The following is a 95,063-nucleotide window of genomic DNA, read 5'->3' on the forward strand; positions in this document are numbered from 1 at the left end:
CTTGATACTTTTGCTATCTGATCCGAGGATCAGCTCGCTGCCATCAAGCGCCCACACTTATCGGCTGTTAATTTTTAAAGAGCATGTCTGCGAGGAATCTTGAACCCCTCAGCAGCGCTGCGTTTTCAGCAGCAGAGAAGCGAGATTATCAACCGTTTTTTGAGACTCGTCAACAACTTTTTTAACTACTTCGCTGCGACGACTGCGGTTTAATTTCACGTGCACTGGAATCGATAAAACCGACTTCTACAGCGCCGCTTCCCTCTTCTTCCCCCGCGCTGCGTTTCCGTTAGCGCGAAAGAGGCGTGATTCTATGCATCCGCCCCGGTCTCCGCAACCCCTTTTGTGAAATATTTTTGACGTGCTATGGCGGGGACCGATGAGCCTTCCCAGTGCCCATATATAGGCGGCACGGCAGGCCCAGCCTCGGTCGCCCTTGAACAGCCCCGCCGTATCGCACCCAACCTTCCGTCGATTACCGCCCCACCATCGCCCTCACCACGCCATCCCGCCGAATCAGCCCGTGATACAGCGCCGCGGCAAAGTGCGCGAGGAACGTCAGGAAGAACAGATAGGCCAGCACGCGATGCGCGACCCGGAGCCACGCGAACGTCACCGGATCGGCCGACACCAGCGCCGGCAGTTGCACGCCGCCGCCCAGCGTCACCGGATACCCGCCCGCCGACAGCATCGCCCAGCCGATCAGCGGCATCGCCACCATCAGCGCGTACAGCACGAGATGCGACCCGTGCGCGGCCACCTTCTGCCACCACGGCAGATCGTCGGGCAACGCCGGCGGCTTCGACAGCATCCGCACCACGATCCGCACACACACCAGCACCAGTACCGCCACACCGAGCGGCTTGTGAATCGCCACCAGGATCGCGTGCCGTTCGGAAACGGACGCCACCATCCCCACCCCGATGAACAGCATCGCGAGAACCATCGCGGCCATCACCCAATGCAGCACTCGCGCCGGCACACTAAACGTCGTCGAAGCCTTCATCATCGTCCCTCCCCACTCAGTCGCGCCGCGCCCGCCACGCCGGCCTCCTCACTCGTGCGCCGCAGATACGAATCCGCGTACGCGGCCGAGCGCGCCGCCAGCAGCGGATCGCCCGACACCTGGATCCCCTGCGGCAGCACCGTCGGGTCGTAATTCACGTCGCGGCACGGGCCGCTGTCCTGCGCCTCCACGCGGTCGAGCACGAGCGTGCCCGCGTCGATCGTCGTGCGCTGCGCGGGCCAGACCTTCGTCGCGTCGTCCACCGGGTCGCCGGGCTCCGCCAGCGTGACCAGCAGCTTCCACTTCTGCGCACCGGCCGCGATGCGCTGCGTCACGTCCTGTTGCAGCACGTTCGGATCCGCGGCCGTCGCGACGTCGCCGGCGCCGGCCGTCTGCTCCGGCACGACGCGCCACCGGACCGCCTGGCGCTTGCCGACCGCGTCGACGAAGTAGAACGCGTTCAGCCCGTAATAGCTTTCGGTGACGTAACTCGCGCTCGGCTTCGCACCCTTCACCCATTGCAGGAACGCGCCCGCTTCCGGATGCGCGCCGAAGAATGCCTTCACCTTCGCCGGATCGGGCTTGCCCGTCTTCGGATCGGGGCGGGTCGCGAGCGTCTGCTCGTAGAACGCCTGCGGCGTCGCGACCGGAAACACCGGCATCGCGTTCATCCCGGTCCGCCATTGCTCGCCGTCCGGCGCGGTGAGCTTCAATGCGAGGCTTCGGATCGGCACGCTGCTGTCCGGCGCGTACGGATTTCCGCCCGGCAACGCGAAGCGCCCGACCACCGGCGTGCGCACCGCCTTGAAGAACGGCGCGACCGAATACGCGCTCGCGGCGCCGTTGCCTTCGAAGTAGCCGGTCACGCACACGCCCTTCGCGTGATTGCGCCGGTAGCCGGGATGGATGCCGCTGTTGGTCTGCAGCGCGTCGACGAGCCGGTGCGGGGTCAGACGCGCCGGCGCGAGCCACCCGCCGGCATAGCCGAACGCCGCGGCCACGCCGGCCACCGCGCCGCCGATCACGGCCCAGCGCCACCACCCGCGCCCGGGCTCGCGCTGCGGCGAAGAAGAGGAAGATTGCTTCATCAATGCACTCCCGATCGTCAGATCATTGTCGAACGCGCGTAGGACGCCGCCCGCGCCGCTTTATTCCACGAAGAATTTTTTCGTATGCTGGAGGGAATAACCGATGCCGGCCGGCGTCCTACGCGGCATCCACGACCCTTTCGGCAACCGGCCCGGCCATGCCCTCCAACGCCCTCGACGACGAAGCATTGCGCGAACTCATCCCCCGGCTGCGGCGCTTCGCGCTCTGGCTGGCGCGCGACGTCCACGCTGCCGACGATCTCGTCCAGTCGACGCTCGAGCGCGCGCTGTCGCGCTGGACGAGCCGTCGCGACGATGCATCGCTGCGCAGCTGGCTCTTCACGATCCTGTACCGGCAGTTTCTCGACGGCAAACGCAGCGCGAAGCGCTACAACTGGCTGCTCGGCCGCATCCGCGACGACGACGAAGCGCACTGGCCGTCCGCCGAACGCGAATTCGCGGCGCGCGCGACGCTCGAAGCGTTCGGCCGGCTCTCGGACGAGCAGCGCAGCCTGCTGCTGCTCATCGCGGTCGAGGGCTTCACCTATCAGGAAGCCGCCGACCTGCTCGAGGTGCCGATCGGCACGGTGATGTCGCGGCTCTCCCGCGCGCGCCAGGCGCTGCGCCAGCTCAGCGACGGCGAACTTCCTGCTCCTTCCTTGCGGCTGATGAAGAAATGAACACGCCTCCGAACGAACACGACCTTCAGGCCTATGTCGACGGCCAGCTCGACGACGATGCGCGTGCCGCGGTCGAGCGCTATCTCGCGCTGCATCCGGCGCGTGCGGAACAGGTGAAGCAATGGCAGCAGGACGCGCAGCGGTTGCGGGCCGCGCTGGAGAGCGTGCGGATGCCGGCCGATAATCCCGCGCTCGATCCGGCGGCGATTCGCGGCCGGCGAGCCGAACGCTCGCGGATGCGGTTCGCGATGGCGGCTTCGTTCGTGTTCTGCGTCGGGCTCGGGACGTTCGGCGGATGGCAGGCGCGCGGGTGGAACGCGCCGCCACCCATCGCGCCGATGAGCGATGCGGTCAAGGCTTATCAGATGATGGTGGTCGATCGAACGGCCAAGGTCGATTACCGGCCGACCGGTGCGGGTGATTTGCAGGGCTGGCTCACCCGGCGCGTGGGGGCGTCGGCGAAGCTGCCAGATTTGAGCGCGGCGGGATTCAGGCCGGTCGGCGGGCGGTTGTTCACGACGGACAGCGGGGCCACCGCCGCGATGGTGCTCTATCAGGATGACGCGGGGCGGACGCTGAGCTTCTATCTCCGGCCCGCGGAATCGGAACATCGGCTGCTAACCGCTGGACAACGCGTGGATGGCGCGCTGCTGGCGCGGTATGGATCCGTGAACGGGCTCAACTATGCGGTGGTCGGGCCGGCCGGGAGTCTCGGGGAAAAGGCGGTCGTGCAGGCGCTCGATCAGCAGACTTGAAGCGACAGGATGCGCGTCCGGCTGGCGGTCGGTAATGGCCGCCAGCGCCTTTTTTGGCGCGGCTTGGCCGGCTTGCACCGGTGTGTGCTCACCACTCGAATGCACAGCGTTTCGACTGACTTGCTCGAACTGCTGTCCACACCGAAACCTCGCTGGCACCCTCACCTTTAAAATCACAGGGTTTCGAGTCGCCGCGGAACGGGATATCCACACCTCTCCTGATGGTGCTGCGTGCTGACTTCGATGGGTTCGCTCACCTTTGGCATGCACAGCGTTTTTCGTTGTTTTGGGCATCGATATCCACAACCCGGGTAATTGACCGATCGTCTTCGCCGGGTTCGACTACGCTCACCCGTTGAATGCAGCCGGTTTCGAGTGGCTTCGAGTCAACGATATCCACACGGCATTCGACATCCGGACGTCGCCGGCGATTCGTTCGCTGCCCTCTTTCATGGTCGGCAAAGCCTTGCCGGGCAATGCATTCAGGCCGACGAGCCCATCGAAACCAGGACGCTCACCGCTCGGATGCACAGGGTTTCAACTGGATCGTGCGCCGGTTATCCACACACTGCCGCTCGCGCTTCGGGTCACTTCGCCCCGACTCTCCCGACATTCTCGCCGGTTTCCGGCGCGATGACGTAGTGGCTCGACTTCCCGAGCCAGTTTGCATTGCCCAGTCCGCGCATACCCGGAATCAGCTTTGCCACGAACGTGATGGTGACGACATCGTCATCTGGCACGGGGTCCGCCGTGGATGCCCTTTTATCCGTGATGCAGATCTCGAAGTTATGCAGATCCTGCCCGGTCGCCGCAAAGTCTTCGTAGGTAGCCTTCAGGCCCAGCAGCGTCGCTGTGTTGAGCGTGACCGAACACTGGTCGACCGTGCCGAAATTCAACGTGCTCATCGTGTTCTGCGAATATCACCGGGCAAAAACTGCCCGCGCTGCCGGATGCGCGCGGCAATGCCCGCGGATATCGTGATCCCGTTATCGTGTCCGTGCGGACGGCACATGATCGGTCCCGTTACCTGCTCCCTTTGCAAGCGCCGCTCGCATCACCCTGCTCTTTCCTCGGTTTCGTGACTGGCTCAGGATTCGAAATCAACCGTTGTACGTCGCGACAAAAAAATAGTCGGTGATCGCCGAGATCACGGCCTCGCGCGTGGCGTTATCGATCGTCTCGCCATCGCCTTGGGGCTCGACGTACTTCATCGAATCGACATAGACGACGAATGCGGGACCGTTGTCCACGCCGGACGACAATGCCTCGCCAGGCACCCGCACGGTACGGTTTCCGTCGGACAGCACGATTTCGCCGCGCGACACCATCGGGACCGTGTACGTCATCGCGTTGCCTCTCGTGATTCAGTCATGTCGTTCGACCACGTATTGCGACGGCCCGCGCCATGCAACCGAACGGTAACCACTTCGAACGACACCGATCTCCCGGTAATACTCGACGAGTGCCTGCGGGCTCCAGTCACGGCCCGCGGAGAACAGCGCATCGAGATCGATGAGCGCGGCTACGAGCGCCTGGCGGTCATGGTCATCTGCGATCGCGCGTTCCCAGCGATCGGATTGTCGAGCGAAGCCCAACTGCTTCAGCACATCGGCGGCAGCTGTCAGCTCGGTCACGACGACCGCAACGCGGCCTGCGATATCCGTCACCAGCATCTCATTGACAGGTGCCTTCATCGATCGCTTCGCCCCGTATCGTCTGCCGTGATCACGCTGCCTCCTTCGTGAGCCATCCAACGATCTTCGCGACGTCCTCGGCGGACAGCATGCCAACACGCTCGACAAACATGCCGTAGTCGAGATCGAACTTCACGTTGAATCGCTCGCCCTCGTAGCGGCAACACAGGACCTCGGCTTCCGGTATCGACACGCGTTGCTCGAACACGATGTCGCCTGGATGGTGCTGCATCCTGCGTACGACCGTATCGATATCGAGTGCCTGGAGACGGGGCGATGAAGCATCGGTCATTTGCCGTGAGCCCGTTCGCCGGGCCTTTGCATCCTGGATGCTGGCGATTCTACAGACATGACGGCTCACGTATCGCTCGAGCACTTCACAGCGTTCCGCTTCGTTCATCCAGCCGCTGCACGCAGTGCATGTCCTGAGCGGAGCACAGTCGCCGGACTGTGCTTATCCAAAGGTGTTAACAGGGTTCGTATATATACGTAGTGATAGTTAACAAACGCTGTGCCCCACAGTGGATAACCTCCGTAACGCACTGAATTTTCAACGCGAAGCGAAATGCATAACCCTGGGTGCGCGACGTGAACAGCGCGCGGCAGCACAGAACAACTTTTCGTCGATTCACAGACTCGCCGACATATCCTCAATCGTTCCACTGTGAATCCAGAGACTTCCCGGACGGTTATCCAGAGGGCAATGTGGATAACACCGCATCACATCGACGCGTTTTGCTGTGATGCGAACAGGTGAAGCTCACGCTCGCGGCCTCGCGAGGCAACATCGATCGTCAGCCCACCGCACACGTCGATTCAAAAAAATTTTCACGAAGGGGCTTGTGCTACCCCGAAACCCTCTCTATAATTCGCGGCTTCTTAGGCTCGTAGCTCAGTTGGTTAGAGCACCACCTTGACATGGTGGGGGTCGTTGGTTCGAATCCAATCGAGCCTACCAACGAACAAAATGAAGGGGTCCGGCAGCACAACTTGCCTACAGGCAACGCGGCTCGCCAAACATACAAACGCCACGCGGCAACTTCGCGTGGCGTTTTTCTTTTCCGGTCCGAAACGACGCGCGAAGCCCCGATGCGTTGCCGGAACCGCGGCATCGCGTGCTCTCTTCGACATCCCGATCTGCCACACAACGGCCGCTGCACGGCGCGTAGAATCGTCTGCGCATCGACGCATCGACGCATCGACGCATCGACGCATCGACGCGGCGACTTCGCCCGTCACCCGATTTCCACCGCATCAGAACAACGACGCGCGTTCCGCGCGACTGAGAGCACACGATCATGTCCGAGGTCTCGACCGCTGCATCGCCTGCGAGCAACGACGAAATCGTCGCTTACGTCGGCAAGAACGCCGCCTGGTTCGAACGAAAATGGGCGATCGCCGACTCGCGCAAAAGCCGGCAGTCGTGGAACTGGGCCGCGTGCTTTCTCGGCCCGGTCTGGTTGGCGTACCGCTGCATGTACTGGCAGGCGGCCACCGTGCTCGCCGTCACGCTCGGCATCACGCTGGTCGAATTGCTGTATTTCCCGGGATACTTCGAATCGAGCGTGCTCGACCCGGCCACGATCGCGATCGCGGTGTCGCTCGGCTGGTACGGGAACGGCCTCTACAAGCGGCACGTCGAACGCAGGATCGAAAAACTGCGCCCGAACGCGACGTCCCGCGAATCGTTTCTCGCGCTGCTCGAGGCGCAAGGCGGCACCAACTGGCTGGCGGCGGCCGGTTTCGCCGTCGCGACGCCGCTGCTCGGCGTACTGCTGTTCATGATGGGCAACGCCGGAGGCGCGATGTACTGATCGCGGTAGCCGGCAACCGGCAACGCAGGGCAGAAAGAAGAGGGCGGCGCTGGCGCCATGCGTTCATATGGCACATCGCACACGGCGCATGCGCGCGCCGCCTTCAGTGCAGATGCTTCAATTTGTCAGGATTCCGCACGACATAGATCGCGACGATCTTGCCGTCGTCGATCTCCAGCGCAGTCGTTTGCAGCTCGCCGTCGGCTTCCCGCGTGACGAAGCCCGGCAGCCCGTTGATGAACCCGGCCCGCACGAGCGCCGACGCATGCGTCGCGAACAGCTCGGCCAGATACGCATGCACCCGCATCACGCGCTCGAAGCCGAACACCGGCTTGCCGGCCGCCGCGCGCTTGCCGCCGCCGTCGGAATGCAGGCTCACGTCCTCGGCGAGCATCGCGCCGAGCGCACGCATGTCGCCGCTGCGTGACGCCGCGAAGAACGCTTCGGCCAGTTCGATCCCGCGCTGCTTCTCGACATGAAAACGCGGCCGCGCGTCGCGCACGTGCGTGCGGGCCCGCGCGGCGAGCTGCCGGCACGCGGTCGGGTCGCGCTGGATCGTCGTGGCCACTTCGTCGAATTCGAGGCCGAACACGTCGTGCAGCAGAAACGCCGCGCGTTCGAGCGGCGAGAGCCGTTCGAGCGCGAGCAGCAGCGGCAGCGTGACGTCGTCCGGTTCGTCTTCCTCGACGACCGGCTCGGGCAGCCACGGGCCGATATAGGTCTCGCGCTGGTGTCGCGCGGACTTCAGCTGGTCGAGGCACATGCGCATCACCATGCGGCGCAGGAACGCCTCGGGCACGCGCACCTCGGTGCGGTCGACGTCCATCCAGCGGATGAACGCCTCCTGCACCATGTCCTCGGCATCCGCGACGGAGCCGAGCATCCGGTACGCGACGCGGATCAGCGTGCGACGCAGCGGATCGAAGCTCGCCGCCGCGTCGGTCTGTTGTTCGGCGCGGCCGCTGGCCGGGTCGAGGCTTGGCATCAGGCCACCATCTTCGCGGCGGCGGCTTTCGCGTCGGCCGGGTCGACCCACAACCCGAAGCCGACGGCGAGCCGGTTCCAGCCGTTGATCACGTTGATCATCACCGTGAGTTTCACCTGTTCTTCCTCGCTGAAATGGTCGTTCAGCGCCGCGTAGGCCGCTTCGTGCGCCGTATGGCCCTCCGACAGCCGCGTGAGCGCGTCGGTCCAGCCGAGCGCCGCGCGCTCGCGGTCGGTGTAGCAGGGCGCTTCGCGCCACGCGGACAGCAGGTAGATGCGCTGCTCGGTCTCGCCTTGCTCACGCGCCTCGACGGTGTGCATGTTAAGGCAGTTCGCGCACGCGTTGATCTGCGATGCACGGATCTTGACCAGCTCGATCAGCGTCGGCTCGAGGCTCCCGGCCGCGGCGACCGACACGGTCATCCAGCTCTTCATCAGCGCGGGGGCGGCGGCAAACGGATTGAGTTTCGCAGTCATGGTTCCTTCTCCTTTCGTGTGGGTTCCGCTGATATGACGAGCGAGCGCCCCGCGTGTGTGACATCGATGCAAAAAATTTTTTGGACCGCCGAAGCGAGCAGCGGCAAGCGAAGGGCCGATGAGCCTTTGAGCAGGGCGTCGAAGGACGCGATATCGACCGCCGAAGCGTCCGCATGACGCGACGCTTCCGACGAACGCGCGCCATCGACCTTTCACTCCCGCCGTGCGGTTGTCATTGGACGTCAGGAGTGCGCAGCCGCGGGCATGGGTATTGCGTCCGCCGGCCGAGCCCCGCCGCGACCGGCGCCGACGGTCCGTTGCACATGCGATGCCGACATCACGAATGCTTTCATTTTTCTTTCTTGTTCGTTTCACCCGAAATCCGATTCGCGACGTTCACATTTCTGGACCATACTGTTCTGCACGGGCAGATGAAGTGACGCCGCATCCGCGGCCCGGCGCGCGCGCCGGCTGCCCGACGACGCAGCAGCAGGTCGCACGTCAGCCGCGCGCATTCGAGCGCAAGGCTTTCCCTTTTCCGGCAACGCAACGCAGCGAATCGCGACGTGGACGGTAAACCGATGAGCCTTCTTGCATCCCAGCTTCAGCGCCGTTACCAGGACGTGCGCGCCCATAGCGTCGCGCTGACCGCGACGCTGTCCGCCGAAGACCAGGCCGTGCAGTCGATGCCGGACGCGAGTCCGACGAAATGGCACCTCGCGCATACGACCTGGTTCTTCGAAACCGTCGTGCTGATGCGCCGCGTGCCCGGCTACGCGCCGTTCGACGACGCATTCCAGTTCCTCTTCAATTCCTATTACGAAGCGCTCGGCCCGCGCCATCCGCGGCCGCAGCGCGGGCTGCTCACGCGTCCGTCGCTCGACGAGGTGCATGCATATCGGCAATACGTCGACGATGCGATGCGGCGCGCGCTGGCCGGTGCCGATGCGGCGCTGCTCGACGCGATCGCGCCCGAACTCGTGCTCGGCCTGCATCACGAGCAGCAGCATCAGGAGCTGATCGTCACCGACATGCTCCATGCGTTCTCGTGCAACCCGTTGCGGCCGGCATTCCGGCCGCGCACGGGCGACGAAGCCGGATGCGCGCTCGCCGCGGGCGACGCCGGCCCGTTGCGCTGGCTGCACCAGCCCGGCGGGCTGGTCGAGATCGGCCACGATGGCGACGCGTTCTCGTTCGACAACGAACGGCCGCGTCACACCGCGCTCGTGCGGCCGTACGAGATCGCCAACCGCCTCGTGACGAACGCGGAATTCGCGGCGTTCGTCGCCGATGGCGGTTATACGCGCCCCGAATTCTGGCTGTCCGACGGCTGGGCGACGGTGCAGCGGGAAGGATGGCAAGGGCCCGCGTACTGGATGCCGGACGACGACGATGCGGCCGCCACGCGCGTGCGGCGGACCTTCGGCCTGCACGGCGTCGAGCCGCTCGCACCCGACGCGCCGGTGTGCCACGTGAGCTTCTACGAAGCGGCCGCGTATGCGGAATGGGCCGGCGCGCGGCTGCCGACCGAATTCGAATGGGAAACCGCGTTCGCGGCCGACAGCATCCGGCAGATGCTCGGCCACGTGTGGCAGTGGACGCGGTCGTCCTACGAGCCGTATCCGGGCTTTCGGCCGCTCGCCGGGGTCGCGGCCGAATACAACGGCAAGTTCATGGTCGGCCAGCAGGTCCTGCGCGGCAGCAGCATCGCGACGCCGCCGGGGCATGAACGGCCGACGTACCGCAATTTCTTTCCGCCGGCGGCACGCTGGCAATTCACGGGAGTGCGACTTGCGCGAGACGTCTGACCTGACGGCCACGAGCGGTGGCCTGCAACCCGCCCGCGATTCGCGGCCGAGCGCGTTCGAGCGCGACCTGATCGACGGACTATCGCGCACGCCGCGCAGCATCCCGCCGAAATACTTCTACGATGCGGCCGGCTCCGCGCTGTTCGACCGCATCTGCGAACTGCCCGAGTACTACCCGACGCGTACCGAGCTCGGCATCCTGCGCGATCGCGCGGCCGAGATCGTGCAGCGCGTCGGCCCGCATGCGGACATCGTCGAGTTCGGCGCGGGTTCGCTCGAGAAGATCCGCGTGCTGCTCGACGCGTTCGCGAACAATTACGCGAACGCGCCGGCGCGCTACGTGCCGGTCGACATCTCCGCCGATTACCTGCACGGCGCGGCCGCGCGGCTGCGGGCGGCCTATCCGTGGCTCGACGTCGCGCCGCTCGCGGCCGACTACACGAAGGCCGAGCAACTGGCCGCGCTGACCGAGACGCCGCGGCGGCGCATCGGCTTCTTTCCCGGCTCGACGATCGGCAACTTCTCGCCGGAAGAGGCCGACACGTTCCTGCGCGACGCGGCGCGGCTGCTGCGCGGCGGCGGCCTGCTGGTCGGCGCCGATCTCGTGAAGGACGAGCGTACGCTGCATCACGCGTACAACGACGCGCAGGGCGTGACCGCGCAGTTCAACCTGAACCTGCTGGTGCGCGCGAACGCGGAGCTCGGCGCGGACTTCGACGTCGACGCGTTCTCGCACTGCGCGTTCTACGATCGCGGGCGGCAGCGCATCGAGATGCATCTCGTCAGCGATGTCGCGCAGACCGTGCACGTGCGCGGCCATGCGTTCCGCTTTGAAGCCGGCGAACGCATCCATACGGAGAATTCGCACAAGTTCACGATCGACGGCTTTCATGCGATGGCGCGCCGCGCCGGGTTCGAGCCCGATACCGTGTGGACCGACGCGGACCACCTGTTCAGCGTGCACTGGCTGCGCAGCGTCGACGATATCCGCGCGTAACGCAGCGCTGCTGCGAACCGCTCGCGCCGCGAAGGTGAGGGCGGTTCGCTCGCGATGCCCACCGGCGGGTTCGATCCCGTTGCCCGGTTTCGTGCCGAAAATTCCCCTTTTTACCGACCCGACGCATCGTTGCAACGGGGTGTGGAACGCCGCCTCTTCCTTGTCCCGCAAGGCTTTGCGGGTACCCGTAAACGTCCGTTACCTGTCTCGCATACCCGTTTCACCTGTGTCAGCGTCCGGTGCCTAGACTCCGAACCGTATTCACATGAAGCACGACACGTGCAGGGAGTCGCGAGATGAGCAAGAAACTGATTCTCGGTGCAGTTCTCGGTGTAGCGGCGCTGGCAGCCTCGGGCGTCGCATCGGCCCACGTCGACCTGTCGGTCGGCATCGGCGTGCCGGGCGTCTACACGGCGCCGGCGCCGGTCTACGTCGCGCCGCCGCCGCCGGTGATGTACGCGCCGGTCGGCTATCGCGATGACGACTGGCGTGCGCGTCAGTGGCGTGAACACGAGTGGCGCCGCCGCGAATGGCGCGAGCACGAGTGGCGCGAGCGCGCCTGGCGTGACGGTGGCGGCTGGCGCGGCCGTTGGGACTGAGCGCGACCGGCTCACGAGTGCACTGATCACGACGACCTGAGGAGAGTGATCACATGAATCCCATCCGGTACATCGGACGGTACGCAACCACCGCAATCGTTGCGCTCGCAACGATCGGCAGCGCGCACGCAGCGGGCTGCATGAAGGGCGCGGTGGTCGGCGGGGTGGCCGGCCACTACGCGGGACACCACGCGGTGGTTGGCGCGGTCGGCGGCTGTATCGTCGGCCATCACATGGCGAAGAAGCAGGCGCAAGAGCAGGCCGCGCAGCACAAGGCCGCCGTGCAGGGCATGCAGTCGGTGCAGTAAGCGACCTCGTTACCGGGGCGATGCCGTGGCGTCGCTCCGGTGCTTCGTTCCGGCGCTCATGCGCGCACCGAATTGATCCGACGAATGCGCGCCGCACGCGTCGTTACGATCATTTACAACGTCGTGTGGCGCGAATGTCGCTCGTTCATAAAATGCAGTCACACAAACGCGCTCCAGGGAGCACCAGATGAAACAGCAACGATATCTGTCCGTCCTGACGGCCGCGCTGCTCGCGCTCGGCTCGGTGTCCGCCTTCGCGGCGGCCGGTGGCAACGGCGGCGGTCATGGCGCAGGCGGCTCGGGCGGCAATGCGGGCGGCATGTCCGGCGGCCACATGAGCGGCCAGGCGCTGAGCAACTCGAACGGCATGCACGTGGGGGACCGCGACAAGGGCCTCGCGCGCGCGGCCGACCGTTCCGACACGATCGCCGATCGCGCCGGCACGCAGCCGGGCCGCGGTCACTCGCACGCGCATGGCCATACCGCCCATGCGTCGATGTCCACGCATCATTCGCATCGCAACGCATTCGGCCGCACGCTGTAAGCACGGCCAGCGAATGCAGGAGAAGGGCGCTTCGGCGCCCTTTTTTCATGGTGAAAACGCAACGTGGCTGGCGACCGGAAACATCGTGCCGACCCGATTTGCAACCAGCCGTAACCGCCGCGCCCGCCCGCGAGAATACGGATTGCTTTCACGCGAATGACAGGATGAAAACCGGCCGGAGCAACAGGCGACACGCGGGCACTCGGACGATCGATAAAAGCCGAGCCACGCCGATAAAAAAGGGCGGCTCGTCGCCGCCCTTCGTCTTACCGCCCGCCGCCCGCCGGCGGCGCACCGGAGGCCGATTCGAACAACGCATCCGCCCGCCCGACGCGCACGAAGCGCGCCGCGTCGTCGCCATCGACCAGCGCGCGGAAATGAGCCTCGCCGCACGCGAGCTTCGCGCGCTCGTGCTCGCTCGGCACGTGGCCGTCGGCATTCGGCGTATCGACGACGAAGTACAGCCGCTCGCCGCCATCCTGTTCCGCGAGCACGGCCCAGTCCGGGTGATAGCTGCCGAGCGGCGTCTGCACGCGGAACCATGCAGGCAGCTTCGCGTACAGCTTCACGCCGTCGTGCGCTTCGAGCGCATCGGCGAACGCGCGCTCCGCGTCCGTCTCGCATACGACCGCTTCGTGGATCGACTTGCGCGCGTCCGGCCGCAGGTTGCGCAGGTAGCCGGTCAGCGCCTCGCTCTCGAACGATTCGAGCGCATGCACGTGGCGCTCGCCGAGCTTGCGGTACGCGATGCCCGCGACGAGCGCGAGCCGCTTGCAGCGGTTGATCGCATCGGCCGCGACCGCGATGAACTGCTGCGGATTCACGCGGAAATCGTCGAGCCGGCCGCTGTCGGCGAGGATCGTCGCGAGCGAGCGACGCGTGAGCTGCGTGCGGTCCTGCAGCTCGGTGAGCAGGTCGGGCAGCGGCAATTCGCCTTCGTCGAGCAGCACGGTGCCGGCGCCGGCCACCTCGATCGCCTCGATGCCGGCCTTGCCGATGTCGATCTCGGCCTTGCGCCACTGCAGCCGCGCCCGTGCGATGTCCGGCGCGTCGCGCAACGCGGCCGTGCAGTCGCGCACCAGCTTCGCGTTGTCGAACTCGACGCGGTACACGGTGCGATGCCGAATGCGATCCCACAGCGCGCGGAAATCCTCGCCGAACACGACGGCCTTGCCCGACGCATCGCGCCGCAACGCGATCGCGCGGCGCTCGTCGGCGTTGCGCACCGCGAAGCGGCCGGACAGCTTGCGCAGCGTCGCGACGATCGGCGCGCGCAGCCGCTCGAACGCGTCCGGCAGCACGAGCGCGCTCTGGCGCAGCGCATCCTTCAGCCGGTCGAGCACCTTGCCCTGCGCGTCGACGTAGCCCTGCTCGTGCAGATGGTTCCACAGCACGCGCGACAGCTCGATGCCGAGCGCATGCGCGGGGCCGTCGTCTTCCTGCACGGGCAGCGCCGCGAACTGGTGTTGCTCGACGATCCCGAAGCGGATGCCCGTATCGGCCTCGATTTCCTTCTGCAGGTTTTCGGCGAACGACTCGTAGCGCTCGGTCGCGATCACGGTGAGCGTGTTGACGCCCGGATCGCGCACGCGTTCGCCGTCCTGGTCGACCGCGAGGCGCAGCCCGCGGCCGAGCGTCTGGCGGCGCTCGCGTTCGGTCTGGATGTCGCGCAGCGTGCAGATCTGGAACACGTTCGGGTTGTCCCAGCCTTCCTTCAGCGCCGAGTGCGAGAAGATGAACTTCAGCGGCGTGTCGAACGACAGCAGCGCTTCCTTCTCGCGCATGATCAGGCCGTATGCGCGCTCCGCGTTCTCGCGGGCCGCCGCGCTGCTTTCGCTCGTGTCGGTCCAGCCGCCCTTGCGGTCGATCGAGAAGTAGCCGTTGTGCGCACGCTCGACCTCGAGGGCGATGTCGACGCCGTCGAACAGCGCACGGTAGGCCGGTACGCGGGCCGCGCGCGCATATTCCTCTTCGAAGATCAGCGCGTAGTCGCCCTTCACGGGCATGCCGTTCTCGTCGTAGCGGCGATAGCGCTCGACCGAGTCGACGAAGAACAGCGACAGCACCTTCACGCCGCGTTCGGCCAGACGCAGCTCCTTGTCGAGATGCTCGCGGATCGTGCGGCGGATCATCTCGCGCTGCACGGCGAGCGTGTCGATGTCGCCGAACGCCTCGCCGAGCGACAGGAACGCCTCGCCTTCCGGATGGCGCAGCTCGACGTATTCGGCGCCCTTGACCGCATGCACCTCGCCGATCCGCAGCCCCGCATACAGCGCGCGCTTGGTCAGGCGCTCGAGATCGTCGCCGTCGGTGGCCGACACGATCTGGCGCTTCACGCCGGCCGCCGTCGCGACGTCGAGTTCGACGCGCGCGCTGATCGCGCCGCGCCGGTTCGACACGCCGACGAGCCGCACGTACGGCTTGTTGTGCGCATCCTCGACGATCGCCGACGCGATCTCGATCTGCTTGACGAGCTTGCGCTCGTACGCGTCCACCGCATCGAGCCGGTACACCATGTGGTGACGGTCGACGTGGGTGGCCGAATAGCGCAGCGTGCAGAGCGGCGCCATCGCGGCGAGCGCTTCGCGCCCGCGCCCTTCGAGGCCGCCGTCGACGCTTTGCGGCTCGTCGACGATCACGATCGGTCGCGTCGCGCGGATCAGGTCGATCGGCTTCTCGCCGCCGGTCTTCTCGCTGTCCTTGTAGAGGTTGTTGATCTCTTTCTTGTTGATCGCGGCGACCGTCATCACCATGATCTGGATCGCCGCGCTCGCCGCGAAGTGGCGCACCTGGCCGAGCTTCGCGGAGTCGTACAGGAAGTAGTCGTACGGCACGCCCGCGTACAGCGCGCGGAAGTGATCCTCGGTGATCGCGAGCGTCTTGTGCACGCCTTCCTTGATCGCGATCGACGGCACGACGATCACGAATTTCGTGAAGCCGTAGCGGCGGTTCAGCTCGAAGATCGTGCGCAGATACACGTAGGTCTTGCCGGTGCCGGTCTCCATCTCGACGGTGAAGTCGCGCGAGCCGGGCAGGCCGGACGGCGGCAGCCCGCCGCGCAGCTGCACGTCGGCGAGATTGCGCGCGAGTGCGTCCTCGGTCAGCGACAGCCGGTTGCCGACGCCTTGCTCCGACACCGCGAAGCCGAGCGAGCCTTGCGCGGCGGCCGTCGTGCCGGGCGCGGCGTTCGCGAGCACGCTGAAGTCGCCGCGATACGATTCCTGGCCGCGAAACAGGTCGCACACGGCGTCGATCGCCTCGCGCTGGTAGTCGAGATCCGCTTCGAAATGCAGCCGCATCACAGGCTCCGCACGCGCTTCACGCCGTGCTGTTCGAGCAGCGCGGCGAGATTGAGCTTCGCGACGTCGTCGACGAAGCCGCTGTCGCGGAACAGGCACGTGACGTCGCGCGACGCGCCGGTGGCGTCGAGCAGGTCGACGATGCCGTCGGCGAGCGGGCCCGCGTCGTCGCGCGACAGGCGCGCATCGAAGCACGCGACGATCGCGCGGCCGATCAGGTGCACCGTCTTGCCGGCCACCTGGTGATGCTCGACCGGCGTGCACAGATCGAGGCCGAGCTTGAGCGTCAGCTCGGCGAGCAGGTCGTCCTCGGTGCGGCCGGTCTTCACGTGTTCGACGGACGCGAAGAGCGCATGGTCGAAGTCGTCGCGGCGCGGGTCCCACTCGATCACGTTGGTCGTGTCGAGCCGGTACACGCGAAAGCCGAGGTCGCCATAGCTTTCCGGATAGTCGCGCGCGACCTGCTGCGCGGCGCGGCGCAGGCGTTCCTTCGTGATTTCGGCGAGCGTCAGCGGTTTTTTCAGCTTCGCGCAGAAATCGGCGGCGGCCGTCTGCGTCTTGTCGCGGCGGTCGAGCGCCTCGGGCAGCTGCACGAGGATGTAGCGGCGCGCGCCGCCGTCGGTCGCGTTCACCTGCATGACTGCGTGGCCGGTCGAGCCGGAGCCGGCGAAGCAGTCGAGCACGATGTCGTCGCCGCGCGTGCACCAGCCGATCACGGCCGCCGCGAAGTCGACCGGCTTCGGCAGGTCGAACGGAATGCCGAGCGTCTTCAGCAGCGCGTCGTCGGAGCCGGCGAACGGCAGCACCGACGGCACGTTCTCGTACATGTTCTCGTCGAGGTAGTAGATCCGCTGCGGCTGCGTGGTTTCATCCGGGCCGAATTCGATCTGGCCGCGTTCGAGCAGCGCCTGCATCGTCGCCGGCGGGTTGCGCCAGCCGCGCGCCGGCATCGCGCACGGCTTGCCGGTGACCGGGTGGATCAGCGGCGTGAAATATTCTTCGGGCGCCTTCTTCTTGTTCGGCCAGGCCATCGACACGAGGCGGTACACGCGGCCTTCCGCCGACAGCCGGTCGTACATCACCTCGCCGCCGGACAGGTTGGTCTGCGCCTTCATCCACGCGCGGTACGCCTTCTGCGCGTCCTTCGGGTTGCCGCTGCGGTACACCGCGTCGTGCGCGGCGTCGAGCATGCGTTGCGCGTTGCGCTTCGGGCGCTTGAGCGGCGCCCGTTCGAGCAGCGTCTCGGCGTTGCGCGCGAACAGCACCAGCGATTCGTGCTGGTACGCGACGCCGCGCGCGTCGCCCTTCGGGTTGCGCTTGTCCCACACGGCCACGCCGAGCTCGTTTTCCTCGCCGAAGATCTCGCGCAGCATCAGCACCAGCGCATGCACTTCGTGCTCGTCGATGTGCACCGCGATCAGCCCTTCGTCGGACAGCAGCGCGTGCGCGAGCTTCAGGCGCGGATACATCATGTTCAGCCAGTCGGTGTGGAACCGGCCGTTCGCCTCGGTGTTGGTGCTGCGCTTCACGCCGGCTTCGGTCTGGCCCGTCATCGCCAGGTAGTGGCGGATGCTGTCGCTGAAGTCGTCCGGATAGACGAAATCGCTGCCGGTGTTGTACGGCGGATCGATGTAGACGAGCTTCACCTTGCCGGCGTAGCTCTTGTGCAGCAGCTTCATCACGTCGAGGTTGTCGCCCTCGATCACCAGATGGCGCGTGTCGTCCCACGCGACGCTGTCGTCGGGGCAGGGCCGCAGCGTGCCCGTCGACGGCGTGAGCGCGGCCTGGCGCGCGGCGCGCTTGCCGTGCCAGTGGAAGCCGTAGCGCTCGTCGGCGTCGCCGACCGTGCGCTCGCCGACCAGCGCCTTCAGCACGTCGACGTCGACCGACGCGCCGTGCGGGCCTTCGGTCACGAGTTCGGGGAACAGCGCCTTCAGGCGCGCGACGTTGTCTGCGGTGAAATCCGTCGACATCGCCTGCGGGCTGGCCGCATCGAGTTTCTGCATCGTCTTTTCCATCGGAACCCGGCCGCGCGCGCCAGGACGTCGGGCGCGCTCACGGCACCGGCGGCAACGGCCGCCCGGGCAAACCCGAAACGCTAGCGAGTCGGTCGGCGCAGGTCAAGCGCCGATGTGGGCCGGGCGCGTGCGCATCGGCCGCGATCGCCCGCCGGACGGGCCGCGAGCGGGTTCGGGCCGGTTGTCGCACGGGGCGGCCGGCGGGCGCGCGACGGCGCCGCGCAAAGGCTGAAACAGGACGAAAAAAGGGCACGGTCGGCGCAAGCGCCGGCGTGCCCGCATGGAGAATCCCGGAAGGAGGGTGCGGCAGGGCCCGGCGGGCCCCGCCCGGATGACCGCCTCGGGTCAGAAGCGCGTGCGGATGCCCGACGTCAGTTCGAGCTGGTTCTTCGCGCCGAACGTCGACGACACCGTGTAGCCGCCGTGCAGCTTCATGTAGTCGCCGGCCAGGTACACCTCGGTGCGCTTGCTCAGGTGATAGAACACCGACCCGTAGATCGTCTCCTTGAAGCCATTGGCGACGCCGTTGGTCAGGCTGAACGCGCCGAGGTTGGCGTTCGGCGTGAAGCCGTCCGCGTTGTTCGCGGCGTTCTTGATGCGCATCTGCTGGTAGCCGAGCTCGTAGTCGAGCGCGCCCTTCGGCGCGATCTTCATCGACACCGTCCACGAATCGTCGTGGCGCTGGCCGAGCGGGCCCTGGTCGCCGTTGTAGCGGAAGTAGCCGGCATTCAGGCGCACGATGTCGAACGTGTAGTTGCCGCCGACCGAGAACGTCTGGTTCCGGAAGCCGTTGTGGTTCACGTGGTTGTAGAAGCCCGACACGGCGAACGGCCCGCCGTTGTAGCCGAGCGCGGCCTGGTACGCGGAGCCGGTCGCGAACGACGTCGAGTTGCTGAACTGGTAGCCGGCGCTCGCGAAGATGCCGTTGCTGAACAGCTTCTTCCACGCGACGCCGTTGTTGTAGCGCGTGCCGGTCGGGCCGGCCGCGTAGAAGATCATCTGCTTGAAGTTGTTCGAGTTGGTCCAGCCGCCCTCCTCGGTCGACAGCTTCGCGGAGCCGTACGCGTCGCCGTAGATCGTCGCCGCATCGCGCGCGATCGTGTTCTGGAAGCCGGCCGTCAGCTTGCCGAAGCGCTCGTCCTCGACGCCGACCCACGCGTCGCGGTCGAAGATCTGGCCTTCGTCTTCCATCTGGCCGTTCGCGACCACGAATTCGCTTTCCAGGCGGAAGATGATCTTCGTGCCGCCGCCGATGTCTTCAGCGCCTTTCAGGCCCCAGCGGCTGCCGCTGAACCACGGTTCGCCTTCGTTGCCCATCCCGATCACGTGCTTGCCGTTCGCATCGGCATGGGTCCGGTAGGTCGGAAAGCTCAGGTCCATCAGGCCGTAGAGCTGCACGGTCGACTGCGCATGCGCATGGCCGGCGCACAGGCCCGCCGCCGCGATGGAAAGGGCAAGGGTTTTTCGTTTCAAGATCGTCTCCTCCGAGCTGCCGCATTGAAATCCGGTCGTTGGCAGTACGTAATGTATGCCGACTCTTGCCGGCCACAGCGAGCGGGCCGACGCATAGCATCGTAGAGGGGGCAATCCTTCACGGCGCTTTCCCGGCGGAAAGAATCGGATCGGTGAAAACACCGAACGCGCAGCCATCACGGATCGGGCACGCGTGCGGAAGCGGTTCTGCCGGACGTCGGGCAGGCTTCGATGATGATTCGCGCTACGAATTGATGTGCGGAAGGCGGGAAGCGCGCCGCGTCAATCGTGCGCGCTCTTCATGCGCAGGATGTAGCCGAGCCCGCGCAGCGTGATGATCTCGGCCGTGCTGCCGGCGAGATGCTTGCGCAGCCGGTGGATGTAGATGTCGATCGCGTCGGCGCTGGGCTCGTCGTCGAGCGCGAATACGCTGTCCATCAGCCGCGCCTTCGACACCGTCTTGTTCTGCTGCAGCATCAGCGTTTCGAGGATCGCGTGCTCGCGGCGGCGCAGCGCGAGCACCGCGTCGCCGCAGCGGAATTCGCGCGTGCCGAACGCATAGACGAGGTCGCCGCACACGAGCTGGGTCGTGCCGACGCCGGCCTGCCGGCGGATCAGCGCACGGATGCGCGCCACCAGCTCGCGCGACTCGAACGGCTTCACGACGTAATCATCGGCGCCCGCGCCGAAGCAGTCGACCTTGTCGTCGACCGAACCGTGCGCGGTCAGCATCAGCACCGGCACGTTGTCATTGCGGCGCCGCAGCCGCGCGAGCACTTCCTTGCCGCTGATGCCGGGCAGGCGCATGTCGAGCAGCACCGCGTCGTAGCGTTCGGTCTTGAGCACCGTGTCGGCCCGTTCGCCGTCGCCGACGCAGTCGACCGCGAAATCCTCGCCGCGCAGCAGGTTCACGATCCAGTGCGCGAGCTCGGCGTTGTCTTCGACCAGCAAAAGTTTCATGACGGCGTTCTCTTCAATCGAAAGCGGGCAACCGCACGGTCACGACGATCCCGCGATTGCCGGGCCCCGGCGCGAGCGACACGCTGCCGCCGTGCGCCTGCGCGATCTCGCGGACGATGGCGAGCCCGAGGCCCGAGCCGTCGGTGTCGGCCGACACGCGGTAGAACCGCTTGAATACGTGCGGTCGCGCTTCGGCGGGGATGCCGGGGCCGTCGTCGACCACGTCGAGCACGATCGCCTCGCCGTCGCGCCGCGCGCAGACCGTCACGCAGCCGCCCGGCTGGGTGTAGCGCACCGCGTTGTCGACGAGGTTCATCACCAGCGCGGTGAGCAGGCTGTCGCTGCCCGCGACGTCGAGCCGCTCGCCGAGATCCGCGCCGAGGTCGATGTCGCGCCGCTGCGCGAGCACGATCGTCTCCTCCAGCACGCTCGACACCACCGCGGCCAGGTCGACGCGCTGGGTCAGGAGCGTCGACGGCGTCGCTTCCGCGTGCGCGAGCAGCAGCAGCTTGTCGGTCACGTCGGCCATCTTGCGGCTGCTGCGCTGCATGCTGTCGAGCACCGACGCGAGTTCACGATCGTCGTTGCCGCGCTGCTGCGCGTACTGGATCTGCGTGTCGAGCACCGCGATCGGCGTGCGCAGCTGGTGCGCGGCATCCGCGATGAAGCGGCGCTGCGTGGCCGTGTGCGTGTTCAGGCGCGCGATGCACTGGTTGATCGCGTCGACGATCGGCCGCAGTTCGTATTGCAGCCGCTCCGGGCGGATCGGCTCGAGTTCCATCGGCCCGCGGTCGGCCACGTCGTCCTTCAGCTTCATCAGCGGGCGCAGCTCGAAGGTGAGGCCGAGATAGACGAGCACCACCGCGAGCACCAGCATCAGCGACAGGCGCACGAGCTGCGGCCGCCAGATCGTCGCGACCATCGCGCCGTACGAACGCGTCGTCTTCGCGACGACCACGGTGACCGTCTCGACCTGCCCCTCGTCGTACAGCTGGCGGTCGTAGGCCACCGCGCGCAGCGGCACGCCGTCGAGCGACGTGTCGTACAGCGTCGGCTCGATGCCGTGCCGCGCGGGCAGGTCGAGCGCAGGATTGCCGGCGAGCAGGCGCTCGTGGCCGTCGATCACCTTGTAGAACACCGAGTCGCCCGACGGCGATTCGAAGATCTCCAGCGCGGCGGGCGGCACGTCGGCCGCCGGCCGGCCGTTGCGCCATTCGACGTCCTCGCCGATCGTGCGCGCGGACGCGACGAGCGCGCTGTCCTGCACGAGCGCGGCCGTGGTCCGCGCGGTGTCGTACGACATCGCGCCGGCGATCAGCACGAATACCGCGAGCGGCAGCAGCAGCCACCACAGCAGTCGTCCGCGCAGGCTGTGCGCCATCCTGTTGCGCTCCTTCCCGGAAATGCCGAACCGCGCCGGGGTCGCCGGCGCGGTCGGGGTGTCATGTCAGGCGCCGGCGGGCGGCGTTCAGAACGCCGCGGGGCGCCACTTCAGCAGCCGCTTCTCGATCCGCGTCAGCAGGTAGTCGGCGGCCAGCGCGACCACGGCCAGCACGATCATCGCCGCGAACACGCCGCTCGCGTTGAACGCGCCCTGGGCGGTGGAGATTAACAGCCCGATCCCTTGCTTGGAACCCAGGAATTCGCCGACTACCGCACCGACCAGCGCGAAGCCGAAGCTCACGTGCAGGCTCGCGAGAATCCAGGAGAGCGCGGACGGGATCACGACCGACGTGGTGATCTGCCGGCGCGACGCGCCGAGGATCTGCGCGTTCGCGATCAGGTAGCGATCCGCTTCGCGCACGCCCTGGAACGCGTTGCCGAACACGACGAAGAACACCATCACGACGGCCAGCGCGATCTTCGACGCCATCCCGAGGCCGAGCGCGATCACGAACACCGAGCCGAGCACGACGCGCGGAATCGAGTTCGCGATCTGGATGTACAGGCCGAACACGTCGGCCATCAGCTTGTTGCGGCCGAGCACGATCCCGCAGATCACGCCGGCCACCGAGCCGATCAGGAAGCCGATCGCGGTTTCCTCGAGCGTGACCCACACCTGCGTGAGCAGCGGACCCTGCGACGTGCCGTTCACGAACCAGTCCTGGATCTGCGCGAAGATCAGCGACGGCATCGAGAAGAAGAACGGATCGATCCATTTCAGCCGGGCGGCGAGTTCCCACCCGCCCAGCACGATCACGAGTACGGCGATCCGCAGCGTGACGATCAGCGTGCGCCGGCGGCGCAGCCGGCGTTGCGCGGCGCGCTCGTCGTCCTCGAGCGTAGTCGCCGGAAGGGCGGTGGTGGGAAGCGTCATGTCGGTCATGCTCCTGTCCTTGCTGTTTCTTGCCGGTGCTTGTCGTGCGGCGTATGCGTCAGCCGATCTGCACTTCTTCGCGCAGGTCGTGCCAGATGTCCTTGGAAATTTCGATGAAGCGTGCGTCGTAGCGCACTTCCGACATGACGCGCGGGCGCGGCAGGTCGATTTCATACACGCGCTTGAGCGTCGCGGGGCGGGCGGTCAGCACGAACACGCGGTCGGCGAGCGCGATCGCTTCCTCGAGATCGTGCGTGACGAACACGACCGACCCCTTGTTCGCGGACCACAGCTGCAGCAGCTCGTCCTGCATCAGCGTGCGGGTCTGCATGTCGAGCGCGGAGAACGGCTCGTCCATCAGCAGGATCTCCGGCTGGTTGATGAAGGTCTGCGCGAGCGCGACGCGCTTTCTCATCCCGCCGGAGAGCTGGTGCGGGTAGTGTTTGGTGAACTTGTCGAGGCCGACCTTGCGGATCCACTCCTCGGCCTGCGCGTACGCGACGTCCTTCGAGCGGCCGCGAAACAGCGGGCCGGCCGCGACGTTGTCGATCACGTTGCGCCACGGGAACACGGCGTCGGCCTGGAACACGAAACCGATGCGCGGGTCGATCCCGTCGACCGGGCGGCCCATCACGCGGACTTCGCCCGACACGGGCTTGAGCAGCCCGGTGATCAGGTTCAGCGTGGTCGACTTGCCGCAGCCGGTCGGGCCGACGATCGCGATGAATTCGCCGCGCGCGACGCTCATGCTGAAGTCGCGCAACGCGACGGTGGCCTTGCCTTCCGGCGAAATGAAGCGGCACGACACATTGCGAAACTCGATCGCCGGTGTGCTCGGGGAGACTGCCTGATTCATCGCATCGATCCTGCGGGTGAGGAGGGCGTCGCAGTGGCGGCGCCGGGCCGGTCAACCGGGCCGGAACGGGGAACGCGCAGGCGGCGGGATCGCCGCCGCCGGCGTCGCGGCTTACTTCGCGTTCACGAAATCGTTCGTATAGGTGCGCGCCAGGTCGATGTGCTTGCCCTTCACCGACGGGTTGAACGCCGACAGCACCTTCAGCACGGTCGCCGGGCCGTCGGCCGGCATCTTGCCGTCGGCCGTGTACATCGGTAGCGACGCCTTCAGCGCGGCCACGTACAGCGCCTTGTCCTTCTGGTAGTCGGCCGGCATCTTCGCGGCGATTTCGTCGGCGCTGTGCGTGTGGATGAACTGCATCGTCTTCGCGAACGCGTGCGCGAGCTTGGTCGCCTCCGCCTTGTGCGCATCGGCCCACGCCGACTGCACGTACAGGCTCGCGGCCGGGTAGGTGCCGCCGAGCGCGGCGCGCGTGCCGTCCAGCGTGCGCAGGTCGACCAGCACCTTCGCGTCGCCCATCTTCTCGAGCGCGGACACCGTCGGCTCGGTCGTCATCCCGGCGTCGATGCGGCCCTGCTTGATCGCGGCGATGAAGCTCGCGTCGGCGCCGACCGGCAGCATCGTGTACTGCGTCGACGGCACACCGTGCTGCAGCGCAAGGTATTGGGTGAGGAAGCTCGTCGACGAGCCGAGGCCCGTCACGCCGAGCGTCTTGCCCTTCGCGTCGGCCATCGACTTGAAGGTCGGCGCGGCCTTGGTCGAGACCATCTCGACTTCGCCCGGCACCTGGCCGAACACGGCGATCGCCTTCACGTCCTTGCCCTTGCTCTGCAGGTCGATGGTGTGATCGTAGAAGCCGACGACGCCTTGCACGGCGCCCGCGAGCAGCTCGTTCTCGGCGTCGACGCCGGCCGGCTGCGACAGCAGCTCGACGTCGAGCCCTTCGGCCTTGAAGTTGCCGAGCTCCTGCGTGAGCCGCGCGGGCAGGTAGATCAGCTTCGCGATCCCGCCGACCATGATCGTGATCTTGCCGCCGTCGTCGGCGAACGCGGGATGAGCGGCGAGCGCGCAGCTCAGGCTGGCTGCAACGGCGAGGGTGCGCAGGATGGGTCGCATCGGGGTCGTCTCCTTCGTTGTATTCGTATGGCGCGATGCTTGCTGCATCGTCATCACGAGTATAGGGAGGCGAAACCTTCCGCAACCTTTCGCGGGTCGGCGGTTCGTTTAGGGGTTTTCCAGCAACGGGGGCGGAATGGGGGCGACCGGCGCCGAAGCGGGTCGACAGGGGACCGCGGGGCGTCTAGCGCCAGCCGAGCAACACCCGCCCCATCGCATCGAGCCCCATGTCGAACAGGTGCGACACGAACGGCACCAGGTTCGGCACCATCAGTTGCACGAGCAACAGCCCGACGAGCATCGTCACCGGAAAGCCGACCTGGAACACGCCGATCTGCGGTGCCGCGCGGTTCAGGATGCCGAGCGCGAGGTTCGCGATCAGCAGCGCCGCGACCACCGGCAGCGCGAGCAGCAGCCCCATCTCGAACACGACCGCGCCGAAGGTGGCGAGCGTGCGCCAGCCCGGCGCGTGCAGCAGGTCGCCCGACACCGGCAGCGACTGGAACGACGCGGCGAGCGCCGCGAACATCTGCAGGTGGCCTTCCACCGCGAGGAACGCGAGCATCGCGACCGCGTTCAGGAAACGGCCCATCACGGGTGTCGCGCCGCTCGTGTGCGGATCGAAGAAGGTCGCGAAGCCGAGGCCCATCGACAGCCCGATGAAGTCGCCGGCCGCCTCGACGGCCGCGAACACGAGCTGCATCGTGAAGCCCATCGCGACGCCGATCAGGAATTGCGTGACGAGGATCCAGATGCCCGGCGCGGAGAACACGGTGACGTCCGGCATCGCGCCGAGCGTCGGCGCGACGACCAGCGCCATGAACGCGGCCAGGCCGATCTTCACGCGCACCGGCACTGCCGCGTGGCCGACGACGGGCGCCGTCGCGACGAGCGCGAGCATCCGCACGAACGGCCACAGGAACGCCGTGAGCCAGCCGTTGAGCTGCGCGTAGGTAACCGAGAACATCGTCGCGGAACGGGGCTGCCGGGCGCGCGGCTCAGCCGACGCCGAGCGTCGCGACGTGCAGCAGCGTCTGCCGCAGGTAGTCGAGCATCGTCGTCAGCATCCACGGGCCGGCGATCACGAGCGTCGCGGCGACCGCGAGCAGCTTCGGGATGAACGACAACGTCGCTTCGTTGATCTGCGTCGCAGCCTGGAACAGGCTCACGACGAGGCCGACCGCGAGCGCGACCAGCAGCAGCGGGGCCGCGAGCAGCAGGCCGACCATCATCGCCTGGTGCGCGAGCGTCATCACTTGTTCGGGCGTCATCGCGTGATTCCTCCGCGGCTTACGTGAAGCTCTGCGCGAGCGAGCCGATCAGTAGCTGCCAGCCGTCGACCAGCACGAACAGCATCAGCTTGAACGGCAGCGACACGGTGGACGGCGACACCATCATCATCCCCATCGACATCAGCACGCTCGCGACGACCATGTCGATGATCAGGAACGGGATGAACACCGTGAAGCCGATCTGGAAACCGGTCTTCAGCTCGCTCGTGACGAACGCGGGCACCAGCAGCGACAGCGGCACGTCGTCGGGGCCCTGCATCGGCGCGGCCTTCGAGATCTTCGCGAACAGCGCGAGGTCGGTCTCGCGGGTCTGCTTCAGCATGAAGGTCTTGAACGGCGCGACGCCGCGCTGCACGGCCTGCTCCATCGGTATCGAGCCGTCGGAGAACGGCTTGTAGCCGTCGTTGTACGCGCGGTCGAGCACCGGCGACATCACGAAGAAGGTGAGGAACATCGCGAGGCCGACGAGCACCTGGTTCGGCGGCGTCGTCGCGGTGCCGAGCGCCTGGCGCAGCAGCGACAGCACGATGATGATGCGCGTGAAGCTCGTCATCATCAGCAGCATCGCCGGCAGGAACGACAGCATCGTGAGCAGCAGCATCGTCTGCACGCTCAGCGAATAGGTGGTGCCGCCGTGCGGCCCCGGGCTCGCGTTGAACGCGGGCAGGCCGCTCGCCTGCGCATACGCGAGCGCAGGGGCGAGACAGAGGATCAGCACGGGCGCGACGCGCGCCGCGCGACGCAGGAATGCGTGTTTCATCGGAATGCGGAGACTGGAAGAGGGCGCGGCGCCATGTCAACGGTCCTTGCCACGCCCGAGGCGTTTCGCGGCTTCGCCCGCGAGCGCGTCGCGAAACCGCGAGCCGAACGTGCCGGGCAGGCCGGCGTCGGGCGCATGGCCGCCGGCGGACGCGTCGGCCGGAGCCGACCCCGCGGTCGCGGTGGTGGCCATCGAACCGGCCGGCAGCGTATGCAGCAATCGCACGTTGCCCGGCGCGACGCCGAGCACGAGCCAGGTATCGCCGATCTCGACGATCGTCGCGCTTTCCTTCGCGCCGAGCCCGACGCTCGACACGACCTTGAGCGGGCCGCCGCGCCGCGCGGGCTGGAAGCCGAAGCGGCGCGCGAGCCACGCGCACGCGAACACGAGGCCGATCACGACCGCGAGCCCGACGAGCGTCTGCAGCACCGCGCCGATGCCGAGCGACGGCGCGGCCGAACCGACCGTCACGCTCGACGCGATCGAACCGGGGTGGTTCACCGCGTTCATGTCCGCGGCGCCGGCCGGCGCGCACACGAGCGACGCGACGACGGCAAGCACCGTCGCCGCCATCGCGCGGCACACACGCTGGCCGGGCTTGACGACGTTCATCGATTCAGCTTCCGGATACGTTCCGCCGGCGTGATGATGTCGGTGAGGCGAATGCCGAACTTGTCGTTGACCACCACGACTTCGCCTTGCGCGATCAGGCAGCCGTTCACGAGCACGTCCATCGGCTCGCCGGCCATGCCGTCGAGCTCGACGACCGACCCCTGCGCGAGCTGCAGCAGGTTGCGGATCGCGATCTTCGTGCGGCCGAGCTCCACGGTCATCTTGACCGGGATGTCGAGGATCATCTCGATGTCATTGTGCGTCGAGCTCGCCGCGGCCTTCGACAGCGGCTGGAACACGCCGGCGCCCGTCGCCCCGGCCGCCACCGGCTGCTGGTTCTGCTCGGCGAGCGCGGCCGCCCAGTCGTCCATGCCCGGATCCTCGTCGGCCGCGGCCGGCGCCTGCGCGTCGGCGGCCGACGCCGCGAGCGCTGCATCGGCCATCGCCTGCATGTCGTCGTCGGGCGTCTGGTTCAGCTCACTCATATCCACCTTCCTTCATCGAATCGCTCGCGCCGATCATCTTCTGCACGCGCAACGCATATTGACCATTGAAAATTCCGTAGCCGCATTCCATCACCGGCACGCCGTCGACCTTCGCGGTGATCGTGTCCTCGATCTCGAGCGGCAGCACGTCGCCCGCGCGCAGGTTCAGGATCTTCTCGAACGTCGACGAGATCTCGGCGAGATTCGCGGTCAGCTCGACCTCGGCGGCCTGCACCTGCTGGGACAGCACGCGCACCCAGCGGCGGTCGACTTCGAGCGCCTCGCCCTGGATCGGCGAGCTGAGCACGTCGCGGATCGGCTCGATCATCGAGTACGGCATGCAGATGTGCAGCGTGCCGCCCGTCGGCCCGAACTCGATCGAGAACTGCGTGACGATCACGATCTCGTTCGGCGTCGCGACGTTCGCGAACTGCGTGTGCATCTCCGAGCGCACGAATTCGAACTGCAGCGGCCGCACGCTCTTCCACGCGGTCGTGTAGTGCTCGAACACGAGGTTCAGCAGCTTGCCGATGATCCGCTGCTCGGTGGCCGTGAAGTCGCGGCCCTCGACGCGCGTGTGGAAGCGCCCGTCGCCGCCGAACAGGTTGTCGACGACGAAGAACACGAGGTTCGGGTCGAACACGAACAGCGACGTGCCGCGCAGCGGTTTCACGTGCACCAGGTTCAGGTTGGTCGGGATCGGCAGGTTGCGGGTGAATTCGCTGTACTTCTGCACCTTCACCTGGCTGACGGAGATTTCCGCCGTACGCCGCATGAAGTTGAAGATGCCGATCCGCAACAGGCGCGCGAAGCGGTCGTTGATGATCTCGAGGCCGGGCATCCGGCCGCGGACGATTCGCTCCTGCGTCGCGATGTTGTAGGGGCGGACGCCCGATGTGTCGCGCTGCTCGTCGACTGCATCGGTTTCGCCCGTGACGCCCTTGAGGAGGGCATCGACCTCCTCCTGGGACATGAACTCCTGGTGACCCATACGCGCTCCTTTCGCGGCCGCGTTACTGGACGACGAACTCGGTGAACAGGACGTCGTCGACCTTCGCGCGCTGGTTGCCCGGCTGCGTCGGCTGCTCGATCAGCTCCCGCAGCTCCGTCGCGAGCGAACGTTTGCCGTCCGGCGTCGCAAGCTCCTCGGGATGCTTGTTCGACAGCGCGAGCAGGATCCGGCTGCGGATTTCCGGCATCCGCGCGGTCAGTTGCTCCTGCGCCTTCGGGTCGGTGAGTTTCAGCGACAGGCCGACGCGCAGGTAGTGCTGCGCGCCGTCGTCGGACTGCAGGTTCACGGTCAGCGGGTCGAGCGGGAAGAACACCGGCGCGGCCAGCGGCGCCGGCTCGGCGGGCGCGCTCGCGTGGCCGACGCCTGCCTTGCCCAGGAACACGTACATGCCGCCGGCGGCGGCGGCAGCCGCGCCCAGCGCGATGACGGCGATGAGCGCGATGCGCTTGAACTTGCCGGACGAAGCCGGCTTGTCGGCGGTCGGGTTTGCGGTCGTGGCCATGTGAATGCGTGCGTGATGTCTCGTAGCATGCATTGTTCGGCATCCGGGCCGAGGCCGATGGGCGGAAAAGAGGGGGGAATTGCGGCTATCTCAGCCGATTGTCGGCCGGCGCGGCTCGATGCAGGGCAGGAACGGCGGGGAAACGATCCTCGGGGAGGAGCGGAGTGCGGCCGGCGGGAACAGACCGTCAGGCGAGGAACGCGGCAGGGCGGCGAGCGGCGCCCGCCCGCGCATCCGTCGTCAGATCGGCAGCAGCGTGAGCAGCGGCGCGATCAGCACCATCGCGACGCCCGCGATCATCATCGTCAGGCTCGACACGACGCCTTCCTCGTTGCCGATCTCGCGCGCCTTCGCGGTGCCCACGCCGTGGGCGGCCGCGCCGAACAGCGCGCCGCGCGCGAGCCGCGTGCGCATCGGCACGAGCGCCAGCACGAGTTCGCCGAGCAGCATCCCGCAGATGCCGGTCGCGATCACGAACAGGGCCGTGAGGTCCTTCGGCGCATGGATCTTGTCGGACACGGCGAGCGCGAACGGCGTCGACACCGAGCGCGTCATCAGCGAGCGCTGCAGTTCGGGCGACAGGTGCAGCAGCTTCGCGAGCAGCAGCGACCCGCATACGCCCGCCGCGATCCCGACCGCGACGCCGACCGACAGCGACAGCCAGTGGCGACGGATCAGGTCGCGATAGTCGTAGATCGGCACCGCGAACGCGATCGTCGCCGGGCCGAGCAGCCACATCAGCCAGCGCGTGTCGCGGAAATAGACCGAATACGGGATGCCGGTCAGCAGCACGAGCAGCACCAGCACGCCCGGCACGAACACGAGCGGCGAGAACAGCAGCGTCTTCTTGTACGCATAGAGCCGCTTCGACGCGAAATACAGCACGACGGTCAGCACGAAGCAGCCGACGGAGATCGCGGTATTCACCCGGTCGGCGGGCAGGTTCGATAGCGCGGCGAGCATGAACGGCTCCGGCTCAGTGCGCGATGGCGCTCAGGCGCGCGCGGCGGCGTTCCGCGAACACGCGCTGCGCGGCGAGCCGGCGTTCGAGCTTCGCGGCGAGATCGACCGCGACGGCCACCGCGACCATCACGAACGCGGTGCCGGCGAGCATCACCAGCGCGATGCGCCAGCCGTCCTCGCGGAACAGCCCGCCGTACTGCACGGCCGCGACGGCGGCCGGCACGAAGAACAGCAGCATGTCGGACAGCAGCCAGTTCGCGCCGTCCTTCACCCACGCCGGCGCGACGCGACCCGAGAACAGCAGCACGAGCAGCACCGCGAGGCCGATCACGCCGGACGGAATCGGCAGCCCGACCTTGCGCACGGCCCAGTCGACCACCATCCACAGCACGCCGAGCGCGGCGGCCTGCAGCACGATCCGGCCCGTGTGCGCGAGGCTGCCCGAAGCAGCGGGGCGGGCGGCGGCAGTGGCGGTCGGCTCGTTCATGGCGGGTTCCCTGCAGAGGTTTCTGTCAATGGAGCAAGTATAGGGTTTCCCCTAACCATAAATAAAATGACTTGTCTCTATCCTTGTCATTCCAATTCGGAATTCGCTTGCATTCAGCCGCACCAATCTGGGGAGTGATCGATGGAATTGCGCGCACTGCGGTACTTCGTCGAGGTGGTTCGTCAGCAGAGCTTCACCGCGGCGGCCGACAAGCTGTTCGTCACGCAGCCGACCATCAGCAAGATGGTGAAGGCGCTGGAAGACGAGATCGGTTCGCCGCTGCTGCTGCGCGACGGCCGGCAGATGGTGCTGACCGACGCCGGGCGGATCGTGTTCCAGCGCGGCCAGGACGTGCTGGCCGCGCAGGCGCAGCTGCAATCGGAGCTGAACGATCTCGGCACGCTCGGACGCGGCGAGCTGACGATCGGCATTCCGCCGCTCGGCGGTTCGCTGTTCACGCCGATCATCGCCGCGTACAAGCAGCGCTACCCGAACATCGAGCTGAAGCTGTTCGAGCAGGGCGCGCGGATGATCGAGGCCGCGCTGACGTCGGGCGAGCTGGAGCTCGGCGGGCTGCTGGAGCCGGTCGATCCCGGCACGTTCGAGCGGCTGCCGATGGTGCGCGCGCCGCTGTGGCTCGTCGCGCCGCGCGAGTCGCGCTGGGAGGACCACGCGGCCGTGCCGCTCGCGGATCTCGCGCGCGAATCGTTCGTGTTCTATGCGGAAAGCCTCGCGCTGCACGACGCGGTGCTCGATGCGTGCCGGCAGGCCGGCTTCACGCCGTCGATCGTGAGCCGCAGCGGCCACTGGGATTTCATGGCCGCGCTCGTGCATGCGGGCGTCGGCATCGCGCTGCTGCCCGAGCCGTATTGCCGGCGGCTCGACGCGGGGCAGTTCACGTGCCGGCCGATCGTCGAGCCGGAAATCACGTGGGCGATCGCGCTCGGCTGGCTGAAGAAGGGCTACCTGTCGCACGCGGCGCGCGCCTGGCTCGACGTCGCGCGGGCGACGCTGCCGCTCGCGCCGGCCGACGATCTCGCGTTCGGGGGCTTGCGGGCGCGGGAGTGAGGGCCGGGCCGCCGGGCTCGGCGCGATCAGACGTGCAGAATCGGGCCTGGATAGCGGGCAACGGTGTGATCGTGCGTGAGCAACGTGACACCTTCCGAAATCGCCTGGGCAATCAGCAGCCGGTCGAACGGATCGCGATGCACCGGAGGCAGTTGCTCGACTGCCAGGACATGGGCGCTCGTGATCGGCAATTCCACGTAGCCGGCGTCGAGCAGATTGCGACGCAGCACGTGCGGCTCGACCTGAAAGTCGGCGCGATCGAGCCCGCGCTTGATCACGATTTCCCAGAGGCTCGCGACGCTGAACAACAGGGTATGGGCGGGATCCTCGATGAGGATACGGGCGCGATCCGGCAATTCGGTCGCATCCGCCGCTGTCCAAAGAATCAGATGCGTGTCGAGCAACAGTTTCACGCGCCGCCCTCGAACAGCTTCCGGATGGCATCGTCACCCATCGTGTCGAAGTCGTCCGGCACCACGATCTGCCCCTTCATGAAGCCGATCCGCGCCGGCCGCGTCGCCTCGGGCGCATCGATCGGCACGACCTTGACGAGCGGCTTGCCGGCCTTCGCGATCACGAACGGCTCGCCCGCGTGGACAGCCTCGTCGATCAACCGAGACAGGTTCGTCTTCGCGTCATGCATGTTGTAGGTCTGCATGGCTTCCCCTCAAATAAACTAAGTTCAATCACTTATTTAGCTTAGTTTATACCACGAATGGCCGCAAGGCCCGTCGTCGGCTGCGTGCCGGAACGCGGCGCCGTTCCCCTCAATGCCCCATCGCCGGCCCCGCGCCCTTCTTCGGCTTCGTGATCCACACGAGCGCCGCGAGCGCGATGAACACGCCCGCCGACAGATGGAAGAAGTCGTTGGTCGCCATCATGAAGCCCTGCTGCGTGACGAGCTGGTTGAGTTGCGCATTGGCCGTCTGCCCGACGATGCCGAGCTGCGCGAGCGCGCCCTGATAGTCGGTCGTGTTCTGCGCGTAGACGCTCACCGATTCCGACAGCCGCGCATGATGGTAGATCGCGTCGTTCTCCCAGAACGTCGAGCTGGCCGCGGTGCCGATCGCGCCGGACAGCGTGCGCAGGAAGTTCGACAGCCCCGACGCGCTCGCGAGCCGCTCGTCGGAGATGCTCGACAGCGTGATCGTCGTCATCGGCACGAAGAAGCACGCGACGCCGATGCCCTGCACGAGCCGCGGCAGGATCACGTGGTTGAACGGCACGTCGAGCGTAAACGTCGCGTTCCACAGCGACACGCCCGCGAACACGATGAACGCGAAGCTCGCGACCATCCGCAGGTCGAGCCGGTGCATGTTGCGGCCGATCAGCGGCGACAGCACCAGCGCGAGCAGCCCGACCGGCGCGGTCGCGAGGCCCGCCTTGCCGGCCGTGTAGCCCATCACCGTCTGCAGCCACAGCGGGAAGATCACGACCGAGCCGAAGAACGCCATGAAGCCGAACGAGATGATCAGCGCGCCGAGCGCGAAGTTGCGGTCCTTGAACAGCGACAGGTCGACCACCGGCTCCTTCTCGGTCGCCTCCCACACGAGCATGAACGCGAGCGACACGACGGCGATCAGCGCGAGCGCGACGATGAACGACGAGTTGAACCAGTCGCGGTCCTTGCCGAGGTCGAGCATCATCTGCAGGCACGACACGCCGATCACGAGCAGCGCGAGGCCGATCGCGTCGATCCGCTGCTTCGACGTCTTCGTTTCGCGGCCGCGCAGCAGGAAGTACGCGCAGGTCGCCGAGAACACGCCGATCGGCAGGTTGATGTAGAAGATCCACGGCCACGTGTAGTTGTCGCTGATCCAGCCGCCCAGCAATGGGCCGAAGATCGGCGCGACGATCACCGTCATCGCCCATAGCCCGAGCGCGAGCCCGCGTTTCGCGGGCGGGTAGCTGCGCATCAGGATCGTCTGCGACAGCGGCACCATCGGCCCCGACACGAGGCCTTGCAGCAGCCGGAACGCGATCAGCGTCTCGAAGTTGGTCGCGAGGCCGCAGAGCGCCGACGCGATCGTGAACGCGAGCACCGACAGCGTGAAGAGGCGCACCTCGCCGACCCGGCGCGCGAGCCAGCCGGTGAGCGGCACCGCGATCGCGGACGCGACCGAGTACGACGAAATCACCCACGTGCCTTCGCTCGTCGCGACGCCGAGGCTACCCGAGATGGTCGGCACCGCGACGTTCGCGATCGACGTGTCGAGCACTTCCATGAAGGTGCCGAGCGCGAGCCCGACGGTCAGCAGCGCGAGTGCGCCGCCGGTCAGCGGCGCGGGTTCGGCGGCGGGGGAGGGGGCGGATGCCGTGGTGGCGGACATCGGAATCTCCTAGACGCGGCGCGCGCGACGCGCCGGCACAACGCACGGGCGCGCGACGCAGCGCGGCCCGGCCGGGTGGAATGAAAAAGGGAAAAAGCGGAGCGCGTGCCTCGTCATCTTCTGCCCAGACAGAGAAATAAGCGAATGCTTAACCTAGACATGAGGGCTCCGCGCACATCAGCAGTCGGGTTCGTCGGGCTTCGGGCAGCCGGTCGAGCCGGGCCCGTTGGCGATGAAACGCTGCAGCAGGCCGGTGAGCGTCGCCAGTTCGTCGGCCGAAAAGCCCTCCAGTTGCGCGTTGAGCGCGGTCGCGACCAGCGACGGCAGCGCGCGGGCGGCTTCGAGGCCGCGCTCGGTCAGCGTCAACTCGATCATCCGGCGGTCCTGCTCGCTGCGCGCGCGTGCGATCAGCCCCTTGCGTTCGAGCCGGTCGAGCATGCGCGTCATCGAGCCGCTGTCGTACGACATCTTGCGGGACAGCTCGAACGGCGTGCGCGCGTAGCCGCGCGACAGCAGGAGGATCACGCCGATCTGCTGCGCGGTGAGGTCGAGCGGCTCGAGCGCGCGATCCATCCGCTCGACGAGCGCCTGCTTCGCCTTCGACAGGTAATAGCCGAGGCTCGTTTCCAGCGCGATGTTCTCGGGATCGTAGAGGCCGCCGGTCATACGATTGCGCGCGCAGCAATAGTGCGTTTCGGGTTAAAACGCGCCCAGTATCTTGAAAAATGATTGCTTAGTCAATATTATTTGAGTCAACCAGTTACGACGTGCATGTTGCACTGCCGGAGACTATGTTCTGACCGATTGGCCCGCGCTGCCGGGCACCCGAGGATGTTCGCGATGCTGTTCCTGAAAAATGCCGCCGGCGCGCTGCGCCGCAACCTGACCGATACCGCTCATCATGTGTTCTCCGGGCCGCACCGCGGCTGGAAGATCGCGCTGTACGTGACGATGCTGGTCGTGCCTGGCGGCTCGCTCGCGGCGCTCGGGTTCGCATGGTTCGATCATCGCCGGCAGCGCAACGCGAAGGGCGGCGCCCGCCGTACGAGCCAGCCGGCCGCGACGGAGCCGTCGACATGGCGGGCCGCCGCCGAACCCGTCCCGGTGCCCGTGCGCTGCCACTGACGCTGCACCGCTCCCGCCGCTCTCCGCACGATCCTGTCTGATCGCCGGCCGCGTCACGCGCGGCCGGTGTCGTACGCCCGTTCGCACGCCCGTTTTCCCGCAAGCCGGCCGTAATGGCCGGTAAACCGGCCGGCCGCGCCGGTAACACATTCGAGCTGTCGCCCACCGTACCCTTAGGGCTGCGCAGCTTTCCCGCCGTCAGTTACCATTTGTCCGCCAGCGGCATGACGACCGCATCGCGCGGCGCCGCTCGCCGGCCGTCACGCCCAGACAGGAAAACCACCATGCCGTACGCCCCCCTCCCGCGCGCCGTTCGCCCGCTGAGCGCCGCCGTCGCCATCGCGACGGCCGTGCTGCTCGCCGGCTGCGCCGTCGGGCCCGACTATCACCGGCCCGACACGTCGATCCCCGCCGCCTTCAAGGAAGCGCCGGCCGGCTGGAAAGTCGCGCAGCCCGCCGATCGCGCCGACCGCGGCCCGTGGTGGACGGTCTACAACGATCCGCAGCTCGATGCGCTGATCGGCAAGCTCAACGCGTCGAACCAGACCATCGCGCAATCGGCGGCCGCCTACCGGCAGGCGCGCGCGCTCGTCACCGAGGCGCGCGCCGCGTATTTCCCGACCGTCGGGCTGACCGCATCGGGCTCGCGCGCGCGGACGCCGCGCACGTCGCTGTCGTCGGGTTCGTCGTCGAATTTCGGCAGCGGGTCGACCGGGTCGATCAACAACAGCTACAGCGTCGGCCTCGACGCCAGCTGGGAACCCGACCTGTGGGGCAAGGTGAGCCGCACCGTCAGCGCGCAGCGCGCCGGCGAAGCGGCCGCCGCGGCCGATCTCGCGAACGCGCGGCTGTCGCAGCAGGCGCTGCTCGCGCAGACCTACTTCCAGTTGCGCACGTCCGATGCGCTGCAGAAGCTGCTCGACGACACCGTGCAGTCGTACCAACGGTCGCTGCAGCTCACGCAGAACCAGTACGCGCAGGGCGTCGCCGCGCGCGCGGACGTGATCCAGGCGCAGACGCAGCTGCAGAGCGCGCAGGCCGCGCAGATCGACAACGGCGTCGCCCGCGCGCAATACGAGCATGCGATCGCGACGCTGATCGGCGAGCCGGCATCGACCTTCTCGCTGCCGCCGAACCCGCTCGCGGCCGAGCCGCCGATCACGCCGGTCGACGTGCCGTCCGCGATCCTCGAGCGCCGGCCCGACATCGCGGCGGCCGAGCGCCGCGCCGCGGCCGCGAACGAGCAGATCGGCGTCGCGATCGCCGCGTTCTTCCCGACGCTCACGCTGTCGGCCACCGGCGGCTTCCAGAGCTCGGTGTGGTCGCAGCTGTTCACGCTGCCGGCGCGCTTCTGGACGGTCGGCCCGCAGCTCGCGGCCACGCTGTTCGACGCGGGTCTGCGCGCCGCGCAGACCGATGCGGCGCGCGCGACCTACGACCAGGACGTCGCCGCCTATCGGCTCGCGGTGCTCACCGCGTTCCAGGACGTCGAGGACAACCTCGCGTCGCAGCGCATCCTCGCGCAGGAAATCGACGTGCAGCGACAGGCCGTCGACAGCGCCGAGCACGCGCTCGCGATCGTCACGAACCAGTACAAGGCCGGCACGGTCGCGTACCTGAACGTGCTGACCGCGCAGACCACCGCGTTCACCGCGCAGCAGAAGCTCGCGACGATCGCCGGGCAGCGGATGGTGTCGTCGGTCGGGCTCGTGAAGGCGCTCGGCGGCGGCTGGAACGTATCGGAGATGGCGCGCGAGAACGGCGACATGGCGGCGCCGGCGCCTTTGCCGGCGTCCGGTGCGACCGCGCCCGCGGCCACCGCACCGTCGCCCGTCGCGCCGCTCGCGCAGAAGTAGGAAGGAAAGCGGGCGACGCGCGCGTTCAGCGCTGCGCGTCGCCAAAGATCAGCGATACCTGGTTGTTGCCGATCGGGTGGCCGAGCAGGTTCAGCAGCCCGGCGAGGTTCGCCTGCTGCTCGGGCGCCGCGTGCGCGGTGCCGCGGAACGAACCCTGGCCGGGGCCGAAGCTGCCGTGCCCGTCGAGGAACAGCGGGCCCTGCGTCGTCGACAGGTCGAGATCGGCGCCCGCGCCCTTCGCCTGCAATACCGCGCGGTACGAACCGAGCGGCTTCACGCGCGACACGCGCGAACTCATCGAATCGATCGTCACCGTCAGCTGACCGAACGCGTTGTTGCCGATCAGCCGCCAGTCGCTCCAGCCGAGCCGCACGTCGCCCTGCAGGTCGAGCGTGTTGAACGGCGTGCCGAGCCCCGTGAGCAGCGACGCAGGCACGGCCATCGTGCCCGCCGACAGCACCGCGCCGCGCCACGTCGCATCGAGCGTGACCGCGTCGGGCATCGCTTCCGTCTGCCGCATGCGCATCTGCACGCGCCCGGTCAGCAGCGGCCAGAAGCGCGTGGTCCATTCGACCCGGCCCGGCAGCAGCGTCGCCGCGCTCTGGTCCGCGCCCGGCGCGAGCATCAGCGTGCCCGAGCCGTGCCACAGCGACCCGTCCGGATCGACGAGATTCACGTGGCCGCCGGTCGCCCGCGCGAACTGCGGCGCGATCCACGCGGCCGGCGCGAGCGCGACGAGCGTCACCGCCGTCGCCAGACCGCCTGCCAGCACCCACGGCAACACGGCGACGAGCCGTCTCACCCACGGCCGCATCGGCCGGCCTTCGTTTGCGTCATCCACAGCCGTCATCTATTTCTGGACGGAAGGTTGCATCACGGCCGTCAGGTCCACCTGGCCGTCTTCCTTCAGCGCCGTCGCATGCGCCTCGCCGACCTGCACCTTGAACTGCCGGCGCGCATCGTCGAGCCACTGGGTCCATGCCGGGAACGACACGTTCTTCATCTGGATCTGCACGCCGTTGCCGACGATCTGCACCTGCGCGCCCTGCAGCCCGTGATCGGACAGCGATGCAGTGAGCGCATCCTTCAGCGCGAGGCCGGTCGGCGCGACACCCTGCGCGGCGGCGGCCAGCGACTTCGCCTCGTTCGCCTGCGCGGTCATCTGCGCGAGTTCGTGACGCATCGTCGGCAGCTCGCGCTGGATCCGCGCACGGCCTTCCTGCGCGGGCGACCACAGCACCGAATACGCGATCGCGACCGCTAGCACGGCGCCGCCCCAGCCGAGCAGCGTCTTCTCGCGCGGCGTGCGCTCGCCCCAGAACTGGGCCAGCGTCTGGTTCAGTTGTTCGGTTTTCATGAGCGGCTCCGGATCGTCCATTTGCCCGTGTTGCTGTCGACTTCGCCGGACAGTCCGTTACGCGCGAGGCGCTGCGTGAAATCGGGATCGACCTTGACCTCCGGCTTGAAGCCGACGTCGAGCCGCCGGTCGTGATAGTCGAGCGACGCGATGCCGTTCAGCGGCAGCGCGCCCATCGAACGCGACAAACCGCTCGACAACGCGAGGAAATCGTTCGGCGACAGCTCGCCGGCCGCGAGCCGAAGCTGGTCGAGCTGGCGCTGCATCTGCGCGGGCGGATCGAGCACGGTGGTCGTCTTCGGGAACGCGGACAAGAGCGTCTCGGTGATCTGCGCGGACAGCGCGTCGCGCTCACGCGACAGCTTCCACCAGTGCAGGTTCATCCCGATCACCGCGACGCCGAGCGTCGCCGCGGCCAGCGCGATCGGCACGCGCAGGCGCTTCACCGTCGCGCGGTCGAAGCGCCACGGCTGCGACTCGAACTCGAACTGGCACAGATCGAATGGCTCGGTCAGCGCCCGGCGCGCGAACGTGTCGAACGACAGCGGCGCGGCGCCCGGCAGCAGCGGCGCGTCGGTGCGGCCGACCGACGCGAGCCGCGGCTCCGCGCCCGGCTCGCCGAGTTCGTACAGTTCGACGTCGCCGCCGCCCGCGAGCGCGGCCAGCGTGCCGGCCGCGCGCGATGCGGGCGCCGCGAAGCCTTCGCCGAGCGCGCCGCGCGCGACCGCCAGCTCGAGGCGCGGCGCACTGGCCGTCGCCGGCAGCGCGCCGGCTTCGACGAGCACCGGTTCGACCGCCGTCGCGAGCCCGAGCACCGCGGCGACGGTCGCCGGGCGGGCAGGCGGCTCGGTGACGTCCGCGACGAGCGCGGCGGCGTCGGTCGGCTCGCCGTCGGCCGGCACGGCGGAGGCCGCGTGGGCCGACGCACGCGGCGCCGGCAGGCAGCGGGTCGCGGGGACCGCGCTCAGGTGCCGGTGACCGGCCGCGGTGAACGCGTCGCAGATCGTGCGGAACCACGCGCGATCGACGACGGCCAGCACGCGGCGTCCGTCGGGCAGCGCGGCCGGATCGAGCGCGATGTGGCAGCCGAGCGGGTCCTGGATCAGTTGATCCTCGACGATGTTGGGCAGCGCCTGGCGCAGCTTCGGCCCCTTCAGCGGCGGCACCGTCGCGGCCAGCAGCAGCACGTCGCGCGCGGCGACGATCAGCACCGTCGCGTTCGCGCGCGGCAGCAGCGCGAGCGCGGCGCGGCCCGCGCGCTGCACCTGGCCGGCCTTGTCGACGAGCGTGAACGGCAGCTCGGGCCACTGCCATTCCTGCAACGGCACGGCAGGCTCGCGCGGCGGCAAAGAAACAATCAACGTGCTCACAAGAGCTCCTCTCCCGATTGGCGTCGTTATAGCTGGTCGCGGATGCGCACGACCCGCGTCGAGTGCGTGGTCGGATCACGATACACGAGCGAGGTGCGGTCGACCTCCGCGCGTTCGTGCTGGATCCGGCCATGCACGATGAAATAGCTCGAATTGACGTCGACGAGGCTCGAGTCGATCGTCACGTTCGGCGGCGCGCCGGCGCCGCGCAGCGCGAGCTGCACGTCGCCGACGTTCCGGAAAAACACCGTCTCGCGGCGCGACACGAGCGCCTGCGCGGACGACACGCTCATCCCCGGTATCAGCGCCGCGATCACTTCGGCCGGCGCGGTGTTCATGTTCACGGGCGTGGTAGTCGGCAGCACGGTGACGAACGGGCGCAGCCGCGCGACCATCTCGGGCGTCACGCCGTCGACGTCGAGCAGGCTGTCGACGCGCGTCATCATCAGCGGCGCGGGCCCGCGGTCGCCGCCGGCCATCCCGGGATCGTCGGTGAAGCCGCTGCCTTGCATGTCGCCGCTCGTCACCGGCGCGGTCGCGGCGTTCGCCGCGGTGCCACCGCCGCCGGGCAGGTTCGGCATCTGGAACCGCGTGGCCGAATGCAGCAGGCCCGCGCGCACCTGCAGCGCGATGCGCTTCGCGAACGCGCTGTCGTAGCCAAGCGTCGTCAGCAGGCGCTGGAACGCCTGCATCTGCGTGACGTTCAGTTGCAGCACGCCGGGCGCCGGCGACGACACGAGGTTGCGCAGGTTGAACTTCGCCTGCGCGTCCTCGATCGAGCCGGACAGGTAGGTGTCTTCGGCGTCGGTGTCGTTGGGCGCGCCGATTCGGCCGAGGAAATCCGACAGTTTGGTCTTCGCGATCGGCACGCCCCAGATCCCGCCGAGATACGTGATGCCGGGCGCCGTATCGCCTTCGGAGCGCAGGATCATCCGGGTCCAGTCGAGCGCGCCGCGCGCGACCCACTGCGCCTGCGCGATCACGCGCTGGTTCTCGATCCGGCGGATCTGCACCTGCTGGCGCCACAGCATCCCCGACACGAGGATCGCCGACAGCGCGACCACGAGCAGCGCGGTGATGATCGCGGCGCCGCGCTGACGGCGGGCAGGCATTCGGTGGAGTGGGCGCGCACGCATCGTCATTCCCCGACGAGGAAGATGCGCGTGACCGGCACGCGCAGCGACGTCGCGCCGATGCTGACCTGCAGCCCGGTCACCGCGCGCGCCGGCGGCGCGTTGCCGATCTGCGGCACCTTGAGCGCGTCGTTGTTCTGCGCGAGCGCTTCGTCGGCCGTCTGCAGGTTGGTGGTCCAGCCCACGCGCGGCACGTACAGCTTCGCGTCGATCGCGCCGACGCCGCCCATCAGCGCGACCCAGCTCCAGCCTTCGACGCTGCTGTCCTTCAGCATGGTGCGCAGCCGGTTCGTGTCGTCGATCGGCGGCGACGCATAGCGCACGACGCGCCCGCCGGCGATCCGGTAGCGAACCACCTGCAGCCGCGGCGCGACGCCCGGCACGTCGAGTTCGCGCACGATCTGCAGCGTATTGCCGGCGACGCCGATCGCCGGCTGGCCGGCTTCGTCGTCGGTCGCGGCGAGCCGCGCGTCGATGCGCATCTGGTCGAACATCTGCGCGAACACGCGCTCGTCTTCCATCGCGGCCGCGACCTTGTCGCGACCGCGCATGATCTGGTCGAGCCCGCGCCACGCGAGGATCGCGACCACCGCGAGGATCGCGATCGCGATCATCAGCTCGATCAGCGTGAAGCCGCGGGTGGCAAGGCGCGCCGGGCGGGCGGACGGGCGGCGCATCGGCGCGTCAGAGCGGACGGCTGGTTTCATTCGCGACCACCGTCACCATCTGCGCGAGCACGCCGGCGCGGCCAGGCATGCTCACCGAAATCCGCACGCGCCGGAACACCGGATTCGGCGTGGTGCTCACGCGCTGCGTGCAGACCAGCTGCACGTTGCCTTGCGAGCAGTCGAAACTCTGCTCGCCGACTTCCGGCCACGCATGCGTGAGCCGCAGCTGCGCGAGCGCGTTGTCCGCGCTCCAGCCGGCGAGCAGCCGGCGATGCAGGTCGGACGCATTGGTCGCCATCGTGCCGACCGCACGGATCGACGCGGCGAGCGCGACCGCGATGATCGCGAGCGCGACCAGCACCTCGATCATCGTGAAGCCGCGGGATGAAGAAACGGGGAAGGGCAGGCGACGACGCATCGTCATTGCACCTCGTAGCGGCCGTTGCCGGTGCCGACGATCGTCGCGCTGCCGGCGGCCGAATGCAGCGTCACGCGCACGGGCGTGTCGATGCTCTCGGTGCCGAACACGACTCGGCTCGCGCGCGTATCCGACCCCGGGTAATCGATGTCCGCGCCGGTGACGCCGCCATCCCAGTCGCGCGGGCGCAGCAGGTCGTCGCGCAGCGTGCGCCAGCCGTCGGGCGAGCTCACGTCGAACTGGAAGCCGTGCGCGGTCGGCTGCCATGCGATCGGCCGCGCACGCACCTGCGCTTCGTCGCCGGCCGTCTCGAACAGCAGCGCGATGCGCTGCGCTTCCTCGCGCAGGTCGGTGCGCGGATTGCGCGTCAGCGACAGCGACGCGAGCGACACCAGCAGCCCCGCGATCACGAGCACGACCAGCATTTCGAGCAGCGTGAAACCGCGCGCGCGACGCCGCGCCGCGCGGTGCTTCATCGAGCCGCCATCGGCACCTGCCGGTGCGGACGGCACCGCACCGCGACGCACACGGCAATCGCGGCCGCAGCGGGAGGTCGTGCGAATGGCGAGCATGAAGAACGGGAATGAAGCGTCGGGGCGATCAGCGCCGGCTTATTGCCACGAGCCGATGTCGGAGTCGTTGCTTTCGCCGCCTTCCTTGCCGTCGGCGCCGTAGCTGAACACGTCGATCTCGCCGTGCACGCCCGGGTTCAGGTACTTGTACCCGTTGCCCCACGGATCGTTCGGCAGGCGCTCGAGATAGCCGCCGTCCTTCCAGTTGTTCGGGATCGGATCGTTGGTCGGCTTCTGGATCAGCGCGTTCAGGCCCTGCTCCTGGGTCGGATAGCGGCCGTTGTCGAGACGATACAGCTTGAGCGCCTGCATGATCGTGCCGATGTCTTGCTTCGCGGCGATGCGGCGCGCCTCGTCCGGGCGGCTCATGATCTTCGGCACGATCAGCGCCGCCAGGATCCCGAGGATCGCGACCACCACCATGATCTCGATCAGCGTGAAACCGCGCTGACGACGCACGGCCGCGTTGCGGCGAGTGATCCACGTTTGCATGACTGACTACCTCTTTCCAAAAAATGTCGTCGATTGAGTGACGCACCCGGCGCACCGGACGATTGCCTGACGGCAACCTTCCGGACCGGCGGGCGCGGAGCACGCATTGTAAGGCGCGCATCGCCGAGGGCTTTCACTCAACGCAAATTTCACATACATCCGTACAATAGCGCGCATGAACGCGCTCTCGATCCGGATCCTTTCCCTCGCCCTCTTCGCGGGTTTGTGCGCGACGGCCACCTACTGGGTCGTCACGCTGTCGGCCCGCGAAGCGCCGCTGCCCGCCGCCGCCGCGCGGCTGCCGATCCGCACCGAGGACGCCGCGGCGCTCTTCGGCGGCCAGCTCGACAAGAATCCCGTCCAGGACATCCACCTGTTCGGCATTCTCGCGCTCGACCACGGCGGCGCCGCGATCGTCGGCGTCGGCGGCGAACCGCCGCGCGCCGTGTCGCTCGGCGCGGACGTCACGTCCGGCGCGAAGCTCGCCGAAGTCCGCCCGCGCTCGATCATCATCGACCGCAACGGCGCCCGCGCCGAAATCCAGCTCCCGGCGAACACGCCGTCCCCCGCGATCTACATGCGCTGAACGATGGCGGCCCGGCAAACGGGCCGCAGCGTCACTGCACCATGTTGTTCAGCTCGATGATCGGCAGCATCACGGCCAGCACGATCACCAGCACGATGCCGCCCATCGCGAGGATCAGCAGCGGCTCCAGCAGGCTCGTCAGGAACATCGTGCGGCGCTCCAGCTCGCGCGCTTCGCCTTCGGCCGCGCGGTCCAGCATCGTCGTCACGTCGCCCGTCGCTTCGCCCGAACGGATCAAGTGCACCAGCACCGGCGGAAACGTCTTCACGTTGTTCAGCGCGCGCGACAGCGCGGAGCCTTCGCGCACGCGCACGATCGCATCGTCGATGTTCGCGCGCATCGCGCGGTTCGACAGCGTCTCGCCGGCCGCCTGCAGCGCGCGCAGGATCGGCACGCCGGCCGCGGTGAGGATGCCGAGCGTGCTCGCGAAGCGCACCGTGTTGTAGCCGCGCACGAGCTTGCCCGCGAGCGGCGCGGTCAGCACCCAGCGATCGAACGCGAGCCGGGGCCCCGCGCGCGACAGCGTCGCCTTCACGAACCACACGGCGAGCGCGACCGCGATCAGGATCGCCCACCACCAGTGCCGCACGAACTCCGACAGCGCCATCATCACGACCGTGAGGATCGGCAGCTGCTGCTTCGTGCTCGCGAACACGTTGACGACCTGCGGCACGACGTAGCTCAGCAGGAACGTGACGATGCCGAACGCGATCAGCGTGACGATGCCCGGATACGTGAACGCCAGCAGGATCTTCTGCTTCAGCGCATTGCTCTGCTCGATGTAGTCGGCGAGGCGCGACAGCACGATGCCGAGCTTGCCGGTGTGTTCGCCCGCCGCAACCAGCGCGCGGTAGATTTCCGGAAAATCGCGTGGATGCTGGCCCAGCGCATTCGCGAGCGAATGGCCGCCGAGCACTTCGGCGCGGATCGCGGCCATCAGTTCGCGAATGTAGTCGCGCTCGGCCTGCTCGGTCAGCACGCCGAGCGCCTCGTCGAGCGGCAGCCCGGCGATCAGCAGGCTCGCGAGCTGGCGCGTGAGGATCGCCTGTTCGCGCTGCGACAGCTTGCGGCCGAACGCGAGCCGCTGCGAACGCGCGCCGCGCGTCGCGCTCGCGGCCGGCTCGACGACGAGCGGCGTAAGTCCCTGCGTGCGCAGCTGGCCGCGCGCGGCACGCGCGCTGTCGGCATCGATCACGCCTTTCTGCGCGCGTCCCGCCGCATCGATCGCTTCGAAACGGAATGCCGGCATCGCGCTATGCGCCTCCCGTCACGCGCAGCACTTCCTCGAGCGACGTCGCGCCGGACGCGAGCCAGCGCTCCGCGTCGTCGCGCAGCGTGCGCATGCCTTCCGCGCGGCCGGCGGCGAGGATCTCGGCATCGGCCGCGTTGCGGTGGATCAGCGTGCGGATCGACTCGTCGACCAGCAGCAGTTCGTAGACCCCGCGCCGGCCCGAATAGCCCGAATGCCCGCACTTGTCGCAGCCGACCGGATGCCACACGGTGCGGCCTTCCTCGTGCCGCTCTTCCTTGCAGACGGGGCAGAGCTGGCGCACCAGGCGCTGCGCGAGCACGCCGAGCAGCGACGACGCGAGCAGGTACGGCTCGACGCCCATGTCGGTCAGGCGCGTGACCGCGGACGCCGCATCGTTCGTGTGCAGCGTCGCGAGCACGAGGTGGCCCGTCAGCGACGCCTGCACCGCGATCTGCGCGGTTTCGAGGTCGCGGATTTCGCCGATCATGATCACGTCCGGGTCCTGGCGCAGGATCGAGCGCAGCGCGCGGGCAAAGGTCATCCCGATCCGCTCGTTCACCTGCGTCTGGCCGATGCCGGCGAGGTCGTATTCGATCGGGTCCTCGACGGTCATGATGTTGGTCGTCGCGGTTTCGAGCCGCGACATCGACGCGTACAGCGTGGTCGTCTTGCCCGAACCGGTCGGGCCGGTGACGAGCACGATGCCGTGCGGGCGGCCGATCAGCTTGTCGAACTGCACGAGCGTGTCGCGGCCCATCCCGAGCGCTTCGAGGTTCAGGCGCTGCGCGTCCTTTTCCAGCAGACGCAGCACCGCGCGCTCGCCGTGCCCGGTCGGCAGCGTCGACACCCGCACGTCGACCGGCCGGCCGCCGACGCGCAGCGTGATGCGGCCGTCCTGCGGCAGGCGCTTCTCCGCGATGTCGAGCTGCGCCATGATCTTGATCCGCGAGATCAGCGCGCCATGCAGCGCCTTCTTCGGGCGCACGACGTCGCGCAGCGTGCCGTCGACGCGAAAGCGCACGACCGACGCATTCTCGAACGGCTCGATGTGGATGTCCGACGCCTGTTCGCGCGCCGCTTGCGTGAGCAGCGCGTTGATCATCCGGATGATCGGCGCGTCGTCTTCCGATTCGAGCAGATCCTCGACTTCGGGAATGTCCTGCATCAACCGCGACAGGTCGACTTCGCCTTCGACCTCGCCGACCACCTGCGCGGCGCTGCCGTCCTGGCGCGCGTACGCCTGGTTGATCGCCTGCGCGAGCTCGTCGGCCGGCACGCGATGCACGGCGATCGAGCCGAAGTTGCGCGCGATCTCCGCGAGCGCGGCATCGCTCGTGCGTTCGCTGATCCACACCTCGAGCGTGTCGTCGAGCTGATGCGCGATCAACACCTGGCCGCTCTTCGCGAAGCCGTACGGCAGCAGGCGCGCGGCGAGCGGCGACGGCGGCTGGCGTTCGCCCGGCGCGCCGTCGTGGGCGGAAGACGCGAGCACGTCGCTCACTGCGAGGCTCCTGGTGCGGTGGTCAGCGGCTGGGCCGGCACCGCCTGCTGCGGCACGCCCTGCGGCTGCGCGGGCGTCGCTTCCGGCAACGGCTGGGCCGGCACCGGCGCGACCTGGCGCTGCAACTGCTGGCGACGCATCTTGTCGAGATCGAACAGGTTGCCGGCCGGCGTGCCGCCCTGGCTCGGACCGATCGGCATCGGCGGGACGACCGGATCGTCCTTGTCGCGGATCACGTTGTTGTCCGACTTGTACGCGCCCGTCACACCCTGGATGTAGTCGTAGCGGTTGGCCGTGACTTCCTGCGCGGTGCTGCGATCGGAAATGATCACCGGGCGCAGGAACACCATCAGGTTGGTTTTCGCGCGCACCTTCGATTCCGAACGGAACAGCTGGCCGATCCACGGAATGTCGCCGAGCAGCGGCACCTTGCTGTTCGACACCTGGTAGTTGTCCTGCATCAGGCCGCCGAGCACGATGATCTCGCCGTTGTCGGCCAGGATCGTCGACTGGATCGAGCGCTTCGTGAAGGTCGGGCCGGTCTGCGCGTTGGTGGTGCCGCTGACGACCGCCGAATCCTCGGTGTAGAGCTGCAGCTTCAGGATCCCGCCGTCGGTGATCTGCGGCTTCACGTGCAGCGTCAGGCCGACGTCGCGACGGTCGTAGGTATTGAACGCGTTGCTGGTCGTGCCGCTCGTCAGGTTCGAATACGAGCCGGTCGCGATCGGCACGTTCTGGCCGACCACGATCTTCGCTTCCTCGTTGTCGAGCGTGATCAGGTTCGGCGTCGACAGCACGTTCGCGTCGCTCACGCCCGCGAAGTACTGCAGCAGCGCGCCGAGCCCCTGCACGCCGAACATGTTGTGCAGCCAGCCGATGTTGAGCCCCTGGGACAACTGCCCGAGGTTGGAGGCCAGTCCGCCGCCGGTGATCCCGCCGGCGGCGTTGGCCACCCCACCGGCCGTCAGGTTGATGATGCTGTTGCCGAGGCCCAGCCCGGGATTCAGGTTCGTGCCGCCGAGGAACTGGCCGCTCGCGACCTGCCACTGGATGCCGAGGTTGCCCTGCGTCGTCGAGTTCAGCTCGACGATCAGCGCTTCGATATAGACCTGCGCACGCCGCGCATCGAGCTGGTCGATCACCGAGCGCAGGTTCCGGTAAACCGGATCGGACGCGGTGATGATCAACGAGTTGGTGGCCGAGTCGGCCTGGATCATCCCGCCCGGCTGGTTGTCGTCACCGCTCTTGTCCTTGTCGCCGCCGAGCAGGCCGCCGCTGCCGATTCCGCCGCTGGACGACGAACCGCTGCCGTAGGACGACGACGACGAGCCGCCCAGGCCGCCCGACGGCAGCGGCGGGGTGCCGGACGTGCCGGTCGAGAAGTTGCCGCTCGCCGACGAACCGCCGTTCTGGTTGAAGCTGTTCGCATCGTTGGACGACGCCGACGAGCCGCTGTCGTTGCCGCCCTTGCCGAGCATCCCGCGCAGCGTCTTCGCGAGCTTCACCGCATCGGCGTTGCGCAGCGGCACGACGTGCATGTTGCCGGGCACCGCGCTCGGCGCGTCGAGCTGCAGCGCGAGACGTTTCGCGGCCGCGAGGCGCGATCCGTTCGATGCGCGCAGCAGCAGCGAATTGGTGCGCGGGTCGGCCGTGACCGACACCTTCAGCGTCGCGTCGCTGTTGCCGATCGCACCCGGGTCGAGCATCTTCTGCATCTGCGCGGCGAGGTCGATCGCGTTCGCGTTGCGCAGCGTCACGACCTGCACCTGCGCGCCCGCGGCGCTGTCGATGCCCGAGATGATCTGCGCGATGCGGCGCACGTTGTCCGCATAGTCGGTCACGACGATCGTGTTGTTCGCCGGGTAGGCCGTCACCGTGTTGTTCGGCGAGATCAGCGGCCGCAGCACCGGCAGCAGGTTGTTCGCCGATTCGTTGTGCAGCTCGAACACCTGCGTGATCACCTGGTCGCCACGCGCCTGCGGCGCATTGCCGACGTAGGTCGGCACGCCCTGCAACTTCGCGTCGGCTTCCGGCACGACCTTCAGCACGCCGTGATCCTGCACGAGCGCAAAGCCCTGCATGCGCAGCGCCGACTGCAGCGTCTTCAACGCCTGGTCTTCCGGCACCGGCCGTTCGGCCACGAGATTGAGCTGCCCCTTCACGCGGGGGTCGACGATGATGGTCTTGCCGGTCGCGGCGCCGATCGCTTTCGCGACCTGGTCGATATCCGCATTCACGAAATTGAGCGTGACCTGAGCGTAGGCGGCCTGCGAGACGATGATGCCGGCCACGAGCAGGGTCGTGGCAACACGCCGCATAACGAAGCGATTTCTTGTCATGGATGAATGGGTCGATGCCGGCTCAGGCCACTTCCGGCGGTAGTGCTGGGATCCAAGTCCGAAAGAGGCGACATTAGCAGTTTTTCATGTCCGAAATATCACATTGATCCGAGGACTGTCTCACATACGACATGTGTCCGGCGAACCGTATGCAATATGTAAGGATCCGCGTCGCCCTCCGCATGCCGGCCCTCTCCCTTGTTTTCGCGATGAACCGACACGGAAATGCGGTATAACCGGGCTGCCGTATTCCTGCCTGTCGCAATCTGACGGTCTGCCGGTATGATACGGGCGGCGCGTTTCTCGTCGCACTATTAACAGGCACGGGTTTTCCCGAGCTTCGCGCAATTCCTTTTCGTTTCCGCACGATGAACAGACGGTTCGCTTCGATCGCGTTGATCGCCGCCGGCGCGTGGTTCGCCAGCGGCAACGCACGCGCCGATTGTTTCGACGAAGCGGCCAGATATCAGCAGGTCAATCCGCTGATCCTGCGCGCGATCGCGTGGCAGGAGTCGCGCAACCGGCCCGGCGCGCTGAACAAGAACACCAACGGCTCGGTCGACTACGGCCTGATGCAGATCAATTCGATCCACCTGCCGACGCTGTCGCGCTACGGGATCGGCCGCGACACGCTGATGGAGCCGTGCAAGAACGTGTACATCGCCGCGTGGCATCTCAAGCAGAAGATGAATCGCTACGGCAACACGTGGCAGGCAGTCGGCGCCTATCATTCGGAAACGCCGTCGCTGCGCGACAAGTACGCGCGGCAGATCGCCGGCATCCTGACGCAATGGAAGCTGCTGCCGCCCGCGCAGACCACTCAAGCCGCTCAAGCCGCTCAAGCCGCGCAGTGATTCTGCGCCGCGTCACCGGCCGGCGCCGGGCCGGCCGCGCGCGTTTGATGCACAATGCGGGCTGACGCCGCCGTTTGGCCCGTGCGCGGGCCGATCGCGCCCCGGCAGGGCGCCGCGGCCGCTTTTTCATCTTTTCCGTTGGTGCATATCATCATGAATCCGGCAATGAAACAGCCGTTGCCCGTCACCGTGCTGTCCGGTTTCCTCGGCGCCGGCAAGACCACGCTGCTCAACCACGTCCTCGCGAACCGCGCGGGCCTGAAAGTCGCGGTGATCGTCAACGATCTCGCGGCGGTCAACATCGACGCGTCGCTCGTGCGCGATGCGCAGGCGCTGTCGCACGTCGAGGAACGCCTCGTCGAAATGTCGAACGGCTGCATCTGCTGCACGCTGCGCGACGATCTGCTCGTCGAGATCCGCAACCTTGCATCCGAAGGCCGCTTCGACGCGATCATGATCGAATCGACCGGTATCGCGGAGCCGATGCCGATCGCCGAAACCTTCACGTTCGTCGACGACGACGGCGCGTCGCTGTCGTCCATCGCGCGGCTCGACACGCTCGTCACCGTGGTCGACGCGTACAACTTCCTGCGCGACTACGGCTCCGAAGACGCGCTCGCGACGCGCGGCATCGCCGCGTCGGAAGACGACGACCGCACGCTCGTCGAACTGCTGATCGAGCAGATCGAATTCTGCGACGTGCTGGTGATCAACAAGGCCGACCTCGTCGGCACGGACGATCTCGCGCGCCTGCAGCACATCCTCGCGCGCCTCAATCCGCGCGCGCACCAGGTCGTGTCGACGTTCGGCAACGTGCCGCTCGACGAAGTGCTGAACACCGGCCGCTTCGATTTCGACGAAGCCGCGAACGCGCCGGGCTGGCTCGCGTCGCTCGATCACGATCACACGCATTGCGACGACCCCGACTGCCATGACGACCATCATGCGCACGTGCACGGCGAAGCCGACGAATTCGGAATCGGCAATTTTGTTTACCGCGCGCGCCGGCCGTTTCACCCGGCACGACTCTGGGCGCTGCTGCATCAGGAGTGGCCGGGCGTGCTGCGCAGCAAGGGTTTCTTCTGGCTCGCGACGCGCAACGACATCGCGGGCTCGCTGTCGCAGGCGGGCGGCGTGTGCCGGCATGGCCCGGCAGGCTTGTGGTGGGCGGCGCAGGATCGCGCGGAATGGCCGGACGACGACGAGTTGCTCGCCGAAATCCGCACGGAATGGCTGGGCGATCTCGACGATCGCACGGTCGGCGATCGCCGGCAGGAACTCGTGCTGATCGGCATCGCGCTCGACGCCGACGCGTGGCGCGCGAAACTCGATGCGTGCCTGCTGACCGATGCGGAGTTCGCGCTCGGCGCGGCGGGATGGGCGGCGTTCGACGATCCGTTCCCGGCGTGGGATGTCGATTCGCACGACGACGACGATCACGGCGACACGCAGATCGTGCACGCATGATCGCTTGGTAACGGCTTGTAAAAGTAACCGTTAACTTTTGCAAGAGCGGCGCGAACTGTGGCGAAAATGCCGCGCGCGCCCAACAAAAAACCCGCCGAGAGGCGGGTTTTTTCTGGAACAGGCGCGGGTTTAACGCTTGTTGACGGCGTCCTTGAACGCCTTGCCAGCCGTGAACTTGACCGTCTTGGCTGCCGGGATCTTGATGGTTTCGCCCGTCTTCGGGTTGCGGCCCGTACGTGCTGCGCGCTTGCCCGAACCGAAGCTGCCGAAGCCGATCAGCTGAACCGCATCACCCTTCGACACGGCCTTCTTGATGACTTCGAGCAGCGTGTCCAGCGTTTCGCCGGTTTGAGCCTTGCTGGCGCCCGTTTGGGCGGCGACGGCGTCGATCAGTTCCTGTTTGTTCATTAAGGTTCCTTTATCAGGTTAGGTTGACACGAACAGCGCGAACGCGCCGATTATACGTGCGCGAACCGTGCCGTCGAGAGTCAGACTCCGACGACACAGCGCCGAATCCTGGCCCGCGCGACGCGCCCTCCGGCTTGCCGGCGGCCACCCCGCGGTACGGCGTTGCTATGATAGCGCAGCGCAAACCCAATAACGACAAGGGTTTCAAAGATTTTCATCGGTATTTCGCCGAATGAATCGTCGATTGCCCGTTTTTTGACCTGCGCCAACCGGACAGGATACGCAGCGCGGTCCGCCCGACCGCCGCCCCGTTGGCTTTTCCCAACGGCCCGTCGGACGGCCTCCCGCAATCCCTTGCCAGGCTTGGCTGCCACGTTTTTTGTTTCGCATGCCCGACCGACTTGTTTCCGCCACGCTCGCGCTTCGCGACGACGGCACGCTCGTTTCGCCCGAGTTCGGCACGCTCCATCGCGGCGCATCCGGCACGCTCGCGCACGCGCATCGCGCGTTCGTCGCGGGCAACGGGCTGCCCGCGCGCTGGCAGCGCCGCCGAACGTTCACAATCGTCACGACGGGATTCGGCGCGGGCGCCGGCTTCCTCGCCGCATGGGCCGCGTGGCGCGACGATCCTGAGCGCTGCGAACGGCTGCACGTCGTCGCGGTCGAACCGCACCCGTTGTCGCGCGACGACCTGCGCCGCGCGGTGTCGCATATGGTTGCAGACACAACCATATCGGCAGACGTCGACGCATTGATCGATGCATGGCCGATGCTGGTGCCGGGCCTGCACCGGCTCGAATTCGACGCAGGGCGCGTGGTGCTCACGCTCGCGTTCGGCGATGCGATCGAGCTGTCGAAGAAGCTCGTCGCGCGCGCCGATGCATTTTTTCTCGATGGCGCCGCGGCGTCGAGCGACGGAATTCGCGCGCTCGCAAAAATGGCCGGCGAGCACGCGACGTTTGCGACGCATGCAACGTCCGATGCCGTGAAACACGCGCTCGGCGAGACAGGTTTCACGTTCCGCGAAGTCGACGGTCGTCTCGTCGGCGAATATGCGCCACGCTGGCGCGCGCGCCGGCACGAACCGCCGCATGCATTGCCCGTTGCAGTACGCCGAGCGATCGTGATCGGCGCGGGCCTCGCGGGCTGCGCGGTGGTCGAACGTCTGGCCGCGCGCGGCTGGGACGTCACGTTGATCGAGCGGCACGAACGAATCGCGCGCGACGCGTCGGGCAATCCGGCCGGCGTTTTCCATCCGTTGATGACGCGCGACGACAACGTCGCGAGCCGGCTCACGCGCGGCGGCTTCCTGCACGCGATCGCACGCTGGCGAGCCCTCGAAAGTGCGGGCCATGCCTTCGCACGCAGCACGCGGGGGATGATCCATCTCGCCGAATCGGCCGACGATTTCGCGCGGATGCGCGACGCGTTCGATGCCTTCGGTGCGCCGTCCGACTACGTGACGCTGCTCGACGCCGATGCCGCGCGTGCGCACCTGAACCTGCCGGTCGCGCATGGCGGGCTGCTGTTTCCGCACGGCGGCGCCGTCTGGCCGGCCGGGCTGTGCGCCGCGCAATGCACGGCGGCCGGCGAGCGTGTGCGCCTGCTTGCGTCCACCCGCGTCGCGCGGCTCGAGCGGCGGGACGACATCTGGCATGCGCTCGACGAGACGGGCGCCACGCTGGCCGACGCGCCCGTCGTCGTGCTCGCGAACGCGGGCGACGCCGCGCGCCTTGCCGGACTGCAGCACGTCGCGCTGCAACCGGTGCGCGGCCAGCTCACGCTGCTGCCACCAGGCACGACGGCGCCGCTGCCGTGCCCGGCGATCGGCGACGGCTACGCGATCCCGCTCGACGACGGCACGCTGCTGATCGGCGCCACCTTCGAGCCGGACGACACCGATCCCGCGATGCGCGCGGCCGGCCACGCCGAAAACCTCGAGCGCGTGCGGCGCCTGCTGCCGGGCCTGATCGGCGAGTGGCCGGATCCCGCCACGCTGCGCGGCCGCGTGGCGTTCCGCTGGGTCGTCGGCGATCGCCTGCCGCTCGTCGGCCCGCTCGCCGACGAAGCGCAGGCCGTTGCGAACGCACGCGCGCTGGGCGGTGCGCAGGCGCGCGACCTGCCGCGCATGCCGGGCCTCTACGGTGCATTCGGCTTCGGTTCGCGCGGGCTCGTGTGGGCGGCGCTCGGCGCCGAACTGATCGCGTCGCAACTCGAAGGCGAACCCTGGCCGCTCGAGCGAGAGCTCGCCGACGCGATCGATCCCGCCCGCTTCCTGATCCGCGCACTGCGCGCCCGCCGCGTCGGTTCGACCGGCTGACCGGTCGCACGCCTGCGTCACAGTTTCCCGATTTTCCCGCGCAAGGTTATCCACGCGATGCTGTGGATAACCGCGCGGAATCCGCACGCACTTCGTGTGCAATCACAGTGGACGTAAACTGGGCAACTCGGCACAGCTGTGCAGCGGCCCGAAAGTTGCTCAACTCAAATGTCTGTGCACGAACAGCCTGTGCAACCGGTTATGGTTTCGCCAACACCTTGATCTGCCAGCGTAAACCGGAGTTATCCACAGAACTGTGCGTCCTTTGTTAACTTCTACTACGTATATATACAAGTAAACCTTTGAAACCAAAGACCTGTGGTGCCGCACAGCGCCGCGAGTCGATTCAATCGGTTCCGGAGCGAAAAAGCTGTGGCACAATCGGTTTCCTTCGCGTTCGTTCGGCCAGGCGCCGGACATGCTTCAATGGAACGGTCGGCACGATTTCGAATCAGAATCCTCGAGACTGCGCAGTCCGTTCACACATCAGGCCGACAATCCAGATCGGCAACCTGAACGACGTTCCGCCCTGTGGTGGAACAGGCGGACCCCATGTACCGCCGTCGTCGAGCACAACAATCACATTCGGGGCGATACCCAGCCGGCGCGCATCCATTCCTGTCGCTTGACCCCGCGTCGCTGGCGGTTGCTTCCAAAGGAGAAGTCACCACGATGAAGTCGGCGTTCTCATTCCTGCCCAACTGGCCGCTTACGCCGGATGCCGTGTTCTGGGCCGGGCTCGCGCTGTTCGCAGCCGGCCTGTGCGGCGAGCTGTGCTATCGCGCGTGGCGCCTGCCGCGCATCACCGGCTATGCCGTGATCGGCCTGATCGCCGGTTCGTTCGGATTCGGCGTGATCGACGCGAGCACCGACGAAACCTCGCGGCTGCTGATGGACGTCGCGCTCGGCCTGCTGCTGTTCGAACTCGGCAGCCGCCTCGACCTGCGCTGGATCCGGCGCAATCCGTGGCTCGTCGCGTCGAGTCTCGCGGAAGCCACGCTGACCTTCGTGCTCGTGCTGTTCGTGATGCTCGCGCTCGGCGTATCGGGCATGGTCGCGCTGGTGCTGTCGGCGATCGCGATCGCGACGTCGCCGTCGATGGTGATCCAGCTCAAGACGGAACTGCGCGCGGAAGGGCAGGTATCGCAACGCCTGATCACGCTCACCGCGCTCAACAGCGTGTATGCGATCGTGCTGACCAAGCTCGTCACGAGCTGGCTGCACCAGGAAGCGTACGGCAACGTGTTCGCGACGATCCTGCAGCCGCTCTACCTGCTCGCCGGTTCGTTCATCGTCGCGTATCTCGTCGCGCGTTCGTGCAATTACCTGTTCCGTCACATGACCGCGACGATGCGCGACGAGCATTCGTTCGTCGCGCTGTTCGGGCTGGTGATGCTGGCGATCGCCGTCGCGCAGGCGCTGAAGCTGTCGACGCTGCTCACGCTGCTGCTCGCCGGCATCATCGTGAAGAACCTCGAAGCACGGCCGCAACTGTGGCCCGAGCATTTCGGCACGGCCGGCTGGCTGCTGACGGTGGTGCTGTTCGTGCTGACGCTCACGTCGTTCACGTGGGGCGACATCGCGCTCGGCGGGCTGCTCGCGATCGTGCTGATCGTCACGCGGCTCGTCGCGAAGCTGGCCGGCGTCGTCGCGTTCGCGAAGCCGAGCGGCCTCGGGATGAAGCAGGGCGTCGCGCTCGGCATCGCGCTCACGCCGATGTCCGCGCTGTCGTACCTGCTCGTCGACGATACCTACCAGCTTTATCCGAATTTCGACCCGCACCTGCGCGCGATCGTGATGTGCTCGATCGTGATCCTGCAGCTCGTCAGCCCGTTCGTCGTCTATCGCTGCCTGTCGGCGGTCGGCGAACGCAGCGACGGCAACTGATTCCGGAACCTGCCATGGCACTCGAAACCTTCGTCAATTCCGAACCGTTCACGTTCGGCGTCGAACTGGAGATCCAGGTCGTCAACACGCACAACTACGACCTGACCAAAGCGGCATCCGATCTGATGCGCCTGATCCAGGGCGAGACCTTTCCGGGCAACATCACGCCGGAAATCACCGAAAGCATGATCGAGCTGTCGACCGGCATCTGCCATTCGCACGAGCAGGCCGTCAGCGAGCTGCATGCGATCCGCGACGTGCTCGTGAAGGCGGCCGACCAGCTCAACGTCGGGCTGGCCGGCGGCGGCACGCATGCGTTCCAGCAATGGAGCGACCGGCAGATCTACGATGCGCCGCGCTTCCAGTACATCTCCGAGCTGTACGGCTATCTCGCGAAACAGTTCACCGTGTTCGGCCAGCACGTGCACATCGGCTGTCCCGATCCCGACAGCGCGCTGTTCCTGCTGCACTCGATGTCGCGCTTCATTCCGCACTTCATCGCGCTGTCCGCGTCGTCGCCGTTCGTGCAGAACGTCGACACGGGCTTCCATTCGGCACGCCTGAATTCGGTCTTCGCGTTCCCGCTGTCGGGCCGCGCGCCGTTCGTGCTCACCTGGGACAGCTTCGAGGAGTACTTCACGAAGATGGTGAACACGGGCGTCGTCAACTCGATGAAGGACTTCTACTGGGACATCCGGCCGAAGCCCGGCTACGGCACGATCGAGGTGCGCGTGATGGACACGCCGCTGTCGGTCGATCGCGCCGCGGCGATCGCCTGCTACATCCAGACGCTCGCGCGTTACCTGCTGACCGACCGGCCGCTGAAGCTGTCGGAGGACGACTACCTGGTCTACACGTTCAACCGTTTCGAAGCGTGCCGCTTCGGGCTCGAAGGCACCTGCGTGAATCCTCAGACGGGTGAGCGCCGCACGATCGCGGAAGACATCCTCGACACGCTCGACCGGATCGCGCCGCATGCGGCCGCGCTGGGCTCGCGCGCGGCGCTCGACGAAATCGGTGCGCTCGCGAAGGCGCGCGTGAACGACGCATCGTGGTTGAGAACCGTTTTCAAACAGGAAAAATCGCTGAACGAGACGGTCCGGCAGCAGTGCTTACGTTGGCGTGAGTGAAAAAATGTTTTGCAGATTGCAGGATCGACCGAACCGGGATTCGCTGAACGGCGCTCGGCGCCGTGTCCCGCCGAAATCGTTGCCAGGCGTCCTCAAAATCTGTGGATAACCCGATATTCCACTGCAAAGTCAACGCTCTGCAGGCGGGATAACCCGGTGGACCATTACCAGGCGGCCGATGGCCGATTCGAACAGGACAATGCCGGCGCGCCCCGTTTTGTGGGCGCGCGACATTGCGCGCACAACGAAAAATGACGGTTATCCAGTGATTTTCCACAGAATGCAGGGGATAACTTAGCTGTGCGATTTTCCGCTCTCGCTTAGAATGTCGGCTTTGCGGACACCGGAACGACGCGTGTCTCTCCGGTCGCCGCGAACGCGACCGCCGCGTGTGCCTCGCGACGGCCGTGCTGACGCACTCGAGAGAGTGTGTCTGTTTTGAGATAGACATTCGATCTCCACACTACGGCTGCTCGGCAATCCGGGCGGCGGCAAAGCGAAAAGACTATGAGCGAAGGCGTTTACGGGAACCAGGCTGCGGGACGTGTGACCCACAGCTTGCTGCGGTTGAGCACGGCCATGCGGAGCGAGGCATGGGATTGGGCGGAAGGCGCTGGCCTCACGCCGACGCAGGGCGAGATTCTCGTGCTGCTGCTGCAGCGCAAGGGCCCGATGCGGCTCGGCGAGATCGCGCGCGAGACGCAGCTCACCGCGGCCACCACGAGCGATGCGGTCAGCACGCTCGAGACGAAGGGGCTCGTCGAGAAGCGCCGTGCGCTGGACGACGGACGCGCGCTGGCCGTGCGCCTGTCGGCGCGTGGCCGCACGGCCGCGAAGAAGGCGCTGCAATGGCCTGAATTCCTGACGAAAGCGGTCGGCAAGCTCGGCGCGGACGAGCAGGGCACGCTGTATCGCGCGCTGCTGAAGACGCTGCGCGAGCTGCAAGTGGCCGGTGCGACGCCGCCGCAGCGCATGTGCCTCACGTGCACGCATTTCCAGCCGGGCAAGCCGTCGAAGAAGACCGTGCATCACTGCGCGGCGCTTGACATCGCGATGTCCGACAGCGATCTGCGTCTCGACTGCTCGGTGCAGGAAGAAGCCGACGCGGCGACGCAGAAGAAGACCTGGAAGATTTTCGCAGGCTGACGTCCGTCGATCGACCGGGAGGCCGATGATGAACGCTGAAGTCGTGGCGATCCGCCACGTGCATTTCGAGGATCTCGGGAGCTTCGAGCAGGTGCTCGGCGAACGCGGTCGACGGGTGCGCTATGTCGATGTCGGATCGTCGCGGGTCGAGGTGCTCGACGTGCGCGAGCCGTCGCTGTTGGTCGTGCTCGGCGGGCCGCTCAGCGTGTACGACGATGCGCAGTATCCGACGATCGCGCCGCTGCTGGCGCTCGTGCGCCAGCGTATCGACGCGGGATTGCCGATCCTCGGTATCTGCCTCGGCGCGCAGTTCATCGCGCGGGCACTCGGCGCACGCGTCTATCCGGCCGCGCAGCACGAACTCGGCTGGGCGCCGCTGACGCTCACCGACGCCGGCCGTGCATCGCCGCTGCGCCATCTCGATGGCGCGACGACGTCGATGCTGCACTGGCATGGCGATACGTTCGACCTGCCGGGCGGTGCGATCCATCTCGCGTCGACGCCGGCCTGCCGCCACCAGGCCTTCGCCTGGGGGCAGCACGTGCTGGCGCTGCAATGTCATCCCGAGATCCGCACCGATCGCTTCGAACCGTGGCTGATCGCGAACGCCGGCGAAATCACCGCGACGCCCGGCGTCGACGCGCGCCAGCTGCGTGCCGATACCGCGCAGCACGGGCCCGTGCTCGAGGCGGCCGCACGGCACATGTTCGCGGAGTGGCTCGGCAGCGTCGGGCTCTGACGTCGCGGGCGGCTCCGCCCGCTGCACAGGTTCGGCCCGACCCGCATCCGTTGCGGGCCGGCGCCTCGCCGTACACCGCGCATTCCGCGCACCGCCGGCGCCCGGCCGGCCGTACCTGACCATCCGCTTACTGCCGATCGCGCCATCTGCACGCTTCAGGCGTGCGTGCTACGCTCGTCCGCTCTTCCCCTTTCCTGACGAGCGGCTTCCATGACTGCGCTGTTTTCTCCGTTCACGCTGCGCGGCGTGACCCTTCCGAACCGGATCGTGATTTCCCCGATGTGCCAGTACTCGGCCGAACGCGGCGAAGCGACCGACTGGCACATGATTCACCTCGGCCATCTCGCGCTGTCGGGCGCGGGGCTGCTATGCATCGAGGCGACCGCGGTGGAACCCGACGGGCGCATCACGCATGGCGACCTCGGCCTGTGGGACGACGTGACCGAAGCCGCGCTGAAGCCGGTGCTCGCCGCGATCCGCAAGCATTCGCCGGTCCGTATCGCGATGCAGTTGTCGCATGCGGGGCGCAAGGCGTCGAGCGCGGCGCCCTGGGAGGGTGGCCAGCTCGTGCCGGTCGCCGATGGCGGCTGGTTGCCGCATGGACCGTCGGCCGTGCCGCACAAGGACGGCGAGACGCCGCCTCTCGCGCTCGATGCCGCGGGCCTGAACCGCATCCGCGAAGCCTTCGCGGCGTCGGCGAAGCGTGCCGCGCGGCTCGGCATCGATGCGATCGAAGTACACGCGGCGCACGGCTACCTGCTGCATCAGTTCCTGTCGCCGCTCGCGAATCAGCGCACCGACGAATACGGCGGCTCGCGCGACAACCGGATGCGGTTTCCGCTCGAGATCTTCGAGATCGTGCGCGCGGCGTTTCCGGAAGACCGGCCGGTCGGCGTGCGCGTGTCCGCGACCGACTGGGTCGAAGGCGGCTGGGAGCTCGACGATACGATCGCGTTCGCGCACGAACTGAAGCGCCGCGGCTGCGACTGGATCGACGTGTCGTCCGGCGGCGTGTCGCCGCTGCAGAAGATTCCGCTGTCACCCGGCTACCAGGTGCCGTTCGCGCAGGCCGTGAAGCGCGCGGTCGGCATGCCGACGATCGCGGTCGGGCTGATCAACGAGCCCGCGCACGCGAACCGGCTGATCGAGGCCGGCGATGCCGATTTCGTCGCGATGGCGCGCGCGATGCTGTACGACCCGCGCTGGCCGTGGCACGCGGCGGCCGAGCTCGGCGCGCAGGTGACGGCGCCGCCGCAATACTGGCGCTCGCAGCCGCGCGAGCACAAGGCGCTGTTCGGCGACGTCGCATTCGGCCAGCGCTGAGGACATCGCGCAATATTGCGCGCGATGTTGAACGAAGCAATCTTGAACGTGTAGGATGCGGGTGATTCGCCGCATGCCCCGACGCGGCACCAACCGGTGCCGCGTTTTCGTTTTGCGCGGCGCCCGGCCGCGATCGCGGCTGCTTCCCTTCAGGTCGTCTTCACAAGGATTGGTTCGATGAGTTCACGCAGGATCGCGGTGCGCCGCTCGGGAGTACACGGCAAGGGCGTGTTCGCCGTGGCGCCGATCAAGGCCGGCGAGCGCGTAGTGGAATACAAGGGCGAGCGAATCTCGTGGAAGGAAGCGCTGCGCCGTCATCCGCACGACCCGAGCGAGCCAAACCATACGTTCTACTTCGCACTGGACGAAGGCGGCGTGATCGACGGCAAGATCGACGGCAACAGCGCGCGCTGGATCAACCATTCGTGCGCGCCGAACTGCGAAGCCGAGGAAGTCAAAGGCCGTGTGTACATCCACGCGCTGCGCGACATTGAACCGGAAGAGGAGCTGTTCTACGACTACGGCCTCGTGATCGACGCGAAGCTGACGAAGAAGCTCAAGCGCGAATACGCGTGCCACTGCGGTGCGGAGTCGTGCCGCGGCACGTTGCTCGCGACGTCCGACGAAGGCGGGAAGAAGAAAAAGAAGAAGGACAAGAAGGACGGCAAGTCGGCGTCCGGTTCGAAGGACAAGAAGCACAAGAAGTGATGCAGGCGGCAGCGCATCGCGCGCTGTCGCTGTCGTTGCAGCCGACGGTTGCCGCATCGTGGCGGCCCGTCATTCGCTTTCCGTCTTTCCGTTCCCGTTCCGGCGGGCTGCCCGGTCGACGGGCACGCGGTTGCCCGCCGAACATCGCGCCGCTCAGTGCGTCGGCGCCGCGGCCGGCGTTTCGCTGGCCGGCTTCTCCGTACGCGCGGCGAGCGGCACCCGCACCACGAAGCGCGAGCCGCCTTCCGATGCATCCTCGTACGACACGGTGCCGCCGTGCATCGCGATGATGTCGTGCACGATCGCGAGTCCGAGCCCGGCGCCCGTCTCGACGCCATTGCCGCTTTGCGCGTCGCCACGGAAGAAGCGCTTGAACAGGTCGGCCTGCTGGTTCGCGGGCACGCCGGGCCCGTTGTCCTCGACGACGATCTCGGCGGCCGGCTGGTTGCCCTCGAGCGCGGCACGCGCGACGTTCACCGTGATCCGCGCGCCGTCCGGCCGCGCGAGCGGCACGTACTTCAGCGCATTGTCGAGCAGGTTCGCGATCACTTCGCGCAGCAGCACCGGGTTGCCGCGCACGATCAGCTTCTCGTCGTCGCCCGGGTCGTCGCTGCGCTGGAAGCCGAGGTCGACATGCGACGCGAGCGCGCGCGGCACCCATTCGGCGCCCGTCTCGAACGCCATCGCCGCGAGGTCGACGTCGACGAAGCGCGCGGTCTGTTCGCCCGGCTCGGCACGCGCGAGCGACAGCAGCTGATTGGACAGCCGCACCGCGCGGTCGGCGGCCGCGCGCAGCTCGCGTACCGCGGCGAAGGTCTGGTGCGGGTCGCGCGCGACGGCCGCCTGCTCGGCATGCAGCTTCACCGCGGTGAGCGGCGTGCGCAACTGGTGCGCGGCGTCGGCGATGAACTTGCGCTGCGCGTCGAGCGCGGTCTTCAGACGGCCGAGCAGCGCGTTCATCGCGCTCGTCAGCGGCCGGATTTCCAGCGGCACGTCGGTTTCGTCGACCGGCTCCAGCGACGTGTGGGTCTGCCGGTTCAGCGAATCCGCGAGATGCGTGAGCGGGCCGAGCTGCTGATTCACGACGCGCCACACGATCCCCCAGCCCGCGAGCAGCAGCAGGAGCAGCGGCATCATGATCGCGACGAGGAATTCGGCCGCGATCCGGTAGCGGTGCCGCACCGGCTGCGCGACTTCGACGACCATCGGCTTGCCGCCCTCGACGTCGTCGACGCGCACCTGCGCGACCCGCACCGCGCGATTGTCGTACTCGGCCTCGAACACGTACGCATGGTGCATGCGGCGCACGTTGATGCCCTGCAGCGGCAGTTTCGGATCGCCGGCGAGTTCCTGTTCGCCGTCGCTGATCCGGTAGATCAGCGCTTCGGCCGGATCGGAGAACATCGCCTGCGCGAGCGGCGGCACCGTGAACGGCGCGTCGGGGCCGGCGATCTGGATCTGTTTGGAGATGGCGGTCGCGAGATCGGCGAGCGAGCGGTCGATCACGTGCTGCGTGTACTGCCACGCGAGCCAGTAGGCGATCAGGCCGCTCATCAGCGCGAGCATCGATAGCGGGGCGGCGAGGCGCCGGAGCAGCGAGCGGCGCAGGCTGGTGGTCACAGCCGGATCAGGAGACATTTCGACGGGCAAATGGATGAGCGCCGCTCACGGGGAGCGGCGCGGTCGTGCGCCGGGCGGCGACGCGCAAGCCGCACGCAGGCGCGCCGCGGCACGCGGCCGGCCGGCGCGCGGCGTCGCTCAGACGCTCGCCGTCTGGCGGATTTCCTGCAGCAGGTAGCCGAAGCCGCGCACGGTGACGATTTCGACCCGGCACTGCTCGAGTTTCTTGCGCACGCGGTGCACGTAGACTTCGATCGCGGTGTCGCCGAGATCGCCGCCGAAGTGCGTGAGGTGATCCTGCAACTGCGCCTTGCTGACGACGCGGCCGTGACGCAGCAGCAGCATTTCGAGCACCGCGAATTCGCGCGGCGACAGTTCGAGCGGCTTGTCGTCGTTGAAGATGCGGCGGTCGACGCCCGACAGGCGGACGCCGCCGAGCGACACTTCCGGACGCGGCATGTCGCTGTGCGGGCCGCTGCGGCGCATCACCGCGCGGATGCGCGCTTCGAGCTCGGCCGGCTCGAACGGCTTGAGCATGTAGTCGTCGGCGCCGGAGTTCAGGCCCTGGATCCGGTCGTTCAGCTCGTCGCGCGCGGTCAGCACGATCACGGGCGTGTGGCGGTTGGTCTGGCGGAAGCGCGTGAGCAGCGTCATTCCGTCGATGCCCGGCAGGCCGAGGTCGAGGATCACGAGTTCGTGGCGGTTCTGTGCCAGCGCCTGTTCGGCAAAGATGCCGTCATGCACCATGTCGACGGTGAAGCCAGCCTGCTCGAGGCTGCTCTGGATACCGCGTGCGATGGGGCGGTCGTCTTCGATCAGAAGGAGTCGCATGAAGTTCGCTCAAGTACAATGGGTTGGCGGTTCAGGCACGCGGACAGCACGACGCCGTTTCCACAGGGGCGCCGCCTCGCCTGACATCAAGCATGGCGGCCAGCGAACGATTAGATCCAATCATGTCCGATATTTCGATCCACGACCTAGAAGCCGCGATCAATTTCTGGCGCGCCCGCTCGCCGTCGAGCGGCGACGAACTCAAACTCTGCGAAGAGGCCAGCGCGCTTTCCAAGCCGTATGCGCTGCTGATTGTACAGCGCGAAAGCGCGCTGCAACTGGAAGGTTTGGACCCCAAGGCACGGAAAGCGTACGAGACTTACGTGCGCCTTAAGGATGGCTTGGAAAGCTGAAGGCTTTCGCTGAGTACATCCTAGAAAACGTTCATCGAAATGAAAAGTTGACGCGCCGCGCACCGAAAGACGCGCGGCGGTAGAGGCGGGACTCAGGCGCCGGGTTGCGCGTGCGTCGCGGCGCCGTCGATGAAACGCGCGAGTTCGATGTCGCGTTCGGTGAGGCCGTCGGCATCGTGGGTCGACAGTGTGACGTCGACACGGTTGTACACGTTGAACCATTCCGGATGGTGGTTCATCTCCTGCGCCTTGATCGCGACGCGCGTCATGAAGCCGAATGCCTCGTTGAAATCGGCGAAGCGCAGGCGGCGCTGAATCGCGTCGCGGCCCGGCACGGCGGTCCAGTGCGGCAGGCCTTCGAGCCGGGTCTTGCGTTCTTCGGATGTGAGCTTGTGGATCATCTTGCACCTCTCGTTCGGTAACGGCGCCCGCACGCGGCTGCACCGCGCGGCGAGGCCGGCATCGTTCATTGTTTCATAGTTGCGGAAAGGGCGACGGGTGGGCGGCGACGGGCCGCTGGCCGCGGGCGGTCGGCGCCGCGGTGTCGCGGCGCCTGGTGCGTCACGCGTCGGCGTCGTCGGGCCAGCCTTCGCCCGTGCCGCGATGCAGCACGCGGTCGGTGTCGAGCACCGCGCCGGCCGCGAATTCGGGCAGCGCCGCGAGCCGGTCGGCCAGCGCGCGGCCGTCGACGTCGGCGAGCGCGAACAGTTGCGCGAAATCGTCGATCACGAAGTAGGTCTTCTGGAACGTGTCGATCCGGTACTTCGTGCGCATCACGCGCTCGAGATCGAACCCGAGGCGGTTCGGCGCCGCGCTTTCCAGGCTGTACAGGCTTTCGCCCTTGCTCGACACGATCCCGGCGCCGTAGATCGACAGCCCGTTGGTCCCGCGCGGGTCGCGGATCAGCCCGAATTCCACCGTATACCAATAGAGGCGCGCGAGCCGCGCCAGCGCCGCTTCGTCGTCGGCGACCGCGAGCGCGGTGCGGCCGTACGCCTGCATGTAGTCGGCGAACACCGGGTCGATCAGCAGCGGCACGTGGCCGAACAGGTCGTGGAAGCAGTCGGGTTCCTGCAGGTAGTCGAGCTGGTCGGGGCGACGCATCCACCAGGTGACGGGGAAACGCCGGTTCGCGAGGTGCTCGAAGAACACGCGGTCGGGCACGAGGCCCGGTACCGCGACGATTTCCCAGCCGGTCGCGGGCTTCAGCTGGCGATTCACGTCGGCGAACGACGGCACGCGATCGGCCGGCAGCTCGATCTTGCTTAGTCCGGCGACGAACGCGTCGCACGCGCGGCCGCGCAGCAAGGCCGACTGGCGCGCATAGAGCTGCTTCCACACCGCGTGGTCGACCTGGCCGTAGCGGTGCAGCGGCTGGTCGATGGTGAAATCGGCGCGGGTTTCGAGGCCCGCATCGAACTGCTCCTGCAGTTTCGCGGTGACGACGGTGGACATGATCAGGCTCTGCACGCTGTGGGTTGGGACCATGCAAGTGTAGAGCGGGCTGCGCGCGGATTGGGCGCATAGTTGGCGTTGATTTGACGAATGATGCGATAATCACGCATCAAATCACGAATCAATGCGGAGAATGCTCATGCTGGAACTCGATCACTTCGATCTCGCGCTGCTGGACGTGCTGCAGCGCTTCGGTCGCGCGACGCATCAGCAGCTGGGTGAGGAGGTGCCGCTGTCGCCGTCGCAGATCGGCCGGCGGCTGCAGCGGCTCGAGGCGGCCGGCGTGATCGAAGGCTACCGCGTGATGCTGCGCCCCGAAAAGCTCGGGCTCGGCGTGACCGCGTTCACGAGCCTGAAGCTCAAGCATCACGGCGATTCGATCATCGAGCAGTTCCAGCAGCAGATCGACGTGCTGCCCGAAGTGCTCGAATGCCATGCGGTGGTGGGCGATGCCGACTATCTGCTGCGGATCGTCGCGCCGGATCTCAACGCGCTGTCGCAGTTCGTGATGAAGAAGCTGATGCGGGTGCCGGGCGTCGACAGCGTGCGCTCGAACATCGTGCTGACGACCTTCAAGCGCAACGGCGCGCTGCCGCTCGCGCACCTGGCGCCCGGCGCCGCGTGACGGGGCGGCGCCAGCGGGGCCGGATCAGGCCGTTTCAGGCTGGGCGTCGGCGTTCAGCAGATCGACGTACGCGACCGCGACGAGATCCTCCTGCGCCACGCCGAGCTTCGCGAATACCTCGTGCGCTTCCGCTTCGCCGCCGGCTTCGTCGTCGTCCGGGCCGAGCACGACTTCGAGTTCGATGAAATCGCCAAGACCGTCGACGCGGTCGAGATGGATACGCGTGCGGCCCGCGAGGTACACGTGCCGCTCCTTCGTCACGATTCCGCGCGTGGTCAGCGCGGTCGCGAGCAGCGAATGCATAGCGTCGGGGTTCGTCACCGGGCTGCGCGTGTAGTACGACGCCTTCGGGCCATCGCGGTCGTCGCGCTGGTAGAAGATCAGCTCCGCCGGCGTGCCGTCCTCGAAGCGGCGCAGCTTCAGCCGGCCGCGCGGCACGTCGTAGAAGAAATCCTGCTGGCGGTAGAACAACGGCGCTTCGGTCGCGAGTTGAGCCGCCTGTTCGCGCAGCCGGTCGAATTCGCGGGCGCGGGCTTTGATCTCGATGTTGCGGGCCATGCGGGTCTCCTTCAATCGGGGTCTCGCGGTGTGCGAACGCACAATCTAGCAAAAAGCCTGCGATGGTGGCGTGACGAGCGGGCGGGGGCGCGGCGACACGACGCGGGGCGGGCGAGGCGGTGATTCGGCCCGCGACGGCGATCCGCGGGATGCATCACGCACCGATACCCGATGCGCAATCGGCCGCATCGACATCAGCAATGCTCATATCGCCCACTGCGCTTCGATCAGCCGCAACGCGGCCGCGATCGCCGGCTCGTCGCGCCGCTCGGCGAGCGTCACAAACGTCAGTTCGGTCGGCACCGTCACGTGCTCGACGATCGTCAGCGCATGCGCGTGCGCTTCGGCCAGCGCGGTCGAATCGCGTGCGAGCGTCAACCCGATCCCCGATTTGACGAGATCGAGCATCGACTGCTCCTGGTCGACCTCGGCGACCTTCACCGGCTGCGCGCCGGCGTCCGCGAAACGCCGCGACAGCAGCCGGTGGTGCGCGGACGCCGGCGGCGTCCAGATCCACGGCAGCGCGGCGAGCGCCCGCCAGTCGTGCGCGCGCTGCACGCGCTCCTTCCAGCCGGCGGGCGCCAGGACGCGATATTCGAAGCGCGTCAGCGTGACGGTGTGGAACAGCGCTTCGTCGCGCGGCGAGTCCTCTTCGGGACGGCCGATGTAGTAGCCGACGTCGAGCGCCCGCGCACGCACCTGTTCGATCACCCAGCCCGACATCCCGTGCCGCAGCGCGGTCTCGATCTGCGGATGGGTCTCGACCAGCGCACGCAGGAAGCCGCCGAGCCGCAGGAACCCCGGATCAAGGATCGTGCCGATCCGCAGCCGGCCGCGCACCTCGTGCCGCAGTGCGGCGGCGGCGCGCTGCACGTCGGCGGCCGCGGCCAGCGCCCGTTCCGCATGCGGCAGCAGCGTCTGGCCGTCGCGCGTGAGCGCGAGCCCGCGCGACGTGCGCGTGAACAGCGCGACGCCGAGCGTTTCCTGCAGATGCTTGATCTGCAGGCTGACGGCCGGCTGCGTCAGGTGCAGCTGCGCGGCGGCGCGCGTCAGGTTGCCTTCGCGCGCGACCGTCGCGAACGCGCGGAGCAGGGTGAGATCCATCGTCGTGATATGAGCGCGGCTTATAACGCAGTTCAGCATAACTCATTGGATCGGCGGCCGCGCGCGGGAGTACGCTTCATCGGGTCGCGGCGCGGCCTTGAGCGCGGCGCGCGACACGACGCACTATGCTGAACATGCGCGCGGCATCGCGCCGCGCGGCGCACAACAAGCAGAAGGGGACACGCCGTGAGTACTCAACGCACGCTCGAGGGCGAATTCGACTACGTGATCGTCGGCGCGGGCACCGCGGGCTGCGTGCTCGCGAACCGCCTGACCGAGGATCCCGACATCAGCGTGCTGCTGCTCGAAGCGGGCGGCAAGGACGACTACCACTGGATCCATATCCCGGTCGGCTATCTGTACTGCATCGGCAACCCGCGCACCGACTGGCTGTACAAGACGCAGCCCGAAGCGGCGCTCAACGGCCGCGCGCTGTCGTATCCGCGCGGCCGCGTGCTCGGCGGCTGCTCGTCGATCAACGGGATGATCTACATGCGCGGCCAGCGCGAGGACTACGACCACTGGGCGCAGGAAACTGGCGACGCCGGCTGGTCGTGGGACAGCGTGCTGCCGATCTTCAAGCGCAGCGAGGATCACCATGCGGGCGCGAGCGACGCGCACGGCGCGGGCGGCTACTGGCGCGTCGAGAAACAGCGGCTGCGCTGGGAGATCCTCGAGTCGTTCGCGCAGGCCGCGCAGCAGACGGGCATTCCCGCGACCGACGATTTCAACCGCGGCGACAATGCCGGGGTCGGCTACTTCGAAGTGAACCAGAAGCGCGGCGTGCGCTGGAATACGTCGAAGGGATTCCTGCGGCCGGCGATGGCGCGCCCGAACCTGACCGTGATCACCGGCGCGCATGCGCAGCGCGTGATTTTCGACGGTCGGCGCGCGGTCGGCGTCGAGTATCGCGGCGGCGGCACCGATTACGTCGCGCGCGCGCGAGCGGAAGTGCTGCTGACATCGGGCGCGGTGAATTCGCCGCAACTGCTCGAACTGTCGGGCATCGGCGATGGCCGGCGGCTGCAGGCGCTCGGCATCGACGTCGTGCAGGATCTGCCCGGCGTCGGAGAAAACCTGCAGGATCACCTGCAATTGCGCATGGCGTTTCGCGTCGACGGCGTGCGTACGCTCAATACGCTGTCCGCGCACTGGTGGGGCAAGCTGATGATCGGCGCCGAATATGCGCTGCTGCAGCGCGGGCCGATGTCGATGGCGCCGTCGCAGTTGGGCGCATTCGCGAAATCGGATCCGGACGATCCCGCACTCACGCGCCCCGATCTCCAGTATCACGTGCAGCCGCTGTCGCTCGAACGCTTCGGCGAACCGCTGCACCGCTTCAACGCCTTTACGGCGTCGGTTTGCCATTTGCGGCCGACGTCGCGCGGCAGCGTGCACGTCACGAGCGCCGATCCGGGCAGCGCACCGGCGATCGCGCCGAACTATCTGTCGACCGACCACGATCGGCACGTCGCCGCGAACGCGCTGCGCCTCACGCGCCGGATCGCGTCCGCACCGGCGCTTGCGCGTTATCGCCCCGAGGAAATCCTGCCGGGCCCGCAATACCGGACCGAGGCCGAACTGGTCGACGCGGCCGGCGCGGTCGGCACGACGATCTTCCACCCGGTCGGCACGTGCCGGATGGGGCGCGCGGACGACGCACGCGCGGTGGTCGACAGCCGGCTGCGCGTGCGCGGCATCGCCGGGTTGCGGATCGTCGATGCGTCGGTGATGCCGTTCATCACATCGGGCAACACCAATTCGCCGACGTTGATGATCGCCGAGCGCGCGAGCGACATGATTCGTGCCGACCGCCGCGCGGCGCGCGAAGCGACGGCGGTGCGAACCGAGGCCGCGGTGACGGCTGCGTGACGACCCGCTGACACGCATGCCAGCGGGCGGTCATGCGAACGCCCGCTGATTCGCTATGCGAAACAAGCTGCCGTCACGTCCGTTCGAACGGCAAGATCCCTGCAAGCCGCGTCGTCGCGCGGCTTTTTTTCGTCGAGCGCGCGCGTGCCGGATCCCGCAGCAGGTCAACGCGTGATGATGCACGTGTCAAAAAAGCGCGGTGCAAAACCGCACGCAGTCGCGGCCGATATGGCGGCCAGCCCTATAAGTGCAAATCCCGATGATTGCACTGCACCAACGGCGCGACAATGTTCTGTAATGTGCATACGCGTCGGCGCGGGAGACCAACCCTCGAGGCGTACCACGGCGCCCGGGGGCAGCCCGCTGATCCGCTGACCTGTTCGCGGCCGCCTGCGCCAGGCATCCCGGTGCTTCGCCTGACTTCGTACGGAAGGGAACATGATTCTCGGCGACACGATTCTGGAAACACGCGGACTGACGAAGGAATTCAGGGGCTTCACCGCCGTGAACGGCGTCAACCTGCGTGTGCGGCGCGGTGCGATCCACGCATTGATCGGGCCGAACGGCGCGGGCAAGACCACCTGTTTCAACCTCCTCACCAAATTTCTGACGCCGACGGCCGGCCAGATCGTCTTCAACGGCATCGACATCACCGACGAGCGGCCCGCGCAGGTCGCGCGGCGCGGCATCATCCGCTCGTTCCAGATCTCGGCCGTGTTCCCGCACCTCACCGCGCTGCAGAACGTGCGCATCGGCCTGCAACGCGCGCTCGGCACCGAATTTCATTTCTGGCGCAGCGAGCGCACGCTGAAGCGGCTCGACGATCGCGCGATGGACCTGCTCACGCAGGTCGGCCTCACCGATTTCGCGCACGTGCCGACCGTCGAGCTGGCCTACGGCCGCAAGCGCGCGCTCGAGATCGCGACGACGCTCGCAATGGAGCCCGAACTGATGCTGCTCGACGAGCCGACGCAGGGGATGGGCCATGAGGACGTCGACCGCGTGACCGCGTTGATCAAGAAGGTCGCGAGCGGGCGCACGATCCTGATGGTGGAGCACAACATGAACGTGATCGCGGGAATCTCCGACACGATCACCGTCCTGCAACGCGGCGAGGTGCTGGCCGAAGGCTCGTATGCGGAAGTGTCGAAGAATCCGCTCGTCATCGAGGCCTACATGGGCAGCGCCGACGCGGCGCTCGCGGGGGCGCACGCATGAAGCACAGCGAACGGGAGGAACGCGAATTGAGCGGCGTCGAGAGCGGTACGCCTGCGCTGGAGATCACGGGCCTCGAGGCCTGGTACGGGGAATCCCACATCTTGCACGGTGTCGACCTGACGGTGCATCGCGGCGAGGTCGTCACGCTGCTCGGCCGCAACGGCGCGGGCCGCACGACGACGCTGCGCGCGATCATGGGCCTCACGGGCCGCCGCAGCGGGTCGATCAAGGTCGCCGGCCACGAGACGATCGGCCTCGCGACGCACCGCATCGCGCATTACGGCATCGGTTACTGCCCGGAGGAGCGCGGGATCTTCTCGAGCCTGTCGTGCGAGGAGAACCTGATGCTGCCGCCGCTGATCGGGTCGCGCGAGCATGCGATGTCGCTCGACGAGATCTACGCGATGTTCCCGAACCTCGCGTCGCGCCGGCAGAGCCAGGGCACGCGGCTGTCCGGTGGCGAGCAGCAGATGCTCGCGGTCGCGCGGATCTTGCGCACCGGCGCGAACCTGCTGCTGCTCGACGAGATTTCCGAGGGCCTCGCGCCGGTGATCGTGCAGGCGCTCGCGCGGATGATCGTCGCGCTGAAGGCGCGCGGCTACACGATCGTGATGGTCGAACAGAATTTCCGCTTCGCCGCGCCGCTTGCCGACCGCTTCTACGTGATGGAGCACGGCAGCATCGTCGAGCATTTCCGCGCGTCCGAACTGGAAGGCAAGATGCCGACGCTGCACGACCTGCTCGGGGTGTGACGCCGCTCCGATTCCCTTGCCGCTGGCCGTGGCGGCCCTCGAACAACCACAACGCATCAGAACAACAGGAGACGTCAATGAAAATGAAGACCCTCGCACAGGCCTGTCTCGCGCTCGCGACCGCCGCGTTCACCGCCGGCGCCGCCCACGCGGCGGATACCGTGAAGATCGGCTTCATCACCGACATGTCGGGGCTTTACGCGGATATCGACGGGCAGGGCGGTCTCGAGGCGATCCGCATGGCGGTCGCGGACTTCGGCGGCAAGGTGCTCGGCAAGCCGATCGAGGTCGTCTATGCCGATCACCAGAACAAGGCCGACATCGCCGCATCGAAGGCCCGCGAATGGATGGACCGCGGCGGCCTCGACCTGCTGGTCGGCGGCACGAACTCGGCCACCGCGCTGTCGATGAACCAGGTCGCGGCCGAGAAGAAGAAGGTCTACATCAACATCGGCGCGGGCGCCGACACGCTGACCAACGAGCAGTGCACGCCGTACACGGTCCACTACGCGTACGACACGATGGCGCTCGCGAAGGGCACCGGGTCGGCGGTGGTGAAGCAGGGCGGCAAGAGCTGGTTCTTCCTGACGGCCGACTACGCGTTCGGCAAGGCGCTCGAGAAGAACACGTCGGACGTCGTGAAGGCGAACGGCGGGCAGGTGCTCGGCGCGGTGCGTCATCCGCTGTCCGCATCGGATTTCTCGTCGTTCCTGCTGCAGGCGCAATCGTCGAAGGCACAGATTCTCGGCCTCGCGAACGCGGGCGGCGACACGATCAACTCGATCAAGGCCGCGAAGGAATTCGGCATCACGAAGACGATGAAGCTCGCCGCGCTGCTGATGTTCATCGACGACGTGCACAGCCTCGGCCTCGAGACGACGCAGGGCCTCGTGCTGACCGACAGCTGGTACTGGAACCGCGACGCGGCGTCGCGCCAGTGGGCGCAGCGCTACTTCGGCAAGATGAAGAAGATGCCGTCGAGCCTGCAGGCGGCCGACTACTCGTCGGTGACGACGTACCTGAAGGCCGTGCAGGCCGCCGGGACGACCGACTCCGACAAGGTGATGGCCGAGCTGAAGAAGATCAAGATCAGCGACTTCTACGCGAAGGGCTACATCCGCCAGGACGGCAGCATGATCCACGACATGTACCTGATGGAAGTGAAGAAGCCGTCTGAATCGAAGGAGCCGTGGGACTACTACAAGGTGCTCGCGACGATTCCGGGCGAACAGGCGTTCGGCACCAAGCAGGAAACGCGCTGCGCGTTGTGGAAGTAAGCGCTGCGTAGCGGCGCGCGCGAGTCGCGCGCCGCGCGGCGGCGGCCGCAGCGACGTGCCTGCTGCGCCGCTCGCGCGCGCAACGGCCGTAAGGTTGCGCACGCAACGAAACTCATTCTGACGGCTAAGTCGATGGAAATCTTTGGCATTCCGTTGCCGGCGATGCTGAGCCAGTTGCTGCTCGGGCTCGTCAACGGCTCGTTCTACGCGATCCTGAGCCTCGGGCTCGCGGTGATCTTCGGGCTGCTCAACGTGATCAACTTCGCGCACGGCGCGCTGTTCATGCTGGGCGCGATGCTCGCGTGGATGGGCCTGTCGTATTTCGGGCTGCCGTACTGGGCGATGCTCGCGCTGGCGCCGCTGATGGTCGGCGCGTTCGGGATCGCGATCGAGCGCTCGATGCTGCGCTGGCTGTACAAGCTCGATCACCTGTACGGGCTGCTGCTCACGTTCGGCCTCACGCTGGTCGTCGAAGGCGTGTTCCGGTCGATCTACGGATCGTCGGGCCAGCCGTACGACGTGCCGTCGCAGCTGTCCGGCGCGACCAACCTCGGCTTCATGTTCCTGCCGAACTATCGCGCCTGGGTCGTCGTCGCGTCGCTCGCGGTGTGCCTCGCGACGTGGTTCGTGATCGAGAAGACGCGGCTCGGCGCGTACCTGCGCGCGGGCACCGAGAACCCGAAGCTCGTCGAGGCGTTCGGCGTGAACGTGCCGATGATGATCACGCTCACCTACGGCTTCGGCGTCGCGCTCGCCGCGTTCGCGGGCGTGCTGGCCGCGCCGGTGATCCAGGTGTCGCCGCTGATGGGCCAGCCGATGATCATCACCGTGTTCGCGGTGGTCGTGATTGGCGGGATGGGCTCGATCCTCGGCTCGATCGTCACGGGCCTGCTGCTCGGCGTGATCGAGGGCTTCACGCGCGTGTTCTATCCCGAAGCGTCGGCCACCGTCGTGTTCGTGATCATGGCGATCGTGCTGCTGTTCCGCCCGGCGGGCCTCTTCGGCAAGGAAAAATGATGCAGAGAAAAGTGCTCTACGGCGTGCTGCTCGCCGCACTGCTCGCCGCGCCGTTCATCGGCGCGTATCCGGTGTTCGTGATGAAGGTGCTCGCGTTCGCGCTGTTCGCGGCCGCGTTCAACCTGCTGATCGGCTATACGGGGCTGCTGTCGTTCGGCCATGCGATGTTCCTCGCGACGGCCGGCTATGCGACCGGCTACTCGATGCAGACGCTCGGTTTCACGCCGGAGCTCGGCGTGCTGGTCGGCACCGTCGCCGCGACGCTGCTCGGGCTCGTCGTCGGGCTGTTCGCGATTCGCCGGCAGGGCATCTACTTCGCGATGATCACGCTCGCGTTCGCGCAGATGGTCTACTTCATCTATCTGCAGGCGCCGTTCACGCACGGCGAGGACGGCCTGCAGGGCGTGCCGCGCGGCCGCCTGTTCGGGCTGCTCGACCTGTCGAACGACGTCGCGCTGTACTACGTCGTGCTGGTGGTGGTCGTGGCCGCGTGCGCGTTCATCGTGCGGGTCGTGCATTCGCCGTTCGGCCAGGTGCTCGTCGCCATCAAGGAGAACGAGGCGCGCGCGATCTCGCTCGGCTACGACACCGACCGCTTCAAGCTGCTCGCGTTCATCCTGTCGGCCGGGCTCGCGGGGCTGGCCGGCTCGCTGAAGGTGCTGGTGCTCGGCTTCGAGACGCTGTCGGACGCGTACTGGACGATGTCGGGCCTCGTCGTGCTGATGACGCTGGTCGGCGGAATGGGCACGCTGTTCGGGCCGCTGCTGGGCGCCGCGCTGATCGTGGCGCTGGAAGACCGGCTCGGCGACATCGGCGAATGGCTCGCGTCGACGACGGGCGTCGCGTGGTTCCATTCGCTCGGCGAATCGGCGACGATCGTCACCGGGCTGATCTTCATCGCGTGCGTGCTGGCATTCCGGCGCGGGATCGTCGGCGAGATGGTCGCGCGGGTCAAGCCGCTCAGGGCCTCGTCATGAGCATGCGGTGCGCGTCGCCGCGCGTTGATGCGAAGCACCATCCGGCACGCCCGGGAAGGGCGTCGCGGCAGGCTCCGGCCGGCGCCGCGCGGCAGGCTGGTGCCCCATTTTCGTGCGGCGATGCACCATAGGGGTAAATGCTAAGTTGTCGTGGTGCTTAAGCCTCTTTAAGATTCACCTTAGTTCTGATGCACCGCGAAACGAATTTGCAGGTGGAGAACGAGGAGACAATCGAGGCACAAAGTGCCCGGACCCCAAAGCGCTGTTGGACGGAATCCAACAGCGCTTTTTCATTTGCGTGCACGGATTCCTTCGATGGTGCATCGGCCCGCGTGACGGCCACTTCCCGCGTTTGCGTTCGCACCGCGTCTTTTCCGCGCTTCGCGCGTCCCCCGTTTTCCGTTTCCGGCGATTCGTTCGCAGACGCTGCGCAGTCCTGCACAGGCGCTTCGGGCTTACCCGGTTGGCGTGCGCGAAATGCGTCCGTTACACTCGGCTTTCGCCGACCGTGCGGTCGGGAAAATGGTCGGCAGTTCTCCTACAAGCACAATGCAGAAGAGGGAGTACGGTTGGATGAGCAGCGCAGCACGGTGGATCGGGGCAGGAGAGGCGGCAGGCGCCGTCCGTTCGTCATGGGGTGCGCGGTGGGTCATCGCGGCGTTCCCGAGCCGTTCCGCGGCCCGTATGCGCGTTCCCGCGCCCTCGCGGGTCGTTGCGCTCGCATCGACATCCGCGTTTGCGTCCGTATTCGCATGAGCGGCCGGTTTTTCGATGTTTCACCCGTCGCGGGCCTGGCCGCAGCAGGCCGGTTCGAGCTGCGCGCCGATCATCGATGCAGCCGCAATGATCACTCGCGCGCTCGCGCATTTCTTCGCTTTCTTCATCCTGACGACACCCCCGCTACGCATCGTGACGGTCGAACGATCGTTTGGGCCGGCATGCGGCGCGCGCCCGGCGTGTCACGGGAAAACGAGCATTGGCGGGGTAGGACGAGATAGTTAATTTATTAACTTGTTTTTGGGGACCGGGAGCCGCCCGAGCGACCCGTGGTTTTTTCGAGCAGCGTTTGGAGACAACGTAAATGAAGATGAATCGATGGATGGAGGCCCTGCTTGCCGCGGGCCTCGTGTGTGCGGCGGCTACGGCGTCGGCGCAGGTCAAGATCGGCGTGACGCTGTCGGCCACCGGCCCGGCCGCTTCGCTCGGGATTCCGGAAAAGAACACGATCGCGCTGCTGCCGAAGGAAATCGCGGGCAAGAGCGTGCAGTACATCGTGCTGGACGACGCCTCCGACACGAGCCGCGCGGTGCAGAACGTGCGCAAGCTGATCGACGAGGACCACGTCGACGCGATCATCGGCTCGTCGGTCACGCCGAACTCGCTCGCGATGCTCGACCCCGTGTCGCAGGGCAAGACGCCGACAATCTCGCTCGCGGCGAGCGCGCAGATCATCGCGCCGATGGACGCGAAGCGCGCGTGGATGTTCAAGGTGCCGCAGAACGACCAGCTGATGGCCGACGCGATCGCCGGTTACATGGCGAAGCACGGCGTGAAGACGGTCGGCTTCATCGGTTTCGCCGACGCGTACGGCGACAGCTGGTACAAGACGTTCGACGCGGCGGCCGCGAAGAACGGGCTGAAGCTCGTATCGAACGAGCGCTACAACCGGACCGACGCGTCGGTGATGGGGCAGGTGCTGAAGCTGCTGGGCTCGAACCCGGATGCGGTGCTGATCGCGGGCTCCGGCACGCCGGCGGCGCTGCCGGCCAAGACGCTGAAGGAGCGCGGCTACAAGGGCAAGGTGTACCAGACGCACGGTGTCGCCAACAACGATTTCCTGCGCGTGTGCGGCAAGGATTGCGAAGGCGAGATCCTGCCGGCCGGCCCCGTGCTCGTGACCGACCAGCTGCCCGACTCGAACCCGGTGAAGAAGCCGGCGCTCGGCTACAAGGCCGCGTACGAGAAGGCCTACGGCGCGGGTTCGCTGTCGACGTTCGGCGGTCATGCGTGGGATGCGGGCCTGCTGCTGCAGCGGGCGATTCCGGAAGCGCTGAAGAAGGGCCAGCCGGGCACCGAGGCGTTCCGCGAAGCGCTGCGCGCGTCGCTCGAAAGCGTGAAGGATCTGCCCGTGTCGCACGGCGTGATCAACATGACGGCGACCGATCACAACGGCTTCGACACGCGTGCGCGCGTGATGGTGCAGATCGTCGACGGCAAGTGGAAGCTGCAGGCCGAGTAAGCGCAAGCATCACGTGAAACCGGCGTGCGCGGCGCGAACGGCGCCGCGTGTGCCGTCGGCAGGGTGCGCGCCTGACGGCCGCACCCGTGCTGCCTGGAACCACCGGGGCCCGCCGCATGGCGCGCGACGTGCCGATCGCGTCGCGCGCGTCCCGGCCGTTTCCGCCTTTCGTTTCTCCGCAGCCTTCTCTCGATACACGAAACGTATGGATCTCTCGATTGCGGCGATCCTCGCGCAAGACGGCATCACGACCGGCGCCATTTATGCATTGTTGTCGCTGGCGCTCGTCCTGGTGTTTTCCGTCACGCGGGTGATCTTCATTCCCCAGGGCGAGTTCGTCGCCTACGGTGCGCTGACGCTGGCCGCGTTGCAGGCGCAGAAATTCCCCGCCACCTGCTGGCTGCTGTTCGCGATGGGCATCGCGTGCTTCCTGCTCGAAGTCGGTAGCCTGATCCGGCATCGTGAACGCCGCCATCAGCTCGGCCGCACGCTCGCGACGCTCGCCAGCCGCTACATCCTGCTGCCGCTCGCGGTGTTCGCGATCACGCGCAGCTTTGCCGCGCAACCGATGCCGATGCTCGCGCAGATCGCACTGACGCTCGCGATCGTCGTGCCGATGGGGCCGTTCGTCTACCGGCTCGTGTACCAGCCGATCGCCGAAGGCACGACGCTGCTGCTGCTGATCGTGTCGGTCGCCGTCCATTTCGCGATGGTCGGTCTCGGCCTCGTGATGTTCGGCGCGGAAGGCTCGCGCACCAACGCGTTCTCGGACGCGTCGCTCGCGATCGGCAGCATGACGGTGTCGGTGCAGAGCATCCTCGTCGTCGTCACGGCGCTCGTGCTGATCGGTGCGCTCTACGTGTACTTCGGCCGCACGATCGCCGGCAAGGCGCTGCGCGCGACGTCGGTGAACCGGCTCGGGGCGCGGCTCGTCGGCATCGGCACCACCGAAGCGGGGCGGCTTGCATTCACGTTCGCGGCGGGGCTCGGCGTGCTGTCCGGGATCCTCGTCGGTCCGCTGACGACGATCTACTACGACTCGGGCTTCCTGATCGGCCTGAAGGGCTTCGTCGGCGCGATCATCGGCGGGCTCGTCAGCTATCCGCTCGCGGCCGCCGGCTCGCTGCTGGTCGGCGTGCTCGAATCCTATTCGTCGTTCTGGGCGAGCGCATACAAGGAGGTGATCGTGTTCACGCTGATCATTCCGGTGCTGCTGTGGCGGAGCTTCGTGACGCCGCATGCGGAAGAGGAAGAGGAGTGACGCGATGAAGACGATGGTACGCAACAAGACCTTCTGGGTGTTTCTCGTGGCGCTGTTCGCGCTGCCGGTGCTGCCCGGCGCGCTGCAGGTGCCCGAGTACTGGATCACGCTGCTGAACTACATCGGCCTGTATGCGATCGTCGCGATCGGGCTCGTGCTGCTGACTGGCGTTGGCGGGATGACGAGCTTCGGGCAGGCCGCGTTCGTCGGCATCGGCGCGTATACGACCGCGTTCCTGACGACGCGGTACGGCGTGTCGCCGTGGCTCGCGCTGATCGTCGGCGTCGTGCTGACGGCGCTGGTCGCGCTCGTGCTGGGCGCCGTGACGATGCGGCTGTCCGGGCACTTCCTGCCGCTCGGCACGATCGCGTGGGGACTCGCGCTGTTCTACCTGTTCGGCAACCTCGAACTGCTCGGCAAGTACGACGGGATCAACGGGATTCCGGCGCTGAACCTGTTCGGCATCGAGCTCGAAAGCGGTCGCAGCCTGTATTTCCTGATCTGGGCCGTGGTGCTGGCCGCGATCGTGTCGGTGCAGAACCTGCTGAACAGCCGTCCGGGTCGCGCGATCCGCGCGCTGCGCGGCGGCGGCGTGATGGCCGAGGCGATGGGCGTGAACACCGCGTGGATGCGCGTCGTGATCTTCGTCTACGCGGCCGTGCTCGCTGCCGTATCGGGCTTTCTGTACGCGCATCTGCAGCGCGCGGTGAACCCGACTCCGTTCGGCCTGAACCACGGGATCGAATTCCTGTTCATGGCCGTGGTGGGCGGCGTGTCGCACGTGTGGGGCGCGGTGCTCGGCGCCGCGATCCTGACCGTGCTGCAGGACTATCTGCAGACACTGCTGCCGAAGCTGCTCGGTTCGGAAGGCAACTTCGAGATCATCGTGTTCGGCGTGCTGATGGTGCTGCTGCTGCAGTACGCGCGCCAGGGCGTATGGCCGTTCGTCGCGAAGCTGTTCCCGCGCGGGCCGCGCGCGCATGTGCCGGAGCAGGCCGACCCGCTGCCACAGCGCGCGAAGCCCGTGGCCGGCGAGCCGCTGCTCGTCGTCGACAACGCACGCAAGCAGTTCGGCGGGCTGGTGGCCGTCAACGACGTCAGCTTCGACGTGAAAGCGGGGCAGATCATCGGGCTGATCGGCCCGAACGGCGCAGGCAAGTCGACCACGTTCAACCTCGTGACCGGCGTGCTGAAGCCGACCGGCGGAGCGATCACGTTCCGTGGCGAACGCATCGACGGGCTGACGTCGCGTCAGATCGTCCGCCGCGGCATCGGCCGCACGTTCCAGCACGTGAAGCTGCTGCCGGCGATGACGGTGCTCGAGAACGTCGCGATCGGCGCCCATCTGCGTGGCCACACGGGCGTGTGGCGCAGCATCGCGCGGCTCAATGCGCACGAGGAAGCGCAGTTGCTGGCCGAAGCCGCGCGCCAGATCCGCCGCGTCGGGCTGGAAAAGCACATGTACGACGAAGCGGGCAGCCTCGCGCTCGGCCAGCAGCGGATCCTCGAAATCGCGCGGGCGCTGTGCTGCGATCCGACGTTGCTGCTGCTCGACGAGCCGGCCGCCGGGCTGCGTTACCAAGAGAAGCAGCAACTCGCCGACCTGCTGCGGCGGCTGAAGGCCGAAGGGATGAGTGTGTTGCTCGTGGAACACGACATGGATTTCGTGATGAACCTCACCGACCGGCTGGTGGTAATGGAATTCGGCACGCGGATCGCGGAAGGGCTGCCGCAGGATGTGCAGCAGGACCCGGCCGTACTCGAAGCGTATCTGGGCGGGGTGGAGTGATGGCGGACACGACGATGCCGATTCTTGAAGTACGCGGATTGGCGGTGCGGTACGGAAAGGTGGAGGCGCTGCACGGCGCGGCCATCAAGGTCGGGGCGGGACAGATCGTCAGCGTGATCGGCCCGAACGGCGCCGGTAAGTCGACGCTGCTGAACGCGATCATGGGGGCGCTGCCGGTAACGGGGCACGCGTCCGGCGCGGTCGTGTATCGCGGCCACGACGTCGGCGCATTGCCCGTCGAGCAGCGCGTCGCACGCGGGATGTGCCTCGTACCGGAGAAACGCGAGCTGTTCAGCACGATGACGGTCGAGGACAACCTCGTATTGGGCGCATATCGGCGCAAGCAGGCGGGAGAAGCGAACTTCCTCGATCAGCTCGATCACGTGTTCGCGCTGTTCCCGCGGCTGAAGGAGCGGCGCCGGCAGGCGGCCGGCACGCTGTCCGGTGGCGAGCGGCAGATGCTGGCGGTCGGCCGTGCGCTGATGGGCAAACCCGATCTGCTGATGCTCGACGAGCCGAGCCTCGGGCTGGCGCCGCTGATCGTGAAAGAGATCTTTCATATCATCAGCGCGTTGCGCGGCACCGGCGTGGCGACGCTGCTGATCGAGCAGAACGCACGGGCGGCGCTGCAGATCTCCGATTACGGTTATGTGCTGGAGACGGGCGAGTTTGCGCTGGAAGGGCCGGCGGCCGAACTCGCGCAGAATCCGCGTGTGATCGAAACGTACCTCGGGCTGGCGAAGAAGACGGCTTGATTGTCGGCTCGGTGGGCAGGAAACGGGCGGCGTGTTTCACGTGAAACACGCCGTTTTTGTTTTGAAGCTGGGCCGGGTTTCGATGCGTCGACGATTCTGGCCCGGCGGATAAGTCGCGCCGGAATAGTGGGAAGCTCTGTGCGGTGCTGCGCTCACTTGTTCCACAGGCCGATGATGCGGCGCGCTTCGGTGGATAAGCACGGGGACGGCCGACAGAAATACTGTGTGGTGATGGGCACAGGATTCGGGTCTGGCGTGTTGCGCTGGTCCACAGGCATTGGCCAGTTAACGAGTTCCACACATGCTGACGCGACTATCAACCAGAGCTTTTGCACAGGCACGACGATGTGCGTTGAATCGCTCGTAGGCATCGCCGAAGTACGCCTACCAAGGCATTTCACCGGTCCTCAGCCAAAAAATCGCCGAAATGCACAGACCCTACCATTCGGACGGCCTTCGGGTGAAAAGCGAACCCGCTATAATTCGGCCCATACATTTCTCTGATAGGTTCGTGCGCAGCTCTGCGTACGGAATCCACCATGCTTTTTCCCACAGAATTTGACGTCATCGTCGTCGGTGGCGGTCATGCCGGCACGGAAGCCGCGCTGGCGTCCGCCCGCATGGGCGCAAAGACACTGCTGCTGACCCACAACATCGAAACGCTTGGGCAGATGAGCTGCAATCCGTCGATCGGCGGCATTGGCAAGGGCCATCTGGTCAAGGAAGTCGACGCACTGGGCGGCGCAATGGCTGCCGCGACGGATGAAAGCGGTATTCAGTTCCGGATCCTCAATTCATCGAAGGGCCCGGCCGTACGCGCGACCCGCGCACAGGCGGATCGCATCCTGTACAAGGCCGCAATCCGCCATCGGCTCGAAAATCAGCCGAACCTATGGCTGTTCCAACAGGCCGTCGACGACCTGATGGTCGAAGGCGACCGCGTGGTCGGCGCCGTCACGCAGATCGGCATCCGCTTTCGCGCGCGCGCGGTCGTGCTGACGGCCGGTACGTTCCTCGACGGCAAGATCCACGTCGGCCTGAACAACTACACGGGCGGCCGCGCGGGTGATCCGGCGGCCGTGTCGCTGTCGTCGCGCCTGAAGGAGCTGAAGCTGCCGCAGGGCCGCCTGAAGACCGGTACGCCGCCGCGTATCGACGGGCGCACGATCGACTTCTCGAAGCTCGACGAGCAGCCGGGCGACCTCGATCCGATCCCCGTGTTCTCGTTCCTGGGCCGCGCGGAGCAGCATCCGCAGCAGCTGCCGTGCTGGGTCACGCATACGAACGAGCGCACGCACGACATCATTCGAGGCGGTCTCGACCGTTCGCCTATGTATACAGGCGTGATCGAAGGTGTCGGGCCGCGCTATTGCCCGTCGATCGAGGACAAAATCCACCGGTTCGCATCGAAGGAATCGCACCAGATCTTCCTGGAACCGGAAGGGCTGACGACCAACGAGTTCTACCCGAACGGGATCTCGACGAGCCTGCCGTTCGATGTCCAGCTCGAGCTCGTGCATTCGATGCGCGGCCTCGAGAACGCGCACATCCTGCGTCCCGGCTACGCGATCGAGTATGACTACTTCGACCCGCGCGCGCTGAAGGCGTCGCTCGAGACGAAGGCGATCAACGGGCTGTTCTTTGCGGGCCAGATCAACGGCACGACCGGCTACGAAGAGGCGGCCGCGCAGGGTCTGCTGGCCGGCCTCAATGCGGGCCGTTACGTGCAGGAGAAGGAGGCATGGTGCCCGCGGCGCGACCAGGCCTATCTGGGCGTGCTGGTCGACGATCTCGTTACGCGCGGTGTGGCCGAGCCGTACCGGATGTTCACGAGTCGCGCCGAGTATCGCCTGAGCCTGCGCGAAGATAATGCCGACATGCGCTTGACCGAAATCGGCCGCGAACTGGGGCTGGTCGACGACGCGCGCTGGGACGCCTTCAGCCGGAAACGCGACGCTGTTTCACGTGAAACCGAACGCCTGAAGTCGACCTGGGTCACGCCGAAGACGCTGCCGGCAGAAGAGGCGACCGCGTTGCTCGGCAAGGCGATCGATCACGAATACAGTCTCGCCGAACTGCTGCGCCGCCCGGGTGTGAGCTACGACGGCGTATGCGGACTGAAGGGCGGCGAGTGCGGCCCCGCGGAGCCGCTGACGGACGATCCGGTGCTGCTCGAACAGATCAAGGAACAGGTCGAGATCGGCATCAAGTATCAGGGCTATATCGAGCGCCAGGCGTCCGAAATCGAGCGCAACGATGCGAACGAGAACACGCGCCTGCCGGACGGTATCGATTACCGTGAAGTCCGCGGCCTGTCGTTCGAGGTGAGCCAGAAGCTCAACGAGTTCCGGCCGGAAACGATCGGGCAAGCGTCGCGTATCTCGGGCGTCACGCCGGCGGCCATCTCGCTGCTGATGGTGCACCTGAAGCGGCGCGGCCTGGGCCGCCGCAACGGCACGGCCGCAGAGGCCGCGGAGCAGGGGGACGGCACCGTCCCGACGCAACAATGACGGCGCGTCGCGCGCCGGCGGTTAATCGGGACGTACTGGAACAGATGCTCGTCGAAGGCACGGCGGCGCTCGACCTCACGCTGACGGATGCACAACGCAACCAGCTGCTCGACTACGTCGCGCTGCTCGGCAAGTGGAACGCGGTCTACAACCTGACCGCGATCCGCGACCCGAAGCAGATGCTGATCCAGCACATCCTCGATTCGCTTTCCATCGTCCCGCATCTGCGTGGTCGTACGTCGGCGCGCGTGCTCGACGTCGGCTCGGGTGGCGGGCTGCCCGGTATCGTGCTGGCGATCGTCGAGCCGGGCTGGCAGGTCACGCTGAACGATATCGTGCAGAAGAAGTCTGCCTTCCAGACGCAGATGCGCGCGGAGCTGAAGCTGGCGAACCTGTCGGTGGTCACCGGGCGGGTCGAATCGCTGCAGCCGGGTGTCGAAGTGCCGGAAAAATTCGACATGATCGTATCCCGCGCTTTCGCGGATCTATCCGACTTCGTTAAACTTGCTCGACATCTGGTCGCGCCGGGTGGTTCGATCTGGGCGATGAAGGGCGTTCACCCGGACGACGAGATTGCGCGGTTGCCGGAAGGCAGCCACGTCAAACAGACGATCCGGCTGGCGGTGCCGATGCTCGATGCGGAGCGGCATCTGTTCGAAGTGGCCGTCGACGACGCGAATTGAAGGCGCGCGGTAGCGCGCCGTTTGTTTGAAGGTAAAGGGAACACACCAACGATGGCAAAGATCTTCTGCGTTGCGAACCAGAAGGGGGGCGTCGGCAAGACGACGACATCGGTCAATCTCGCCGCAAGCCTTGCAGCGCAGGAGCAACGAGTCCTGTTGATCGATCTCGACCCGCAGGGCAACGCGACGATGGGCAGCGGGATCGACAAGGCCGCCTGCGAAGCGACCGTGTATGAAGTGCTGGTCGATGGCGTGTCGGTGACCGACGCGCGCGTGCGTCCGGAAGGCGTCACCTACGACGTGCTTCCCGCGAACCGCGAGCTGTCCGGCGCCGAGATCGAGCTGATCAGCATCGACAATCGCGAGCGCCGGCTGAAGGCCGCGCTCGAGCGCGTGGCCGACGACTACGATTTCGTGCTGATCGATTGCCCGCCGACGCTGTCGCTGCTGACGCTGAACGGCCTGTGCGCGGCGCACGGCGTCGTGATCCCGATGCAGTGCGAGTACTTCGCGCTGGAAGGGCTGTCGGACCTCGTCAATACGATCAAGCAGGTCCACGCGAACATGAATCGCGACCTGAAGATCATCGGCCTGCTGCGCGTGATGTTCGATCCGCGCATCACGCTGCAGCAGCAAGTCTCCGATCAACTGAAAGCGCACTTCGGCGACAAGGTGTTCGACGCGGTGATTCCGCGCAACGTGCGTCTGGCGGAAGCGCCGAGTTACGGGTTGCCGGGCGTCGTGTTCGATCGCAGCTCGCGCGGTGCGCAGGCGTATATCCAGTTCGGTGCCGAGATGATCGAACGCGTGCGCGCGTTCGAGGTGTCGTGATCCGGACATGAGCGAAGCGAGGAAGAAAGACATGAACGCGGTACCAAAGAAGAAGGGCTTGGGACGTGGCCTCGAAGCGCTGCTCGGCGGCAGTGCCGATATCACCGAAGCGGTGAAGATCGAAGGCGCACCGAACACGCTCGCGCTCGGCAAGCTGCAAGCCGGCAAGTACCAGCCGCGTACGCGGATGGACGAAGGCAGCCTGCAGGAGCTCGCGGCCAGCATTCGCGCGCAGGGCGTGATGCAGCCGATCCTGGTACGGCCTATTTCGTCAGACAAATACGAGATCATCGCGGGCGAGCGGCGTTTCCGCGCGGCGCGCCTGGCCGGCCTCGATGAAGTGCCGGTGCTCGTGAAGGACGTATCCGATCAGGCCGCCGCCGCGATGGCGCTGATCGAGAACATCCAGCGCGAGGACCTGAATCCGCTCGAAGAGGCGCACGGCATCCAGCGCCTGCTCGACGAGTTCGGTTTCACGCACGAACAGGCGGCCGAATCGGTCGGCCGTTCGCGCAGCGCGGTGTCGAACCTGCTGCGCCTGCTGAACCTCGCGTCACCCGTGCAGACGATGCTGCTGGCCGGCGATCTCGACATGGGGCACGCACGCGCGCTGCTCGCGGTCGACGCGGCCACGCAGATCACGCTCGCGCATCAGGTGGTCAACAAGCGCATGTCGGTGCGCGAGACCGAGAAGCTCGTCGCACATACGACGAAGGAAGCGCCGGCCGTGAAGGCGCGCGCGAAGGACGACGGCGGCCGCGATACACGTCGTCTCGAAGAGGAGTTGTCAGACCTGCTCGCGTCGACGGTGAAGATCAAGCTGGGCCGCCGCGGGCGCGGGCAGGTGCTGATCGACTTCGGCAACCTCGACGCGCTTGAGGGCATTCTCGCGCGCCTGCGCGGCAACGTCGCGACCGAAGAGTAACGGGCAACCCATGGAGCAAACGGGCGCACCGGCGCCGCGCCGGTGGCTCGGCTGGCTCGCGCAGGAACCGGTACTGTCGGTGCTGGCGCTTGGCCTGATCGTGCTGCAATGGGTGCGTCCGCAACCATTTTCGGTACTGGCCGACCGCGTCGACTGGCAGACGGTCGCGACGCTCGCGGGCCTGCTGATGCTGACCAAGGCGCTCGAGTTGTCCGGCTGCCTGATGTGGCTCGCGCATCGCATCGTGCATCACGTGCATTCCGAGCGAGGGCTCGCGATGCTGCTTGTCGGCTTCGCCGCCGTGCTGTCGATGTGGCTCACCAACGACGTCGCGCTGTTCGTCGTCGTACCGTTGATGGTGTCGCTGCGCGCGCTGACACCGCTGCCGTTCCGGCGGCTCGTGATCGTCGTCGCGCTGGCCGTCAACGCCGGGTCCGTCGCGACCCCGCTCGGCAATCCCCAGAATCTGTTCCTGTGGCAATTGAGCGGCGTGTCGTTCGGCCGTTTCGTGGTCACGCTCGGGCCGCTCGCGCTCGCGCTGATGGCGCTGCTGCTCGTGCTGACCGCATTGATGTTTCGCGCGAAGCCGCTCGACCTGTCCGGCGACGCCGCGTCCTTTCCCGTCCAACGCATGCACGCGTTGATCGCGGCGGTGCTGTTCGCCGCGTTCGTGCTGCTCGCCGATGCGCACCATCCGCTGCCCGGCCTCGTCGGTGTCGCGATCGTGCTGCTCGCCGTCAAACGTGACGCAGTCCTGAAGATCGACTGGCTGCTGCTGCTGATCTTCGTGCTGATGTTCGTCGTGTTGCGCAGCGCGGCTGCGCTGCCCGTCGTGCACGATGCGGTCGCGCATGCGCAACTCGATTCGCCGCTGCGCGTCTACGCCGCCGGCGCGGCGCTGTCGCAGGTGATCAGCAACGTGCCGGCCGCGATTCTGCTGTCGGAGTTCACGCACGACTGGCGCGCGCTGGCATTCGGCGTATCGGTCGGCGGCTTCGGTTTCGCGATCGGCTCGCTCGCGAACCTGATCGCGGTGCGTCTCGCGAAGGAGCCGCGCATGTGGCTGCCGTTCCACCTCGTTTCGATTCCGTTCGCGCTGGTGAGCGCGGCGCTCGGCGCGTGGTTGCTCATGCACGGTTGAGCGAGGCCGATGCGCGCCGCACAGGTGTGCCGTTCGGGCGGCGGACGGGGCGCACAGCGTCCGCAGTGATCAAGGATTGTTGATAAGTGCCGCAGCCCACAGTCGAACTTCTGTGGCGGCGCGACAACTGATTGGACGAATCGATGCGCGAGCAACCGGTCGAGTTTCTCGCGCCGCGCGCGATGGTTTGATCGCGGCGTCTTGCGTGTTCCGGCGTGTCGCGCCGAGTCGTTCCCGGCGACTCCATGGCAGCGGATGCCCGGCGGCGATCGCGCCGCTTCCTGCTGGCCCGCAGCGGGCGTCGTTTCCCCGTCATTTCCGCCGTCACCGGACTTTTTCGCACAAGAAATACCGGTGCAAAAAACCGACCTTACAACTGTCATCGTACGTCGTCGAATCGGGTGTTTTTTCACATCATGAGGCGTCGTTTTATGCAGGTTTTTGTCGCGTCTAAAGCCTTGAATCACTTGCAACTATCGCTTACAATCGCCCGGATTTGTTAGCTAGGCACCCCTGAAAGCTTTCAGAAAGCTTGGGGTCGGGTTCAAGGATTTCAGCGGAAGATTGCGATGGCGGGTCAGGCGCCGGACGACAGGCATGATCAGCGCACGCAACGCACCGCTTCGGCGGCCGGCGCGCGGCGTGAATCCGACGATGACTGGGATGTCGAGCAGCAAGATAACAACATCGTTCCGCTTACACGGGCAGAGGCCGAAAGGCTGTTCGGTCCGAACGTGAGCAAGCCCTCGCGCGTGACCCCCTACAAGGTGGTGTTCGCGCAAGTGGTCCTGTCCCTGGTTGCAACGCTGGCGTGGTGGCTGTTTTCGAAGTCGCCGGGCGCCGCTGCGCAATCCGCGTTTCTGGGCGGAGCGATCGGCTGGGTGCCCAGTGCGGTATTCGTGGCACGACTGAAGGCAGGTGGCTCGGCCACCGTGATGAGCTGGGTGATGGGCGAAGCCCTGAAGCTCGCTCTGACGATCGGGATGTTCACCGCGGTGGCGTTCGGCTGGGCCGGCGTGCACTGGGTGCCGTTCCTCGTCACGTACCTCGTCGTGCTGAAGACGTACTGGATCGCGCTGGCCTGGCGGTAAGGAACAAGCAGCGTGCGGTTTCGACAACGAACCGCACCGGCCCGTTCCCGCAATAGCGTGTTGCGGAACGGGCAAAACGATTTTCGACAATTTGGGTGGCATTAACGATATGGCAGCTAGCGAAGGCACGCGCGGTCCGGATCCGTCCGAGTACATTGCGCACCACTTGCAGAATTTCTCCACCTCGCATCAGACGTCGATTTTCGACATTCACGTCTGGAATCTCGACACGTTGTTCTGGTCGATCGTATGCGGCATCGTGACGATCGTCCTGCTGCGTCTGGCCGCCCGCAAGGCGACGTCGGGCGTGCCGGGCCGTTTCCAGTGCGCGATCGAGATGCTCGTCGAAATGGTCGAAGACCAGTCGAAGGCCATCGTCCACGGCAATCGCACCTTCATCGCGCCGCTCGCCCTCACGGTGTTCGTGTGGGTTGCGCTGATGAACTCCCTCGACTTCCTCCCGGTCGACCTGCCGGGCCGCGTGATCGGCCTGCTCGGTCTGTCGGACGTGATTTCCCACCATCGCATCGTCCCGACGGCCGACCTGAACGGCACGCTCGGCATCGCGCTCGGCGTGTTCGTCCTGATGATCTACTACAGCATCAAGATCAAGGGCGCGGGCGGCTTCGTGCACGAGCTGCTGTCGGCACCGTTCGGCGCGCACCCGCTGCTGTGGATCCCGAACCTCGCGCTCAACATTGTCGAATATCTCGCGAAGACCGTCTCGCTCGGTATGCGGCTGTTCGGCAACATGTACGCGGGTGAGCTGTTGTTCCTGTTGATCGCCCTGCTCGGCAGCATGTGGAGCTTCGGTGGCGACGCAACGTTCCTCGGCTTCGTTGGTCATGTGATCGCGGGTAGCGTCTGGGCAATCTTCCACATCCTGATTGTTCTGTTGCAGGCATTCATTTTCATGATGCTGACGCTGGTGTATCTCGGCCAGGCGCACGACAAGCACTAAGCGCGGCGTGCAAGAAAGAGTTTCCGTTTTAGTTTTTTAAATCTCAGTTCCAAGTCTTTTCACAAAGGAGTGATCATGCAAGCTTACATCGCCAACATCCAGGGTCTGACCGCCATCGGTATCGGCATCATCATCGGCCTGGGTGCAATCGGCGCCTGTATCGGTATCGCGCTGATGGGTGGCAAGTACATCGAAGCCTGCGCACGTCAGCCGGAACTCATCAACCCGCTGCAAACGAAGATGTTCCTGCTGGCTGGTCTGATCGACGCTGCATTCCTGATCGGCGTTGGTGTCGCAATGCTGTTCGCGTTCGCGAACCCGCTCCTGTCGAAGCTCGCAGGCTAAGGTTCCTCGGAAATATGCGTCCGGCGTGAGCCGGCGCAGGGCGGAACGGAGACTTGGGGCGCTGATCGAATGCAACTCGATGAGCGCCTTACCGTTTCATTTTTCCGGAATAGCAGATAAGGAAACACCGTGAATCTCAACGCAACTCTGTTTGCGCAAATGGTCGTGTTCCTGGTCCTCGCGTGGTTCACGATGAAATTCGTGTGGCCGCCGTTGATCAACGCCCTCGACGAACGTTCGAAGAAGATCGCCGACGGCCTCGCCGCCGCGGAGAAGGGCAAGGCGGAACTCGACGCAGCGCACAAGCGCGTGGACCAGGAACTCGCGCAGGCCCGCAACGACGGCCAGCAGCGCATCGCCGACGCTGAAAAGCGTGCCCAGGCGGTCGCCGAGGAAATCAAGGCCAACGCCCAGGCTGAAGCCGCCCGCATCGTCGCCCAGGCGAAGGCGGAAGCAGAACAGCAAATCGTGAAGGCGCGCGAAGCGCTGCGTGGCGAAGTCGCCGCGCTGGCCGTGAAGGGCGCCGAGCAGATCCTGAAGCGCGAAGTCGATCAAACGGCCCACGCCCAACTGCTGAATCAACTGAAAGCCGAGCTCTGATCATGGCCGAACTTGCAACCATCGCCCGCCCTTACGCAGAAGCGCTGTTCCGCGTGGCCGAGGGCGGTGACATCGCCGCCTGGTCCACGCTCGTGCAAGAGCTGGCCCAGGTTGCGCGTCTGCCGGAAGTGCTGTCGGTCGCGTCGAGCCCGAAGGTGACGCGCACGCAAGTAGCCGAGTTGCTGCTTGCTGCGGCCAAGTCGCCGCTCGCGGCCGGCGCCGAAGCGAAGAACTTCGTGCAGATGCTGGTCGACAATCATCGCATCGCGCTGCTGCCGGAAATTGCCGAGCAGTTCGAGGCGCTCAAGAACGAACGTGAAGGCGCAGCCGACGCCGAGATCGTGAGCGCGTTCCCGCTGAACGGCGCGGATCTCGACAGTCTCGTCTCGGGCCTCGAACGCAAGTTCAAGCGCAAGCTGAAACCGACGGTCGAAGTCGATTCGTCGCTGATCGGCGGCGTGCGCGTGACGGTCGGCGACGAAGTGCTCGACACCTCGGTTCGCGCGCGCCTCGCATCGATGCAGGCTGCCTTGACCGCCTGAGCGCCACGCCGGCACGCAACAGAATTGACTATCAGGAGCGAATAATGCAACTCAATCCCTCTGAGATCAGCGAGCTGATCAAGAGCCGGATCCAGGGCCTTGAAGCGAGCGCAGACGTTCGCAACCAGGGCACCGTGATCTCCGTGACCGACGGTATCGTGCGTATCCACGGCCTGTCGGACGTGATGCAGGGCGAAATGCTCGAGTTTCCGGGCAACACGTTCGGTCTCGCGCTGAACCTCGAGCGCGACTCGGTCGGCGCGGTGATTCTCGGCGAATACGAACACATCTCGGAAGGCGACATCGTCAAGACGACGGGCCGCATTCTCGAAGTCCCGGTGGGTCCGGAACTCGTCGGCCGCGTGGTCGACGCGCTCGGCAACCCGATCGACGGCAAGGGCCCGGTCAACGCGAAGCTGACCGACGCGATCGAAAAGATCGCCCCGGGCGTGATCTGGCGCAAGTCGGTGTCGCAGCCGGTGCAGACGGGCATCAAGTCGATCGACGCGATGGTGCCGATCGGCCGTGGCCAGCGTGAGCTGATCATCGGCGACCGTCAGTGCGGCAAGACCGCGGTGGCGCTCGACGCGATCATCAACCAGAAGGGCAAGGACCTGATCTGTATCTACGTCGCGATCGGCCAGAAGGCTTCGTCGATCATGAACGTGGTTCGCAAGCTCGAAGAAACGGGCGCGATGGAATACACGATCGTCGTCGCCGCTTCGGCATCGGATTCGGCTGCCATGCAGTACCTGGCGCCGTACGCCGGCTGCACGATGGGCGAATACTTCCGCGACCGTGGCCAAGACGCGCTGATCATCTATGACGACTTGACCAAGCAGGCTTGGGCATACCGTCAGATCTCGCTGCTGCTGCGCCGTCCGCCGGGCCGTGAAGCGTACCCGGGCGACGTGTTCTATCTGCACTCGCGTCTGCTGGAGCGTGCGGCTCGCGTGTCGGAAGAGTACGTCGAGAAGTTCACGAACGGCGAAGTGAAGGGCAAGAGCGGTTCGCTGACGGCACTGCCGGTCATCGAAACGCAGGCTGGCGACGTGACCGCGTTCGTTCCGACGAACGTGATCTCGATTACCGACGGCCAGATCTTCCTGGAAACCGATCTGTTCAACGCAGGCATCCGCCCGGCAATCAACGCCGGCGTGTCGGTGTCGCGCGTCGGTGGCGCTGCTCAGACGAAGGTCGTGAAGAAGCTGTCGGGCGGTATCCGTACCGACCTCGCGCAGTACCGTGAACTGGCCGCATTCGCGCAGTTCGCATCGGACCTCGACGAAGCGACCCGCAAGCAGCTCGAGCGCGGCCGCCGCGTGACGGAACTGCTGAAGCAGCCGCAGTACCAGCCGCTGCAGGTCTGGGAACTGGCCGTGTCGCTGTACGCCGCGAACAACGGCTACCTCGACGACCTCGACGTCAAGCAAGTGCTGTCGTTCGAGAAGGGCCTGCGCGACAACCTGAAGACCAGCCACGCTGACCTCATCAAGCGCATCGAAGACACCAAGGATCTCTCGAAGGACGACGAAGGCGCACTGCGCTCGGCGATCGAAGCCTTCAAGAAGTCCGGTGCCTATTGATCCGCGAGTGACACACTGAGGCCGCGCGGGTGCCGAGCACCCGCGCCGCTTCGGTCAAGGAGCAAGCTATGGCTGGAATGAAGGAAATTCGCGGCAAGATCAAGAGCGTGCAGAACACGCGCAAGATCACGAAGGCGATGGAGATGGTGGCTGCATCGAAGATGCGTCGCGCGCAGGAACGCATGCGCGCCGCTCGTCCGTATGCGGACAAGGTCCGTGCCATCGCCGCGCACATGAGCCGTGCGAACCCCGAGTACCGTCACCCGTTCATGGTGGCGAACGACGGCGCGCAGACGGCCGGCATCATCCTCGTCACGACGGACAAGGGTCTGTGCGGTGGTCTGAACACCAACGTGCTGCGTGCGACGGTGCAGAAGTTCAAGGAGCTGGAAGAGAAGGGCCAGAAGGTCGAAGCCACCGCGATCGGCGGCAAGGGCCTCGGGTTCCTGAACCGCTTCGGCGCGAAGGTGATGTCGCAGGTCGTGCACCTCGGCGACACCCCGCACCTGGACAAGCTGATCGGCGCCGTGAAGACGCAGCTCGATCTGTACTCGGAAGGCAAGCTGTCGGCGGTTTATATCGCTTACACGCGCTTCGTCAACACGATGAAGCAGGAAGCCGTGATCGAGCAGCTGCTGCCGCTGTCGTCGGACCACTTCGAAGCCGATGACGGTACGCCGGCGACGTCGTGGGACTACATCTACGAGCCGGACGCGCAGGCAGTCGTCGACGAACTGCTCGTGCGTTACGTCGAGGCGCTGGTGTACCAGGCCGTCGCGGAAAACATGGCGTCCGAGCAATCGGCGCGCATGGTCGCGATGAAGGCCGCGTCCGACAACGCGAAGACGGTGATCAGCGAACTGCAGCTCGTGTACAACAAGAGCCGTCAGGCCGCGATCACGAAAGAACTGTCGGAGATCGTCGGCGGCGCAGCCGCTGTTTAAGCGCGCGCCCGGGACGACAACTGCGCCTTTGCGCGAGTAAAGAATCAGGTATTTAAAGGAAAAGCGATGAGTACTGCTGCTTTGGTAGAAGGCAAGATCGTACAGTGCATCGGCGCCGTTATCGACGTGGAATTCCCGCGCGACAGCATGCCGAAGATCTACGACGCGCTCATTCTCGATGGCTCGGAACTGACGCTCGAAGTCCAGCAGCAGCTGGGTGACGGCGTGGTCCGTACCATTTGTCTGGGTGCATCCGACGGCCTGCGCCGCGGCCTGACCGTGAAGAACACGGCGAAGCCGATCTCGGTGCCGGTCGGCAAGCCGACCCTCGGCCGAATCATGGACGTGCTCGGCCGTCCGATCGACGAAGCCGGCCCGATCGACAGCGACGTGACGCGTTCGATCCACCAGAAGGCACCGGCGTTCGACGAACTGTCGCCGTCGACCGAACTGCTCGAAACGGGTATCAAGGTCATCGACCTGATCTGCCCGTTCGCAAAGGGCGGCAAGGTTGGCCTGTTCGGTGGTGCAGGCGTGGGCAAGACCGTCAACATGATGGAGCTCATCAACAACATCGCGAAGGAACACGGCGGTTACTCCGTGTTCGCGGGCGTGGGCGAGCGTACCCGTGAAGGGAACGACTTCTACCACGAAATGAAGGACTCGAACGTTCTCGACAAGGTCGCGCTGGTGTACGGCCAGATGAACGAGCCGCCGGGCAACCGTCTGCGCGTCGCGCTGACCGGCCTGACGATGGCCGAGCACTTCCGTGACGAAGGCCTCGACGTGCTGTTCTTCGTCGACAACATCTACCGTTTCACGCTGGCCGGTACCGAAGTGTCGGCACTGCTCGGCCGTATGCCGTCGGCAGTGGGCTATCAGCCGACGCTGGCTGAAGAAATGGGCAAGCTGCAAGAGCGCATCACGTCGACCAAGAAGGGCTCGATTACGTCGGTCCAGGCCGTGTACGTCCCTGCGGACGACTTGACCGACCCGTCGCCGGCGACGACCTTCGGCCACCTGGACGCAACCGTCGTTCTGTCGCGTGACATCGCTTCGCTGGGTATCTACCCGGCGGTCGACCCGCTCGACTCGACGTCGCGCCAGATCGACCCGAACGTGATCGGTGAAGAGCACTACTCGATCACCCGTCGCGTTCAGCAGACGCTGCAGCGCTACAAGGAACTGCGCGACATCATCGCGATTCTGGGCATGGACGAACTGTCGCCGGAAGACAAGCTGTCGGTCGCCCGTGCGCGTAAGATCCAGCGTTTCCTGTCGCAGCCGTTCCACGTCGCTGAAGTGTTCACGGGCTCGCCGGGCAAGTACGTGCCGCTGAAGGAAACGATCCGCGGCTTCAAGATGATCGTCGACGGCGAGTGCGACCACCTGCCGGAACAGGCGTTCTACATGGTCGGCACGATCGACGAAGCCTTCGAAAAGGCCAAGAAGATCCAGTAAGGGCTTGAGTGAGTCGCAAGCCGGCGAGCGCCGGCCGGAACAATAAGTCAGTGACGACTTGTATTCCGGCCGCCTGCGCCGGCCGCAATACGCTCAACCCGTGGATGAGATTGGAGTCGATATGGCAACCATCAAAGTAGACGTCGTCAGCGCGGAAGAGCAGATCTTCTCGGGCGAGGCGAAATTCGTCGCGCTGCCGGGCGAAACGGGTGAGCTGGGCATTCTGCCGGGTCACACGCCGCTCATTACCCGGATTCGTCCGGGTGCGGTGCGCATCGAGGTCGAGGGCGGCAACGACGAATTCGTGTTCGTCGCGGGCGGCATTCTCGAAGTGCAGCCGGGCGCCGTGACGGTGCTCGCCGATACCGCGATCCGCGGCAAGGACCTCGACGCGGCGAAAGCCGAGGAAGCGCGCAAGCGTGCCGAGGAAACGCTGCAGAACGCGAAGTCGGATCTCGACCTCGCGAAAGCGCAATCCGAGCTCGCGACCGCGATGGCGCAGCTCGAGGCGATCCAGCGTCTGGCGAAGATCCGCAGCCGGCACTGAGCCGCGCCGCGTATCCCGCGAAAGAAAGCAGCCTTCGGGCTGCTTTTTTTTCGTCTGGGCTTCGTCCACGCTTCCTCCGTGTTTCGCCCGCATTTCGTCTGCGTTTTTCGGGCCGGATCATTGCGTCCGATCGTGCTATTTCAGTAAGCACCTCGCGACGGCCGTTCGCCACGCGACGCCCGCGCGATGCATGATCGGGAATCGGCTACCCGGATCTCACTGGCTGGCAATCATGCAG

Annotated in this window: 94 protein-coding genes and 1 tRNA gene; 48 read left to right on the forward strand and 47 right to left on the reverse strand. The window is 66.7% G+C overall.

What is annotated here, in order from left to right:
* Positions 1-475: 475 nt before the first annotated feature.
* Together DFS13_RS33390 and DFS13_RS33395 are read right to left on the reverse strand one after the other, a co-directional pair.
* A complete protein-coding gene (locus DFS13_RS33390) occupies positions 476-1,009 on the reverse strand; it encodes a cytochrome b (RefSeq protein WP_006487164.1) in 534 nt (177 codons plus the stop codon).
* Positions 1,006-2,094, reverse strand: a complete 1,089-nt coding sequence (locus DFS13_RS33395; protein ID WP_034201190.1) for a catalase family peroxidase — start codon at positions 2,092-2,094, stop codon at positions 1,006-1,008. The genes DFS13_RS33390 and DFS13_RS33395 overlap by 4 nt, the downstream gene beginning before the upstream one ends.
* Before the next feature lie 158 nt (positions 2,095-2,252).
* Here DFS13_RS33395 and DFS13_RS33400 point away from each other — a divergent pair, with 158 nt between their 5' ends.
* Together DFS13_RS33400 and DFS13_RS33405 are read left to right on the forward strand one after the other, a co-directional pair.
* A complete protein-coding gene (locus DFS13_RS33400; protein WP_111442685.1) occupies positions 2,253-2,774 on the forward strand; it encodes a sigma-70 family RNA polymerase sigma factor in 522 nt (173 codons plus the stop codon).
* Positions 2,771-3,529 (forward strand): anti-sigma factor, encoded by a 759-nt coding sequence (locus DFS13_RS33405; RefSeq protein ID WP_006495421.1) that lies wholly within the window; start codon positions 2,771-2,773, stop codon positions 3,527-3,529. Before DFS13_RS33400 ends, DFS13_RS33405 begins: the two co-directional genes overlap by 4 nt.
* 587 nt (positions 3,530-4,116) lie before the next feature.
* Here the strand turns inward: DFS13_RS33405 and DFS13_RS33415 are convergent.
* From DFS13_RS33415 to DFS13_RS33430, 4 genes are all read right to left on the reverse strand, one after another.
* Positions 4,117-4,434, reverse strand: coding sequence for a hypothetical protein (locus tag DFS13_RS33415; RefSeq protein ID WP_111442686.1), 318 nt, complete (start codon positions 4,432-4,434; stop codon positions 4,117-4,119).
* Positions 4,435-4,629: 195 nt separating this feature from the next.
* Positions 4,630-4,875, reverse strand: coding sequence for an Imm74 family immunity protein (locus DFS13_RS33420; protein WP_006495418.1), 246 nt, complete (start codon positions 4,873-4,875; stop codon positions 4,630-4,632).
* A gap of 18 nt (positions 4,876-4,893) precedes the next feature.
* Complete coding sequence (locus DFS13_RS33425) at positions 4,894-5,223, reverse strand: hypothetical protein (protein WP_012492979.1); 330 nt, start codon at positions 5,221-5,223, stop codon at positions 4,894-4,896.
* A 31-nt stretch (positions 5,224-5,254) separates the two neighbouring features.
* Entirely contained in the window at positions 5,255-5,623 is a 369-nt protein-coding gene (locus DFS13_RS33430; protein ID WP_241308565.1) for a hypothetical protein, read from the reverse strand.
* A gap of 481 nt (positions 5,624-6,104) precedes the next feature.
* On the opposite strand from DFS13_RS33430, the gene DFS13_RS33435 reads away from it, so the two are divergent.
* Positions 6,105-6,181, forward strand: a tRNA-Val gene (locus tag DFS13_RS33435).
* 340 nt (positions 6,182-6,521) lie between these two features.
* Complete coding sequence (locus tag DFS13_RS33440) at positions 6,522-7,037, forward strand: DUF2628 domain-containing protein (RefSeq protein WP_006495416.1); 516 nt, start codon at positions 6,522-6,524, stop codon at positions 7,035-7,037.
* A gap of 103 nt (positions 7,038-7,140) precedes the next feature.
* Here the strand turns inward: DFS13_RS33440 and DFS13_RS33445 are convergent, their stop codons facing one another.
* Positions 7,141-8,022: a sigma-70 family RNA polymerase sigma factor gene (locus tag DFS13_RS33445; protein ID WP_111442688.1), complete on the reverse strand. Its 882-nt coding sequence runs from the start codon at positions 8,020-8,022 to the stop codon at positions 7,141-7,143.
* On the reverse strand, positions 8,022-8,498 hold the full coding sequence (locus tag DFS13_RS33450; RefSeq protein WP_111442689.1) for a carboxymuconolactone decarboxylase family protein: 477 nt from the start codon (positions 8,496-8,498) through the stop codon (positions 8,022-8,024). The genes DFS13_RS33445 and DFS13_RS33450 overlap by 1 nt, the downstream gene beginning before the upstream one ends.
* A 581-nt stretch (positions 8,499-9,079) precedes the next feature.
* On the opposite strand from DFS13_RS33450, the gene egtB reads away from it, so the two are divergent.
* The 5 genes from egtB to DFS13_RS33480 all read left to right on the forward strand — a co-directional run bounded on the left by egtB (position 9,080) and on the right by DFS13_RS33480 (position 12,754).
* Complete coding sequence (egtB, locus tag DFS13_RS33460; protein ID WP_111442690.1) at positions 9,080-10,306, forward strand: ergothioneine biosynthesis protein EgtB; 1,227 nt, start codon at positions 9,080-9,082, stop codon at positions 10,304-10,306.
* Positions 10,290-11,303 carry an L-histidine N(alpha)-methyltransferase gene (gene egtD / locus DFS13_RS33465; protein ID WP_060213129.1) on the forward strand — a complete coding sequence of 338 codons (1,014 nt, stop codon included), beginning with the start codon at positions 10,290-10,292 and terminating at the stop codon, positions 11,301-11,303. Before egtB ends, egtD begins: the two co-directional genes overlap by 17 nt.
* Before the next feature lie 296 nt (positions 11,304-11,599).
* A complete protein-coding gene (locus DFS13_RS33470) occupies positions 11,600-11,902 on the forward strand; it encodes a hypothetical protein (protein ID WP_006477218.1) in 303 nt (100 codons plus the stop codon).
* A gap of 53 nt (positions 11,903-11,955) precedes the next feature.
* Positions 11,956-12,210 carry a hypothetical protein gene (locus DFS13_RS33475; RefSeq protein WP_111442691.1) on the forward strand — a complete coding sequence of 85 codons (255 nt, stop codon included), beginning with the start codon at positions 11,956-11,958 and terminating at the stop codon, positions 12,208-12,210.
* 187 nt (positions 12,211-12,397) lie between these two features.
* Complete coding sequence (locus DFS13_RS33480; RefSeq protein WP_111442692.1) at positions 12,398-12,754, forward strand: hypothetical protein; 357 nt, start codon at positions 12,398-12,400, stop codon at positions 12,752-12,754.
* Between the two features lie 266 nt (positions 12,755-13,020).
* Here the strand turns inward: DFS13_RS33480 and DFS13_RS33485 are convergent, their stop codons facing one another.
* The 17 genes from DFS13_RS33485 to DFS13_RS33565 all read right to left on the reverse strand — a co-directional run bounded on the left by DFS13_RS33485 (position 13,021) and on the right by DFS13_RS33565 (position 30,906).
* Positions 13,021-16,053 (reverse strand): type III restriction-modification system endonuclease, encoded by a 3,033-nt coding sequence (locus DFS13_RS33485; RefSeq protein ID WP_034201179.1) that lies wholly within the window; start codon positions 16,051-16,053, stop codon positions 13,021-13,023.
* Entirely contained in the window at positions 16,053-18,071 is a 2,019-nt protein-coding gene (locus DFS13_RS33490) for a site-specific DNA-methyltransferase (protein ID WP_034178472.1), read from the reverse strand. The genes DFS13_RS33485 and DFS13_RS33490 overlap by 1 nt, the downstream gene beginning before the upstream one ends.
* A 345-nt stretch (positions 18,072-18,416) precedes the next feature.
* Positions 18,417-19,544, reverse strand: coding sequence for a porin (locus tag DFS13_RS33495; RefSeq protein WP_012492982.1), 1,128 nt, complete (start codon positions 19,542-19,544; stop codon positions 18,417-18,419).
* A gap of 282 nt (positions 19,545-19,826) precedes the next feature.
* Complete coding sequence (locus DFS13_RS33500) at positions 19,827-20,504, reverse strand: response regulator (RefSeq protein ID WP_006491276.1); 678 nt, start codon at positions 20,502-20,504, stop codon at positions 19,827-19,829.
* A 13-nt stretch (positions 20,505-20,517) separates the two neighbouring features.
* Positions 20,518-21,885: a sensor histidine kinase gene (locus DFS13_RS33505; protein WP_059721137.1), complete on the reverse strand. Its 1,368-nt coding sequence runs from the start codon at positions 21,883-21,885 to the stop codon at positions 20,518-20,520.
* A gap of 87 nt (positions 21,886-21,972) precedes the next feature.
* On the reverse strand, positions 21,973-22,821 hold the full coding sequence (locus DFS13_RS33510; protein ID WP_006491277.1) for an ABC transporter permease: 849 nt from the start codon (positions 22,819-22,821) through the stop codon (positions 21,973-21,975).
* 58 nt (positions 22,822-22,879) lie between these two features.
* Positions 22,880-23,677 carry an ABC transporter ATP-binding protein gene (locus DFS13_RS33515; protein ID WP_006491292.1) on the reverse strand — a complete coding sequence of 266 codons (798 nt, stop codon included), beginning with the start codon at positions 23,675-23,677 and terminating at the stop codon, positions 22,880-22,882.
* 111 nt (positions 23,678-23,788) lie between these two features.
* Positions 23,789-24,793 (reverse strand): ABC transporter substrate-binding protein, encoded by a 1,005-nt coding sequence (locus DFS13_RS33520; RefSeq protein ID WP_048984971.1) that lies wholly within the window; start codon positions 24,791-24,793, stop codon positions 23,789-23,791.
* Between the two features lie 184 nt (positions 24,794-24,977).
* A complete protein-coding gene (gene fliR, locus DFS13_RS33525; RefSeq protein WP_105866414.1) occupies positions 24,978-25,760 on the reverse strand; it encodes a flagellar biosynthetic protein FliR in 783 nt (260 codons plus the stop codon).
* 31 nt (positions 25,761-25,791) lie between these two features.
* Positions 25,792-26,064 (reverse strand): flagellar biosynthesis protein FliQ, encoded by a 273-nt coding sequence (fliQ, locus tag DFS13_RS33530; RefSeq protein WP_006491272.1) that lies wholly within the window; start codon positions 26,062-26,064, stop codon positions 25,792-25,794.
* A gap of 19 nt (positions 26,065-26,083) precedes the next feature.
* Positions 26,084-26,845, reverse strand: a complete 762-nt coding sequence (gene fliP, locus DFS13_RS33535) for a flagellar type III secretion system pore protein FliP (protein WP_111442693.1) — start codon at positions 26,843-26,845, stop codon at positions 26,084-26,086.
* A 36-nt stretch (positions 26,846-26,881) separates the two neighbouring features.
* Positions 26,882-27,457, reverse strand: a complete 576-nt coding sequence (fliO, locus tag DFS13_RS33540) for a flagellar biosynthetic protein FliO (RefSeq protein ID WP_006495402.1) — start codon at positions 27,455-27,457, stop codon at positions 26,882-26,884.
* Positions 27,454-27,942: a flagellar motor switch protein FliN gene (fliN, locus tag DFS13_RS33545; protein ID WP_006491286.1), complete on the reverse strand. Its 489-nt coding sequence runs from the start codon at positions 27,940-27,942 to the stop codon at positions 27,454-27,456. Before fliN ends, fliO begins: the two co-directional genes overlap by 4 nt.
* Entirely contained in the window at positions 27,935-28,933 is a 999-nt protein-coding gene (gene fliM, locus DFS13_RS33550) for a flagellar motor switch protein FliM (RefSeq protein ID WP_006477232.1), read from the reverse strand. Before fliM ends, fliN begins: the two co-directional genes overlap by 8 nt.
* A gap of 22 nt (positions 28,934-28,955) precedes the next feature.
* Positions 28,956-29,456: a flagellar basal body-associated protein FliL gene (gene fliL / locus DFS13_RS33555; RefSeq protein ID WP_006491281.1), complete on the reverse strand. Its 501-nt coding sequence runs from the start codon at positions 29,454-29,456 to the stop codon at positions 28,956-28,958.
* A 240-nt stretch (positions 29,457-29,696) separates the two neighbouring features.
* Positions 29,697-30,419 (reverse strand): LrgB family protein, encoded by a 723-nt coding sequence (locus tag DFS13_RS33560; RefSeq protein WP_062884215.1) that lies wholly within the window; start codon positions 30,417-30,419, stop codon positions 29,697-29,699.
* A gap of 13 nt (positions 30,420-30,432) precedes the next feature.
* Complete coding sequence (locus DFS13_RS33565) at positions 30,433-30,906, reverse strand: CidA/LrgA family protein (protein ID WP_111442694.1); 474 nt, start codon at positions 30,904-30,906, stop codon at positions 30,433-30,435.
* A gap of 141 nt (positions 30,907-31,047) precedes the next feature.
* On the opposite strand from DFS13_RS33565, the gene DFS13_RS33570 reads away from it, so the two are divergent.
* A complete protein-coding gene (locus DFS13_RS33570) occupies positions 31,048-31,974 on the forward strand; it encodes a LysR family transcriptional regulator (protein ID WP_006491270.1) in 927 nt (308 codons plus the stop codon).
* 26 nt (positions 31,975-32,000) lie between these two features.
* Here DFS13_RS33570 and DFS13_RS33575 read toward each other — a convergent pair whose 3' ends face one another.
* The 4 genes from DFS13_RS33575 to DFS13_RS33590 all read right to left on the reverse strand — a co-directional run bounded on the left by DFS13_RS33575 (position 32,001) and on the right by DFS13_RS33590 (position 34,970).
* Complete coding sequence (locus DFS13_RS33575; RefSeq protein ID WP_077019832.1) at positions 32,001-32,387, reverse strand: type II toxin-antitoxin system VapC family toxin; 387 nt, start codon at positions 32,385-32,387, stop codon at positions 32,001-32,003.
* Positions 32,384-32,632 carry a type II toxin-antitoxin system Phd/YefM family antitoxin gene (locus tag DFS13_RS33580; RefSeq protein WP_023477389.1) on the reverse strand — a complete coding sequence of 83 codons (249 nt, stop codon included), beginning with the start codon at positions 32,630-32,632 and terminating at the stop codon, positions 32,384-32,386. Before DFS13_RS33580 ends, DFS13_RS33575 begins: the two co-directional genes overlap by 4 nt.
* A gap of 109 nt (positions 32,633-32,741) precedes the next feature.
* Positions 32,742-34,304 carry a DHA2 family efflux MFS transporter permease subunit gene (locus DFS13_RS33585; protein ID WP_006491289.1) on the reverse strand — a complete coding sequence of 521 codons (1,563 nt, stop codon included), beginning with the start codon at positions 34,302-34,304 and terminating at the stop codon, positions 32,742-32,744.
* A gap of 177 nt (positions 34,305-34,481) precedes the next feature.
* A complete protein-coding gene (locus DFS13_RS33590; protein WP_006491271.1) occupies positions 34,482-34,970 on the reverse strand; it encodes a MarR family winged helix-turn-helix transcriptional regulator in 489 nt (162 codons plus the stop codon).
* 174 nt (positions 34,971-35,144) lie between these two features.
* Here DFS13_RS33590 and DFS13_RS33595 point away from each other — a divergent pair, with 174 nt between their 5' ends.
* Entirely contained in the window at positions 35,145-35,429 is a 285-nt protein-coding gene (locus tag DFS13_RS33595; protein ID WP_077176516.1) for a multidrug ABC transporter ATPase, read from the forward strand.
* A gap of 284 nt (positions 35,430-35,713) precedes the next feature.
* Entirely contained in the window at positions 35,714-37,285 is a 1,572-nt protein-coding gene (locus DFS13_RS33600) for an efflux transporter outer membrane subunit (protein ID WP_069353360.1), read from the forward strand.
* Between the two features lie 25 nt (positions 37,286-37,310).
* Here the strand turns inward: DFS13_RS33600 and DFS13_RS33605 are convergent, their stop codons facing one another.
* The 8 genes from DFS13_RS33605 to gspG are packed head-to-tail and all read right to left on the reverse strand — an operon-like array spanning position 37,311 to position 43,295.
* Positions 37,311-38,099 (reverse strand): type II secretion system protein N, encoded by a 789-nt coding sequence (locus DFS13_RS33605; protein ID WP_006491283.1) that lies wholly within the window; start codon positions 38,097-38,099, stop codon positions 37,311-37,313.
* A gap of 36 nt (positions 38,100-38,135) precedes the next feature.
* Complete coding sequence (gene gspM / locus DFS13_RS33610; protein ID WP_006491282.1) at positions 38,136-38,642, reverse strand: type II secretion system protein GspM; 507 nt, start codon at positions 38,640-38,642, stop codon at positions 38,136-38,138.
* Entirely contained in the window at positions 38,639-40,012 is a 1,374-nt protein-coding gene (gspL, locus tag DFS13_RS33615; protein ID WP_111442695.1) for a type II secretion system protein GspL, read from the reverse strand. The genes gspM and gspL overlap by 4 nt, the downstream gene beginning before the upstream one ends.
* Before the next feature lie 26 nt (positions 40,013-40,038).
* Positions 40,039-41,148, reverse strand: coding sequence for a type II secretion system minor pseudopilin GspK (gene gspK, locus DFS13_RS33620; RefSeq protein ID WP_060213158.1), 1,110 nt, complete (start codon positions 41,146-41,148; stop codon positions 40,039-40,041).
* A 2-nt stretch (positions 41,149-41,150) separates the two neighbouring features.
* Complete coding sequence (locus DFS13_RS33625) at positions 41,151-41,852, reverse strand: type II secretion system protein J (protein WP_111442696.1); 702 nt, start codon at positions 41,850-41,852, stop codon at positions 41,151-41,153.
* Positions 41,830-42,231, reverse strand: a complete 402-nt coding sequence (gene gspI / locus DFS13_RS33630) for a type II secretion system minor pseudopilin GspI (protein WP_012492988.1) — start codon at positions 42,229-42,231, stop codon at positions 41,830-41,832. Before gspI ends, DFS13_RS33625 begins: the two co-directional genes overlap by 23 nt.
* Before the next feature lie 2 nt (positions 42,232-42,233).
* Positions 42,234-42,803 carry a GspH/FimT family pseudopilin gene (locus tag DFS13_RS33635; RefSeq protein ID WP_006491630.1) on the reverse strand — a complete coding sequence of 190 codons (570 nt, stop codon included), beginning with the start codon at positions 42,801-42,803 and terminating at the stop codon, positions 42,234-42,236.
* A 39-nt stretch (positions 42,804-42,842) separates the two neighbouring features.
* Positions 42,843-43,295: a type II secretion system major pseudopilin GspG gene (gene gspG / locus DFS13_RS33640; protein ID WP_012492990.1), complete on the reverse strand. Its 453-nt coding sequence runs from the start codon at positions 43,293-43,295 to the stop codon at positions 42,843-42,845.
* Between the two features lie 175 nt (positions 43,296-43,470).
* Between gspG and DFS13_RS33645 the strand changes: the two genes are divergently transcribed.
* A complete protein-coding gene (locus tag DFS13_RS33645) occupies positions 43,471-43,881 on the forward strand; it encodes a type II secretion system protein N (protein ID WP_006496338.1) in 411 nt (136 codons plus the stop codon).
* A gap of 31 nt (positions 43,882-43,912) precedes the next feature.
* On the opposite strand, the gene gspF is transcribed toward DFS13_RS33645, so the two are convergent.
* From gspF to gspD, 3 genes are read right to left on the reverse strand one after another with little or no spacing between them, the layout of a single operon-like run.
* Complete coding sequence (gene gspF, locus DFS13_RS33650; RefSeq protein WP_060213113.1) at positions 43,913-45,130, reverse strand: type II secretion system inner membrane protein GspF; 1,218 nt, start codon at positions 45,128-45,130, stop codon at positions 43,913-43,915.
* Between the two features lie 4 nt (positions 45,131-45,134).
* The gene (gene gspE / locus DFS13_RS33655) at positions 45,135-46,625 is read right to left on the reverse strand and encodes a type II secretion system ATPase GspE (RefSeq protein WP_306172258.1); all 1,491 of its coding nucleotides are present in this window, start codon (positions 46,623-46,625) and stop codon (positions 45,135-45,137) included.
* A gap of 5 nt (positions 46,626-46,630) precedes the next feature.
* Positions 46,631-48,973, reverse strand: coding sequence for a type II secretion system secretin GspD (gene gspD, locus DFS13_RS33660; RefSeq protein ID WP_060213111.1), 2,343 nt, complete (start codon positions 48,971-48,973; stop codon positions 46,631-46,633).
* 368 nt (positions 48,974-49,341) lie between these two features.
* Here gspD and DFS13_RS33665 point away from each other — a divergent pair, with 368 nt between their 5' ends.
* On the forward strand, positions 49,342-49,827 hold the full coding sequence (locus tag DFS13_RS33665; protein WP_069353362.1) for a lytic transglycosylase domain-containing protein: 486 nt from the start codon (positions 49,342-49,344) through the stop codon (positions 49,825-49,827).
* Positions 49,828-49,980: 153 nt separating this feature from the next.
* Positions 49,981-51,294, forward strand: a complete 1,314-nt coding sequence (locus DFS13_RS33670) for a GTP-binding protein (RefSeq protein WP_111442699.1) — start codon at positions 49,981-49,983, stop codon at positions 51,292-51,294.
* 129 nt (positions 51,295-51,423) lie between these two features.
* On the opposite strand, the gene DFS13_RS33675 is transcribed toward DFS13_RS33670, so the two are convergent.
* Positions 51,424-51,702, reverse strand: a complete 279-nt coding sequence (locus tag DFS13_RS33675; protein ID WP_006401505.1) for an HU family DNA-binding protein — start codon at positions 51,700-51,702, stop codon at positions 51,424-51,426.
* Positions 51,703-52,090: 388 nt separating this feature from the next.
* Between DFS13_RS33675 and mnmC the strand changes: the two genes are divergently transcribed.
* The 7 genes from mnmC to DFS13_RS33720 all read left to right on the forward strand — a co-directional run bounded on the left by mnmC (position 52,091) and on the right by DFS13_RS33720 (position 60,955).
* A complete protein-coding gene (gene mnmC, locus DFS13_RS33680; RefSeq protein ID WP_111442697.1) occupies positions 52,091-54,022 on the forward strand; it encodes a bifunctional tRNA (5-methylaminomethyl-2-thiouridine)(34)-methyltransferase MnmD/FAD-dependent 5-carboxymethylaminomethyl-2-thiouridine(34) oxidoreductase MnmC in 1,932 nt (643 codons plus the stop codon).
* 672 nt (positions 54,023-54,694) lie between these two features.
* On the forward strand, positions 54,695-55,909 hold the full coding sequence (locus tag DFS13_RS33695) for a cation:proton antiporter (RefSeq protein WP_006490002.1): 1,215 nt from the start codon (positions 54,695-54,697) through the stop codon (positions 55,907-55,909).
* Positions 55,910-55,923: 14 nt separating this feature from the next.
* A complete protein-coding gene (locus DFS13_RS33700; protein ID WP_006490006.1) occupies positions 55,924-57,039 on the forward strand; it encodes a YbdK family carboxylate-amine ligase in 1,116 nt (371 codons plus the stop codon).
* 507 nt (positions 57,040-57,546) lie between these two features.
* A complete protein-coding gene (locus tag DFS13_RS33705) occupies positions 57,547-58,185 on the forward strand; it encodes a MarR family winged helix-turn-helix transcriptional regulator (RefSeq protein WP_006489994.1) in 639 nt (212 codons plus the stop codon).
* Between the two features lie 28 nt (positions 58,186-58,213).
* Positions 58,214-58,924, forward strand: coding sequence for a glutamine amidotransferase (locus DFS13_RS33710; protein WP_048988798.1), 711 nt, complete (start codon positions 58,214-58,216; stop codon positions 58,922-58,924).
* Positions 58,925-59,134: 210 nt separating this feature from the next.
* Positions 59,135-60,247: an NADH:flavin oxidoreductase/NADH oxidase gene (locus tag DFS13_RS33715; protein ID WP_006496328.1), complete on the forward strand. Its 1,113-nt coding sequence runs from the start codon at positions 59,135-59,137 to the stop codon at positions 60,245-60,247.
* A 177-nt stretch (positions 60,248-60,424) separates the two neighbouring features.
* Complete coding sequence (locus DFS13_RS33720; protein WP_006491632.1) at positions 60,425-60,955, forward strand: SET domain-containing protein; 531 nt, start codon at positions 60,425-60,427, stop codon at positions 60,953-60,955.
* 153 nt (positions 60,956-61,108) lie between these two features.
* Here DFS13_RS33720 and DFS13_RS33725 read toward each other — a convergent pair whose 3' ends face one another.
* Both DFS13_RS33725 and DFS13_RS33730 read right to left on the reverse strand, forming a co-directional pair.
* Entirely contained in the window at positions 61,109-62,593 is a 1,485-nt protein-coding gene (locus DFS13_RS33725; RefSeq protein WP_111442700.1) for a sensor histidine kinase, read from the reverse strand.
* 120 nt (positions 62,594-62,713) lie between these two features.
* Entirely contained in the window at positions 62,714-63,406 is a 693-nt protein-coding gene (locus DFS13_RS33730) for a response regulator transcription factor (protein ID WP_006401494.1), read from the reverse strand.
* A 122-nt stretch (positions 63,407-63,528) separates the two neighbouring features.
* Here DFS13_RS33730 and DFS13_RS33735 point away from each other — a divergent pair, with 122 nt between their 5' ends.
* A complete protein-coding gene (locus DFS13_RS33735) occupies positions 63,529-63,759 on the forward strand; it encodes a DUF3717 domain-containing protein (protein WP_006401493.1) in 231 nt (76 codons plus the stop codon).
* A gap of 92 nt (positions 63,760-63,851) precedes the next feature.
* Here the strand turns inward: DFS13_RS33735 and DFS13_RS33740 are convergent, their stop codons facing one another.
* Together DFS13_RS33740 and phhA are read right to left on the reverse strand one after the other, a co-directional pair.
* Complete coding sequence (locus tag DFS13_RS33740; protein ID WP_256097641.1) at positions 63,852-64,229, reverse strand: 4a-hydroxytetrahydrobiopterin dehydratase; 378 nt, start codon at positions 64,227-64,229, stop codon at positions 63,852-63,854.
* A gap of 91 nt (positions 64,230-64,320) precedes the next feature.
* On the reverse strand, positions 64,321-65,214 hold the full coding sequence (gene phhA, locus DFS13_RS33745) for a phenylalanine 4-monooxygenase (RefSeq protein ID WP_069353371.1): 894 nt from the start codon (positions 65,212-65,214) through the stop codon (positions 64,321-64,323).
* A 139-nt stretch (positions 65,215-65,353) separates the two neighbouring features.
* Between phhA and DFS13_RS33750 the strand changes: the two genes are divergently transcribed.
* A complete protein-coding gene (locus tag DFS13_RS33750) occupies positions 65,354-65,839 on the forward strand; it encodes an Lrp/AsnC family transcriptional regulator (RefSeq protein WP_006408082.1) in 486 nt (161 codons plus the stop codon).
* A gap of 24 nt (positions 65,840-65,863) precedes the next feature.
* On the opposite strand, the gene DFS13_RS33755 is transcribed toward DFS13_RS33750, so the two are convergent.
* Both DFS13_RS33755 and DFS13_RS33760 read right to left on the reverse strand, forming a co-directional pair.
* Positions 65,864-66,397 carry a class IV adenylate cyclase gene (locus DFS13_RS33755; RefSeq protein ID WP_006482724.1) on the reverse strand — a complete coding sequence of 178 codons (534 nt, stop codon included), beginning with the start codon at positions 66,395-66,397 and terminating at the stop codon, positions 65,864-65,866.
* A 204-nt stretch (positions 66,398-66,601) separates the two neighbouring features.
* On the reverse strand, positions 66,602-67,501 hold the full coding sequence (locus DFS13_RS33760) for a LysR family transcriptional regulator (protein WP_012492239.1): 900 nt from the start codon (positions 67,499-67,501) through the stop codon (positions 66,602-66,604).
* Between the two features lie 186 nt (positions 67,502-67,687).
* Between DFS13_RS33760 and DFS13_RS33765 the strand changes: the two genes are divergently transcribed.
* From DFS13_RS33765 to DFS13_RS33885, 24 genes are all read left to right on the forward strand, one after another.
* Entirely contained in the window at positions 67,688-69,373 is a 1,686-nt protein-coding gene (locus tag DFS13_RS33765; RefSeq protein ID WP_034201167.1) for a GMC family oxidoreductase, read from the forward strand.
* A 438-nt stretch (positions 69,374-69,811) separates the two neighbouring features.
* Positions 69,812-70,591: an ABC transporter ATP-binding protein gene (locus DFS13_RS33770; protein WP_006477266.1), complete on the forward strand. Its 780-nt coding sequence runs from the start codon at positions 69,812-69,814 to the stop codon at positions 70,589-70,591.
* Positions 70,588-71,343, forward strand: coding sequence for an ABC transporter ATP-binding protein (locus tag DFS13_RS33775; protein ID WP_006482721.1), 756 nt, complete (start codon positions 70,588-70,590; stop codon positions 71,341-71,343). Before DFS13_RS33770 ends, DFS13_RS33775 begins: the two co-directional genes overlap by 4 nt.
* 77 nt (positions 71,344-71,420) lie before the next feature.
* The gene (locus tag DFS13_RS33780; RefSeq protein ID WP_006482735.1) at positions 71,421-72,620 is read left to right on the forward strand and encodes an ABC transporter substrate-binding protein; all 1,200 of its coding nucleotides are present in this window, start codon (positions 71,421-71,423) and stop codon (positions 72,618-72,620) included.
* Between the two features lie 132 nt (positions 72,621-72,752).
* Positions 72,753-73,637: a branched-chain amino acid ABC transporter permease gene (locus tag DFS13_RS33785; protein ID WP_006482704.1), complete on the forward strand. Its 885-nt coding sequence runs from the start codon at positions 72,753-72,755 to the stop codon at positions 73,635-73,637.
* Positions 73,637-74,614, forward strand: a complete 978-nt coding sequence (locus tag DFS13_RS33790) for a branched-chain amino acid ABC transporter permease (protein WP_006482714.1) — start codon at positions 73,637-73,639, stop codon at positions 74,612-74,614. The genes DFS13_RS33785 and DFS13_RS33790 overlap by 1 nt, the downstream gene beginning before the upstream one ends.
* Positions 74,615-75,695: 1,081 nt before the next feature.
* Complete coding sequence (locus DFS13_RS33795) at positions 75,696-76,853, forward strand: ABC transporter substrate-binding protein (RefSeq protein ID WP_006482734.1); 1,158 nt, start codon at positions 75,696-75,698, stop codon at positions 76,851-76,853.
* Between the two features lie 205 nt (positions 76,854-77,058).
* A complete protein-coding gene (locus DFS13_RS33800) occupies positions 77,059-78,114 on the forward strand; it encodes a branched-chain amino acid ABC transporter permease (RefSeq protein WP_006482706.1) in 1,056 nt (351 codons plus the stop codon).
* Between the two features lie 4 nt (positions 78,115-78,118).
* Positions 78,119-79,903 carry an ATP-binding cassette domain-containing protein gene (locus DFS13_RS33805; protein ID WP_111442698.1) on the forward strand — a complete coding sequence of 595 codons (1,785 nt, stop codon included), beginning with the start codon at positions 78,119-78,121 and terminating at the stop codon, positions 79,901-79,903.
* Positions 79,903-80,658 (forward strand): ABC transporter ATP-binding protein, encoded by a 756-nt coding sequence (locus DFS13_RS33810; protein WP_059721127.1) that lies wholly within the window; start codon positions 79,903-79,905, stop codon positions 80,656-80,658. The genes DFS13_RS33805 and DFS13_RS33810 overlap by 1 nt, the downstream gene beginning before the upstream one ends.
* 539 nt (positions 80,659-81,197) lie before the next feature.
* Complete coding sequence (mnmG, locus tag DFS13_RS33815) at positions 81,198-83,168, forward strand: tRNA uridine-5-carboxymethylaminomethyl(34) synthesis enzyme MnmG (protein WP_058902028.1); 1,971 nt, start codon at positions 81,198-81,200, stop codon at positions 83,166-83,168.
* Positions 83,165-83,851, forward strand: a complete 687-nt coding sequence (gene rsmG / locus DFS13_RS33820) for a 16S rRNA (guanine(527)-N(7))-methyltransferase RsmG (protein WP_048988771.1) — start codon at positions 83,165-83,167, stop codon at positions 83,849-83,851. Before mnmG ends, rsmG begins: the two co-directional genes overlap by 4 nt.
* Before the next feature lie 51 nt (positions 83,852-83,902).
* Complete coding sequence (locus DFS13_RS33825; RefSeq protein WP_006482737.1) at positions 83,903-84,682, forward strand: ParA family protein; 780 nt, start codon at positions 83,903-83,905, stop codon at positions 84,680-84,682.
* A 31-nt stretch (positions 84,683-84,713) separates the two neighbouring features.
* The gene (locus tag DFS13_RS33830; protein WP_006482728.1) at positions 84,714-85,607 is read left to right on the forward strand and encodes a ParB/RepB/Spo0J family partition protein; all 894 of its coding nucleotides are present in this window, start codon (positions 84,714-84,716) and stop codon (positions 85,605-85,607) included.
* A 10-nt stretch (positions 85,608-85,617) separates the two neighbouring features.
* Positions 85,618-86,748: an SLC13 family permease gene (locus DFS13_RS33835; protein ID WP_034201163.1), complete on the forward strand. Its 1,131-nt coding sequence runs from the start codon at positions 85,618-85,620 to the stop codon at positions 86,746-86,748.
* A 569-nt stretch (positions 86,749-87,317) separates the two neighbouring features.
* Entirely contained in the window at positions 87,318-87,839 is a 522-nt protein-coding gene (locus DFS13_RS33845; protein WP_034201162.1) for an ATP synthase subunit I, read from the forward strand.
* A 109-nt stretch (positions 87,840-87,948) separates the two neighbouring features.
* Entirely contained in the window at positions 87,949-88,800 is an 852-nt protein-coding gene (atpB, locus tag DFS13_RS33850; protein ID WP_012492242.1) for a F0F1 ATP synthase subunit A, read from the forward strand.
* A gap of 75 nt (positions 88,801-88,875) precedes the next feature.
* Positions 88,876-89,145: a F0F1 ATP synthase subunit C gene (gene atpE, locus DFS13_RS33855; RefSeq protein ID WP_006482730.1), complete on the forward strand. Its 270-nt coding sequence runs from the start codon at positions 88,876-88,878 to the stop codon at positions 89,143-89,145.
* A gap of 129 nt (positions 89,146-89,274) precedes the next feature.
* Positions 89,275-89,745, forward strand: a complete 471-nt coding sequence (locus tag DFS13_RS33860) for a F0F1 ATP synthase subunit B (RefSeq protein ID WP_006477283.1) — start codon at positions 89,275-89,277, stop codon at positions 89,743-89,745.
* 2 nt (positions 89,746-89,747) lie between these two features.
* Positions 89,748-90,287 (forward strand): F0F1 ATP synthase subunit delta, encoded by a 540-nt coding sequence (locus DFS13_RS33865; RefSeq protein WP_006482713.1) that lies wholly within the window; start codon positions 89,748-89,750, stop codon positions 90,285-90,287.
* Positions 90,288-90,331: 44 nt separating this feature from the next.
* A complete protein-coding gene (gene atpA / locus DFS13_RS33870) occupies positions 90,332-91,873 on the forward strand; it encodes a F0F1 ATP synthase subunit alpha (protein ID WP_006482717.1) in 1,542 nt (513 codons plus the stop codon).
* A 68-nt stretch (positions 91,874-91,941) separates the two neighbouring features.
* Positions 91,942-92,817 (forward strand): F0F1 ATP synthase subunit gamma, encoded by an 876-nt coding sequence (atpG, locus tag DFS13_RS33875; RefSeq protein ID WP_006482709.1) that lies wholly within the window; start codon positions 91,942-91,944, stop codon positions 92,815-92,817.
* Between the two features lie 66 nt (positions 92,818-92,883).
* Entirely contained in the window at positions 92,884-94,278 is a 1,395-nt protein-coding gene (atpD, locus tag DFS13_RS33880) for a F0F1 ATP synthase subunit beta (RefSeq protein WP_006482710.1), read from the forward strand.
* A gap of 121 nt (positions 94,279-94,399) precedes the next feature.
* Positions 94,400-94,825 (forward strand): F0F1 ATP synthase subunit epsilon, encoded by a 426-nt coding sequence (locus DFS13_RS33885; RefSeq protein WP_006477288.1) that lies wholly within the window; start codon positions 94,400-94,402, stop codon positions 94,823-94,825.
* The last annotated feature ends 238 nt before the right edge of the window (positions 94,826-95,063 follow it).

It is taken from the genome of Burkholderia sp. 28_3, from assembly GCF_003253915.1.
GTDB classification, from domain to species: Bacteria; Pseudomonadota; Gammaproteobacteria; order Burkholderiales; family Burkholderiaceae; genus Burkholderia; species Burkholderia cenocepacia.

Coding starts and splice junctions, on each gene's coding strand:
- DFS13_RS33430 (WP_241308565.1), bottom strand. CDS start 5,623: ATGAACGAAGCGGAACGCTGTGAAGTGCTCGAGCGATACGTGAGCCGT.
- atpG (WP_006482709.1), top strand. CDS start 91,942: ATGGCTGGAATGAAGGAAATTCGCGGCAAGATCAAGAGCGTGCAGAAC.
- DFS13_RS33565 (WP_111442694.1), bottom strand. CDS start 30,906: ATGAACGAGCCGACCGCCACTGCCGCCGCCCGCCCCGCTGCTTCGGGC.
- DFS13_RS33635 (WP_006491630.1), bottom strand. CDS start 42,803: ATGCTCGCCATTCGCACGACCTCCCGCTGCGGCCGCGATTGCCGTGTG.
- DFS13_RS33725 (WP_111442700.1), bottom strand. CDS start 62,593: ATGTCTCCTGATCCGGCTGTGACCACCAGCCTGCGCCGCTCGCTGCTC.
- DFS13_RS33600 (WP_069353360.1), top strand. CDS start 35,714: ATGCCGTACGCCCCCCTCCCGCGCGCCGTTCGCCCGCTGAGCGCCGCC.
- atpA (WP_006482717.1), top strand. CDS start 90,332: ATGCAACTCAATCCCTCTGAGATCAGCGAGCTGATCAAGAGCCGGATC.
- DFS13_RS33440 (WP_006495416.1), top strand. CDS start 6,522: ATGTCCGAGGTCTCGACCGCTGCATCGCCTGCGAGCAACGACGAAATC.
- rsmG (WP_048988771.1), top strand. CDS start 83,165: ATGACGGCGCGTCGCGCGCCGGCGGTTAATCGGGACGTACTGGAACAG.
- DFS13_RS33505 (WP_059721137.1), bottom strand. CDS start 21,885: ATGGCGCACAGCCTGCGCGGACGACTGCTGTGGTGGCTGCTGCTGCCG.
- DFS13_RS33885 (WP_006477288.1), top strand. CDS start 94,400: ATGGCAACCATCAAAGTAGACGTCGTCAGCGCGGAAGAGCAGATCTTC.
- DFS13_RS33700 (WP_006490006.1), top strand. CDS start 55,924: ATGGCACTCGAAACCTTCGTCAATTCCGAACCGTTCACGTTCGGCGTC.
- gspK (WP_060213158.1), bottom strand. CDS start 41,148: ATGCGTGCGCGCCCACTCCACCGAATGCCTGCCCGCCGTCAGCGCGGC.
- DFS13_RS33830 (WP_006482728.1), top strand. CDS start 84,714: ATGAACGCGGTACCAAAGAAGAAGGGCTTGGGACGTGGCCTCGAAGCG.
- egtB (WP_111442690.1), top strand. CDS start 9,080: ATGAGCCTTCTTGCATCCCAGCTTCAGCGCCGTTACCAGGACGTGCGC.
- atpD (WP_006482710.1), top strand. CDS start 92,884: ATGAGTACTGCTGCTTTGGTAGAAGGCAAGATCGTACAGTGCATCGGC.
- mnmC (WP_111442697.1), top strand. CDS start 52,091: ATGCCCGACCGACTTGTTTCCGCCACGCTCGCGCTTCGCGACGACGGC.
- DFS13_RS33665 (WP_069353362.1), top strand. CDS start 49,342: ATGAACAGACGGTTCGCTTCGATCGCGTTGATCGCCGCCGGCGCGTGG.
- DFS13_RS33510 (WP_006491277.1), bottom strand. CDS start 22,821: ATGACGCTTCCCACCACCGCCCTTCCGGCGACTACGCTCGAGGACGAC.
- DFS13_RS33480 (WP_111442692.1), top strand. CDS start 12,398: ATGAAACAGCAACGATATCTGTCCGTCCTGACGGCCGCGCTGCTCGCG.
- gspF (WP_060213113.1), bottom strand. CDS start 45,130: ATGCCGGCATTCCGTTTCGAAGCGATCGATGCGGCGGGACGCGCGCAG.
- DFS13_RS33780 (WP_006482735.1), top strand. CDS start 71,421: ATGAAAATGAAGACCCTCGCACAGGCCTGTCTCGCGCTCGCGACCGCC.
- DFS13_RS33485 (WP_034201179.1), bottom strand. CDS start 16,053: ATGCGGCTGCATTTCGAAGCGGATCTCGACTACCAGCGCGAGGCGATC.
- atpB (WP_012492242.1), top strand. CDS start 87,949: ATGGCAGCTAGCGAAGGCACGCGCGGTCCGGATCCGTCCGAGTACATT.
- DFS13_RS33715 (WP_006496328.1), top strand. CDS start 59,135: ATGACTGCGCTGTTTTCTCCGTTCACGCTGCGCGGCGTGACCCTTCCG.
- DFS13_RS33800 (WP_006482706.1), top strand. CDS start 77,059: ATGGATCTCTCGATTGCGGCGATCCTCGCGCAAGACGGCATCACGACC.
- gspD (WP_060213111.1), bottom strand. CDS start 48,973: ATGACAAGAAATCGCTTCGTTATGCGGCGTGTTGCCACGACCCTGCTC.
- fliM (WP_006477232.1), bottom strand. CDS start 28,933: ATGGGTCACCAGGAGTTCATGTCCCAGGAGGAGGTCGATGCCCTCCTC.
- DFS13_RS33755 (WP_006482724.1), bottom strand. CDS start 66,397: ATGGCCCGCAACATCGAGATCAAAGCCCGCGCCCGCGAATTCGACCGG.
- DFS13_RS33425 (WP_012492979.1), bottom strand. CDS start 5,223: ATGAAGGCACCTGTCAATGAGATGCTGGTGACGGATATCGCAGGCCGC.
- DFS13_RS33405 (WP_006495421.1), top strand. CDS start 2,771: ATGAACACGCCTCCGAACGAACACGACCTTCAGGCCTATGTCGACGGC.
- DFS13_RS33415 (WP_111442686.1), bottom strand. CDS start 4,434: ATGAGCACGTTGAATTTCGGCACGGTCGACCAGTGTTCGGTCACGCTC.
- DFS13_RS33520 (WP_048984971.1), bottom strand. CDS start 24,793: ATGCGACCCATCCTGCGCACCCTCGCCGTTGCAGCCAGCCTGAGCTGC.
- DFS13_RS33670 (WP_111442699.1), top strand. CDS start 49,981: ATGAATCCGGCAATGAAACAGCCGTTGCCCGTCACCGTGCTGTCCGGT.
- DFS13_RS33595 (WP_077176516.1), top strand. CDS start 35,145: ATGCTGTTCCTGAAAAATGCCGCCGGCGCGCTGCGCCGCAACCTGACC.
- DFS13_RS33645 (WP_006496338.1), top strand. CDS start 43,471: ATGAACGCGCTCTCGATCCGGATCCTTTCCCTCGCCCTCTTCGCGGGT.
- DFS13_RS33710 (WP_048988798.1), top strand. CDS start 58,214: ATGAACGCTGAAGTCGTGGCGATCCGCCACGTGCATTTCGAGGATCTC.
- DFS13_RS33835 (WP_034201163.1), top strand. CDS start 85,618: ATGGAGCAAACGGGCGCACCGGCGCCGCGCCGGTGGCTCGGCTGGCTC.
- gspI (WP_012492988.1), bottom strand. CDS start 42,231: ATGCGTCGTCGCCTGCCCTTCCCCGTTTCTTCATCCCGCGGCTTCACG.
- DFS13_RS33580 (WP_023477389.1), bottom strand. CDS start 32,632: ATGCAGACCTACAACATGCATGACGCGAAGACGAACCTGTCTCGGTTG.
- DFS13_RS33825 (WP_006482737.1), top strand. CDS start 83,903: ATGGCAAAGATCTTCTGCGTTGCGAACCAGAAGGGGGGCGTCGGCAAG.
- mnmG (WP_058902028.1), top strand. CDS start 81,198: ATGCTTTTTCCCACAGAATTTGACGTCATCGTCGTCGGTGGCGGTCAT.
- DFS13_RS33770 (WP_006477266.1), top strand. CDS start 69,812: ATGATTCTCGGCGACACGATTCTGGAAACACGCGGACTGACGAAGGAA.
- DFS13_RS33500 (WP_006491276.1), bottom strand. CDS start 20,504: ATGAAACTTTTGCTGGTCGAAGACAACGCCGAGCTCGCGCACTGGATC.
- fliQ (WP_006491272.1), bottom strand. CDS start 26,064: ATGACGCCCGAACAAGTGATGACGCTCGCGCACCAGGCGATGATGGTC.
- DFS13_RS33605 (WP_006491283.1), bottom strand. CDS start 38,099: ATGCGGCCGTGGGTGAGACGGCTCGTCGCCGTGTTGCCGTGGGTGCTG.
- DFS13_RS33775 (WP_006482721.1), top strand. CDS start 70,588: ATGAAGCACAGCGAACGGGAGGAACGCGAATTGAGCGGCGTCGAGAGC.
- DFS13_RS33790 (WP_006482714.1), top strand. CDS start 73,637: ATGCAGAGAAAAGTGCTCTACGGCGTGCTGCTCGCCGCACTGCTCGCC.
- DFS13_RS33675 (WP_006401505.1), bottom strand. CDS start 51,702: ATGAACAAACAGGAACTGATCGACGCCGTCGCCGCCCAAACGGGCGCC.
- DFS13_RS33420 (WP_006495418.1), bottom strand. CDS start 4,875: ATGACGTACACGGTCCCGATGGTGTCGCGCGGCGAAATCGTGCTGTCC.
- DFS13_RS33590 (WP_006491271.1), bottom strand. CDS start 34,970: ATGACCGGCGGCCTCTACGATCCCGAGAACATCGCGCTGGAAACGAGC.
- DFS13_RS33810 (WP_059721127.1), top strand. CDS start 79,903: ATGGCGGACACGACGATGCCGATTCTTGAAGTACGCGGATTGGCGGTG.
- DFS13_RS33740 (WP_256097641.1), bottom strand. CDS start 64,229: ATGAACGATGCCGGCCTCGCCGCGCGGTGCAGCCGCGTGCGGGCGCCG.
- DFS13_RS33390 (WP_006487164.1), bottom strand. CDS start 1,009: ATGATGAAGGCTTCGACGACGTTTAGTGTGCCGGCGCGAGTGCTGCAT.
- DFS13_RS33395 (WP_034201190.1), bottom strand. CDS start 2,094: ATGAAGCAATCTTCCTCTTCTTCGCCGCAGCGCGAGCCCGGGCGCGGG.
- DFS13_RS33730 (WP_006401494.1), bottom strand. CDS start 63,406: ATGCGACTCCTTCTGATCGAAGACGACCGCCCCATCGCACGCGGTATC.
- phhA (WP_069353371.1), bottom strand. CDS start 65,214: ATGTCCACCGTCGTCACCGCGAAACTGCAGGAGCAGTTCGATGCGGGC.
- DFS13_RS33515 (WP_006491292.1), bottom strand. CDS start 23,677: ATGAATCAGGCAGTCTCCCCGAGCACACCGGCGATCGAGTTTCGCAAT.
- DFS13_RS33785 (WP_006482704.1), top strand. CDS start 72,753: ATGGAAATCTTTGGCATTCCGTTGCCGGCGATGCTGAGCCAGTTGCTG.
- fliR (WP_105866414.1), bottom strand. CDS start 25,760: ATGTTCTCGGTTACCTACGCGCAGCTCAACGGCTGGCTCACGGCGTTC.
- atpE (WP_006482730.1), top strand. CDS start 88,876: ATGCAAGCTTACATCGCCAACATCCAGGGTCTGACCGCCATCGGTATC.
- DFS13_RS33805 (WP_111442698.1), top strand. CDS start 78,119: ATGAAGACGATGGTACGCAACAAGACCTTCTGGGTGTTTCTCGTGGCG.
- DFS13_RS33490 (WP_034178472.1), bottom strand. CDS start 18,071: ATGGAAAAGACGATGCAGAAACTCGATGCGGCCAGCCCGCAGGCGATG.
- DFS13_RS33750 (WP_006408082.1), top strand. CDS start 65,354: ATGCTGGAACTCGATCACTTCGATCTCGCGCTGCTGGACGTGCTGCAG.
- DFS13_RS33445 (WP_111442688.1), bottom strand. CDS start 8,022: ATGCCAAGCCTCGACCCGGCCAGCGGCCGCGCCGAACAACAGACCGAC.
- DFS13_RS33760 (WP_012492239.1), bottom strand. CDS start 67,501: ATGGATCTCACCCTGCTCCGCGCGTTCGCGACGGTCGCGCGCGAAGGC.
- DFS13_RS33585 (WP_006491289.1), bottom strand. CDS start 34,304: ATGTCCGCCACCACGGCATCCGCCCCCTCCCCCGCCGCCGAACCCGCG.
- DFS13_RS33795 (WP_006482734.1), top strand. CDS start 75,696: ATGAAGATGAATCGATGGATGGAGGCCCTGCTTGCCGCGGGCCTCGTG.
- DFS13_RS33560 (WP_062884215.1), bottom strand. CDS start 30,419: ATGCTCGCCGCGCTATCGAACCTGCCCGCCGACCGGGTGAATACCGCG.
- DFS13_RS33705 (WP_006489994.1), top strand. CDS start 57,547: ATGAGCGAAGGCGTTTACGGGAACCAGGCTGCGGGACGTGTGACCCAC.
- gspM (WP_006491282.1), bottom strand. CDS start 38,642: ATGAAAACCGAACAACTGAACCAGACGCTGGCCCAGTTCTGGGGCGAG.
- fliP (WP_111442693.1), bottom strand. CDS start 26,845: ATGAAACACGCATTCCTGCGTCGCGCGGCGCGCGTCGCGCCCGTGCTG.
- gspG (WP_012492990.1), bottom strand. CDS start 43,295: ATGCAAACGTGGATCACTCGCCGCAACGCGGCCGTGCGTCGTCAGCGC.
- DFS13_RS33400 (WP_111442685.1), top strand. CDS start 2,253: ATGCCCTCCAACGCCCTCGACGACGAAGCATTGCGCGAACTCATCCCC.
- DFS13_RS33450 (WP_111442689.1), bottom strand. CDS start 8,498: ATGACTGCGAAACTCAATCCGTTTGCCGCCGCCCCCGCGCTGATGAAG.
- fliO (WP_006495402.1), bottom strand. CDS start 27,457: ATGAACGTCGTCAAGCCCGGCCAGCGTGTGTGCCGCGCGATGGCGGCG.
- fliN (WP_006491286.1), bottom strand. CDS start 27,942: ATGAGTGAGCTGAACCAGACGCCCGACGACGACATGCAGGCGATGGCC.
- DFS13_RS33845 (WP_034201162.1), top strand. CDS start 87,318: ATGGCGGGTCAGGCGCCGGACGACAGGCATGATCAGCGCACGCAACGC.
- DFS13_RS33865 (WP_006482713.1), top strand. CDS start 89,748: ATGGCCGAACTTGCAACCATCGCCCGCCCTTACGCAGAAGCGCTGTTC.
- DFS13_RS33475 (WP_111442691.1), top strand. CDS start 11,956: ATGAATCCCATCCGGTACATCGGACGGTACGCAACCACCGCAATCGTT.
- DFS13_RS33470 (WP_006477218.1), top strand. CDS start 11,600: ATGAGCAAGAAACTGATTCTCGGTGCAGTTCTCGGTGTAGCGGCGCTG.
- DFS13_RS33735 (WP_006401493.1), top strand. CDS start 63,529: ATGTCCGATATTTCGATCCACGACCTAGAAGCCGCGATCAATTTCTGG.
- DFS13_RS33625 (WP_111442696.1), bottom strand. CDS start 41,852: ATGAAACCAGCCGTCCGCTCTGACGCGCCGATGCGCCGCCCGTCCGCC.
- DFS13_RS33720 (WP_006491632.1), top strand. CDS start 60,425: ATGAGTTCACGCAGGATCGCGGTGCGCCGCTCGGGAGTACACGGCAAG.
- DFS13_RS33695 (WP_006490002.1), top strand. CDS start 54,695: ATGAAGTCGGCGTTCTCATTCCTGCCCAACTGGCCGCTTACGCCGGAT.
- fliL (WP_006491281.1), bottom strand. CDS start 29,456: ATGGCCACGACCGCAAACCCGACCGCCGACAAGCCGGCTTCGTCCGGC.
- DFS13_RS33570 (WP_006491270.1), top strand. CDS start 31,048: ATGGAATTGCGCGCACTGCGGTACTTCGTCGAGGTGGTTCGTCAGCAG.